Origin of the sequence: Mesorhizobium sp. NZP2234 (assembly GCF_013170765.1) — a bacterium.
GTDB lineage: Bacteria > Pseudomonadota > Alphaproteobacteria > Rhizobiales > Rhizobiaceae > Mesorhizobium > Mesorhizobium loti_D.
Window position 1 is genome coordinate 5,142,188 of the sequence record NZ_CP033364.1, and the last position, 114,854, is coordinate 5,257,041.

Consider the following 114,854-nt stretch of genomic DNA (forward strand, 5'->3'; position numbering starts at 1 on the left):
CCTTGATGCCGAGCCGGTCGGCGACCAGATTGGCCAGCCGCGCCTTGTTCTGCCGCTTGACGCCCGCGAACTTCTCCCGGAACGCGCTGTCATCGGCAAAGCTGTCGAGCCCCTTGATGGCCTCGATGTCGTCCAGGAACCGGTCGCCGATCGCCTCGCGGGCGAGCGAGGTCAGCCCGGGGTTGCACTGGATCAGCCAGCGCCGCGGCGTGATGCCGTTGGTCTTGTTGTTGATGCGGTCGGGATAGAGCTTGTGCAGGTCGGCGAACACCGTTTCCTTCATCAGCTCGGTGTGCAGCGCCGAGACGCCATTGATGGAGTGCGAGCCGACAAAAGCCAGATTGCCCATGCGCACGCGGCGGTCGCCGTTTTCCTGGATCAGCGAGATGCGGCTGATCTGCTCGCCCGAGAACTGGTTGGTGGCGCGGGCCTCCAGAAGCACCTGCGCGTTGATGGCGTAGACGATCTGCATATGGCGCGGCAAAAGCCGTTCGAACAACGGCACCGGCCAGCTTTCCAGCGCCTCGGGAAGGAGCGTGTGGTTGGTGTAGCCGAAGGTGCGCTTGGTGATGTCCCAGGCCAGGTCGAAGTCCATGCCGTGGACATCCATCAGGAGCCGCATCAGCTCCGGCACCGCGATCGCCGGATGGGTGTCGTTCAAGTGGATCGCCGCCTTGTCGGGCAGCGACTTCAGGTCGCCATATTGGCTCAGATGCCGCTGCGCGATGTCCTGCAGCGAGGCGGTGGAGAAGAAATATTCCTGCCGCAGCCTGAGTTCCTGACCGGCGACGTGGGAATCGGCGGGATAGAGCACGCGGGACAAAGCGTCGGCCTTGTTGCTCTCGGCCAACGCGCCGATGTGGTCGCCGGCATTGAACTTGTCGAGCAGGATCGGATCGACCGGCATGCCCGACCACAGCCGCAGCGTGTTGACGCGGTTTGCCCGCCAGCCGACGACAGGCGTGTCGTAGGCAACAGCCAGGACATGCTCGGTCGGCTTCCAGACATGGCGCTCGAGCCGGCCATCCTTTGACGTGATGGACTCCACCGAGCCACCGAAGCCGACCTCGAAGGAGCGTTCGCGCCGTTCGAATTCCCAGGGGTTGCCGTGATCGAGCCAGGTCTCGGGCAGTTCGACCTGCCAGCCGTCATGGATCTCCTGGCGGAACATGCCGTTGGCGTAGCGGATGCCGTAGCCATGCGCGGGAATGTCGACGGTCGCCATGCTTTCCATGAAGCAGGCGGCGAGCCGGCCAAGGCCGCCATTGCCGAGCGCGGCATCGGGCTCGAGCGCCGCGATGAGGTCGAGGTCGACGCCGAGAGACGACAGCGCCTCGCGCATATTGTCCATCAGGCCGAGATTGGAGAAGGCGTCGCGCATCAGGCGGCCGATGAGGAATTCCAGCGACAGGTAATAGACTCGCTTTTCCTGCTGGTCATAGGCCTCTTTGGTTGCCTGCATCCAGTGATCGACGATCCGGTCGCGCACGACCTTGATCGAGGCGGTCAGCCAATCATATTGCGTCGCGACGGTGGTGTCCTTGCCGACCCTGTATTTGAGGGCCATCAAGACTTCCCTTGCGAGCGTCTTCGGATCTGGATTTTCGAGCAGTGGCGGAAGGGTTTCGGATGTCATCGCGCGCGTCATGCTGCCTCTCGTGCGGTTGCAACGATCATACCGGCTTTCACCATTCATCCCAGCCCATGTTACCGCATCGCAGCATACATTCAATCGATTTAGATGAAGCTCCGCCAGCTTACCTTGCGGCAATTTGACGGTCAGGCGGCCAGCGCGGCCTCCGGAGGCGCCTTCGCGCCGGTCATGAAGGCGACCGCATCGGACATCGTATACTGCTTGGGATCGATGACGGCGAGACGACGACCGAGGCGGTGGATGTGGACACGGTCGGCCACCTCGAAGACATGCGGCATGTTGTGCGAGATCAGAACGATGGGCAGGCCGCGCTTCTTGACGTCGAGGATCAGTTCGAGCACCCGGCGGCTCTCCTTGACGCCAAGGGCGGCCGTCGGTTCGTCCATGATCACAACGCGGCTGCCGAAGGCAGCGGCGCGCGCCACCGCGACGCCTTGGCGCTGGCCGCCCGAGAGCGTCTCCACCGCCTGGCCGATGTTCTGGATGGTCATAAGCCCGAGTTCCGTGAGCTTGTCGCGGGCGCGCTTTTCCATCGCCGGACGGTCGAGCATGCGCAGCCATTGGCCGAGAAAGCCGGGTTTGCGGATCTCGCGGCCGAGGAACATGTTGTCGGCGATCGACAGTGCCGGCGAGAGGGCCAGGTTCTGGTAGACGGTTTCGATGCCGGCTTCGCGGGCTTCCATTGGCGACTTGAAGGCAACGGTTTTGCCTTCAAGCCGTATTTCTCCTTCGTCTGGCACGACGGCGCCTGAAATCGCCTTGATGAGCGATGACTTGCCGGCACCGTTGTCGCCGATGACGGCGAGAATTTCGCCGGGGTAGAGGTCGAAGTCGGCATTGTCGAGGGCGGTGACGCGGCCATAGCGCTTGACCAAGCCACGCGCGGTGAGAATGGGCTCCTGGGTCATGACTATGCCGAAACCTTTCTGATCCATTGGTCGACCGCCACGGCGCCGATGATCAACACGCCGGTGAGCAGCACTTTCCATTGCGGATCGGCGCCCAGCATGTTGAGTCCCATCGAGACGACGCCGACGATCATGGCGCCGAACAGCGTGCCCAGGATCGAGCCGCGCCCGCCGAAGAGGGAGATACCGCCGATCACCGTCGCGGTGATCGCCTGCAGATTGTAGTCGGTGACTGCCGCCGACGGCGAGATCGAACCGTTGCGGCCGATGGAAACCCAGGCGGCGAAAGCGGCGATCAGCCCGGCAAGGGTGTAGACAGTGACCAGCACCTTCTTGGTCTGTATGCCTGACAGCTTGGCCGCCTCCTGGTCGTCGCCGACGGCGTAGACATGGCGGCCCCAAGCGGTGTGGTTGAGCACGTACCAGAGGAGCAGCACCAGTGCGACCATGGCGATGACGCCGAGCGTCAGCACCGCGGTTCCGACCTTGAAGCTCAGAGCGAACAGATGCAGCAGCGGCGCCTGGGTGTCGACGTCGGTGTCTCGGATCGTCTCGTTGGCCGAATAGATGAAGTTCGTGGCCATGACGATGTTCCAGGTGCCCAGCGTCACGATGAAAGGCGGCAGCTTCATGTAGGCGACCAGCAGCCCGTTGAGCAGCCCGCAGGCAGCACCGGCGGCAAGGCCGATCGCCACCGCGAGCACGCTCGGCAGGCCGTAGCTGACGGCGCAATTGCCCATGATCACGGCTGAAATCACCATGATGACGCCGATCGACAGGTCGATGCCGGCGGTCAGGATGACCAGCGTCTGCGCGGCACCCAGAATACCGACGATGGCAATCTGCTGCAGGATCAGCGTCAACGTGTAGGACGAGAAGAAGCGCCCGCCAATGGTGATGCCGAAGATGACGATCGACAGGACCAGCACGATCAGCGGCACCGCCGCCGGTGTCGAATGCAGGAAATGCTGGATACGCCTGACGGCCGATTTGTGCTCGTCGAACGCAGCAACGCTGGTGTCGCTGCTCGAGAGAACTTTCTCGAATTCCTGAGCCTGAGACATGTTTCCTCCCCGTAGGGTGTCAGCCACGCGCCAACGCCCGTCCACGCCTTTCCGGTCTATCGCCGGGATTGTTCGCGGTCACGCGAGCCATCGTCCACCCGAAGCGGCCGGGGATCAAGCCCCGACCGCTCGAGTTAGGTAATTACCGGTCAGACCGGCATCAGCCCCAGCACTTGGCGAGGCCTTCCTTGGTGTCGATGGATTTGACGCCCTTGGCCGGCTTGTCGGTCACAAGGTTGACGCCGGTGTCGAAGAAATTCTTTCCTTCGGTCGGCTTCGGCTTGGTTCCATCCTTGGCGAAGGCGGCGATCGCCTCGATGCCGAGTGCTGCCATCTGCAGCGGGTACTGTTGCGACGTAGCGCCGATGACACCCTCTGTCACCGACTTCACGCCGGGGCAGCCGCCGTCGACCGAGACGATCAGCACCTGCTTTTCAAGCCCGACGGCCTTGAGCGCCTGGTAGGCGCCGACAGCGGCCGGCTCGTTGATGGTGTGGATGACGTTGATGGTGTTGTCCTTCTGCAGAAGGTTCTCCATCGCCTTGCGGCCGCCCTCCTCGTTGCCGTTGGTGACATCGTGGCCGACGATGCGCGGATCGGTCTCATCGCCGATCTTGTTGGGATCCTTCACATCGATGCCGTAGCCCATCATGAAGCCCTGGTCGCGCAGCACGTCCACCGTCGGCTGCGACGGCGTCAGGTCGAGGAAGCCGATCTTGGCGTCCTTGGCCTTGTCGCCGAGCGTCGCGGCGGCCCAGGCACCGATCAGCTTGCCGGCTTCCAGATTGTCGGTGGCGAAGGTCGCGTCGGCCGCGTCGATCGGGTCGAGCGGCGTGTCGAGCGCGATCACCAGCAGGCCGGCGTCGCGGGCCTTCTTGACGGTCGGCACGATGCCCTTGGTGTCGGAGGCGGTGATCAGGATACCCTTGGCGCCGTCGGCGATGCAGCTTTCGATCGCCGCCACCTGGCTCTCACTGTCGCCGTCGATCTTGCCGGCATAGGTCTTGAGGTCGACGCCGAGCTCCTTGGCCTTCGCCGTGGCACCTTCCTTCATCTTGACGAAGAAGGGGTTGGTGTCGGTCTTGGTGATCAGGCAGGCGCCGACACCGGCCGCGGATGCGGACGAGGCAAGCGCCATCAGACCCAGGGCAGCCGCGGCAAACACGGTCGATTTCAACAGTTTTGTATTGGTCACGATCTTCCTCCCAGTGGAACCATTCCGGATGCCGGCCAACCGGCATCTACGGCGCATCCAACGAATTTCTCCCAGCGTGGACGCCCCTTCAACAGACACCAGACCGAGGGCTCTGTCAATAATTAAATCACTCTTATTTATTATTGACAGCCTTGCGTCCTTCACTCATTCTGGCCCAAAAGCATTGAGGGGAAACGACGGGAGGAACAGGGTGGAAACCGCCACTGCGAGGCACGGTTCGCCCGAAGCGAATGAGAGCCTGATTCACCGCGGCACCAACCAGAGCGGCATGCGCGACCACAACGAGCGGCTGGTGCTCTCGCTGGTGCGTCAGCATGGCAGCCTGGCGAAATCCGATATCGCGCGCATGACCGGACTGTCGGCACAGACGGTTTCGGTCATCATGCGCGAGCTGGAGGAAGAAGGCCTGCTCGTGCGCCAGGCGCCGCTGCGCGGCAAGATCGGCCAGCCCTCGATACCGATGGCGCTCAATCCGGAGGGCGCCTTTTTCATCGGCCTCAAGATCGGCCGCCGTAGCGCTGAACTGGTGCTGATCGATTTCCTCGGGAATGTGCGCTCGATGCTGCGGCACTCCTATCGCTATCCGGCACCGCGCGAGACGGTGGAATTCGTCACCGATGGCATGAAAAAGATGCGCGGCGAACTGACGCCGGCGCAGGACAAGCGCATTGCCGGGCTCGGCATCGCCATGCCGTTCGAATTGTGGAACTGGGCCGATACCGCCGGCGCGCCGCGCGACGTCATGAACGAATGGCGCCGCCGCGACATCAGGGGCGATATCCAGGCGCAATGCGATTTTCCGGTGTATCTGCAAAACGACGCCACGTCGGCCTGCGGCGCGGAACTCGTCTTCGGCCAGGCGGGCGGCGCGCGTGACTTCGTTTATTTCTACATCGGCGCCTTCGCCGGTGGCGGCATCGTGCTCAACGGCCGGCTGTTCGGCGGCCCGACCGGCAATGCCGGCGCGCTAGGCTCCATGCCAGTGCCGGGGCCGGACGGCAAGCCGACCCAGCTGATCGACGTGGCGTCGATCGCCATGCTGGAAAAGGCGCTCAATGCCCGCGGCGTCGAGGCTTCGCATCTGTGGACGTCACCAGAGGACTGGGGCGAGATCGGCTCCGAACTCGACGACTGGATCGCCAGTGCCTCACGGGCGCTTGCCTATGCCATCGTCGCGGCATCCTCGGTCATCGATTTCGAGGCGGCGGTGATCGACGGCTGGATGCCGCGGGCGGTGCGCCGTCGGCTGGTCAACGCCATTATCGCGGCCATCGCGACAATCGACGGCGAAGGCCTGAAACTGCCCGCGGTTCGCGAGGGAACCGTCGGCATCCATGCCCGGGCGCTCGGCGGCGCCAGCCTGCCGCTGTCCGAACGCTTCCTGATCGGTTCGACGACGATTTCCAGGAGCGCCTGAATGCTGATCGGGATCCCGGCGCTGCTCGGTCCGGAACTTCTGGCGACATTGCGCGCCATGGGCCATGGCGACGAGATCGCCCTGGTCGACGGGAACTATCCGGCAGAGGAGCAGGCAAAGCGCCTCGTCCGGGCCGACGGTCATCCGCTCATTCCGGTGCTTGACGCGATCCTGAGCGTCCTGCCGGTGGACGACGCGGTGCCGGAAGCGTTGTTCCGCGCATCCGTGAAAGGCGACCCGTCGCGCGCCGATCCAGTCCATCACGAGATAGAGGCGATCTGCGCCAAACGCGCTCCCGGCCGCAAGGTGGTTGCGCTGGCCGGCGCCGACTTCTATGCACGGGTCAAATCGGCGCATGCCATCGTCGCGACAAGCGAGCCACGGCTTTACGCCAACATCATCATCCGCAAGGGCGTGATCTATCCGCCGGAGACGAGGAAACCATGATCCTTTGCTGCGGCGAAGCCCTGATCGACATGCTGCCGCGCACCACGACGCAGGGCGAACCTGCCTTTGCTCCCTATGTCGGCGGCGCGGTGTTCAACACGGCGATCGCGCTTGGGCGGCTCGGCGCGCCGGCCGGCTTCTTTTCGGGCCTGTCGTCGGATCTTTTCGGCGGCCAGTTCAGGGACGCGCTGGGGGCGAGCAAGGTAAGCTCCACCTACGCCCATACCTCGCCCAGGCCGACGACGCTGGCCTTCGTGAAGCTCACCAACGGCCAGGCGACCTATACCTTCTACGACGAGAACACCGCCGGACGCCTGCTTACCATCGATGACCTGCCGGCGCTTGGCAACGAGATCGAGGCCATGCTGTTCGGCGCCATCAGCCTGATCTCGGAGCCCGCCGGCAGTGCCTATGAAGAGTTCATGCGGCGCGAGCATGCGAGCCGTGTCATGATGCTCGATCCCAACATCCGGCCGAACTTCATCCCGGACAAGGCCAAGCACCTCAGGCGCATCCGGGAGATGATGGCGATGGCCGATATCGTGAAACTGTCGGACGAAGACCTCAACTGGTTCGGCGAAGCGGGTTCGCACGAAGATGTCGTGCGAAACTGGCTTGAGCGCGGTCCCAAGCTGATCGTCGTGACCCATGGCAGCGAAGGCGCCGTCGGTTACACCAAGGACCACGCCGTCACCGTGATGCCGGAAAAGGTCGAGGTGGTCGACACGGTCGGTGCGGGCGACACGTTCAACGCCGGCATCCTCGCCTCGCTGCATGAACAGGGCCTGCTGACGAAGGCGTCCATCGGCGGCCTCACGAAAGACGCGATCCGCAAGGCTCTGGCGCTTGGTGCCAAGGCAGCGGCGGTGACCGTATCACGCGCCGGTGCCAATCCACCGTGGCGGCACGAGATCGCCTGAGCAACGTTCAACATAAGTTGAGCCAGTCGATCACTTTATGTTTCGCAGGACCGATCCTGAGGGCTATAAGAGCCGGATCGCGCCCGACGAGGCCCGGATTTCCGGCATCTGGCCAGTATCCGCCGGCAAGCAGTGGTAACAGACCGCGACAGCCGGGCAATCGGCGGCCCCGACTGTGCGCTTTCTCGGCAGGCGCAACTCTGGTACCAGCGGGGCCGTTATCTGGCTAAACCGCCTTGTTAAAAAACGTTTTTGAGGCCGACATGCAGTTCATTGATCTTGGCGCGCAGCGCGAACGCATCCGCGACCGGCTGAAAGCCGCGATCGACCATGTTGTCGAGGACGGCCGCTACATCCTCGGCCCCCAGGTCGCGGAATTCGAGAAGAAGCTCGCCGCCTATGTCGGCACCAAGCATGTCGTGGCCTGCGCCAACGGCACCGATGCGCTGCTGCTGCCGCTGTTCGCGGCCGGCATTGGCCCGGGCGATGCGGTCTTCGTGCCGAGCTTCACCTTCGCCGCCACCGCCGAAGTGGTGGCGCTGGCCAAGGCGGAACCCGTCTTCGTCGATGTCGATCCAGCAACCTACAACATCGACATCGCCAGTCTCGAGGCGGCGATTGCCATGATCAAGAAGGAAGGCCGGCTGAAGCCGAAGGCGATCATCCCGGTCGACCTGTTCGGGCTTGCCGCCGACTACGAGGCCATCATGGCCATTGCCGACCGCGAAGGACTGTTGGTGATCGAGGACGCCGCCCAGTCGATGGGCGGATCGCATGACGGCAAGATGTGCGGTGCCTTCGGCCATGTCGGCTCGACCAGCTTCTACCCGGCCAAGCCGCTTGGCTGCTATGGCGACGGCGGCGCGATGTTCACCAACGATGACGCGCTGGCGGACAAGTTGCGTTCCTTCGCCTTCCACGGCAAGGGCGAGACCCAGTACGACAATGTTCGCGTCGGCATCAATTCGCGGCTCGACACGCTGCAGGCGGCGATCCTCATCGAAAAGCTCGCCATCCTCGAAGAGGAGATGGTCGCGCGCCAGGTGGTGGCAAATCGCTATGCCGAAGGGCTCGGCGACATCGTCACGGCCGCCCGCAATCTCGATGGCAGCCGTTCCGCCTGGGCCCAATACGCGATCGAGACGCCCAAGCGCGACGGTCTGAAGGCGCATCTCGGCGAGAAGGGCATTCCGTCCGTCATCTACTACGTCAAGCCGCTGCATGCCCAGGTCGCCTATCGCGACTACCCGCGCACACCGACCGGCCTTGCCGTTTCGGAGGACCTGCCGAAGCGCATCCTGTGCCTGCCGATGCACCCCTATCTCAGTGAAGCCGACCAGGACCGGATCATCGAGACGATCCGTAACTATATCGGCTCGAACTCGGCGCAGGCCGCGGCCGAGTAATCGTCGCAAGCATCAGGTTCCGACGCGCATCGCTCGCGGTACCGACGGTCGATTACTCGCAGGCCCCCGCTCGGCATAACTATTCGCGCAATGGCGCGATGCCGACCTTGATCCGATCATCCGCTCTCGGCCGGATGATCGAATGGCTGTGCAGTATGCAAAGGCTCGCCGTGAAGACCAAAGCTCCCAAAACCCATGACAGCCAGATCCGATGGTCGACCGACAACTCGACAACGGCTATGATCAGGCAGCTGCCGGACATGAAATGGGATGGGCCTCTCAGACGACCAATCATCCTCATGATCGCGGCCAGCACCAAAGCATAAGCGGTGATACCGACTACTCCCAGTTCGTACCACAAATCGAATACGACATTATGCGCGCTTGGGAGATCCGTTAGCGCGTAGTATGTGGGGTTCACGACAACGCCGACCGCGTTTCTCATAGTGTTCGCGCCATGGCCAAGAATCGGCTTTTCCGCAATATGGGGTGAAATCATCTGCCAGAGATCAAGCCGCGCGGCAAAGGTTCCAGGGTGGAAAGCCAACAATCCCTTCGTTTCGAGCAAGGTGAACAGCGAGGAGACAACGAACGGCGCAATTAAGGCGAAAACTATATACGCAGCAAAGAAGACGACGAAAGCGGGTTGGCGGAATCTCGCCGGAATGGCGAAAATCACCGCCACGAGGATTATTGCCACATCGACACCTGTCGATTGACCGTACAGCAAGGTCAGCACGGCAAAGACAGCAGCAAGCCCCTTCCAAAGCAGCACCGGTTGGGAAAGGAGTATGGCTGCAAAAAACGCTCCGTAGACCGTAATCTTATGGAGCGTGAAAACATTTCCCACAAATCGTGGATTCTCGGTGCAAAACGCAAAATACAATTCTCGACCCGTCACGGCCAATACGCCGACCAGCAAGCCTGCCAATGACGCTTTCACCAGCCGGTCACGTTGCGCGTTTGGAAGCGTGAGGATGCACTGAAGCAGCAGGATAGCGGCGATCGAATAGCTGAAAACGTCTCTCGCCGCCGCGAGAGAGCGAGCCCTGTCGACTGACCACAGAACGCTCAAGCAGACAAAGAAAGACAAGGCACCGAGAGCTAGCGCAAGGGTTTTTATTCCCTCGTCAAAGCTTGAGCGCGTGGTCCACAGGGAAAGAACTCCGGCGAGAGCGGCGATGAATGCCAAGGCAGTCGGAGACATTTCTATGATGACGAATAAGACAGGAGAGACGGTATAAACGCCGACCAATATCCGGAAGACTATTTCATCTTTATTTTTGGTATATACTGGAAATCCGCCGAAGATAACGGCACGGCATTTTTTGAAAAAGGACATCGAATTACCGACTCAGCAACTGTCGGCACAGGATAAACTACCGACCGGAATTTTTCACCACGGCGCCCGCAAGCGCTGTTGCCGGCTCCAGCCTGCCGCTGGCGATGAAATGCGGGTTGGCGAAATCCTCGTCGTCGGCCTGGTCGCGTTTGCCGTAGGCCAAGGGCTTGCCGTCCAGCGTGCGTGTCATGCCGCCCGCCGCGCGCAGCACCGCGTCGCCCGCCGCCGTGTCCCATTCCATGGTGCGGCCGAAGCGCGGATAGACATCCGCCTCGGCACTCGCCAGAAGGCAGAATTTCAACGAGGACCCGACCGAGACGATCTCGGCGGCGCCGAGGTCGCGAATGTAGGCTTCGGTTTCCGGCGTGTTGTGGGAGCGGCTGGCAACCACGGCCAACGGCACTGCTGCCGTTCTCACTGAAATTGGCCGGCGCGCGACGATCTGGTAATCACCATCGACTTCGAGGCTCTCCGCCCTGCCCGGCAGGCCGGAAAAGAAACGGCCGGTGCAAGGGGCGAAAACGACGCCGACTTCCGGCACGCCATGGCGCACAAGCGCGATGTTGACGGTGAAGTCGGTGCGGCGATTGACGAATTCCTTGGTACCGTCGAGCGGATCGACGAGGAAGAAGGCGTCGCCAAGATCGGGCGGCATGACACCGGCCGCCGCCTCCTCCTCGGCCACGCAGGGAATCTCGGGAAATGCGCCGCGCAGGCCGGCGAGAATGATCTTCTCGCTTTCGCGATCCGCCTCGGTCACCGGCGAGGAGTCTGATTTGCGGTCAACCGCGCAGCCGGCGTGGAACACACGCATGACCTCGCGTCCGGCCGCCAGGGCCAATTGCTCGAAGATATCGAGCATCGACTTGTCGTCAGATACCGCCGCCGTTGTCATATTGGTCTTCGGCAATGTCACGCTCGTTCAGCCAGTGTTCCAGGGCATCTACCATCTCTTCAGCCGATCTGCCGAGCGTCTTTAGATGGATTTCCGGTTTTTCCGGCGCCTCGTAAGGGGAATCGACACCGGTGAAGTTCTTGATCTCGCCGTTCAGCGCCCGGGCATAGAGGCCCTTCGGATCGCGCCTGGCGCACTCCTCGAAAGGCGTGTCGACAAACACCTCGATGAACTCGCCATCGGCCATCAGTTCGCGCGCCATGCGCCGTTCGGCGCTGAACGGCGAAATGAACGAGACAATGACGATCAGCCCGGCATCGGCCATCAGCTTGGCCACCTCGGCCACGCGGCGGATGTTCTCGACCCGGTCGGCATCGGTGAAGCCGAGATCGCGGTTGAGACCGTGACGGACATTGTCGCCGTCCAGGATATAGGTGTGCCGGCCGGTGGCGAACAGCTTCTTCTCGAACAGATTGGCGATGGTCGACTTGCCGGACCCCGAAAGCCCGGTGAACCAGAACACGGCGGGCCGCTGGTTCTTCATGTCGGCGCGCACGCGCTTGCCGACATCGAGCGACTGCCAGTGGATGTTTTCGGCACGACGCAGCGAGTGCACGATCATGCCGGCGCCGACGGTGGCGTTCGAGATGCGATCGATCAGGATGAAGGCGCCGGTGGTGCGGTTCTCGGCGAAGGGATCGAAGGCGATCGGCGCCCGCGTCGAGATGTTGCAGATGCCGACTTCGTTCATTTCAAGCGACTTGGCCGCTTCATGCGCGAAGTCGTTGACATTGATACGGTATTTCAGGTCGGTGACGGTAGCGCTGGTCTGGTCGGTTTCGGTACGCAGGATGTAGGACCGGCCCGGCAGCAGCGCATGCTCGTCAAACCAGACGATGTTGGCGGCGAACTGATCGGCAACCTGCGGCCTGGCGGCCGGCGAAACCAGCATGTTGCCTCTGGAGACCTCGACCTCATCGTCAAGAACGAGCGTGATGGCCTGGCCTGCCACCGCCTGTTTGAGATCGCCGCCATGGGCGACGATGCGTTTGACATGCGAGGACTTGCCGGATTTGGCGACCACCACCTCGTCGCCTGGCGCAATGGCGCCGGACGCGATCGTGCCGGCAAAGCCGCGGAAGTCGAGATTGGGGCGGTTGACGTACTGCACCGGAAAACGGAACGGCTGCTCGACAGCCGCCTCTTCGACCGAAACGGTCTCGAGGTGCTCGATCAGCGTCGGGCCGGCATACCATTGCATGTTGTCAGAGCGGACGCTGACATTATCGCCGTAGCGGGCCGACATCGGGATCGGCACGATGGTCTGGAAACCGAGAGCACGCGAGAATTGTCCGTAGTCTTCGACGATCCGGTCGAAAACCGCCTGGTCGAAATCGACGAGATCGATCTTGTTGACAGCCAGCACGATGTGGCGGATGCCGAGCAGCGAAGCGATTATCGAATGGCGCCTTGTCTGGCGCAGCACCCCTTGCCTTGCATCGATCAGCACGATCGCCAGGTCGGCGGTCGAGGCGCCCGTCGCCATGTTTCGGGTATACTGTTCGTGGCCGGGCGTGTCGGCGACGATGAACTTGCGCTTCGGCGTGGCAAAGAAGCGGTAGGCGACGTCGATGGTGATGCCTTGCTCGCGCTCGGCCTCGAGGCCGTCCACCAGCAGCGCGAAATCGATGTCGTCGCCAGTGGTGCCGTGCTTGCGCGAATCGCGCTCGAGCGCGGCGAGCTGGTCCTCGAAGATCTGCTTGGTGTCGGACAACAAGCGTCCGATCAGCGTCGACTTACCGTCATCGACCGAACCGCAGGTCAGGAAGCGCAGCAGCGACTTCTTCTCCTGCGCGGCGAGGTAATCGCGGACGCTATCTGTGGGAGCAAGGCTTTTTGCCATGATATGACGCATGGTCAGAAATACCCCTCGCGCTTCTTCTTTTCCATCGAGCCTGCCTCATCACGGTCGATCAAGCGACCTTGTCGTTCAGAGGTGCGCGCGGTCAGCATCTCGCCAACGATGGCTTCAAGGGTGTCGGCATCGGATTCGATCGCGCCAGTGAGCGGATAGCAGCCCAAGGTGCGGAACCGGACCAGCCGGTTCTCGACCGTCTCGCCGGGACGCAGTTTCATGCGGTCGTCGTCCTTGAGGATCAGCATGCCGTCGCGTTCCACCACCGGCCGTTCCTTGGCGAAATAGAGCGGCACGATCGGGATGTTCTCCTGCAGGATGTACTGCCAGATATCGAGTTCGGTCCAGTTCGACAGCGGGAAGACGCGGATCGATTCGCCCGATGCGATGCGAGTGTTGAATATCTTCCACATTTCGGGGCGCTGGTTCTTCGGATCCCACACATGCTGGGCATTGCGGAACGAAAATATGCGCTCCTTGGCGCGCGACTTCTCCTCGTCGCGGCGGGCGCCGCCAAAGGCGGCATCGAAACCGTATTTGTCGAGCGCCTGGCGCAGCGCCACGGTTTTCATCACATGGGTATGGGTGTTCGAGCCGTGGTCGAACGGATTGATGTTGTCGCGCACGCCGTCTTCGTTGACATGGACCAGCAGGTCGAATCCGAGTTTTTGTGCCATCTGATCGCGAAAAGCGATCATTTCGCGGAATTTCCAGGTGGTGTCGACGTGAAGAAATGGAAATGGCGGCTTGGCGGGATAGAACGCCTTCATCGCCAGATGCATCAGCACGGATGAATCCTTGCCGACCGAATAGAGCATGACCGGCTTGGTGAAGGCGGCCGCAACCTCGCGGAATATGTGGATGGACTCGGCTTCAAGCCGCTGCAGATGCGTAAGCGCTATGGTCATGGACTGTGAGCGTTCTCTCGTGCCTTGACAGAAGACCTTGCGTCAAATCATCGAGCGTTTTGCGCCCGGTTCAAGCTTCGCTTCTGGACAAAGTGTTTTCGTGCGGGCGTTCTAGCAGATCGGCGCACGGCAGAACAATGCAAGACGAGCCAGGCAGCGGTCAGTTCGAGAATGAATTTTCCATGCTTGCGCCAGAACCCGGAAATTTCTGTTCGCAGGGCCTCCAATCGAGAAAAGGCAGGGAAAATATTGCTCGTGAGAATGTGACGGCAAACGCTTCCGGAACCCTTTCCCAATCGACGGCCGCCGGTCGCCGATTTTCGGTGACAAGCAGCCCCGCCGCACTATCGAAAAGACAGCTCAGCCGCTATACAAGCCTCTGGAAGCGGGCAAGATGCATCATGAGGCATGGGCGATTTCGAGGCGAGCACATTCGGTTCCGCTAAACGGGATGTGCCGCATAAAGCTACTCGAGAATAGCGAGCCCGAAACTTGGACCGGCTTTCGTCTGTAAGACAGCAATTCACGCCTTCGCGGATCAATATCTACTTTTCCATCGTTTGCTTCTTTTTTCCCCCGGTTCTGGGGTCGGCGGTCAGCTTTGTCTTCAATGGTGGTGGCCTGTGGTCCATCCTGTTGATCGCATTCAGGAAAAGACGCTTCAATACCGACCCGGCGATGATGATGCTGACGATCGCGATCTATACCTATTGCGCGGCCAATCTCGTGGCCTCCATCGTCAACAACGCGATCGCCAGGGACGCGTCGCACCTGATTCCGCTCGTCACCTTCCTGTTTTTCCCCATCTCCTATTCGACCTGGAGCATTACACGGAAAACAACGCTTGTGCGCATCATCGTGCTGAGCAGCATGGCGGCCTGCTTTGTGGCGCTGTTTCTGGCGGTCTTCCAGCAGTATTGGCTTGGCAAGCGCGCCGAGGGCGGAGCCGGGAACGCAATCGTGTTCGCGGAGGTCCTGTGCCTTGGAGTGATGGTCTGTGTGGCCGGTGCCCTGTCGGGCATCGAGCGAGGCCGGATGGCCCTCGTCTTCGCGGCACTCGGCGGGACGATCGCCATCATCTACTCCCAAACGCGCATCATCTGGCTGGCACTGCTGATCGCCGGCATCGCCGTTCTGCTGATCAACCAGCAGAAACTGAGGGGGAGAAATGCCGTGCGCCTGCTGTTGCTGTTGCTGGCAGTCGGCGCCGTGGTCGCTGCTGTCGGCTTCCAGACCATATCCGGGCGGGTCGAGTTTCTGCGCTCCGACTGGGATGCGCTCGCCACCCATGGCGACCACACGACACCCCTGGGATTGCGGGCCGCTCTATGGGATATCGGCCTCAAGGCGTTTCATGAGATGCCATTGTTCGGCCATGGAGTCGGTGCCACCCAGACCTTGATAAAGCAGGGCTTCCAGGATCAGTTCGGCATGGACGCCGGCTTCAGTCATTTCCACAACGGCTTTCTGACCGCCCTGGTGCAGGCGGGAATACTGGGCGCCGTGGCGCTGGCGGCGATCTTCGTGGTTGCCGCCAGGAATGCCGCCCTGGTGCTGCGCAACAGCACGGATCCCATCGAGCGGTTCGGCGCTACCATGATCGTCATCCTTCTGATCACCTATCTAACCGCAGGGATGACGGGCATCCTGATCGGCCATGACATTCTGGATTCGGTGCTGATGGTGTTCCTGGTGTCGGGAACCTATCTTGCCTCTGGGCGTCAGGCACCGTTGGCAAAGGACCGGGCACTTTCGCCTGCGACGGAAAAACAAATTCTTCCGCCGACGATGGAAGAGCAGGCGCTTCCATCCGCCATCCAATAGCTGTTCCGGGCAAAGGTCATGAAAGTTCTGGTGACGGGCGCGACGGGCTACATCGGCCGTCAGGTGGTTCACCGGCTCCGCGAGGCAGGTGTCGAGCTTCGCCTCGCGTCCCGCCATCCCGAGAGGCTTGGTTCGGGACATGACGCCATGCGCATGCCCGGTTTCGATGCGCCGACCGCCGCCTTCCTGGCGCTTACCAGGGATGTCACGCATGTCGTCCACTGCGCGGGCCTGAACAACGATGAAGGCAACGCCACCGAAGCCGATTTCCGGGCGGCCAATGCGGAATTGAGCGCGCGGCTGGCACAGGCCGCCGCCGAGCAAGCAAGCGGACGCTTCATCCAGCTCTCCTCGATCCGGGCCGTGATCGGCGCGCGCGTCAGCGCAACGATCAACGAAGACACGATCCCCGATCCGCAATGTGCCTATGGGCGCTCGAAGCGCGAAGCCGAAATCAGGGTGCTGGACGCCTATGCGTCGCATGGCCGTTCCGACGGCACCGTATTGCGGCTGCCTCCAGTCTATGGAAGCGGCATGAAGGGAAACCTGGCAACGCTGATGCGCCTGGCCGACACGGCCCTGCCGCTGCCGACCGGTGCCCTGACGGCAACCCGCTCCCTGCTGTCATCGCAATCAGCGCCGGGAGCGATATGTCATCTGCTCGGCCGTTCGGGATCGCTACGCCCGATCTACATTGCCAGCGATGTGCCGCCGGTTTCGATCGCTGACATTGTGGGCGCCTTTCGCAGCGGTTTTGGACGGCCGAGGCGCCTGATGACCGTGCCGGCCGCGCCGTTGCGGGCAGCCGCGATCCTCTTGGGCAAGCGGATATTCTGGGACAGCATGACCGCGACGCAGATATGCGACCCTGCCCTGCTCGTATCCGAGGGCTGGCTGCCGGAAACCGGCACGCTGGAACGACTGGTCGAGATGACGCGGTTCGCAAACGCTCAATCGCCTCCGTTGCGATAGAGCGTTCCAAACAGGATACGAAGGTCAAGCCAGAATGACGCCGCCCTGAGATAGGCGGCATCCGTTTCGGCCAGGAGGCGCGGGTTCGACATGTCGATGCCCCTGATCTGGGCCATGCCCGTTATGCCTGGAAGTGCTGTCAAAACCCCCAGCCGCCTGCGGTACTCGATCAATTCCGTCTGTGTCGGCAGGCAGGGACGCGGCCCGACCAGGCTCATCTCGCCTTTCAGGACATTCCAGAATTGCGGCAGTTCATCGAGCTTGAACTTCCGCAAGGTCCTTCCGACAGCAGTCACGGCATTCGCCGGCGCTTCATGCGAGGGCAAGGACGGCGTCCCCTGCACCATAGTCCTCAACTTGTGGCAGCGAAACAACGCGCCGTCACGACCGACCCGTGTCTGGGAAAAAATTGCTGGACCGGGTGACGATGCCCGCACGGCAAGCACGGCGAGCAATAGAACAGGAGATGTGGCCACCAGCAGCAGGGTCGCGCCGGCAAGATCGAAGATTTTCTTGGCTGCCTTCATGAATGGTCGATCGTGCTCCCTGCCAAAAGCCTCGCGGGACAACACCGCTGATGAAGCCGTCATCCGGTCGACCTAGCACGTGGTCGCCTCTCGACCAAGCGCACCGCGCGGCCATTCAGGTTCAGGACATTTGGGGGTGCCGTTTGGTCCCGGCAAAAAGCTGATGGACATAGCTTTTGCGTTAGCGCCGACCAGATCTCAAGATTCAAGGATCGCCCGGCAACAGATTAAGTCGCCTGCCCAGCCGTTTTCGGGATTGCCCGCTGGTCCGTGCTCCCCCGCGCCTTCTTGGCGCGGTCGAGACCCGCCAGCACGGCGAGCGAAGCGGCCTTGCCCTGGTTCTTCACCGATTGCTGAAGCGCGGCAAGTGCGACCTGGACGTCCGACCACTCCACAACGTCCGTGCTCAAGCCAAAAATCTTCGAAATGCCGAGTTCGACGAGTTCCTCGTCTTCACCATGCAGCGTTTCATGGAGCTTCTCGCCAGGCCTGATGCCGGTAAAGCGGATTGGGATGTCCGTGTACGGGCTCTTTCCCGACATGCGGATCATCGTTTCGGCCACTTCGAGGATCGGCACCGGCTTGCCCATGTCGAGCATGTAGACGGCATAATCTTCGCCGCTTGGCCGCGATGCGGCATCGGCCGCCGACATGATGACGAGATCGACGGCTTCGGCCACTGTCATGAAGTAGCGCGTCATACGCCGGTCGGTGATCGTGACGGGTCCGCCGGCCTCGATCTGCGACTGGAATATGGTCGCCACGGAACCGTTGCTGCCAAAGACGTTGCCGAAACGGACGGCGATGAACTTGGTGGCGGGGCGGCGCCCACCAGGATCGCTCGGGGGGGTCCCATGCAAGGCGCTGACGATCTGTTCGGCAGCCCGCTTCGTTATGCCAAGCACGGACGACGGATCCACGGCCTTGTCGCTCGACACCAGGACAAACTGCGCCACTCCGCATCTGGCGGCAACCTCTGCGCAGACGAGTGTACCGAAAACATTGGTCTGGATGGCCGAGTCCCAATTCTCCTCGAGCAGCGGAACGTGCTTCAGCGCCGCCGCATGGAAGATGATATCCGGTTTGAATTCCGAGACGACGCGCGTTATCTGGCGCCGATCGGCGACATCGGCGATGCGGACCTTGAGGCGGTCATGGTGCTGCTCGTCAATATATTGGCTCAACTGGAAGATGCCGAACTCGGAATTGTCGGCAACCAGGACCGCGTCGGCCCCAAGCTCCAGCGACCGTTTGACGAGGGTTCGACCGATGGAACCGGCACCACCCGTCACCAGAACACGCTTACCACCGACGAAGGCGCTGATGCGTTTGACATCGGACGGCACCGTCGAGCGACGCAGGATCGTTTCCATCTCGACAGCGTCGAGAACGAGCTTTCCCTCCTGCCCCAGTTGCGAAAGCCCCGAGAACTGCACGACCGCTATGTCGCCATGCCGGGCGACCCGAACGAGTTCGGAATACTCTTCGATCTCATGCTCGGCACCGCTGCCGAAAATAAGCAGGTCGAGACTTGCCGTCCCCTTTGCGTATTCCTCCAGCGCCTCGACCAAGCGGGGGCGAATGGCCACGACGGGCACGCCCTGGATACGAGTACCCTCGGGAGCCCCGTTTTCGATCGCCAAGATTCCGACGATGGAATACTCCGCCGGCTGGGCTGTGCGGGTGAAACGGATGATTACGTCGGCCTCGCTCAACTTGCCGACGAACATCGCCCGCTTGATCGAGGTCTTGCCGGTGCCGCGGCTCAAGATGCGCCAACTCGCACCGTCGCGAAGGAACCGATAGAAAATCCGGGGCGCGGAGATGATGGTGAAAGAAACCAGGAAAAAGACAATAAACTGGCGCTCGTTAAGGCCCGCCACAGGCTGAAAGGAACGGACAACGAGCGAAACGCAATAAAGCGTGACAGTCAAAATTGCGCAACTCTTCAAGATATTGAAGAAATCCGGCGTCGAGGCGAAACGCCACACGGTGTTGTAAAGGCCGCAATATCTAAACAGCAGGTGGCTGAGAACAATGATGCTCGCCCAGCAAGCAAAACCCGCTGAGGAAAAGGCTTCGAACGACAGTCTCGATTGCGATAACGTCAGGCTGAGCGCCACCGCGATCAGGACCATCACGATATCCAGAACCATGATGATAGCGCGACGCACCTTCGGTCGAAGTCCGGATACGGCTTCTATATGGGATGTCATCAGGCAGTACTGAACTCCGGGCGTGAGAACTTCAACACTAGTACGGAGCCAGATCGAATACCATTCGTCACCGGCCACCTGTTATTAGCGCCAAATCCTCGGCCCCCGCCTTCTCTATCGCATAGCGTGGACTTGAGGCCATCGCCAGAGATTTTTTCACAGGCGGTTTGATTAGGACCGCGCATATCGATCAGGACCGCGTGCAACAGCAAGTGCAAAAGTAGCTCCCGCTTATACAAATCACGTGGCTCCCGGACCGATACGTACCAAGTGTCGTCTAAATCATTGCCAACGCACTATTTTGAAGATCACAAGGGAAACGCTGGACTGCTGGCCAAGCGATTTTTGGTTGACAGAGGAGCCTACTGCAATATGACGGCCTTTCCTTCACCAGCCAAAGCGAAGTGATGAAATTTGGATCGAGTGGCCTTCGAGGCCTGGCTTCGGAACTGGTCGGGAAGCCGAGTGGACTTTATACCGAGGCTTTCGCCTGGCGCCTGGCCGCCGGCGGGTGCCAGCCGAAAGCCAGGGTCCTGGTAGGCCGCGACCTACGCGACAGCAGTCCCACCATTGCCGCCAACTGCATGGCGGCACTGGCGGCAAGCGGACTTCAACCGATCGATTGCGGCGCCATTCCGACACCGGCCTTGGCGCTCTATGGCCTGCAGCATGGCATGGCGGCGCTCATGGTGACGGGTTCGCATATTCCCGCCGACCGCAACGGCATCAAATTCTACAGCCCGCATGGCGAGATCAGCAAAGCCGATGAAGCCGCCATCGCACAGTATGCCGCTGAAAAGTCGGATTCCTATCGCTCGCCGCCGTCTGCAGAAACCGCATTTCCGACACACCATGATGAGGCGATGGCCGCCTATCGCGCACGCGCCGAGGATATATTGAAGCCCGGCTCCCTTTCGGGGTTGAGGATCGGCGTCTATCAGCACAGCTCGGTCGCGGCGGATCTCCTGGTCGAGATTCTCCGATCCTTCGGCGCCTGCGTGACGCCTGTCGGGAAATCCGACACTTTCGTGCCCGTTGACACAGAAGCTGTGAGCCCCGCCACAATTGCAAAGTTCAGGGCTTGGACGCGAGAATTCAAACTCGATGCCATCGTGTCGACGGATGCCGATGCCGATCGTCCACTCGTCACCGACGAGAACGGCGATCTGTTTCGCGGCGACCTGATTGGCCTCGCCGTAGCCTTGTATTTGCGGGCAGATGTTGTCGTGACGCCGGTAACGTCCAATTCAGGCATTTCGAAAACCTTCGGTTTTGAGGTGCTGAGGACGAAGGTCGGGTCTCCGTTCGTCATCGAAGCCATGGAAGCTTCATACCGTACCGGCGGCCTCGTCCTTGGCTTTGAGGCCAATGGCGGCGTGCTCCTTGGGTCGGACTGCTCGCTGCACGGGAGAACATTGACGGCACTGCCGACGCGAGATGCGATGCTCCCGATCCTTGCCGTCCTTGGCACGGTTGCGTCGACAGGAAAAAAGGTGTCGCATCTGCGCGAACTCTGGAAGCTCCCGGTGTGCGCGAGCGAGCGCCTTGAGAACTTCCCGGTGGAAAGTTCGAGCGGCCTGATGCTTCGGCTCGCCGACCGGGAACAATTGCAGCGATTTCTGGCCCCTTTCGGGACTGTCGCCGACGTCGATGAGACCGATGGCCTCAGGACACGAATGGCGAATGGCGAGATCATCCATTTGCGGCCGTCCGGCAACGCGCCGGAACTGCGGTGCTATTCGGAGGCTGCAAACCAGGACAGAGCGGAAGCGATCGTGGCGCTTACGCTTGAAAGGGCGCGGGCAATCACATCCACAGACGAAACAGAGGTCGTTTAATGAAAGTGGTTCCCGTCATCATCAGCGGGGGAGCCGGATCGCGGCTATGGCCTGCCTCGAGGCAATCGCACCCCAAGCCTTTCCTCAAAGTGGCGGACGGACATTCTCTTATTCAGCACACCGTGTTGCGCGCGGCCTCGATCGAGGGCGTCGTGGAACTCGTTGCGGTGACATCAGGGGACCACCTCTTCCTGACCAAGGACGACTTCGACGAACTGGACTCGGTCGTGCTGCCACGCACATTTCTGCTTGAGCCGGAAGGCCGGGATACGGCCGCTGCCGTTGCCGCCGCCACGGTCCACGCCAAGGCGACGCAGGGACCTGACGCAATCCTTTGCGTCTTTCCCGCGGATCACATGATTGGCAATCTGCCTGCGTTTCTGAATGTCATGGGCCGGGCCATCGACTACGCGAAGCTGGGCCGAATCGCGACCCTGGGCATAAACCCAACCAGGCCGGACACCGCATTCGGTTATATCGAGGCCGACGGCGAAAAAGTTGTCCGCTTCGTTGAAAAGCCAGACCTCGAGACCGCTCAAGCCTATCTCGCATCCAAGCGTTTCTTCTGGAACGCCGGCATCTTCTGCTTCAGCGCCCAAACCATGCTCAATGAAATGGCCTTGCATTGTCCCGCGGTCATCGAGGCGGTTTCCAGAAGCTATGAGAACGCCCGTTTCAGCGACGGCGAAGGCTTTGCCAAAATCGAACTCGCGCCCGAGCATTTCGGCTCGGCTCCGCGGATCTCTCTCGACCACGCGGTCATGGAGAAGGCCGGCAATCTTGCCGTGATACCCTGCGACATGGATTGGAACGACATCGGATCCTGGAACGCGATGGCCGAATTGATCGCCCCCGACGAAAACGGAAACAGGATACGCGGCGATATTCACATGATCGGCACCGCAGGCAGCTATATCAGCTCCGACAGGCGGGTCATCGGCACCGTCGGCGTCAACGACCTGATAATCGTCGATTCCCCGGATGCGTTGCTTGTCGCATCCCGCGACCGCGTTCAGGACGTCAAAAAGCTGTTCGAGGGTCTCAAGGCTTCCGGACATGGGGCGCATCTCCTTCACAGCACGGTACACCGACCCTGGGGTACCTATACGGTTCTGGAGGAAGGCGAGCGATTCAAGATCAAACGCATCGAGGTGAAACCTGGCAGGCGTTTGAGCCTGCAAATGCATTACCATCGTTCGGAGCACTGGGTCGTGGTCAGCGGCTCCGCGAAAATCGTCAATGGCGACCAGGAATTGTTCCTGGCAACAAACGAATCAACCTACATCCCCTGCGGCCATAAGCATCGGCTGGAAAACCCCGGCAGAATTGACCTGGTGATCATTGAAGTGCAAAGCGGCGATTATCTCGGCGAAGATGATATCGTGCGCTTCGATGACGTATATGGTCGCGCCTGACAATCCCCCGGCTCGCGATGCTTGGCGAGCAACCACCAGATACAATCGAGAGCATTGATGACAAAGAAAGCTTTGATCACCGGCATCACCGGGCAGGATGGCGCATATTTGGCGCAGTTGCTGCTGTCCAAGGGATACGAGGTCCACGGACTGGCGCGGCGATCGAGCACGGCTGACGTCAATACAACGCGCCTGAAATGGCTTGGCATCGAAAACGATGTCCGGATCGTTGATGGCAACCTGACGGATTTGTCCGGCCTGGCTCGAACCATGCGCGATGTTAAGCCCGACGAGGTTTACAATCTTGCCGCCCAATCCTTCGTCAAATCATCTTGGCAGCAGCCGATCCTGACGGGCAATGTCACCGGCATAGGCGTGACCAATGTGCTCGAGGCACTTCGCCTCGAATCGCCCGAAGCCCGTTTCTACCAGGCGTCGTCCTCGGAAATGTACGGTCTTATCCAGGAGCCCATGCAGTCGGAGACAACGCCTTTCCATCCGCGTTCGCCTTACGCGGTCGCTAAGCTCTATGGCCACTGGATTACCATCAATTATCGCGAAAGCTTCGGCCTGCATGCCTCGAGCGGCATCCTGTTCAATCATGAATCTCCGCTTCGCGGCATTGAGTTCGTCACCCGAAAAGTCACGGACGCGGTGGCGCGCATCAAGAAAGGCCTGGCAAAGGAGTTGCGGCTCGGCAACATCGATGCCAAGCGCGATTGGGGTCACTCCAAGGATTATGTCCGTGCCATGTGGCTTATGGTGCAGCAGGACCAGCCGGACGACTACGTCGTCGCGACAGGCAGGACGACGACCGTGCGCGACATGTGCCGAATCGCGTTCGAACATGTCGGGCTCAAGATCGACGATCACCTGGTGATCGATCCGGACCTGTTCAGACCGGCCGAGGTCGAAATTCTGCTCGGAAACCCTGCGAAAGCAAAGCAGAAGCTGGGATGGGAGGCGACGATCTCGCTGGAAGACATGATCCGTGAAATGGTGGACGCCGATCTCGAACGTCACGCCGGTACCGCCAAGCGCTGAGTTGAGCGGAGAACCCTTTTTGCGTTATGGTCGATAGGTTGACGCATCGCATCCTGATAACCGGGGCAACAGGGTTTGTCGGCACGGCACTGTTGCGGCTGCTGGAGCGGGAACACGCTGACTGCAAGGTGTTCCCGCTTGGCCATGGCGCGGGCCAACGAAACGCGATCGACCTGCAGGACCGAAAGGGGCTCGACGAGGCCATCCGCGAGGTGCAGCCCACCGCGCTCATCCATCTGGCCGCGGTCGCCGCTCCTTCCGATGCACGCAACGCGCCACGGCATGCCTGGAACGTCAATTTCAACGGAACGATGAACCTCGCTCAATCCATGCTGCACCACGCGCCGGACGCCCGGTTCGTCTATGTGGGTAGTTCCGAAGCGTATGGCGCTTCCTTCCTGAGCGCGGCAGGTCCGGTGACGGAAGACGTGCCGCTTCGGCCGATGACGGTCTACGGCGCCACCAAGGCGGCCGCGGACCTGATGGTCGGGCAAATGGCATATGAAGGTCTGCGCGCCGTGCGCTTTCGTCCCTTCAACCACACCGGCCCCGGCCAGTCCGATGCCTATGTGGTTTCCGCCTTCGCACGCCAGGTCGCCGAGATCGTGTCCGGCAAGAGCGAGCCGGTCATTCACGTCGGGAATCTCGAGGCGGAGCGTGACTTCCTCGATGTTCGCGACGTGGTGCGCGCGTATGCCAGTTCCGCGGTGCTGAATCTGGATGCCGCACCCGACCAAGTCTACAACATCGCATCGGGACAACCCCGGAAAATCCGTGATATCCTGGATACGCTTGTTGCGCAGTCGGGCATCGACATCGAAGTACGTGCCGACCCTGAAAAACTGCGCTCGAACGAGATTCCCACCGCATCAGGTGATGCTTCAAAGGCACGCGCCGAGTTGAATTGGCGGCCTTTGGTGCCATTCGAGCAGACAATAGCCGACGTTTTCGGGTATTGGCACCGGCTATGCAACGCTCGATGATGACATCACCGCAGCGCGCCAAAGGTTGAGCACATGTTTCGAAGCCTGTGGCAGTACCGCCATTTCATCATTTCCTCCATCAGGGGCGACCTGAAAGGGCGTTTCGTGCGGTCGCGTCTGGGCGGCCTGTGGTTCATCCTTCATCCGCTTGCGCAGGCGCTCATCTTCTCGATCGTCCTTTCGGAAGTTCTCAAGGCAAGGCTCCCGGACACGGACAGCCCCGCGGCCTATCCGATCTATCTCCTGTCCGGCATGGCGGCCTGGACGCTGTTCAGCGAGATTCTGACACGCAGCATGACCGTCTTCATCGAGCAGGCACCCGTGATGAAGAAGATCGCCTTTCCGCGCTTGTGCCTGCCCGTCATCGTGGGGGGCACGGCGCTCATCAACCATCTGCTGCTGCTCATCGCCCTGTTTGTCATCTTCATCTTCCTCGGCCATATTCCGGGCCGCGCCCTGGTCTTGCTGCCGATCGGGATCATCCTGATTGCAGCGATCGGCTTCGGCCTTGGCGTGATCCTCGGCGTGATGAACGTGTTCATTCGCGATGTGGCGCAAGTCATGATGATCGTGCTGCAGCTCTGGTACTGGCTGACGCCGATCGTCTATCCCGCCAATGTTCTGCCCGAAAAATATGCTTTTCTGATCGGCCTCAATCCGATCGCACCGCTGGTGGCGCTTTATCAGGACGCGTTGTTGTTCAACCGCTGGCCGAACCCTGAAAGCCTGATCGTGCCGGCGGCACTTGGAATTGTGAGCATGGCTTTCGCAATGATCTTCTTTCGGCGCGCAAGCCCCGAACTCGTCGACGTGTTGTAGCCATGACCGTGCTTTCCGTCAGCCATCTGTCGAAACGCTATGCGAGCTACGCAAGCAATCTGGAAAGGTTTGCCGGCTGGTTCGGCGCGCCCGTCAAGCCCACGGAGGAATTCTGGCCGGTAAGGGACATCTCGTTCTCCCTGGCGGCCGGCGAGGCACTGGGCCTCATCGGCCAGAATGGTGCGGGCAAGAGCACGCTTCTGAAGCTGATCACCGGCACCGTTCGGCCTACCGAGGGCACGGCAAGCGTTGGCGGCCGCATCAGCGCCATCCTCGAACTCGGGCTCGGCTTCAACCCCGAATTCACCGGACGCCAGAACGCCTACCATGCCGGCGGACTGATGGGACTATCGCAAACGCGGCTTGCCGAACTGATGCCGCATATCGAGGACTTTGCCGAGATCGGCGACTTCTTCGATCAGCCGCTGCGAACCTATTCGAGCGGCATGCAGGCGCGGCTGGCCTTCGCGCTCGCCACCGCCGAACGGCCCGAGGTGCTGATCGTCGACGAAGTGCTTTCGGTGGGCGACAGCTATTTCCAGCACAAGAGCTTCGACCGGATACGCAGCTTCAGGGCCGCCGGCACGTCGATCATTCTGGTCACTCACGGGATGGGCGACGTCAGATCCTTGTGTGACCGGGTGATTCTGCTGGACAAGGGGCGCGTGCTGAAGGACGGGCCGCCCGACGAAGTGGTCGACTACTACAACGCCCTGATCGCGACCAAGGAGAACGCCAAGCTGACCATCGAGCAACGGCGCGAAAGGGACGATTGGCTTTACAGCAGGAGCGGAACCAAGGCGGCCGCGGTTGAATCCGTCGCGCTGATCGACGGCGAAAACGGGAAGCCGATCAAGACCGCCATCTCAGGACAGAGCGTGACAATTCGAGCCCGGATAGAGGCGAAGGAGGACATTCCGGAACTGGTCATCGGGTTCATGCTGAAAGACCGCGCCGGCCACACAGTTTGGGGAACCAACACCTGGCATACGGGCCAGGTGCTTTCAGGCATCAAGGCCGGAGACAAGGTGGAATGCAACCTGCGTCTTGCCTGCGCGCTTGGCCAGGGTTCATACGGACTTTCCATTTCGCTCCACACGGGAGACGTTCACATCGACAACAATTTCGACTGGATCGAAAACGTCGAGGTTTTCGACGTCATCAATTCAGACCGCCCGTTTTTTGTCGGGACGAGCCGCCTTGAACACGTGTTCGAAATCGTCAGATGAAAAAAACTTTCGATGATCTCTACAAGGCCTTCGAGGATCGCTTTCGCGGCTCGAGGGAACTCGTCAAGGATCGGCTGAAGATCTACCTGCCCTTGTTGGCGCAGGTACCGCGACAGGCCGAGGGACCGACCCTGGCGATCGATCTTGGCTGCGGACGCGGCGAATGGCTCGAGATACTCGCCGAGGCTGGGTTCGATGCCACGGGTGTGGATACCAATGCGCGTATGGCACAGGAGGCCACGGACCATGGCCTCAAGATCGAATTGCAGGACGCGATCGACTATCTCGGCGGCAGGCCGAACAACAGCGTGGCCGTCATTTCGGCTTTCCATATGGTCGAGCACGTACCGACGGATTACTTGATCAGACTATTGGATGAATGCAACAGAGTGCTGACCGATGACGGCCTGCTGATCCTGGAAACACCCAATCCGGAAAATATCTCGGTCGGTACGCATACTTTCCATCTCGACCCAACGCATAAGCGTCCCCTGCCGCCGGATTTGCTGGAATTTCTGGTGGGACAAGCTGAATTCGCGGAGACCGCGATCTTGAGGCTGAATGGCGCCCCGATGATCGACGCCGGACCGATGGAACGCAGCATTCACCTGATGTTCGAGGTGGCGCGCGACTATGCCTGTCTGGCGAGAAAACACCTCGTGGAAGGACCCAATGCACTTGCGGCGTTTGTCGAGAGCGCATCGCAAATGGTGCCCACGGACACAAGGCAGATAAAGCAATGGCTGCGTTCCGCCGATGACGAAGTCGTCGACATATCGGGAGGCGTCAAGGCAATGATGACTTCGACCGCGCTCCAGCTTCAGCAACTGACCGATAATCTGGCTGCCCAGTCCGACATGATGCGAACGGGCAATATCGCGCTGACAAACACCGTGGCTTCTCTCGGCAAACAGCTTAAGGACATCATCAAGGACAGAGCCGTGGCAGCGCGCGATACCGAGATCGAGCGCCTTCGTCACCATCTTGCCGAGGAAGAAATCACGGCGAGAGAACAGTCTTTCCTCAAGGATGCCGTCATAGAGGAGCGTGACGCCGAGATTGCCCGCCTGAGCCAAAGCATGGCGGCGCTGGCCGAACAGGTTGAGCAACTCTCGGCGCTTACGGACGCCTTCAAGAACTCGACCTCGTGGAAACTCGCAGCTCCCATCCGAGCAATGAAATACTTGTACCGCACTGCATTAGAGCGGCCAAAATACAATAGCCGTGACCTCGCCGCCCCCTCCCCCGCGTGGACGCTGGCGCCTGGTGCCAATACCAGGCTTCTGATGCACCATGGCCTGCTGTGGTTGCGGCTGAGGCCGCGCCTGGCCGCTTCCGTACGGCGCGCAGTGCGGCTGGCTCCGCCGATAGAGCGCCGCCTTTTGGCTTTCGCACGCGCCCGAAGCGGATTGATCATCATCGACAAGGATTGGATGCTTGATCCGGACCCTGTCGCCTTCCGGGCCTGGAGCAAGCTTCTCATGACCGGAAAGTCGAAATGACAAATGCCCAGCCATTGAAACTCTGGGTCGACGGTCAGTGCCTGCAAACCCACAGCCGGAAGCGAGGCATCGGCCGCTACGTGCTGGATCTGCTCCAAGCCCTTTCCGCGCAAGATGGCGACATCGAACTGCAGGTATCGCTGAATGCGGCGATGCCCGAGGCAGCCATTGCCGCGCGATCATTGCTTTCTGGCATCGTTCCCCCGGATCGAATTCATGTCTGGCACGGCAAGGTTGAAGGGGGCGAGGCCGATTTCGGTTACACGCCCTGGCGCCGCCGCAGCGAGATTGCCCTCATTCATCACGTCAACCAACTCAACCCGGATGTCGCGTTGTCCGCAAGTCCGTTCGAGGGGGCCGTCGACCCCGCGGTTCCCTATCGAGGTGGCTCTTTGGCGACGGTCAAAACAGCCGCCATCTTCTACGACGCGATCCCATTCAGGTTTCCCGAAAAGTACATGCGCGACACTCGTCAGCGAGAATATTTTCACAGGCGCCTCTCAGGGTATGGTAATTTTGACATCACCTTCACAATCTCTGAGTTTTCTTCTGAAGAATTTACAGAACTTGTCAAAAATTCTAATTATAAATATATCGGAACCGGCATATCGGAAAATTTCGTCGACCTGATCGGCGAAAGCAACGAGATCCATCATAAAGAATACGATTATCTCCTCTATGTTGGTGGCTTCGATTGGAGAAAGAATCTCGATTTAATACCGCAAGCAATCGTCAATCTTTCAGAATCACTCCGCCATAACTTAAAGCTTGTGATTGCCGGGGAAATCACACCCCGGGAGAGGGTCGAGTACTTCAACCTCTGGCAGTCTCATGGCTTGCGACCTGACCAGGTTGTATTCGCGGGCGCCGTCGACGATAGAACGCTGGTGCGTCTGTACAAGGGAGCGCTGGCGCTGATCCAACCCTCTTTCATGGAGGGTTTCGGGTTGACGGCGTTGGAAGCAATGGCCTGCGGAACACCAGCCCTCGCCGCCAGAGCCGGGGCGCTTCCCGAAGTTGTCGGAGACGACGGGCTGCTCTTTGATCCAACGTCCCCGCTGGATCTTGCGGAGAAGATCGATATCGCCGCCGCGGGCAAACTCAACGCGCGCAAGCTGAAAGAGCTGGCGCGAGAAAGAATCGACACATTCAGCTGGCGAAGGGTGTCGGATCGTGTCGTTCAGGGTTTGCAAGGGCTGGACAGTCGCGCGGCTCCGCAGCGGCTCGGGCTTGTCGAAGCACTCGATGTCAAGAGAGGCGACGAACAGGACGCTTCGACCTTGATGGCTCTCGCCGAACCGGAGGCTACGCAGCGACGACTTCTGGTAGACGCCACGGCGACACTTCTGGAGGACCATCGGACAGGCATTCAACGCGTCGTTCGGCGCATCTGTGAAAGCATGTTCCCACGCGGATCAAAGGGCGAGAGCAAATACATCTCCTTTTGCGACGACCAATCCGGCTGGTACGCGGCAAGAGAGTGGACGGGACGGCCGCCGACAAAGCATTCATCGAACCGGCTGCGGCCGAACGCCGGCGATACAATCCTGATGCTGGACAGTTCGTGGCCTTTTCATACCCTGCATCCGGCATTTCTGCGCCCGGCTCTCATCAAGGGGGCGGAGGTCGTATCCTGCCTCTACGATACGGTTCCCTTGCGCTCCGCCGCCTTCTGTCATGAAGGCATGCCGCCCCTGTTCAGTGCATGGTTCCAAACCGCACTCGCCTACTCCACCGGCTTTGTCTGCATTTCCCGGGCAGTCGCCGACGAATTGCTGGATTTGCTGGCGGGCATCCGGTTTCCGCGCCGAATGAAGGTTGGCTACTGGCAACTCGGCGCGGATTTCGCGATGGACGCGTTGCCATCGAAACCGCGAAGCAGGAGCGTGATGCGACCTCGCTTCCTGATGGTTGGAACGCTGGAGCCCCGCAAGGGCCATCGTGTTGCACTGGATGCATTCGAGGCATTGTGGGCCGACGGATTTGATATCGAACTGGTCGTCGTGGGCAGGACTGGTTGGGGCATTTCGCATCTCGTCGACCGCATTCAGCGCCATGTGGAGTTTGGCAATCGCCTGCATTTGCACGCAAGCGTCGATGACGGACATCTTGGTACCCTTTATAGCGATTGCGACGCCCTGATCGCGGCTTCGTTCGCGGAAGGATTTGGCCTGCCCATCGTCGAGGCGGGCCATTTTGGCAAGCCGGTTCTCGCCAGCGATATTCCAGTGTTCCGAGAGGTGGGAAAGGGTGCGGCCGCAGCGCATTTCTTCGAGATGGGATCGTCAGCGGCCCTGGCCGACGCGGTCAAGAGCTTCCTGAAGCGGCCGTTCATATCCAAGCCGAGCAAAGTTTCATGGCCGACATGGTCCGAGAGCGCCGCGCAGTTGGAAAGCGTCGTCGTGGGGCAGAAATGGTACAAGCTCTACGAGCCGAGTTCGCCTAAGCCTTTCGCGCCACTGAACGACCTTGGCGACACGCGGGTCACCGCGTCTCTCGAGGAGGAGCAGCGCGCGCATCGCCTGGAGCTCGTGGAGGGTCCATATGTGACCGATGACGGCGCCGCGTCGAAGATCGTCGTCAATGTGACCAACCTCTCCGATATGGCCTGGTCGAGCCGCGGCCCGGTTGACGCCAATATGGGCGTGGTGCTGAGCTATCATGTGCTCGACGCAGCAGGCCAGCTTCTTCAGTATGACAATGCCCGCACTCACATTCCGTTTGTGCTGATACCAGGCGACACGATCCATCTGGCTGTCAATGTTCCCGTTACCTGGCGTGAGCGCGGCGCCGCCTTCGTCGATATCGAGCTCCTGCAGGAGGGCGTCCGGTGGTTTGGCAGTCCGCTGCGCGTGACGTTGTAGTCGGGTGATTTCGTGAGCTGGCTGAGCAGGAAGCAGAAACGCATGATCGGACGCAGCGATATCATCGCAGGCTACAAGGAACTCCTTGATCGCATGCCTGAGTCGGATGACGTCATTTCCGGGCATCTCACGGCCCACAAGAACGTCGAAGCGTTCCGCGACAGCATCCGACAGTCGCAAGAATATCAAACCAAGAAAAGCCTGTCGGCCGTCAATCCGATCTCAACTGCGCAACCGTCGACCTGGCAATACGGGAAGGCTATTACGCCCAGCAATCTCGATGCCTTTGTAGCCTGCTCCGACAAGCTTGGCCCGCCAGGCTCACCGCAAGTCGAGCAGTTCTGGCGCGGCATGCAATATGTTCCCGAGACCAGGGTTAACCAGAAGCTGGACCCATTCGGGGAAGAATATGTCGCACAGCAAATTGCCGTATATCGGGAGATTGCCAGGCGAGACGTCGATCAGCACGCGAACGAGCAAACCGACTTCGCGATGGCGGACCATATCGCCGGCGCCAATCCCTACGCCCATCAGCCGCCGACCGCCGTGGGGATGCATGCCGGGCGTGTCGCGCGTGCCATCCAGTATTCGGGACTGCAAATTGGCGATCGCATTCTCGACATGGGCTGCGGCTGGGGTACGAGTTGCGAATTGATGGCGTTTTGCGGACTTGAGGTGACCGGCCTTGACATCAATCCGCGCTTTGTCGAACTGGTGAACGCCAGGGCAAAGCGGATCGGCCACAAGGTCAATGCCATTCTGGGCAGCTTCGAGAATATTCCCGGCGACGAACTCTACGACGCCGCGCTCTACTATGAGAGCCTCCACCACGCCATAAAGCCGTGGGAGACGCTGTCGCTCGTCAACAGCAGGTTGAAACCAGGCGGAAAACTCATGCTGGCGGGCGAACCGGTGAACGACATCTGGAAACACTGGGGCATTCGCACCGATCCGATTTCAGTCTATTGCATCCGCAAGTTTGGCTGGTTCGAAAGCGGATGGAGCGCCGACTTCATTTCAAAATGCGTGAAGCGGTGCGGTTTCGAAATCGACCATTTCGCCGAGGAAACTGGCGCGATCGGCTGGGTCATGATCGCACGCAAACCGGGCTGAACACATCATTGTGCCGAGGAGCCTTTCGTGCCATCTGGATTGGTGATCCAGATAGTAAAGTGATTGCCGCCGCATGTCGAACAGCCTGAAGACTTTTTTGGCGGGAGTTGTCCTGTTCCCGCTCGTACTCATCACTAATGGAGCAATTCCCGGGTATATGAGCCCGACGACTGCGCAAGTGTTTTGGCTTCTCGGCTTTTCAAAGTCGTTCGCGAATTTCGGCTCTCTCTACGCCCACAATTTCGGATTTCCTGACCCAGCCGCCATATCCTTCGGAATGTCAGCTGCGTTACCTGCAGCAGTCCTTTTGAAGATAGGTGTATCGCCAGCTAATGCTTATGCAGCAGTTTTTGCCGCTTGGCTTGCCGTAGCTTTCACAGGCGCGTTCTTTTTCGCGAGGTACATTGGAGTCGGCCGGCCGGCATCCCTATTAAGCGCCGCGATATGGTGCACATTTCCAATCGTGTGGCAAAACAATAGCTTCTCTACATTGGCGCTTGGAATAGCGCTCCTCCCACTGTATCATCTTTCCGCGATGAATGTTGTATTCGGCCGCCTTTCCATTATATCGACCCTCTCCCTTTTTATTACCTCATTCATATCCGTTTTTATGGACGGATATACATTCATGATGTTTGCTTCTGGCTTATCAATAATATTCCTATGCAAAACTATGCGCGATAGGAACAATTTTGATTTTTTTCCCCGTGCAATTGTAATATCTTTTTCCTTCTTCGCATCTTATATGGCATACGCTCTCTACGAAAAGACTACAAGCTTCAGCGCGGAGCGGATTGACTTCTTCCGCGGATGGGGCGCCAGCCTTGAATTCTTTTTTGTTCCGACAGCTGGCATATTGGCGGCTCCGGACTTCCTTGGTCTCAGCGTATCGAGGGTGCAAGACGACTATTTTGGCGATGCGTCGACATTCATTTCGACGTTCTGCGCTGGAATCGCGCTCGTGGCGATCTACGGCGTTGTTGTGCTGAAGGAGAGAAAATTCCTCTCAATAGTCTTTGGGCTGATCGCTGCAGCTGGGTTCTATATGGCGCTTGGTCCGACTGTAAAATTTCTCACATATCGACCTGCGGGCGTCAGCCAACTCATGCCTGCTTCCTATGGATGGTTCGAAACTGGCAATGCATGGATTTCGGAATATCTGCCCGGATTCAAAAACATACGGGCGAGCTATCGCTGGACGGCTCTCGGAATGTTCGGTGCCTGGGCCGTCTTTATGGTAATATTGGCAAGCGGCAAGCTGTCCATAAATGTCCGAGCCGCGCTACTTGTGCTTTTGCTTGTATTCAACATACCTAGCAGTCAGCAACTTCATGCCTACACGCACTTCCGTGGGGTAGTCAACGAAGTGACTGCCGAGGTCGCATCGTGGAAACCGCATTTTCGCCATGGCGAAACCGTTGCTTTCCTACCCTACGGCAACGACTTCCTCATTAATTATATCGCAAGCGAACTGGACATTCGTACCTACAATATAGGAGGCGACAAGAATCTCGCTGCAGCTATGGCCAATTGGCCTGACGAGATGACCAATGTTGGGCAAGGAGAGATAACTCCTGAATTTTCCATCAAAGTAAAGGCGTTTCTTGAAAGCGGCAAAGCCGATGCCATTGTTCTTCCGTACATCGATTTGCTTGGAGCGGCTCATGAGTGGCCGGCCCCAAATGACAGGGAAAAGGAGCTTTCCCCGATCGCCAAGTCTCTCGACGCCGAGGATCGCTACGATGCGGTTTTTACACAAAACTACGCTATCATCCGTCTTGCACATGGGCTCGACCCAGCAGGTAGTTTATCGGTTTGGAATACAATGCCTCCAATCAATCTGGGCAAACCGGTAAATTTCGTCACTGGCGAGATCGGCGAAAACTATCTGGCCGGACGCGGATGGTACCCATCCGAACCCATCGGGACATGGTCTCGCGAAAGGCAGGCGTCAATCCTAGTCGACCTTGACGATATTCCGAACGGAGGAAAATTGGGCGTCACATTTTCGGTCTTCACACCGGAACACACGTGCACGACAGTCGAAATTCGCAGCGGAACGGCAGTGATGTTGAATCGCAGCTATTGTGGCGTTTCCGGCTGGATCTCCGCCGAACTTCCGCGAGCCGGCTTAGCGCCGAACGGTCAATTGGATTTCGTAGTCGACCAGTTGCGCTCGCCATCGTCATTCGGAAGCAAAGACACTCGAATGCTTGGTATTCTTCTTAAATCTCTGACTGTAATCAAATAGCCGACAGCCAGGGTTCTCAGACGTCGACACCTGAGGAGTTCGGTCTCCCAAATCAGGAGGCTTCTTCCGGATCAAACATACAACAACAACGGCACGGCCGTGTAGGATTCGTGATTTTAGTCTAGGAAGCGTTTCGCCAACCCTGGACGCCGTCAACGGAAATCTGCGGGCGTCCGTTGATCAACCGAATGATTGCTGGGCGCTCCATTTCGAGTCTCCAGCCCTCATTCAGAAGGGTATTCATGATCCGCCCTTCGATCTCGCGAGAGTGCGTGCCGATAACAATGTACCGGACGAATTTATTGAGGTCGCCGATGGCCGCCTCAACAAAGTCTGCTTCACCACCCTGGATGTCGATATGCAGAAGATCGACCGGCTCGCCCTTGACGATCTCGGCCAAAGGGAAGGCATCAAGTTGTTGATACTGGCCCGACGCAGACGCTTCTCTGATCTGTGCCGCCGTCGCGTTCAGGATCGGCTCCGAGCCCCAGGACGCCCCTGCATTCTTGACTATCGGAAAGAGTGCTGCCCCCTTCTTGGGTGCAGCGACACCATGAATAATGCGGAACTCGTTGCTCGCAAAGCCATTTGCCTCCATCGCCTCGTGGGCATAGGCGACATGCTCACTGTCTCCTTCGATGCCGATGAGTTCCACCGCCAGTCCTTTATTGCGCGCTGCGACACCGGTATTGTTCAGCCAACACCCCCAACCACATCCAAGTTCCACCGCGCGAAAGCGTCCTGAGGCCAAGTCGACAGCCCTGAGTGCGGCCGCCCACTCGGCTATGTCGGCGTGCCAGTTGGCGGGGATCGGAATTGGCTCGATGGTGCCGGCCTTGCCGTCAAGGATGCCAGGGAAGAAACGCGGCGAAATTTTCACGCCGAGAAAGTTGGTGACGTGAGACGGATCTGCAGTTAGATTTTGGCGCGCGTGGCGATTGATCGTCTCAATCGCATCGAAACTGCAGTTGTAGTGAAAAAATACGCTATCCGGTTCCAGTTTCCCTGATGTTCGCAGCTGCTCGTTCTGCTGTACAAGGACATCCCGCTCCGCCAAGAGATTTTTGCGATCCTCCCATAGCCTCCTGATCTGCGGTATCTTGAGTGCAGCGGCCTTGAGCGTTTTTGATCGCATCCTGGGGAGCATTGCCTTGTTCAATTTCGTTGACTGGTTATTCCGTGCAGACGACCGACAATCAGTCCGCCGGCAAAAAAGAGAAGATCGCCCAGGACAGTGACCATCCTTCCGATCACCACCGCCAGGAGAATGACGGAGCCAGAACTCAGTCCACCGAGCAGGAAGAGCAACACCGCCTCCCTGACACCAATACCGGCCGGCGCGCCTGGGGTCACCAGCCCGGCAAGCCACGCCAGCACGTAGGCGCCTGCAATCGCCGGATAAAGCGCCGGTCCGACTGAACCGCCGGCAAGGTTATAGGCTCCCGCAAAAACGAGACCGGAAAATGCCAGAAAGGCGAGATAGCAAATAGCAGCCACACCAAAATCCACGCCTCTGTTTGAGGCCAGCCAAAGCGCGCCCGCCACGACCGCAGCGAAACAAACCCAGCCGAGCCAGTCCGGAGTGTCGGCGACAATCAGCGATAACAGAAGCGGCGAAAAGAGAGCTCCGCCAACGATGAGGATGGCGAGTTCATACGCAGTCGATTTGGCCAGCGGCCGATTGCCGATACCCGCCGCCACACCAATGGCTTGCCGCCCGGCGAACTGGAAAATATTGCCGGGGACATATTTCGCGAGTTGCGAGGTTGCATAGGCGCGGATTGCCCAGGAACGAGAGGCCGAAACTCCGAGATGGACCAGGAGACGCCGCCAGCCAACGGCAAGCAGCAGATTCGAGACTCCGTACAGACAGGCCAGCGCGGCAATTGCGACGTATCCGCCGAGACCAATTCGTCGGAAATCGATCTCGCCAGCGTAACTGTGAAGTCGCATCCCCACGAAAACGAGGCCGGCCAAACCCAGGAAAGCTCCGATGCGGTTGAGCCAAGTCCTCGCGCCCGGGCCGAGCGCCATCGTCAGCGCCTTTTCCTAGGCTTGCAATGCAACATGGTCCAAGGCAATGGCGACAGGACTTCAACCACCTCGAAAAACTGCGAGACGAGCGAGACGAAGCCGCGCTGTGACCAGTGCTGCAGATGACCGGGCGTATTTCCCAAGGCCGAAATGTATTTGCCGCGCGCAAGATTAAGTGCCCGCCAGAGTGGTTCGCGAGGGACACTGAGGATCAGGTCCGATCCTGCAACCCGCTGCAGCGCCTGCAGGGCCTTTTGCGGGTCTTCGAGATGCTCCATCACCTCGCAACAGACGATGAGATCCGCGCTATCGCGTTCCGGCTTCACTTCATAAATGCTGCGGACCGCGAAACGCCCGGGGTCCATGCCGCGTCCACGGGCGTTCTCCCTTGCCATGCCGATAACCTGGGTGGAGAAATCGGTGCCCCGCGCATCGATGGCCTGGCCAAGCCACCGCATGACCCAATAGCCCTCTCCACATCCGACCTCGTGAATGGTAGCGGGGTTCGCCTTTGCCACCAAGCCGGACAAAGCATCGTCGAAGCCGGCGACCATCCGGCGGGCGATAGGATTTCGCGTGCCGTATTTGTCATAGGTGTTGCCTATGACGACGCCGTCCTCTGCCTTTCCGCCAGCTACCTTCATTCGCCCAGCCTGCTTTCCTGCCGCTTCAGCTGTGGTCGCTTGATCTCCCCCTGCGCCGCGCGCTGCGTATATCTGATGTCCTCCAGAAGCTTGCGGTTGGCAGCGATCACGTCGGCCAGGAAAGCAACCAGAAGTGCCTGGAAGCCCATCGACATCAGCACGCCCGCAAGGACCACCGACTGGACGTGACCGCTGCTTGCATCGACCAGATAGAAGTAGAGGAAGCGCAGGCCGAGCAGGAAACCGAGGCCGAAAAGAACGGCCGCGACCGCGCCGAAGAACCGGGCCGGCTGGTAGATGACGAAGATGCGCACGATGGTGAAGATCGAGCGCTTGAGATAAGAAGGGATGCTCTTGACCAGCCGCGACGGTCGCAGATCACCGTTGACACGGATCGGCACCGAAACCACGCGCATGTTCTTGCGGCCGGCCTGGATGATGGTTTCCAGCGTGTAGGTGTAATTGTTGAAGACGACCAGGCGCTGGGCAGCGTTGCGCGAGATCGCGCGAAATCCGCTCGGTGCGTCCTGCACATCCGTGCCGCTGCTGACGCGAACCACCCAGCTGCCGAGCTTCTGCAGCAGCTTCTTCAACGGGGAGAAGTGCTCGATCTCCGATATCGGCCGAGCGCCGATGACCATGTCCGCGCGTCCCTCAAGTACCGGCCTTGTCAGGGCCGGCAAGTCGGCCGCGTTGTACTGGTTGTCCGCATCGGTGTTGACGATGACATCGGCGCCTCGCGCGAGGCAGGCTTCGATGCCGGTCATGAAGGCGTAGGCAAGGCCACGATTGCTGGTATGGCGTATGACGTGGTCGACGCCGTTTTCCTCCGCGACCCTGGCTGTGGCGTCGCTGCTTCCGTCGTCGATGATCAACCATTCGACGCTGTCGAAACCGGCAACGGTCCGCGGCAGATCATTCAGCGCTATCGCGAGGGTCTCGGCTTCGTTATAGCAAGGAATCTGGATAATCAGTTTTGGCAGCGGCTTGCTCTCGAATTTGCGTTCTCCGTGCATCTACCATCATCAGGCAGGGGTGCAAGCGATTTTGCCCGCGCAGTCAGTCTTCCTATTCCAAGCTCCCAAGCCCACGAAATTTACATTAGCGTTTCTTCATAATACTTTTTATCGTGTGATAGGCCCTCGAACATGGCGCTCGGCTCCGCGTCGCGCGTAAATCCTGACACGAATATGACTGTCAGCGACCTGATCCTAACGAGATCGGAATTTTGCCGTTGAACACGTTCAACTTTGCGGCTGCGACCAGCTCTTATTGTTGAGATCAAGCCTGCAGAGGCCGGATATTTGATGGCGCCTGGCATAAGCTGCAATTCTGGCTTCATAGTCCGGACTGTTCGGAGAGGCAAAATCCCAATCCGGCGGGTTGAAGGAAGCGAATCCATTGACGGTCGGTATGCTCAGCATTTGCGCCAGCATTATAGCGGTGACATTATGCTGATACAGATTCTCGATGTGAACGGCGACCGCCGACCCCCGCTCGCCCTGTCCTTTCCACCCCGACACATAGAAAGCCTTGCACGCTTCCGGTGGAATGGGAACGTTCGCAATGCGGGCGTTTTCCGCATCCACGTGGAGGTTGGTATATTGCTCGTTCAATTCGCCAGCCAAAAGAAGGCCGACAAAAATCGTGCCGATCACGGCTGGCATTCTGATTGACGAGAGATAGCTTGCCACAACGAGAAACACCGGCATCGCCAGGAATATCTCATACCCCGCAACGACTCGGAATGCCTTGGCACCTGGCACGGAATGGAAGACATAGAACCAAAGCGAATGACCGCCGATGCTTATCGTGCATATCCAGGTGATGACCGCGGACAGTGCAATCGACTTCAACACGAATTGGCTGGTCTCACTTGTAGCACATCGAACAACCGAGAAGCACCCGGCCAGAAAGAGCGCGATCACAACAACATTGAAGCCGCAGTTGTAATATTCACCCCCAGGCGCATACGTTGGATAAAAGAATTTCAGAGCTTTGTTATAAAAACCGCCGTACAAAAGGTTTTCATTTCCGACCTGCATTACTTCGTAAATCGGGATCGTCTTTATTTGTCCATAGGTACGGACACCAGTCTCAACCGACTTTGGCAAGAACACATAAATGAAGGGAAACATGCATGCCGCCCCTGCCACGACCAATAGGACTACTACAGGCCATTGTCTGGATGCCGCCGACAAAAAACCAAGACTCTTACGGGGCGCCAAGGCACCCATCACGATCAGAGTTGCCAAGAAGAAGAACGCAAAGAACCAAGCCATATAGAAACACGACAGACACCAAGCCCCAAACAACGCACAGGCACTGACACCCCAAATCAGTGCATTCTTGCGGTTAGAGGCATACAGAGCTTCGAAGGTGTTCCAGATGAGCAATGCTTGAGCCGGAGCGAGCGCAACGGTCGCAAATTGTATTCGGGAACTGTGCACTGTCATACCATTCGACAAGGTAAAAAGCGCGCTGGCCAGCAGCGCCCAGCCGAATGATATCTGCTTGAATCGGCGACATAATAAATAGAAAGAGTAGAACCCAACGACTTTAAGAAGAACGCCGCTGAGATACATCGACTGAAACGGGTCGAAGCCAACGAGCCGGAATGGCGCATAAAGAATGGAATTGATGAAAAACGCATCGGTCTGCGCGATGGTTTTTGAGTAAGGGTAAAAGTAGGACGCATCAGCCCAGTTCTGCGCTGTTCGCGTGAATACTCGATACCAATGCTCAAGAATGGCAGCACTGATAACGCCGTCGTACCGATCTCCAGGCAGTACGGAAAACCCATTGAGAATCATGGGACGCTGCAAAACAGCAACGGCGGCGATACCGACGAATGCTACTAAAAAAAACCTCAGCGCTGAAGACGGTATAGAGCGGCGGTAACTCGTAATGTTCTGCAAGCTTAGTATCATTGTTCCATCAGTGGGAAAAAGGGATCACTCGCCACAAGATGGCTGCCTATCATAGCAGGCTCCTCTACGAACGGCATACATACAAAGAAGGCGCCAAATTGGATTGGCCGGTGCTGTAGCATGTAAGGCCGTGGTGGCGCTACGACGGTGTTGAGCAGGCTGTCACTGACCGAGCATCGCGAAATAGAGGATCGGCTAGCCCGACCAGCGCAGGGCCTTCCACGGCGGTAACCCGCGGAATGGGCGAACAGCCGACTATCGATTCCACGACCCGGATGGATATTCCGAGGAAGACAAGGTGCATCCCACGCGGCATGAGGGTTAGCCAATTGGAGACATCAGGGCCGCGAAATCAGAAAAATCCCCAAGAGAATGAGCGGCATACCCAGATAAAAGTATTTGGGAACGCTTTCACCAAACAAGAAGAAACCTGCGCATGGGACGATCACGAAGGCCAGCGCGTTGAACATAAAGGCTACCGAAAGCGGAACGGTTCTGAGCGCCTGCACCCACGCGATAGTGGATAAAAAGTATAGAAATAGGGCTAGAAGTATGAGTGCTATGGGCGTCACATTCTGCTGGGCCACACTCCACCAACCACCCCCTGCGCCTATTTTGAAATTCCTAGCGGCAAACTTGAATATTACCTGCCCGAAAGCTATAACCAAAACAGATGATGAAATCAGAATATAATTTATATTAAACATAGAAATTTCCAGCGTAAATCAGGTTTACATCAGGAACAGGGATCCTCGATGGCCACCAGGTTATTTGACGCTCGGGAAAATGAAAATTCAATATCTCACTCAGATTAAATATACTGTTTATGTGTTCGCGGGCCATGTAATAATCATAGGGCAGACCCGCTCGTTCCGCCTGCTTCCTAGGCCCAAATGCGCGCCCTATTCTCCATGCCCACCCCGGATCGCATGGCAGCAAAACCGAGAGTACCCCCCCTGGTTTCAACACCCTCACCCACTCCTCGATCGCAATATGCGGGAAAGGCACATGTTCCAACACATGGGTCGCTATGAGCCGGTCGAAACTGTCGCTCTCGAACGGCAGAGCGGCACCATCTAGTTTCATAAGCTCAACGCCATGCGGCAGTTTTCGCCCAGAAACGGATTTCAGGACAGTATCGTCGAAATCTGATGCGATGTACCGATCAAAGCTGTGACGCACAAACGGCAGATGGGCGAGAGTACCCGCTCCCACCTCCAATATTTGAGAGAGGTGGACGTCGCTGTTAAATGGCTTCTCGATCAACGAGTGCGTCTCTCGTAAAACATAAGCCGACAATCCGCCTTGATAGTTGGATGTATCGTAATTCGACAGCCATCTTTTGACCATCTCTTCGTAATCTGGAAGAGGAGTATACTTTTTCATTTCGACTCGTCGCCCAATTAATTTTACATCAGTTACGTTTCTTTGCTTTACTATTCACTGCTCCCTGATGCACCAGGGCCTTTCGCGGCAACAACGAGGTCTTCAGCCGCAAGTGCAGTGTCGACCGCGGAACCGACTGGATATCGTAGTTGATGAAAGCAAGCAGGAGCTGGGTCGCAACGATGATCGGCAGCGCTGCAATCATCACGGTGCCGGCGGTGGCCGGCACGGATGTGCCCCATTTCGAAAGGCCGTACACAACGCCAAACAGCAAAAGCGCCAATCCCAACACAAGCTCCAACGACGCGATGCTGAAATTGCGGATGAAGTAGTTGTAAAAGATACGCTTGCCGAAATTCCTCAGATGCGCGAGCGCAAATCGCGGAATTTCGCGATGCGGCTTCATGTTGCTTACCTCGTCGGCGTAGTGTGAGTGCATGGGCACGTCGACGACGCGCGCGGTAAGGACGTTCAGGCGGAAAAGCAGATCCGATTCGAAGAAAAACCGCCTCGATATCTTTTCCAGCGGCAGAAGACCGACCAGGCTGGCGTGGATTGCGAAGAACCCGTTTGTCGGATCGAAACTGTGCCAATATCCGGTCGACATCTTGGCGAGGAAGGAAAGGCCCGCATTACCGATCAGCCTGCCTAAAGGCATGGAAGCCACCCCTTCCGGATCGAAAAAGCGGTTGCCCTTCGCATAGTCCGCCTCACCGATGAGAATGACGCCGACGAAGCTCGGAATGAGAGCCGGGTCCATCTGGCCGTCGCCGTCGATCTTCACGATCACATCGGCGCCGTCGGCGGCAGCCTGCTTCATCCCCGCGAGAGTCGCCCCACCGACGCCGAGATTTTCGTCGTTCCACAGCACGTTCACACGGGGATCCGTGACATGTTCCTTGACGAAACGGCCAGTGTCCTCCGGACAGGCGTCGTCGACGACATAAATGGCGGTGACTTCAGAGCCGATCTGGCCGAGAACGGCGAGAATATGATTGCGCACCCGATAGCTCGGGATGACGACAGCGATGCCAGGCTTTTGTTGTGAGGGCAAAAAGCTCACCCGCAGCCATTCTGGTGGGCCATGTGGCATAGTCTTCCAGTTGCGCCGAGGGCTTTAGCTTAGCTTTATCTCCAGAGCAACCGAAGTCTATCGGCTTGCCGACGACGCATAAAGCTTCGACGCTACCGTGCCTCATGCCGTGGAGCGGCTTTCGCTGCATGACGGCCAGCCCTGAGGTTACCGATTCAGCTGGATGTATGCTACAGGTGGTTCGCAATGCGCGGTCGAAGCGACCACGCTTCCACACACCCGTCCTGCCGCCATCGTAAGAATGTCCGGAATCCCTTGCCCAGTTCATTTCCGGAGACACGCTTGAGGATCGGGATCGATGGCAGGAATCTCGGATCGGCTACCGACGGGATCGGCCGGTTCGTCCACAATGCCGTGAAGGCATTGGCGGCTCTGGGCGTCGATGTTGTTGTCTATGCCCCTGGCAGGATCAATCCGGATTACGATCTTCCGCCTGGCGTTCGCGTGCGGATCGCCGACTTCAAGGGACCCGTCGCCCGCACGTTCTGGGGCCAGGCCGTGTTGCCCTCCTTGGCCCGGCGCGACCGCGTGGAGGTGTTCTGGGGACCATCGCACCGTCTGCCCTTTGCTCTCGGCGGCGACATCGCTCGGGTGGTCACTATCCACGACCTCGTCTGGTTGCACGCCGCGCGGACCATGCGGACCCGGACCTGGGTTGGCGACCGCCTGCTGATGAAGCCCGCGCTGCGGACCGCCGATGCCGTGGTTGCCGATTCGACAGCCACGGCCACCGCCTTGACGGCCGAATTCCCCTGGCTGAAATCGCCGGTCAGCACGGTTCATCCCGGCACGGTCGCCCTGCCGCCCCCTGGCGATATTTCGAGCCTGCGGCCGCTCGGCATCGGCAAGCCCTATGCGCTCTTTGTCGGCACGGTCGAACCCAGGAAGAACCTCGGCAATCTGATAAAGGCCTACGGCTTGCTGCCGGCCGGCATCCGGTCCGGCTGCGATCTGGTCATCGTCGGCGGCACGGGGTGGAAACAGACGGGCCTTGCCGATAAGGTGCGCGCCGGCGGGCTGGAGGCGAATATCAAGTTTACCGGATTCGTCGACGACATGACGCTTGCCACGCTTTATGCGAATTGCCTGTTCCTGGCGATGCCATCTCTCTACGAGGGGTTCGGTTTTCCGATCGTCGAGGCACAGTCTTTCGGCAAGCCGGCGCTGACCTCGAACACGTCATCCATGCCTGAAGTGGCGGGCGACAATGCCGTCCTCGTCGACCCGAACGATCCCGTGGCGATCGCCGCCGCATTCCACCGGTTGTGCGTCGATGCGGAATTCCGAAACGGCATCGCCGCGGGCGCGAAAAGGAATGCCGAACGCTTCACCTGGGAAAACCACGCCAAGAGCATGCTGCGGATTTTTGAACAAGCCATCAAGCAAAGACGGAAGACCCGCGTTTGAAAGTCCTGCACTTCTTCAAGACCTACTGGCCGGATTCATTCGGCGGGGTGGAGCGCACGATACAGGCCATTGCCCAGAGCACCGCGAGCCATGGCATCGAAACGGACGTGCTGTCATTGAGCCCCACTCCGGCCGAGAACACCCAATGGTTTGACGGCCATATGGCCCACAAGGCCAAGCTCGATTTCGAACTCGCCTCGACCGGATTCTCGCGCGCGGTTTTTCGGAAATTCGCGGAACTCGCCGGGAAAGCCGACCTGCTGCACTACCATTTTCCATGGCCGCTGATGGATATGGTGCATTTTCATTCCCGACACGGCAAACCGGCCATCGTCACCTATCATTCCGACATCGTCAAACAGAGGCTGATACTGCCTTTCTATCGACCGCTGATGCTGCGTTTCCTGAAGGACGTGGACACGATCGTTGCGACATCCCCGGACTATCTGGGATCGAGCCCTGTTCTCAAAGCCTTCAAGGCCAAATCGACGATCATTCCCATCGGCATCGACGAAACCGCTTACCCCGCGCCGACCGAATCCGACACCATCTGGCGCCGGTCGGCGGTGGCGGAGCCCTTCGTCCTGTTCGTCGGCGTTCTGCGCTACTACAAGGGACTTGATGTTCTGATCGAGGCCGCGGACAGGGTCCGATGCAAGATCGTCATCGCCGGCTCGGGGCCGATCGAGCAGCAGCTCAAGCTGCAGGCCAGGACGTTGCGGCGCGACAATGTGGTTTTCCTGGGCGAAGTTTCGGAACCGCACAAAATGGCGCTCCTCCACGGCTGCCTCGGCTTCGTTTTTCCTTCGAACCAGAGGTCGGAAGCCTATGGGCTATCGCTGGTCGAGGCGGCAATGTGCGGCAAGCCGATGATTTCATGCGAGATCGGAACGGGAACCAGTTATGTGAACAAGGCCGGCGAAACCGGGCTGGTCGTTCCGCCTTCAGATCCAGCACGGCTTGCCGAAGCGATCAACCGGCTCGTCGGCTCGCCTGATGAAGCAGCGACGTGGGGGCGAGCCGCCCGAGATCGCTATGCCAGCCTCTTTACATCAGACCGGATGGGAAAGGCGTACGCCGATCTCTATCACCAACTCGACAGCCGTCGACGTTGAGGGCCGCGGAAAGGCACGGCTTGTGAAACTCAGCGAGGCGCCCTCAAGGACGCTTGGTCATCCTGCCGGGGCCTGCCCGCCTTGGAGCCGGCGGACCACCGCCTCCGTCGACTGCCGCCAGTCAGGCGCGCTCCATCCGAATACATCAGCGAACTTCGCGCTCGACAGCCGCGAATTGGCGGGGCGCCGCGCCTTGGTCGGATAGTCCTTGCTGGCAATGTCGCGCACTTGCGCCCAAGCACCGCCGCACGCTCGGCTGGTGTCCAGTATGTGACGGGCAAAGCCGCTCCAGTTGGTCTCGCCGGTGCCGGCCAGATGATAGGTTCCGAACGCGCCGGCGTTCTTGTCGCCATGCAGCACCGTGGCCGCATGCAGGATGGCGTCGGCCATATCGAGCGCGCAGGTAGGATTTCCCCATTGATCGGCCACCACCGAAATCTCGTCGCGGTCGGCGGCCAGCCGCAGCATGGTTTTCACGAAATTCCTGCCGAACGGGCTGTAGACCCATGCGGTGCGCAGGATCAGGTGGCGCGGGCCGGCGGCGGCCACGGCCAGTTCCCCGGCGAGCTTGGAGGCGCCGTAGACGCCGAGGGGCGCCGTCGCGTCGGTCTCGACATAGGCGTGAGAAGCGCTGCCGTCGAAGACATAATCGGTCGAAAGATGGATGACGGGAGCGCCGAGCCGAGCAGCCGCTTCAGCCACCTTGCCGGCGCCGGTCGCGTTGATCGCAAAGGCGAGGTCGGGCTCGTCCTCGGCCTGATCCACCGCCGTGTAGGCGGCGGCCGACACCACGATATCCGGCTTCTCGGCCGCAATGGCGTCGATGATGGTCTCGGGTCTTTCCAGGTCGAGTTCCGGGCGGCCGATGGCGACGACCTCCATGCCGGCCTTTCCTTGGCCTGCCTCCAGCAGGCTTGCCGCGACCTGGCCTTCGCGTCCGGTGACGACGAGCCTCACGCGCCACCCTTGCGCGCTTCGCCCAGTCTTTCTCCGGCGTAGCGCTGCTCGCGGATAGGCCCCCACCACCATTTGTTGTCGAGGAACCAATCCACGGTTCTGGCCAGGCCGCTGTCGAAATTCTCGGTCGGCGCCCAGCCGAGTTCACGGGCGATCTTGGAGGCATCGATGGCGTAGCGGCGATCATGGCCGGGGCGATCGGTGACGAAGGAAATCAGCTCGCGATAGCGCCTGCCGCCGGTCCGGGGACGCCTGGTGTCGAGCAGGTCGCAGATCGTCTCGACGACGGCGAGGTTCGTGCGCTCCGAATTGCCGCCGACATTGTAGCTCTCGCCCGGATGCCCTCTCGTGGCGATGAGTTCCAGGGCCCGCGCGTGATCCTCGACGAACAGCCAGTCGCGCACATTGGCGCCGGCGCCATAGACCGGCAGCGGCTTTTCGTCGAGCGCGTTGAGGATGACCAGCGGGATCAGCTTCTCGGGAAAATGATAGGGGCCGTAATTGTTCGAACAGTTGGAGAGCACGACCGGCAGGCCGTAGGTCTCGTGCCAGGCGCGCACCAGATGGTCCGACGCCGCCTTCGAAGCCGAATAGGGCGAGGACGGGGCGTAAGGCGTCTCCTCGACGAACATGCCGCCGTCGAATGGCAGATCGCCGAACACCTCGTCGGTCGAGACATGGTGGAAGCGGAAGCGGCCCTTCCTGTCATCGGCAAGGCCACGCCAATATTCGAGCGCCGCATTGAGGATCCGGTAGGTGCCGACAATGTTGGTCTCGATGAAGGCGCCCGGCCCGTCGATCGAGCGGTCGACATGGCTCTCGGCGGCGAGGTTCATGACGATGTCGATATCGTCACGGCGCAGCAGATCGAGCACTGTCCTCTCATCGCCGATATCGCCATGGGCGAAGCGATAATTATGCGCGCTCTCGATCGGCCGCAGCGAGGCCAGGTTTCCGGCATAGGTCAGCTTGTCGAGATTGGTCACGCGGTAGGCCGGATTGGCGCACAGATGACGGCACACCGCCGAGCCGATGAAGCCGGCCCCGCCTGTCACCAGAAAATTCATGCTGCTGTCCTCATCAGGCAAACACCTCGGTGTCGGCGAGCATCGGCGCCTTGCCGTCCTTGTCCGAGAGCTGGAACCCGCCGGCCACCGAAGGCCATTCGATGCCGATCGCGGGATCGTCGAAGCGGATAGACCGGTCGTGCTCGGGCGAGTAGGTGTCGGTCACCTTGTAGAGGACCTCGGTGTCGGGCACCAGGGTCAGGAAGCCGTGGGCAAAGCCCTTGGGCACCAGAATCTGGTTGCCCTTTTCAGCCGAAATCTCGTGGCCGGTCCATTTCCCAAAGGTCTTCGAACTGCGGCGAATGTCGACACAAACGTCCAGAATCCGGCCGCGCACAACACGCAGCAACTTGTCCTGCGCCCGGGGCGCAAGCTGGTAATGGAGCCCGCGCAGGACACCTGCCTCGGCCGAATAAGAATGGTTGTCCTGCACGAAAAGCAAATTTATTCCAGCCTGCGCAAACCGCTCGGCATTGTAGGTTTCCATGAAGAAACCGCGCGCATCGCCGTGCCGCTTTGGAACGATTTCCAGCACGCCTTCAATGCCGAGGGACCTGATCTCCAACGCCTAGCCCTCCGACAGATCGGCGACACGCCGGCGCAGATAGGCGGCGTATTCATTTTTTCCCAACCGTGTCGCGCGCTGCAGCACTTGCTCTGCCGTCAGCCAACCCTGCTCGAAGGCGATCTCCTCGGGGCACGCGACCTTGATGCCCTGTCGATGTTCGATCGTGCGCACGAAGGAAGACGCGTCGTTCAGACTGTCATGGGTCCCCGTGTCGAGCCAGGCATAGCCGCGCCCCAATCGATGCACATGCAGCAGGCCGCGATCGAGATAGGCGTTGTTGACCGCCGTGATCTCCAGTTCGCCGCGCGCCGAAGGTCGAATGGACGAGGCGATGTCGACAACAGAGTTGTCGTAGAAATAGAGCCCTGTAACAGCCCAGTTGGATTTCGGCTTCTGCGGCTTTTCCTCGATCGTAAGCGCGGTTCCGGTGACCTTGTCGAAGGACACGACGCCATACCGTTCAGGATCATCCACGCGGTAGGCGAAAACCGAAGCGCCCGTGTCGCGCGAAGCGGCGGTGCGGCAAAGCTGCGACAGCCCATCGCCAAAATAGATATTGTCGCCCAGGATCATCGACACACTGTCCTTGCCGATGAACTCGCGGCCGATGATGAAAGCTTCCGCAAGGCCATTGGGGTGCGGCTGCTCTGCATAGGAAATATCCAGCCCGAACTCCGATCCGTCGCCGAGTAGATCACGAAAAACGGGTAGGTCCCGCGGCGTCGAAATAACCAGAATCTCCCTGATATCCGCGAGCATCAGCACGCTTAGCGGATAATAGATCATCGGCTTGTCGTATACCGGAAGAATTTGTTTGGAGACTGCCAATGTCAGCGGATAAAGGCGTGTTCCACTACCTCCCGCAAGGATAATTCCTTTCAAGAAGCTCTCCCTGACATGCCCAAATCCCCTCGGCGGCAGTGGGAGCCATACTACACCCTGAAAAAGCTGCTGCCAGCGCCGGCTTTTACCGCAGAGTCGTTACCAAAATACGCCAGATACCACTCGACGAATCGCCCTACCCCTTCCGACACGGAGGTACCGGGGCGATATCCGACCGCCTCCTGCAATGCGGAGATGTCGGCGAAGGTATCGAGCAGGTCCCCAGCCTGCAGCGGCAAGAGCTCGATAATGGCCTTGCGGCCAAGCGCGTTTTCCAGCGCCTCGACATAGGCGGTCAGCCTCACCGGGTTATTGTTGCCGATGTTGAAGATACGCCACGGGGCGCTGCTCGTTGCCGGGTCCGGATGGCCGGAATCCCAGGCAGGGTTGCCTGTGGCTGGGCTGTCACTGCTTCTGATCACACCTTCGGCGATGTCATCGACATAGGTGAAATCGCGTGTGTGGTTGCCATTGTTGAACAGCTTGATCGGCTCGCCGGCCAGGATGCTCCTGGTGAAGAGGAAAAGCGCCATGTCGGGACGCCCCCAGGGGCCGTATACGGTGAAGAAACGCAGCCCGGTGGTCGGCAGCCCGAACAGATGGCTGTAGCTGTGCGCCATCAACTCGTTGGCGCGCTTGGTCGCGGCGTAGAACTGCAGCGGATGGTCAGCGGGGCGATGCTCGGAAAACGGCATGTCGGTGTTGGCGCCGTAAACGCTCGAGGTGCTGGCGTAGGTCAGGTGCGCCATGCCGCTGCCGCGGCAGGCCTCCAGCATGTTGGTGAAGGCGACGATGTTGCTTTCGACATAGGCGCGCGGGTTTTCAAGGCTGTAGCGGACCCCGGCCTGCGCGGCGAGGTGGATCACCCGGTCAAAGGCGTGGTCGGCAAAGCAGCCGTCCACGATGCCCCTGTCGGCAAGATTGCCGTGGATGAAATGATAGCCGGCATTGGTGCTTCGGCTTGCTTCGGCAAGCAGCCGCAGCCGCGCCTGCTTGATCGCCGGATCGTAGTACTCGTTGATGCTGTCGATACCGACAACCTCGTCGCCGCGCTCGAGGAGCCGCTTGGCGACATGATAGCCTATGAACCCGGCGACGCCGGTGACCAGAACCTTCATCAGAAGCACCCGTCCTCGGGAATGGACCCCTGACGTCTATGGCACGCCAAGCTTCCTGAAGACCTCAGGAGCGCTTCAGCTGCGACCAGACGGCCGGCACAAGGCTTGCCGCCAGTGCAACCTTGATCAGGTCGCCGACGATGAACGGCACGACGCCGAACTGCCAGGATTTTTCCGGACCGATGAGCAGCGCCAGCCAGGCGAAGCCCATCGCCATCATGACGACTTCGGCGACCAGCATTGCGTTGAAAAGCTTGATCGGGTGGCGATCCCAACCGCGATCCGCGGCCCAGCCGACGATCGCCGCCATGACCACGAAGCCAGCGAGGTAGCCGCCGGTCGAGCCAAGCATGTAGGCGATGCCGATGCCCTTCTCCGGCGTGCCCTGGAAAACCGGGAAGCCCATGGCGCCTTCCGCCATGTAGAGCAGCAGCGTGGCGACGCCGAGACGCATGCCGAAGGCGGCGGCGATCAGCAAGACGGCGAGCGTCTGCATCGAGATGTCGACGGGGCCCAGCACAACCTTGGTCTTGGCCGACAGGGTCAGCAGCAGCGTTCCGGCGATCGCCAGGAAAAGCTGTGTTGCCAGTCGCGCCGCGCCATCCTGCGGCAAGGCCAGAGAAACAAGCGGGCGCATCGTCGTTGCAGTTGCCATGGTCTTCCCCAATCCGATCTGTCGCGATCCGATAATCGCGGTCTGGCGTTTTCCTATATTGGCTTGCGTGCTATGCGGCAATCGGTTTTGCCGTTCCGGGAACAATGCGCCGATATGGCTCTCAAATTCGATACCAGCTTCGATCCCCATTACGGCCAGGGCGTGAGCGTGGCACCGGACGTGCTGCGCGTCACGGTCCGAAATCCCAGCCCCTTCACTTTTCATGGCACCAACAGCTACGTCGTCGGTCGCGACACGCTGGCGGTGATCGACCCCGGGCCCGATGACGACGCCCATCTTCAGACCTTGCTCGACGTGATCGCCGGCAGGCCGGTCAGCCATGTCTTCGTCAGCCACACGCATCGCGACCATTCCCCGCTGGCGGCCCGGCTGAAGCATCGCACCGGTGCCCTGGTGGTGGCGGAGGGGCCTCACCGGCCGGCAAGGCCACTGCATGTCGGCGAGACCAACGCGCTCGACGCCAGCGCCGACACCGCTTTTGTTCCCGACACCGCCCTGCCGGACGGCACGTTGGTCGCCGGCGACGGCTGGGCGATCCGCACGGTTCTAACCCCCGGCCACACCGCCAATCACGCAGCATTCGCGCTGGAAGGAACCGGCATCCTGTTTTCGGCCGATCATGTCATGGCGTGGGCGACGTCCATCGTCGCGCCGCCGGACGGAGCGATGGCCGACTACATGGCATCGCTGGACAGACTGATCGAGCGCGACGACCGCATGCTGCTGCCAGGCCATGGCGGGCCGGTAACGGCGCCGCGCGCTTTCATGCGCGGATTGAAGACGCATCGCAAGATGCGCGAACGGGCCATTCTGGAGCGGGTCAGAGCCGGCGACCGGAGGGTTCCCGACATGGTCAAGGCGATCTACCGGGATACAGATCCCCGGCTGCATGGTGCCGCCGGACTGTCGGTGCTTGCCCATCTCGAGGATCTGGTGGCCCGCGGTATGGTGTCGACGGACGCGGCTCCCGCCATCGACGGCATTTTCACGCCGGTCCGATAGGCCTATCCTGGGGGCATACCCTCCCAGCAGGCATGGGATCGGCGGAGAGTCTACTCGGCCGAAGCTGCTCCGACCTGGCCGGCGACTTCCTGGTCCAACTCCGCCAGGAAATCAGTGATGCGCGCGGCATTGTCGCCAAGGTCGTAGCGGCCGTAACGCGAGGCCGACCGCATGTCGACGATCACCGTATCGCCATCATCCGTCACGCGGATCGCCACATCGGCGGGAAGGCCGAGCACGAAACTCTTGGCGACAGCGGTAATGGTCACGTCGCTTTGCCCGGCAAGGTCGGGATAGGGTTCGGAAAGATCCCAGCCGCGCCGGTCGAGCACGGTCTCGACGGCATTGACGATGGTCTCGAATGGCAGGTCATAGCTGCGCGCGGTGACCAGCGGATAGCTATCGGTCTGCAGCCGCTGTTCGCCCGGCGTCGACGGCGAGAGCACGTTCATGTCCTTTGTCCGGTCGCTGACATCGAGCGCGGGCGGATCATCGAAATCGGTCGAGATGTCCCTGAGCGGCGGATAGATCGTCGCCCAATAGGCGGCAACGCCGTAGGGAACGAGCACCAGCAGGGCCAGCAAGGCGCCGACGGTCAGGTCACGGCCGCCACGATCACCAAATTTCCATAGTCTCGAAAAGGCGAAGGCGGCGAACAACAGCGCCAGCGCGGCGAGCAGCGCGACGATGCCCAGCACCCACAGGAACACCGGCGTTTCGACGAGATCGAAGCGGTGGCCGACAAAATTGGTCAGCAGAAGCACCGCTGAAAATGCGGCCGTGCGCCGCGACCAGCCGGCAGCCTTCGAGGTTCGCCGTTCGGGAATGCTTACCATTGTTCTCTGCGCTGCCCCAACCCGGACGGAGGTTTAGTGCCTTTTCGCGTCGGCTTGAAGCCGAAACAAGCAACATCCCCTCAATCCGTCGGCAGGCGGTAGTCCCTGAACTGCTGGCGCAAGGTGATCTTCTGGATCTTGCCGGTGGCGGTATGGGGTATCTCGCCGACGAAAGCGACATCGTCCGGCATCCACCACTTGGCCACCTTGCCGTTCATGAAGCCGAGAATGTCAGCCTTGCTCGGCTCCTTGCCCGGCTTGGCGACCACGACCAGCAAGGGCCGCTCGCCCCATTTCGAATGATGTACGCCGATTGCCGCCGCCTCCGCCACGTCTGGATGGCCGACCGCCAGATTCTCGAGATCGATGGTCGAAATCCACTCGCCGCCGGACTTGATGACGTCCTTGGCTCGATCGGTGATCTGCATGTAGCCGCCGGCGTCGATGTGAGCGACGTCTCCGGTGTCGAACCAGCCCTCCTCATCGAACTGCTCGGCACCGGCGCCACCGTAGTAGGCGCGGGCAACGGCCGGTCCACGCACCTTCAGCCGACCAAAGGTCTTGCCATCCCAGGGTTGCGCATTGTTCTCGTCATCGGTCACCTTCATTTCGACGCCGAAGGGCGGGTAACCCTGTTTCTGCTTGACGTCGAGCCGGGCCTCCCTCTCCAGGGCCGCATATTCCGGCTTCAAGGTGCACAGAGTGCCGAGCGGCGACATCTCGGTCATGCCCCAGGCATGGATGACCTGGACGTCGTAATTGTCCTCGAACTTCGTCATGATCGCACGCGGACATGACGAGCCGCCGATGACGACCTTGTTCAGATAGGGCAGCTTCTTGCCGGTCTCCTCCAGATATTGCAGCAGCATCATCCAGACGGTCGGCACGGCGGCACTGAAGGTTACCTTCTCGGTTTCGAGCAATTCATAGATCGAGGCGCCGTCCATCCTGCAGCCGGGCATGACCAGCTTGGCGCCGATCATCGGTGCGCTCTGGCCAAGGCCCCAGGCGTTGGCATGGAACATCGGCACCACGGGCAGGATGGTGTCGCGTGACGACAGGCCCATCGCGTCGGGCATGGCGGCGATCATGGCGTGCAGCACGTTCGAACGATGGCTGTAGACGACGCCCTTGGGATCGCCTGTCGTGCCCGACGTGTAGCACATGCCGGCGGCGGTGCCTTCGTCGAAGGTCCTCCAGGCGAAATCGCCATCGACCTCGTCAAGCCAGTCCTCATAGGCGACGGCGTTGGGCAGGGTCGTTTGCGGCATGTGCTCCCTGTCGGTCAGCACAATCACCTTTTTCAGCGATTTGACGGCACCGGCGATCTTCTCGAGCAGCGGTATGAAGGTGAGGTCGACGAAGACGGCCTTGTCCTCGGCGTGGTTCATGATCCAGACGATCTGCTCGGGAAACAGGCGCGGGTTGAGTGTATGATAGATCGCGCCGACGCCCATGATGCCGTACCAGGCCTCGATATGGCGCGCCGTGTTCCAGGCCAGCGTGGCGATGCGGTCGCCCAACCCATAGCCGTCCCGCTCCAGCCTCTGGGCGACCTTGAGGGAACGACGATGGATGTCGGCATAAGTGGTGCGCACGATCGGTCCCTCGACCGAGCGCGACACGATCTCGCGCACTCCATGCTGCCGTTCGGCGTTGTCGATAAGCTTGTGGCACAGCAGCGGCCATTCCTGCATCAGCCCCAGCATCCCGTTCCTCCTCCCTCGCGCATTTTGCGTCGTAGCCTCGAACCATTGTGAAGCGAACCGGCGGATTGTCCAGTCACCCGCTTGCGCGGCGAACGAATTTCAGCGCCCGTGCCGCAACGGCAAGCGGTTGAATCTTGACATGTTTTGGACTTCCGTCTCCTGGCACTCGTGCCACCGGGATGGCAGGAGGGTCAAAATCATCGCGGTGGCGGCAGTGCCTTATCCGGCGAAATGACTTGAAATCCGCCACAATCCGGCCATCGTCGGCGTTAAGTTTCGTTAACGGGCAAGGGGCGATTGGCGACTGAAAGAGGTTCGCATGGACGCGCAGCTCGACGACAAGGCCCTTGAGAGCACACTTGCGGAAAGCCTGGCCGATCTGGTGCCGGACGAGAAGAGTGTTTCCGAAGACGAATTTGTTGAAGTTGTCGGCGGCGCGCTCGAAGCGGTCGGCGGTACGCTGCTGTTCAAGATGTGCGTCCAGAACGAAGGCGAAGGCCAGCACGTCGCGGCGGCATCAGTCGGCGACGGCGGCAACCGCCAGTTCCTGCTGCTCACCTTGCCAACCGTCGGTGGCTCGCTGAAAGTCGAAACCGTTTCGAGAAGCAGCAACCCGGTGGCGGGCATCGCAGCCGCCTATGCCGGATTGATGGACGCATTCAAGACCGCCGCCTGAGCCGCGGCGGATACCGAAAGCGCGAAGCGCCACGCCGCGGCGATTGGTGCGCCTGTTTTCGTGATGCAACTGGACCTTGCGCAACGGCTGTGCCCGCCACACCTTAGGGAGCCAGGCAAGGAGAAACAGCATGGACAAGATCGCCAACCCGGCACCCGGCTTCCAGCGCAATCCCGACAAGATCATCACCATCGAGCCCTATGTCGGCACCGTTACGGTGCGCGCCGGCGGTACGGTCATCGCGTCGTCCACGAAGGCCAAGGTGCTGACGGAGGCTCCCTACCCCGCCGCCTTCTACATTCCGTTCGCCGACATCGATTTCGGCAAGCTGAGCGCTACCGAACACTCGACCCATTGCCCCTACAAGGGCGATGCCAGTTATTGGAGCGTGCTGCCTGCCGGCGAAACCGGTCAGAATGCGATGTGGGCTTACGAGCGGCCCTTTGACGAAATGACCGAAATCCGCGACCACGGTGCGTTCTACGCCAGCAAGGTCAGCATCGAAGCCAAGCCGGGCTGAACGCTTCGAACTCGAGGGCATTGGGGTGCGTTGAGATTCAGGTCGAGTCGAAACAGGCCGGCCTCACCTGAATATCCACGCACCCTCAGTCGGTGGTGCCGTGATTGCCGGTACCGTCGGCATCGTCCAGGCGCACGAAGGTCATGCCTTTGTCCTTGAGTGCCAGCAGGCCTTGCACCACGCCCTCGCCGGCGGCATGGGTGGGCTGGTTGATATGGGCGATGATGACGTCGCCGTCCTTGGCGGCGGCGATGCGCTTGGCGGTCTCCTTGGCGCCCAGCAGCGAGCCGCCGTCGCCGTTGATCGAAAAGCCGGCGATCTTGAAACCGAGCTTGCGGATCATCGCGATCGCCGAGGGGCTGTATTCGGCGGTTGCGCCGCGGAACCATTTCGGCGCGGGCTCACCTGTCCTGGCAAGCGCCGCGGCCCCCGACTCGACCTCGGCCAGCACAGCATCCGGGCTGCCGGCGCTGCGTATGCCATAGATCTTCCGCGGCGTGTCGACCGCCGGAATATGGCGCCCGCCGTGATTTTCCAATTCGAAAAGGTCGCGATGCGCCCGCATGATCTCGACGGCCGCGGCGTTGCGCTTCAGCCAGATGCCGGTGACAAAGATGGTGGCAGGTATCTTGTTTTCCACCAGCGCCGAGAGAATGCGTGTGTCGGTCTGTCCACCGCAGGCATCGAGCGTGAGCGCGACATGGCCCGCCCCGCTTGCCGCGGGCTTGATGTGCAGCGTGGGCTCGACGAGCGGCGCGGCTTGGGCACTGGATAGCGCCGCCAGCGACATGGCGATCATGCAGAGATGTCTTTGCAGCAGACGCATCGAACCGAATTCCCGACTGGAGCAGGTCACCGTTTCACGCAAGCGGCAACCAGCCCTTTGTTTTGGAGCATTTCCCATGGAGCGATTTCAAGCCGCTATCCCAAGACCCGCATGAAGGCGGAAATCGGGACGATGGGTAGCAGAAAAATGCCTGGCGCGGCAATTTGACCGCCCGGCTTGCGAACGATCCATCGGGCGACAGCAGTTCAGACAGCGCGCTCGCGCTTCATCTCGGTGCGCGCCAAGATCTCGCGCGCCGCCTCGACGACAGGCCTCACCTTCAGGCGCCAGACGCAGCATGCCTTGCGGGGGTCGGTCCGGCGGCACAAGCCCTTGGCCACGCAGTCGCACGGCATCGGTGGCCGAAGCGCGATGCTGGGCACGCCGAGAGGGCCCCAGCGCGACGGGTTCGTCAGACCGAACAGGCCGACAACGGGTATGCCCGCGGCCGCCGCGATATGCATCGGGCCGCTCTCGTTGCCGAGAAACAGCCGCGCCTGCTTCAGCACAGCCAGCAAGGTGTTCAGCGACAGCGTCCCGACAAGGTCGACGACCGGCGTGGCCGTCCTGGCGATGATCCGCGCGGCTGTCCCCTGCTCCTCGGGCCCTCCGACCAACACGAAGCCCAATCCGGTGCCGGTTGCAATTTCGTCGATCGCCTCGGCAAAGCGTTCGGGCTGCCATTGCCGGCCCTTGAAACTTGCTCCCGCGTGCACCGCGACGAAACCGTGTGGGTTGAGACCATGCTTGCCCAGAAGCGCCAAGGCTTTCAGGGTCTCGAACGGCAGAGGCTGAATGCTCGGCACCGTCACGCGCAGGTCGAGGCCGAGCGCTTCAATGGGCGAAAGATAGCGGTAGACAAAATGCTGGCCGCCAAATCCGAACGGCTTGGCAAACACGTTGGCTGGTTGCCGCTCCAGCAGCTTCAGAGGCCGTTCGGGAGGATTGTAGCCGACGCGGGTCTTGGCGTTGACGAACCCGCTGATGATGCGCGAGGTCTTTGAATCGGTCAGGTCGATCGTCAGATCAAAGCGGAAGCCGCGTAGGGCCCGCACCATCGCATAGAGCTCTTTTCCACGCTCCAGCGCGGTGCCGCGCATGCGGGATCGCCTGAACGTGACCACTTCCGAGGCGATACCATGCGCGACCACGAAGCTTTCGAAATGCGCTTCGCAGAGGAACACGATCCTGGCGCCGGGGAATTCGAGTTGCAGGTTCCTGGCGAGCGTCGAGGCGAGGACGATGTCGCCTATGAACTTCGTTTGAATGACCAGGATCGAGCGGAACGGCGCGGGTGATATCTGCAACATTTGATTCCCGGGACAATTGGCGGGCCGTCCGCAAATTGGGCAGGAACAATGTCGAGATTACGCAATGCCTTCAGCACGTTCGCGTGAGTTTTCATACAAAACCGTAAGCTTTGATCGGCTCATCCGCGCCCCGTCCTTGCTACCTGCACCGCTGCCTGCGCGGCCGCCAGCCTGGCGATCGGCACGCGATAGGGCGAGCACGACACATAGTCGAGACCGACCTCCTCGCAGAAACGGATCGACGAGGGATCGCCGCCATGTTCGCCGCAGATGCCGAGCTTGATCTCCGGCCGTGTCGCCCTGCCCTTTTGCGCGGCCATGCGCACCAGTTCGCCGACACCGTCGATGTCGAGGGAGACGAACGGATCCTGCTCGATGATGCCCTTCTGGCGATAAGTCTCCAGGAACGAGGCCGCATCGTCGCGCGAGATGCCGAAGGTGGTCTGGGTAAGGTCGTTGGTGCCGAAGGAAAAGAACTCGGCCGACTCGGCGATCACATGGGCACGGATCGCCGCACGCGGCAGTTCGATCATGGTTCCAGTCAGATAGTTGATCTTGACGCCGGTCTCGTCCATGACGCTCTTGGCGACCGCATCGATGCGCGCCTTCACATAGTCGAGTTCCTTCACCAGGCCGACCAGCGGCACCATGATCTCGGGCACAACCAGCGCGCCCGCCTTCTTGCCGGCCTCGACGGCGGCCTCGAAAATGGCGCGGGCCTGCATCTCCGCGATTTCCGGATAGGAGACGGCCAGCCGACAGCCGCGATGGCCAAGCATGGGGTTGAATTCGTGCAGGGCCTCGGTGCGCTGCCTGAGCTTGTCGGCCGATATATTCATGACGGCGGCGACCTCGGCGATTTCGGCCTCGGTCTTGGGCAGGAATTCATGCAGCGGCGGATCGAGCAGGCGGATCGTCACTGGCAGGCCCGCCATGATCTCGAAAAGTTCCAGGAAATCCGAGCGCTGCATGGGCAGAAGCTTGGCCAGGGCGGCGCGCCGGTCCTTCTCGGTGTCGGCCAGGATCATCTCGCGCATGGCGACGATGCGGTCGCCGTCGAAGAACATGTGTTCCGTACGGCAAAGCCCGATGCCTTCGGCGCCGAAAGAGCGCGCCATGCGGGCATCGAGCGGCGTTTCGGCGTTGGTGCGCACCTTCATGCGGCGCACGGCGTCCGCCCATTCCATGATGGCGGCGAAATCGCCCGACAGTTCCGGCTGCAGCATGGCAACCGCGCCCTTCAGCACCTGACCATTGCCGCCATCGATTGTGATGATGTCGCCTTTGCGGAAGGTCTGCCCCATCGAGATCAGCGTGCCCGCCTTGTAGTCGACGCGCAGCGAGCCGGCGCCCGACACGCAAGGCTTGCCCATGCCGCGCGCGACAACGGCGGCATGGCTGGTCATGCCGCCGCGCGTGGTCAGGATGCCTTCCGCCGCATGCATGCCGTGGATGTCCTCGGGGCTGGTCTCGATGCGCACCAGGATCGCCTTGCGGCCTTGCGTCTTCAGATCCTCGGCATCGCCGGAGGAAAAGACGATCTCGCCGGTGGCGGCACCCGGCGAGGCAGGCAGACCGACGCCGATGACGTCACGCGCGGCTTTCGGATCGATGGTCGGATGCAGCAACTGGTCGAGCGAGCCCGGATCGATGCGGGCGACAGCCTCCTCCTTCGAGATAAGGCCATCCCTGGCCATCTCGACCGCGATCTTCAGCGCCGCCTTCGCGGTGCGCTTGCCGGAGCGGGTCTGCAGCATCCACAATTTGCCGCGCTCGATGGTGAATTCGAGATCCTGCATGTCGCGGTAATGCTTTTCCAGGCTGTCGGAGATGGTGACGAAGGACTGGAAGGCGTCGGGCATCAGCTTCTGCAGCGACGGCTTGTCGGAGCCGGCGGCAATGCGAGCCGCCTCGGTGATGTTCTGCGGCGTGCGGATACCGGCGACGACATCCTCGCCCTGCGCGTTCACCAGGAACTCGCCATAGAGCTGCTTTTCGCCGGTCGACGGATTGCGGGTGAAGGCGACGCCGGTGGCCGAGGTCTCGCCCATATTGCCGAACACCATGGCTTGCACGTTGACCGCCGTGCCCCAGCTTTCGGGGATGTCATGCAGACGCCGGTAGGTGATGGCGCGGTTGTTCATCCAGCTCGAGAACACGGCGCCGATGGCACCCCAGAGCTGTTCTTGCGGATCCTGCGGGAACGGCCTGCCGAGCTCTTCCTCGACCTTGGCCTTGTAGAGCGCGATCACGCCTTGCCATTCGATGGCGGTCAGCTCGGTGTCGAGTTCATGGCCGAGGCTGGCCTTCTGGTCTTCCAGGATCTCCTCGAACACCTCGTGATCGAGGCCCATGACGACATCGGAATACATCTGGATGAAGCGGCGGTAGCTGTCATAGGCAAAGCGCGCATCACCGGAATCCGTCGCCAACGCCTCGACGGTTTCGTCGTTGAGGCCGAGATTGAGCACCGTGTCCATCATGCCCGGCATCGACGCGCGAGCCCCGGAACGTACAGACACGAGCAGAAGCTTCGACGGATCGCCGAACTGGCGGCCGGTCAGCCGGCCAATGTGATCGAGCGCGATCGCGACATCGGCTTCCAACCCCGCCGGATAGGCGCGACCATTGGCGTAAAAGGCATTGCAGACCTCGGTGGTGATGGTGAAGCCCGGCGGCACCGGCAGACCCAGGCTGCACATCTCGGCAAGGTTGGCACCCTTGCCGCCCAGCAGATTCTTGTCGCCGGCACGGCCTTCCGCCGCACCATCGCCAAAGGTGAAAACCCATTTGGTCATGCTTTGCTCTCCGGTTGCAGGAGATTGGAAAGATTGGCGAAACGGAAAGTTCCGCCCTGGTCCGACTTTGGAGCGATATGATGCTGCAGTGCGAAAGGCAAGCACCGGAAAAGCCGTTCCGCCGCTACAATCGATTAAGAAAAAGCCCGGCCCGGACATGCGGCAAAAAGACTTGCCACCTCACGGCTCGACCGCTAGAACATAAAGGGAACAAATAGGTGCCCCATGAAACTGACTGGAAAACTCGACTATCTGGAAATGCCGGCGACGGGCGGCACGCTGGATCGGCTGAAGGCTTTCTACAGTTCCGCCTTTGCCTGGTCGTTCACCGACTATGGCCCCACCTATTCGGCCTTCGCGGAGGGCCTGGATGGCGGTTTCCAGGCCGATGCGGCGGAAGCACCGGCCAAGCCGCTGCCCGTGCTCTACAGCGACGACCTCGAGGAAACGCTTGGCGCCGTCGAAAGCGCCGGCGGCACGATCGTCAAGCCGATCTTCGCATTTCCCGGCGGCCGGCGCTTCCATTTCGTCGATCCGGCCGGCAATGAGCTCGCAGTGTGGTCCCAATAGCCTGTTCAAGGACCGTCCGGCGGCAACGCCCCGCGGGCCAGCCGAGTGTTCTCGCGGTCGCTCATAAGCATTGTGCTTTTCGGCTGCTCTGCTAATAACGCGCCGCACAAGCGACTCTGACGGCTATTGGGGCGTCGCCAAGTGGTAAGGCATCGGTTTTTGGTACCGACATTCCCAGGTTCGAATCCTGGCGCCCCAGCCATATCTATTTTTCCTGATTTTTCAATCACCTAGCGAATATTGGTGAATGCCAAGCGTTACAGCCAGCGGATGATCCACACAGGTCATTTAGGCTGTAGATACATGGCTAGATTGACGCCGCGTGTCTAGCTGGACGCCTTGACGGTGAATCCACCCTATGATTCCTTCCCGCTGGGGAACATCATTGGGGGCAATCCTTTACAAGACTAGCTATCGTTGCGGCAGCGCTCAAGCTCGCCGGCTGCACCACTTCGGCCGAACAAATCGACAGGCAGATAGCCGGACAGCAACCGCCATCGGCAGCGCTTCGGCAAAAGATCGTGGACACGACCAGCGCCAGCAATACCGCGGGTTCCCGCATCAGCCGCATATGGCGTGCTGGATGCGGCGGCATCCGAGCCAGACGCCGCGGGATTCACGCCCGCCTTAGCCGACGGCATTTTTCCGATATTCGGGAAAGTCGATGCCAGAATCCACGACTTATCGTCCGCAATCCCTTTGTTACGATCGCCACGGATCACCAGACAGGGGTTGTCAAAGACATGTTGACGGACAAGCAGGCACGCGAGGCGGTGGAGCAGTACCGCGAGGAAGGATATGCGATCGTTCGACAGTTCGTCGACGGCGACGAGATGATCCGGCTGAAGAAGGAAACGGATGATGTCTACGCCGAAGGGCTCAAGCATCACGCCACCTACAGGCATGGCAATCTCAGCTTCCAGATTCTGCCCGAGTCGGATTTCGGCCAGCGTTACGTGCTGCAGGCCTACTGGTTCTCCTGGATCAATTCCTATTTCGAGCAATTCCGGCGCAGCCCGGACTATCTGAAACTGCTCGAGGGCCTGATTGGCCGCGACATCAGGCAAATCGCCCAGCAACTGCACTGGAAGCCGCCAGGCGCCAATGTCACGGGCTACCGCTTCCATCAGGACCTGCGCTTCCGCAACCAGGCCGCCTTCGACAATGTCGCCGATGCGACCGTCACCACCGGCCTCGCCGTCGACCGCGCGACGCTCGACAATGGCTGCCTCCAGGTCGTACCCGGCAGCCACAAGCTCGGCTATCTCGGCCTCTCGGACGAGGGGACCGGCGAGCTGATGAAGGGCCTGACCGCCGAGGAGGAGTTGCGCAAGGTCGGCATCGATCCGGCGACCATCGTTCCGCTGGTGCTGGAGCCGGGCGACCTTGCCATGTGGGGGCTGCTTACCGTGCATGGCTCCTCGCCGAACAAATCGCAGCACGACCGCGCCTTCGCCCTGTCGAGCTATGTGCGGGCGGATTCGACGCAGCGCGGCGAATGGGCGTTCCGGGATGGCGTCTCCGTGCCGCTCGGCAAGACGCCGACGCTGTGCAAATACGAAAAACTCTTCGAGGAGCCGGGACCGATGTACGACACCACCGCCTGGTGGAAATGACATTGCCGCGTCGGGCGACGGGGGCAGAGGGGGCCTGGCGTTCGCGCCGGGCCCCTGACTGCGTTCACCAGCGACCTCGCAACGTCTCAGGCGGTGAAATCCGCCGACAGTTCGCGCATCAGGAAATCGACGAAGGCGCGCACCTTGGCGGCGATATAGGTGCGGTGCGGATAGAGCGCATAGATCGGGCTGGAGCCCGGGCGAAACTCGTCAAGCTGCACCTCCAGACGGCCGTCCCGGATCGCGGCATCGACCAGGAGGCTCGGCAGGTTGCCGATGCCGAAGCCGGCGACGGTCATCTGATAGGCGGCCTCCACGCTGTTGGTCGAGATGCGCCCGCCGATGGCGGCGTCGAACGGCCCGTCGGGGCCTATGAACGGCCATGTGCCCAGCCGCTTGGCGAAGTTGCTCAACACGCAGGAATGGCTTGCCAGTTGGTCCGGATGGGTCGGCCGGCCATTTCTGTTCCAGTAGTCCGGCGTGGCGCAGACATAGTTGCGAACCTCGCCAAGGCGCCTCGCGATCAGGGCGGAATCGGCCTGCCCGCCGAAACGGATGGCGACATCGTAGCCCTCCTCGACAATGCCGACGACGTAGCGCGCGGTCAGGTCGAACTCGATGCTGGTGAGAGGGTTTTCCTCGAGGAATTTCGGCACCAGCTTGGTGATGCGCGTGTGGCCAAGGACATTGGAGCAGGAAACCCGGATCAGCCCACGCGTCTCCTTGTGCAGGCCGCGCGTCGAATCCTGCAATTCCGAGATGTCGTCCAGCAGGCTGCGGGCCCGCGGAGCATAGTCACGTCCGGCCTCGGTGAGGCTGAGGCGCCTTGTGGTGCGGTTGATGAGACGCACGCCAAGGTCCTCTTCCAGATCCTTGATCATGCGGCTGACCGCCGTGGTCGACATATTGAGATCGCGCGCCGCCGCCGAGAGGCTGCCCAGCAGGCAGACCCGGTCGAACACCCGCATGGCCGTCAGAAGATTCATCCTGGCTTCCCCTCGCCGCCGCGTCTGTTCCACCCTTCGCGTCTTCCGACAGAAGACAGCGCCCGGCGATCGTGCGGTAAGGGCATTCCACCGAATTTGGACGTAAAATCAACAATGGGAGAAACGATATGACATCCAAGCCTCTTCATCCAGCGATCGACGCCTTTGCACGGGGGGCAAAAAATGGCGCGCTCAGCCGCCGCGAATTCCTGGCGCTGGCCAGCGCCTTTGGCGCAAGCACGGCGGTGGCCTACGGCCTCATTGGCCAGCCGGTTCCGGCTCTGGCTGAAGAAGCGGCCCAGCCCAGGAAGGGCGGTGTCGTACGCGTCGCCATGCAGGTGATGGAACTCGAGGACCCGCGCAGTTTCAAGGTTTCGCAGATGGGCAACATCGCCATGCAATTTCTCGAACCGCTGGTGCGCTGGAAGCCGGATTTCACCTTCGAGCCGGTCCTGCTGCAGAGCTGGGAAATCAATGCGGACGCCACGGAGTATGTGCTCAAGGTCCGCCCAGGCGTGAAATGGTCGAACGGCGACGATTTCACCGCCACCGACGTTGCCTTCAACATCACGCGCTGGTGCGAGAAGGGTGCCGCCGGCAATTCCATGGCCGGGCGCATGAGTTCGCTGATCGATCCCGATACCAAGGTGGCACGGGCCGGCGCGATCACGATCCGCGACGACCACACCGTGGCGCTGAAACTGTCGCAACCCGACATCACCATCATCCCGGCGATGACGGATTACCCGGCATTGATCGTCCATCGCAGCTTCAATCCGAAAGAGGCGCCCCTGTCGGCAAATCCCATTTCCACGGGGCCGTTCGAACTCAAGAAGCTCGATGTCGGGGTCGCCGCATCGGTGCGCAAGCGGCCGGAAGGCTCGTGGTGGGGCGGCGAGGTGTTCCTGGATGGCATCGATTGGATCGACTACGGCACCGACTCGGCCGCCACCGTCTCCGCTTTCGAATCGGGCGAGATCGATTTGAACGGCCAGACGCAGTCCTATGACGTCGCGATGCTCGACGGACTGGGCTTGAAGAAGAGCGAGATCGTCACCGCCGCCACCATCGTCTCGCGCTGCAACGTCAATGCCAAACCCTACGACGACAAGCGTGTGCGCAATGCCATTCAGCTTGCGGTCGACAATGAGGCGGTGCTGCAGCTGGGCGCCAACGGCATGGGCATGGTGGCGCAGAACGATCACGTCGGGCCGATGCACCCCGAGCATGCCGAACTGCCGCCGATCAAGCGCGACCCGGTCCGGGCCAAGGCGCTGCTGGAGGAAGCCGGTCAGCTCGATTTCGAGTTCGATCTGATCTCGGTCGAAGCCGACTACCGCAAGGAAAGCTCCGACGTCGTCGCCCAGCAGATGCGCGACGCCGGCTTCAAGGTGAAGCGCACAGTCATCCCGGAATCGGCATTCTGGAACGATTGGACCAAATATCCCTTCGCGACGACCAACTGGAATGCCCGCCCGCTCGGCATCCAGACTTATGCGCTTGCCTATCAGAGCGGCTCGGCATGGAACGAGACAGGGTTTGCCGATTCGGCGTTCGATGCCAAGGTTCACAAGGCCAATGCCATCGCCGATCCGGATCAGCGTCGCGCGGTGATGAAGGAATTGCAGCTGATGCTGCAGGAATCCGGCATTATCGTTCAGCCTTACTGGCGAAAGCTGTTCTGCCATATGAAACCTGCCTTGATGGGCTATCAGATGCATCAGGCCTATGAGCAGGATTTCACCAAGGCTTGGCTCGCCGCCTGATTACAAGGACAACACGGCGGCGCCTGCCGCGGCGCCGCCCTGCCATTTCTTTTTCGCTCACCGGGCATTTCGCCTCACGGCGACACTATCGAGGGCCGATGAGGAGCAGTTCTGGCTTCGCATCGGACACGTCGCGCAGATGCGTCCACACGTATCTTGCCTCGACAGATCCCCGAGAATCCGCGGCCGTGCCGCCAGATCCGCCGGACCATCACCCGTGCGAGAAATCCCGGTTTCCGCGTCTGCCATCGTCAAGAAGCTCCAGTTCACGAAGAGAGCTTATCTTTGCCGAAATGAAACGGAACCCGCTTTGGCGGGCACTGACCTTCCCAAAAAACGGGAAAATTGACCCTTCCATGCCAGCGAAACGTCGTTGCTTTTCCAACGATCCGATGCAATCGTGGCGCTCCGCGCCTGCCTGGTGCATCGGGCTCAGTCGGCAGGCTTCGACCTCAAGGGCGGTCGAAATCGCTGTTGGGGCACAATGACATCCTGTTCAGTCGTCTTACGGACTGCATTTGTCGTTACGTTCGTCGCGGTTCTTGTCCTCGCGCTGCTGCCGGTGTCCTGGCTTGAGGAATTCGGCATCGATATCGGTTTCAGCGATGACAAGCTCAACCATGCCGGCGCATTCGCCGTCCTGGCTGCCCTTGGCAGTCTGGGTTGGCCCAGGCGCAAGCTCTGGCTGGTGATTTTCCTGGCCACGGTCGGAGCTGCGATCGAAGTCCTTCAGGGGACGTCGGAGATAGACCGCGATTTCGATGTGTTCGACTGGGTTGCCGATTGCATCGGCATCGCCTGCGGGCTGGTGGTGGCGGGTTGTGCAACCTGGCTCACGCGCCATCGAGGCTGAGCGCCAATCGCACATTGTCCTGACGGCGGAGCGCCATCAGCCCGGATGTATCAGCTCGCCTCGCGCATCGCTTCAGCCGCCTGCAGATCGACCGATACGAGTTGGCTCACGCCCTGCTCGGCCATGGTGACACCGAACAGCCGGTCCATGCGGGCCATCGTGATCGGATTGTGCGTGATGATGACGAAGCGCGTCTCGGTGGTCTTGGCCATCTCGTCCATGAGATTGCAGAAGCGTTCGACATTGTGATCGTCGAGCGGCGCGTCGACTTCGTCGAGGACGCAGATCGGCGCCGGATTGGTCAGAAAGACGGCGAAGATCAGCGACATCGCCGTCAGCGCCTGCTCGCCGCCCGACAGCAGCGTCATGGTCTGTGGCTTCTTGCCCGGCGGGCGGGCAAGAATTTCGAGACCTGCCTCGAGCGGATCCTCGGATTCGATCAGCTGCAATTCCGCCGTGCCGCCACCGAACAGGTGCGAGAACAGGCGCTGGAAATGGCTGTTGACCACGTCGAAGGCGGCGAGAAGCCGCTCGCGGCCTTCGCGATTGAGGCTCTGGATCGCTTGCCTGAGCTTGCGGATCGCTTCGATGATGTCCTCGCGCTCGGAAACGATCGCCTCCAGCCGGTCGGAGAGCTCCTTCTGCTCTTCCTCGGCGCGCAGATTGACGGCGCCGAGCCGTTCGCGCTCGATCTTCAAGCGGTCGAGCTGACGTTCGATCTCGGCCATCTCGGGCATCGGAGCGTCGACTTCGAGGCCGGTATGGCGAATGACCAGATGCGGTGGCGTGTTCAGCGTCTCCTGGATGCGCGCCTCGACCTCAAGCCGGCGCTCGTCGGCCGCCGTCAGCCTTTCCTCGGTACGGGCACGGGTCTCGCGCGCCTCGGCCAGCGACTGGATGGCCGATGTGGCCAGCTTGTCCAGTTCGGCCTGCCTGTTCTCCGCTTCCTGCAGGCGATCGGCGGCCGCCTTGCGCAAGGTCTCGGCCTCGGCGAGCTGCGACAGCAGCGCGCGCCGCTTGGCGTCGATCTCGTCGGGAGCATCAGCCAGGCGTTCGCGCTCGGCCTCGGCCTCGGCCTTGCGGTCGCCGAGCGATGCAATCTGGGTCGAGGCGTTTTCGGCACGCACCAGCCAGTTGCTGCGTTCGGCGCCGATTGCATCGAGCCGGCGTGCGCGTGCCTCGGCCTCACGCCGCAATCCCTCGTGGACGGCACGCGCATCGGCAAGCGTGGCGCGGTCGCGCGAGACATTGGCCGAGGACTGTTCGAGCTGCAATTGCAGGTCGCCGAGATCAGGCGCGTCCTGCAGCAGCATTTCGGCCTCGACGAAGGCCGCCGAGGTTTCCTCATGGCTGTCGACGATGCGCGCGCGGGCCTCATCGAGTGCCGCGCGCCGGCTCGACAGCTCGCCGCCCGCCTTTTCGGCGTCGGCCAGCGCATTGCGGGCAGCGTCCAGGCGGTGCTGGGCGTCGCGTCCGGCCTGGCGCGTGTTGCGTTCAGCGTCGCTTGCCTGGCGAAGCGCCTGTTCGGCCTGTGCCAGAGCCTCCTCGGCCTGGCGCAGGACAAGCGTCGCCTGCACCGCTTCGGCATCGAGTTCGGCAAGCCGGTTTTTCTGCGCCAGCCGTTGTGCAGCGGCTGTCGGCGCATCGGCGCTGGCCGTGAGACCGTCCCAGCGCCAGAGCGCGCCTTCGCGGCTGACCAGCCTCTGGCCCGGCGCAAGCAGCGCCTGCAGCCGGCGGCCGTCAGCGGCCTCGACGATGCCGATCTGCGCCAGTCGGCGAGCCAATTGCGCGGGGGCACGAACCACGCTGGCCAGGCTCTTGATGCCGTCCGGCAAGGCCGCGTCGCCGGGCTGGATCTGGCTTTCGCCCCAATGCACCGGCGCGCTGCGGTCGAGCGGTACGTCGAGGTCTTCGCCAAGGGCCGCACCCAGCGCCGTCTCAAAGCCGCGCTCGACGCTGATCTGCTCCAGCACCGAAGGAAAGAGATCGCCGCTGGCGGCATTGAGTATCTTGGCCAGGGTACGCGCTTCGGTCTCGATGCCCGCCAGCTCTGCCCTGGCGTCCTGAAGCGGCGGCCGGGCAGCGCTTTCGGCGGCACGGGCATCGATGACCGACTGCTCAGCCTGCGCCACCGCTGCCTCGGATTCTTCGAGCAACGCCACGGCCTGTTCGACCAGCACCCGCTTCTCGGCCGGATCCGGCAGGCCAGCCACCTTGGAGAGGATGTCCGACAATTCGCGGTCAACCTCGGCGAGTTGGCGGGCGAAGCGGTCGCGGCGCTCGGCGGTTTCGCGCAGCATCCGTTCGATCTGATGGCGCGAGGCGGCGGCCTCGGCCCGTTCGGCTGTCAGAGCTGCGAGCTTGGCTTCGCTCTGCGCAAGCGTCGACGCCGCCTGCTCGAATGCAGCGCGGGTGGTGGCTTCCCGTTCCGCGGCGCCGGCGTTCTCGGAATTCAGTACAGCCTCTTCGGTGCGCAGGCGTTCAAGAACATCGGCATTGTCGCGCACCATCCGCTCCTCGCGGGCGATATCGCCGTCAAGTTGCTGCAACCGACGCTCGATTTCGGCCTGGCGATTGCGGATGCGGCCGGCCTCCTCCTCGATCTGCGACTTGGCGATCGACAGGCGCTGGAAGGCGGCGGCGGCGGCGGCTTCCGCGTCCCGCAGGTCAGGCAAGCGATGAGCGCCGATCCCTTGTTCCCTGGCGGCGGCCATCTGCGCGGCGGCGCGGTCGCCAACCAGGGCGGTCGCGGCAGCCAGCGCCGAACGCGCTTCGCCTTCCTGTGTCTTGGCCAGCGTCCAGCGCAGATGCAGCAATGTCGCTTCGGCCTTGCGGATATCGGCCGACAGGTTCTTGAAGCGTGACGCCTGGCGCGCCTGCCGCTTGAGGCTCTCGATCTGGCTTTCCAGCTCGCCGACGACATCGTCCAGGCGTTCGAGGTTCTGTTCAGCCGCCTTCAGCCGCAGTTCCGCTTCGTGGCGACGGGTGTGCAGGCCGGAAATGCCGGCCGCCTCTTCCAGCAGCGCACGGCGCGCCTGCGGCTTGGCCTGGATCAACTCGCCGATACGGCCCTGCCCGACCATCGATGGCGAGCGCGCGCCGGTCGACTGGTCGGCGAACAGAAGCTGCACGTCCTTGGCGCGCGCTTCCTTGCCATTGATGCGATAGAGCGAGCCGGCCTCGCGCTCGATGCGGCGCGACACCTGCAATTCGTCGGCATCGTTGAACGCGGCGGGCGCCGAGCGGTCGGCATTGTCGAGAAAAAGCGTGACTTCGGCGGTATTGCGCGCGGGCCGCGTACCCGAGCCGGAAAAGATCACATCGTCCATGCCGGACGCGCGCATGTTCTTGTAGGAGCTTTCGCCCATCACCCAGCGCAGCGCCTCGACAAGGTTCGACTTGCCGCAGCCGTTCGGCCCGACAATACCCGTCAGGCCGCGTTCGATGACGAACTCGCCGGGCTCGACGAACGACTTGAAACCAAGGAGGCGAAGGCGCGAGAACTTCATTCACGCGCCCCATTGAGGCGAGCGCCGAAACGCTGCCGCTTCAGCGCTGACCTGATGTCAGAGCAGAGGGTCGATGATGGCCGACATTTCCTCAATCGACATCGCCCCTTTGTAGGTCTTACCGTTGATGAAGAAGGTCGGTGTCGAGTCGACCTTGAATTCATTGGCGCCGCGCTTCTGGACAGATCTCACATCGTCCAGAAGTTTCTGGTCCGTCAAGCAGGCCTCGAAGGACTCCTGTGTAAAACCGGCGAGCTTCGAGATTTGCAGCAGCGCATCCTTGGTGTTCGACACGCCAACCCAGTTCGCCTGCTGCCGGAACAGCACGTCCACCATCGGGAAATAGTTATCCTTGGCGCAGCGCGCCAGCATGAAACCGGCTTCCGCGCTCGGATCGAACGGGAATTCGCGCAGGATATAGCGCGCCTTGCCGGTGTCGATGTACTTGGTCTTCAGATCCGGGAAGGTGGTCTCGGCGAAATGCGCGCAGTGCGGGCAGGTCATCGATGCGTATTCGACGATGGTGACCTTGGCGTCATCCTTGCCGAGCTGCTTGTCGGGCAGCGCGCCCGGCTTCAGCAATTCGGCCATGTCGACGGTGCCCTGCGCTTCCGGCACCTGGACAGCCGCCGGTGTTGCCGGCTTTGCCGGTGCGGCCGGATCAGCAGGCTTCACATCCGCAGCCTTGGCCTCTTCGCCGGAGTCGCTGCAGGCGGCAAGCAGGGCAACCGCCGGGATTGCGGCCAGCGAAGACAGGACGTTTCTGCGAGACAGACTTTTGCCGAACGGAGGACGGTTCATACGAATCACCTGACAAGGGTTGGATTTTGCAATGCAAAGGCACGAAAAGGCGAGAGTTGGCGCGAATTAAGGCATCTCCATCTCCAATCCAATCGCGGAACCCGATAAAGGCGATCACGAATGCGAGATGTTGACGACAAATTCATGACTGTCTTCAAGGGGTTTTTGACTTCCTTTCACCCAGGATGGTGGCGCCAAGCCTTTCCAGCGAGGCGCGCAACCCTTCATCCTCGATCAGTTCGACCGTGCTGGACAATTTCGTCTTCTCCGCCGCCGTCAAGGGCCTGAAGCTGGGTTTAGGCCGTCCTTTGTCCGACGTCACCGGTTTTTGCACGATCCTGATGCGGCCTATTGCCGTAAAGCCGAGGAAGGCGTTGACCCGGTTGATGATCTCGCCGGTCTCATGTTGCAGATGAAGCGCCGCCATCCCCTCGCAGGCGATAACCAGTACCGCCGGCTCGAACGGATCGTCCTCGTGCAGGCGACGCGGCCACTGGATCTTCTCGGGCCGCGAGCGGCTGGCAAGGCGCGGTCCGGCAATCTCTTCCCAGGACTGGACGAGGCCGATCGAGATGCCTGCCCTTTTGCGCAGCACCGGATCGAGGATCTCGGTGGCGAGATCGCTCACCGGAACAGGATTGCCGAAGCGCCTTTTCCCTGCCATGTGCGTTCTCCAGCCACGACCTCACCCGATATCCGCAAGGCCAACACAAGATCAATGGCACCAGCAGACCAGACCCGCAAGGCCCAGACCCACGAGGCAATGACAGGCGATGCCGCCTCGCGGCTGCTTGCCTGGTACGACGTACACCACCGCGAACTGCCGTGGCGCGTGACGCCGCGTGAGCATGCACGCGGCGTGCGGCCGGATCCCTACCGCATCTGGCTGTCCGAAGTCATGCTGCAGCAGACCACCGTCGAGGCGGTGAAATCCTACTTCCGTGCTTTTGTCGAGAAATGGCCGGATGTCGAGGCACTGGCCTCGGCACCAACCGAGGACGTCATGAAGGCCTGGGCGGGGCTCGGCTACTATTCCCGCGCGCGCAACCTCAAGGCTTGCGCTGATCTGGTGGCGGCGCGTGGCGGCCGCTTTCCCGACACCGAGGCTGCCTTGAGAGACCTGCCTGGCATCGGCGCCTACACCTCGGCCGCCATCACGGCGATCGCTTTCGACCGTCCCGCTGCGGTTGTCGACGGCAATGTCGAACGCGTTATCTCGAGGTTGTTTTCGATCACGACGCCTCTCAGCGAAGCCAAGGCAGAGATACGCGCCCATGTCGAGCGCCTGCTGCCGCCGACAAGGCCGGGCGATTTCGCCCAGGCGATGATGGACCTTGGCGCCACGATCTGCACGCCGCGCCGGCCGCGCTGCATGCTGTGTCCGCTGCGCGAGGATTGCAGCGCCGTCGTTTCAGGCGATCCCGAAAACTTCCCGGTGCGGCTGCCGAAAGCCGACAAGCCGCTGCGGCGCGGCGCTGCTTTCGTGGCCGTGCGAGAGGACGGTGCCCTTCTTCTGCGCAAACGGCCCGAGAAAGGTTTGCTGGGCGGCATGACGGAGGTGCCGACCACGGCCTGGACGGCGCGGGTGGATGGGGACACCACAGCGGCGGCGGCGCCCTTTTCCGGCGACTGGCGGCGCGCCGGGACAATCACGCATGTCTTCACCCATTTCGCCCTCGAGCTCGACGTCTTTCGCGCCAACATAAAAGATGATGCGCCGGCAGGATGTTTCTGGTCACCTGCCCATGAGATTGCCGGAGAGGCGCTGCCCACTGTCATGAAAAAGGCAATCGAGGCTGCGATACCCGGTGCGACGAAAAAGCCGTCACCGCTCAAAGCAAAGAGGCCCCATGACTGAAATCCGCCACATCGTTTTCGACATCGGCCGTGTGCTGATCCACTACGATCCAAACATCCCGTTCAGTCGCCTCATTCCCGATGCCGAAGAGAGACAGTGGTTCTTCGACAATGTCTGCACGCATGACTGGAACATCGAGCAGGATCGCGGACGAACCTGGGAAGAGGCCGAGGCGCTGCTGATCGCTGAGCACCCGGATCATTCGGAAAACATCCGCAATTTCCGCCGCCATTGGCACGAAATGGTGCCGCATGCCTATGACGACAGCGTCGCCATCATGCTCAGCCTGATCGAGCGCGGCCATGATGTGACCATGCTGACCAACTTCGCCTCCGACACTTTGGCCGAAGCCCGCAAACGCTTCGATTTTCTTGAGCGCCCGCGTGGGGTGACCATCTCCGGCGAGATCGGCAAGATCAAGCCGGATCGCGACATTTACGACCATCACGTGGCTGCGTTCGGCCTCGAACCATCGGCTACGCTGTTCATCGACGACAGCCAGAAGAATGTCGACGGCGCCCGGGCGGCGGGCTGGCAATCGGTGCTGTTCACCGATGCCAGGACGCTTAAAGCGGATCTTGAACGCTTCGGGATCAAGGCGTGATCTGAATCGCTTGCGGCGATCCGCTCGGATCTTGAATCAACGTGAAAGCGGCAATCGGCAGGGGTCAACCCCCTGCCCGCTCCATGCCGAGGCGGGCAATGCGGCGCAGTTCGTCGATCGGGGTGAGCCCACCGCTGCGCTCATAGTGCCAGAACGTCCAGCCGTTGCAGGCATCCAGCCCCTGCACTTCGGCGCCGATCTTGTGGATCGAGCCGGCGCTGTCGCCGATCGCCACCGTACCGTCGGCACGCACCTTGGCCGCCCAGCGCTTCTTGGCGTCATAGAGCGTGGCGCCCGGCATCACCAGCCCGGTGTCGATCAGGCTGACGAAGGCAACGCGCGGCTCGGCGCGCTTGCCGGTCAGGACAGTCAAATCGGCATCCTGCAGCGGCCGCACCGCATCGATGCGCTCATTGGCGGCGTCGATATAGGCCTGCTCGCGCTCGATGCCGACGAAATGGCGGCCGAGGCGCTTGGCCACGGCGCCTGTCGTGCCGGAGCCGAAGAAAGGATCGAGCACGATGTCGCCCGGCTTGGTCGAGGCCATCATGATGCGGGCCAGCAGCGCTTCAGGCTTCTGTGTCGGGTGCAGCTTGTCGCCATTGTCGTTCTTCAGCCGCTCGCCGCCGGTGCAGATCGGGAACAGCCAGTCGGAGCGCATCTGGACATCGTCATTGGACGCCTTCAACGCTTCATAGTTGAAAGTGTAGCCCTTGCCTTTCTGGTCGCGCGAGGCCCAGATCATCGTCTCATGGGCGTTCTGGAAGCGGCGACCGCGGAAATTCGGCATCGGATTGGTCTTGCGCCAGACCACGTCGTTGAGGATCCAGAAGCCCAGATCCTGCATCTTGGCGCCGACCCGGAAGATGTTGTGGTAGGAGCCAATGACCCAGATCGTGCCGTTGGGCTTCAGCACTCGCCGCGCCGCCAGCAACCAGGCACGGGTGAAAGCGTCGTAGGCTTCAAAACTCTCGAACTGATCCCAGTCGTCGTCGACCGCGTTGACCTTGGACTGATCGGGGCGATGCAGATCGCCGTCGAGCTGCAGATTGTAGGGCGGATCGGCGAAGATGACGTCGACCGATTTTTCCGGCAAGCGGTCGAGGGCCGCGACGCAGTCGCCTTTCAGGATCGTGTCCAGCCATTCGGATTGCTGGGGGGCAAGGGAAAGCTCGTCGAGAAGACGCACGGCAGACATTTTTACACCCGAGGCACGCGTTACTGTTTACTCCCCGTTATGGTTACCGATCAGCGTAAATATTCGGTGAAGGCCGGCGCGATCATCCGTCAGGTTTGCGAAGACCGGGCCATTGGTGTATGCCGCGCCGCTTGAGCCGAGAGGCCATTCCTCCACCCTCCTTATTCCGGATCACCATGCCCCAGCCAGACCTTGTCATTTTCGATTGCGACGGCGTGCTCGTCGATTCCGAAATCATCGCCGCGCGGGTCGAGGCGGAGTTGATAACCCTGGCCGGATACGAAATCTCGGCCGAGGAGATCGCGGAGACCTATGCGGGCCTCACGTTCAAGGACATCCTGATGCGGATCGAGGAGAAGTCCAAGATCCCGTTCCAGGCGTCACTGATCGATCGCGCCGAGGATCTGGTCGACCGCAAACTGCGAAGCGACGTCCGCGCCATCGAGGGCGTGCGCGAGGCGGTGGCCTCGGTCACGACACAGCGCTGCATCTGCTCCAACTCACGTTCGGCGCGGATCGAATTCATGCTGGAGAAGTTGCATCTGCTGCCGTTTTTCGCCGGCCGTATCTTCTCGGCGCTGGAGATCCCGAGCAAAAAGACCAAGCCCGCCCCGGACGTGTTCCTGTTCGCGGCGGAAAAACTAGGCGCGGACCCGGCGAACACCTTCGTCATCGAGGATTCCGTGCACGGCGTCACCGGCGCCAGGACAGCCGGCATGCGCGTGATCGGCTTCACCGGCGCCAGCCACAGCTATCCCGGCCATGCCGACGCGCTGACAGAGGCCGGCGCCGAGACGGTGATCCGCCGCTGGGCCGAGTTGAAAAGCGTTATCGCGGCACTATCGGAATGGTCGGCTGACGCCTGAGACGCGGGCGCCCGGGCGGACGCACGCTGTGTCCATGGCCGCTCAGTTCGTCGCCGCGGCCTTCTTCCTGTGGGTCTTCTTCGGCTTGTCGGTCGTCCCCTTCGGCGCGGTTTCGTCATAGCCGGCATAGGCCTGATAGTCCTGCGCCGTCGGCGCCGGCACGACGACATTGGAATCGGTGAAGACGAACTGGGTTGCGACCGAGGGATCGGTGACCTGGACCTGATACTGGTGGATCTGCGAGTAGAGCACCTCGGTGCCGTGCATCACCGCGGTGCGGATCGGCATGGTGATGGTGCCGGGCGAGAACTTGGGTCCCGGCACGATCTTGCCGGCGACCGCTATCTTCATGGTCATCTGTCCGTCGGCACGGCCACAATCACGGGTCACGTCGGCAATCGACGCCTGGTAAATGATCCTCGCCGAATCGTCGGGCGGAGTGGCGGCTGCGGCGTCGGCAGCAGCCTGAGCAGCGGCATCAGCCGCGGCGTCGCCTGTTTTCTTGACTTTGGGCTTGGCCTTCTTGACCTCGTTGGCATAGGTGTTGAAGAAGGCCGTACCGTCGCGCACCGTCACCCTCGGGCAATAGGCGTTCAACTGGCTGGCCAGGACCTTGGGATCCTGCGGCGGCGGTGGCGCTGCCGGGTCCTTCTTCTTGCCGAAGCCGAGGTCAAGGATGCCATTGTCGCCCGATTGGCAGCCGGCGGCGGCGAGCATAAAGCCGGTGAGCGCAAGACCCGCCAAAAAGCGGCCACGTGATGTACGAAACGCCATGAAACTGCACTTCCCTCTCGTAAAGCTGGTGACGTATATCAACGGCGCGGCAAAAATGCGACTGGAGCCGGCACAGAAATTAACCACCTTGTGGTGAACGGAAGAGCCGAGCAGCAACGGGACTGGGACATGCAATATGTGAGTACGCGCGGCGAAGCGCCCGCGCTTGGATTTTCCGATGCCGTGCTGGCCGGCCTGGCCCGTGATGGCGGACTCTACGTGCCACGCGAGTGGCCGCACTTCTCGGCAGCCGACATCCGTGCCATGCGAGGCCTTGCCTATCCCGACCTTGCCATACGCGTGCTGGCGCCGTTCCTCGGCGGCGAGATCGCGGCTCCGGTCTTCGAACGCCTGGTCCGTGAAGCCTATGCCACCTTCCGCCACGAAGCGGTCTGCCCGCTGGTCCAGACCGGCCCCAACACGTTTGTCCTCGAACTCTTCCATGGACCGACGCTGGCGTTCAAGGACGTGGCAATGCAGCTGCTCGCCCGGCTGATGGACCATGTGCTTGCCGAACGCGACCAGCATGCCACCATCGTCGGCGCCACTTCAGGCGACACCGGCGGCGCGGCCATCGACGCCTTTGCCGGGCGCAGCCGGACCGACATCTTCATCCTTTTCCCGCATGGCCGCGTTTCGCCGGTGCAGCAGCGGCAGATGACGACGTCGAAGGCTGAAAACGTCCATGCGCTGGCGATCGAAGGCAATTTCGACGACTGCCAGGGCCTGCTCAAGGACATGTTCAACGACCACGCTTTCCGTGACCGGGTGGCGTTGTCGGGGGTCAACTCGATCAACTGGGCGCGCATCATGGCCCAGATCGTCTACTATTTCTCCTCGGCCCTGTCGCTCGGCGCACCGGACAGGCCGGTGTCGTTCACGGTGCCGACCGGCAATTTCGGCGATATCTTTGCCGGCTACGCTGCCAAGAAGATGGGCCTGCCGATCGAACGGCTGGTCATCGCCACCAACGACAACGACATATTGGCCCGCACCTTCGCCACCGGCGAATACCGCACCAAGGGCGTCTTCGCCACCACCTCGCCATCGATGGATATCCAGGTGTCGTCGAATTTCGAACGCCTGCTGTTCGAGGCCTCGAACCGTGACGCGGCGACCGTGCGGCGCTACATGGATGGCCTGAAGCAGTCCGGCGCCTTCACCATTGAAACCCGCGAAATCAATGGGATGCGGTCCGAATTCGACGCCGGCCGCGCCACCATGGACGAGGTCGCCGCCACCATCCGCTCGACGCTCGCGGCCAGCAATTATCTTCTGGATCCGCATACCGCCGCAGCCGTGCATGTCGCGGCCGGCAAAACATCAGGCGCCGTGCCCATGGTGGTACTGGGCACCGCCCATCCGGCGAAATTTCCGGCCGCCGTCGAAGCCGCCAGCGGCGTCTCGCCCGCCCTGCCCGCATGGCTAGGGGGATTGATGACATTTGAGGAAAAATACACGGTACTTCCATCCGACCTGAAAATGGTGGAAGATTACGTCAGCCGCCGCGCGCGGGCGGCGCGTTAGGGAGTACGAGCCATATGGGTGTTGAGGTAAGCCGTCTGTCGAACGGCCTGACAGTCGCCACCGAAACCCTTCCAAGTATCGAATCGGTTGCCTTGGGTGCCTGGGTCAAGTCCGGCGCCCGCAATGAACGTGACGAAGAGCATGGCATGGCCCATCTGCTCGAGCATATGGCGTTCAAGGGCACAAAGCGGCGAAGCGCTTTCGAAATCGCCTCGGAAATCGAGGATGTCGGCGGCGAGATCAACGCCGCCACCAGCGTCGAGACCACGTCCTATTACGCCAGGGTGCTGTCCGACGACGTGCCGCTGGCGGTCGACATCCTTGCGGACATACTGCAGGAGTCCGAATTCGACCCGCAGGAACTCGAACGCGAGCAGCATGTGATCCTGCAGGAGATCGGTGCAGCGCACGACACACCCGATGATATCGTCTTCGACCGTTTCACCGAGACGGCCTTTCGCCACCAGACAATCGGCCGCTCCATTCTGGGCACGCCGGAAACCGTCAAATCCTTCACTTCCAAGCAGTTGCACGACTTCATCGAACGCCAATACGGCGCCGAGCGGATGGTGATCGTGGCCGCAGGCGACATCAAGCACGACAATTTCGTGCGCGAGGTCGAGAAGCAGCTCGGCGGCTTTCGCAGCAAGGCCGACAGCACCATTCCGCAATATGCGCAGTATGTCGGTGGCGATTTCCGCGAGGACCGCGACCTGATGGATGCGCAGATCGTGCTGGGCTTCGAGGGCCGCGCCTACCATGTGCGCGACTTCTACGCCTCGCAGGTGCTGTCGATGATCCTCGGCGGCGGCATGTCGTCGCGGCTGTTCCAGGAAGTCCGTGAGAAACGTGGCCTGTGCTATTCGGTCTATGCTTTCCACTGGGGCTTTTCCGACACCGGCATATTCGGCGTCCACGCCGCGACCGGCCAGAGCGACATTGCCGAACTGGTACCTGTCATCATCGACGAACTGCAGAAGGCCGGAGAGAGCATCCTGCAGGAAGAACTCGACCGGGCGCGCGCCCAGTATCGCGCCGGGCTGATCATGTCGGCCGAAAGCCCGGCCAGCCGGGCCTCGCAGATCGCGCGGCAACTGCTCTTGTTCGGCAGGCCGATCGCCAAGGAGGAATTGATGGAGCGCCTCTCGGCGCTGACCGTGGAGCGGCTGACCGACCTGTCGTCGCGGATGTTCTCGACCAAGCCGACGCTTACCGCTGTCGGGCCCGTGGGTACGCTGGCGCCATATGAGGCGATTCTCGATTCGCTTCCGGGCACGCAGACCACGGCCCGCAGGCTCGCCGTCTAAGTCCCCAAAGCGTCGTGTTCGCGCTCCCTTTCTTTCGCCGTGACCTGCCGGCGCTAAAGGGCAACCTCGTTACGCTGCGCGTTCCATTCACCAATGACTACCGTGAATGGTCGACGTTGCGCGGCGAAAGCCGGGCATTCCTGGAGCCGTGGGAGCCGCGCTGGACGCCCGACGAACTCGACCGCACGGCATGGCGCCTGCGCATCTCCCGCTACCGCGAGGACTATGCGCAAGGCACCGCGATCGCCTTCTTCATCTTCGAGAAGTCGAGCGGCAAGCTGGCTGGCGGAATCACGCTCGGCAACATACGCCACGGTGTCTCGCAAAGCGGCCATGTCGGCTACTGGATCGGCGAGCGCTTCGGCGGCCGCGGGCTGATGACCGACGCGGTCAAGGTCGTGGCCCGCTTTGCCTTCGATACGCTGAGGTTGCACCGGATCGAAGCGGCCTGTATTCCCGACAATATCCGGTCGGTCCGCGTGCTTGAAAAAGCCGGATTCCGGCGCGAAGGACTCTTAAGATCCTATCTCAGGATCAACGGCATCTGGCAGGACCACTACCTCTACGCCCGGATCGCGGACGATCCGCCGAGCGCTGGAACGAAGGACTGATTTTTGACGAATTTCCTGCGCAACGGGCCGCTGTTCGCCTTTGTCCTCGCGGCAATCCTGACGCTGTGCGCGGCATCGTCGGCCTTTGCCGTCGAACCGATCAAGATCGCCCGCGACGACGTCGCGCTCGACCTGTCGCGCGCCTTCGAGATCTACCGCAACCAGGGTGAGAACTTCCAGGTGTCGACGGCGCCCGGGCCAGACGGCATCGTGCGGCGCATCGAGGTCGAGGCCAATGACGCGCGCTCGACCGGTGACTGGGCGGTGTTCGCGCTGGCCAACACCACCGACCAGCAGCTCGACAGGCTGATCGTGGCGCCGCATTTCCGACTGGTGAATTCCGGCATCTTCTGGCCCGATCTTGGCGCCACCCGCATTGCCGCCATCACGCCCAGCGAGGGCTTCGCGCTCGACCGCCAGACCAGCCCCGATGCCGATGTGTTCCGGGTGACGCTGAACCCGGGAACGGTGATCACCTTCATCGCCGAGCTCGCCTCGCCCAAGCTGCCGCAGGTGTATCTCTGGGAGCCGGAAGCCTACAAGGACTCGGTCAACTCCTATACGCTGTTTCGCGGCATCGTCATCGGCATCGCCGGTCTGCTGGCACTGTTCCTGACCATCCTTTTCGTGGTCAAGGGAACCTCCATGTTCCCGGCGACCGCAGCCCTTGCTTGGGCGGTGCTTGCCTATATCTGCGTCGATTTCGGCTTCCTCAACAAGGTCATCGAGATTTCGCCCGGCAATGAGCAGATGTGGCGAGCTGGTACGGAGGTGGCGCTTGCCGCGACCTTCGTGGTGTTCCTGTTCGCTTATCTCAACCTCAACCGATGGCACGGCCATTTCAGCTACGGCGCCCTGGTCTGGATCCTTGGGCTGCTCCTGATCGCCGGTGTCGCCATAGTCGATCCGGCGGTCGCCGCCGGCATCGCCCGTATCTCCTTTGCCGCCACCGCGTTGACCGGGCTCGGGCTGATCATCTTCCTCGGGATTCGCGGCTATGATCGTGCGATCATGCTGGTGCCCAGTTGGGTCATGGTTCTGTTGTGGCTATGCGGGTCGTGGATGGCGATCACCGGCATGCTCGACAACGACATCGCCCAGCCGGCGCTCGGCGGCGGGCTGATCCTGATCATCCTGCTGATCGGCTTCACCGTCATGCAACATGCCTTTGCCGGCGGCGCGCTGCATCAGGGGCTGTTCTCCGACCTCGAACGCCAGGCGCTGGCGGTTGCCGGTTCGGGCGACACGGTGTGGGACTGGGACGTCCTGCGCGACCGTGTGGTCACCAAGCCCGATGTCAGCATCCAGCTCGGCCTGGCGCCCAACAGCCTGGGGGGGGCGGCGCGCAACTGGCTGCCGGTGCTGCATGCCGACGACCGCGACACGTTCCGCACGACGCTCGACGTGGTGCTGGAGCATCGCCGTGGCCGGGTGGCGCAGAATTTCCGCCTGCGTGGCGCCGACGGGCATTACCACTGGTTCGCCCTCCGCGCGCGCCCCGTCATCGGATCGGACGGCGAGGTCATACGCTGCGTCGGCACCATGGTCGACGTCACCGAGCAGAAGAAGTCCGAGGAGCGGCTGCTGCACGACGCCGTGCACGACAACCTGACCGGCCTGCCGAACCGCGAATTGTTCATGAACCGGCTGGAAGCGATCATCTCGATCGCACGCACCGAAGAGAAGGTACGTCCGACCGTCTTCGTCATCGACATAGACCGCTTCAAGCAGGTCAATGACGGGCTCGGCATCTCGGCCGGTGACACCATCCTGCTCACCATAGCGCGCCGCCTGCACCGGCTGCTGAAGCCGAAGGATTCACTGTCGCGCTTCGCCGGCGATCAGTTCGCGCTGATGCTTTTGTCCGAACAGGACCCTGCCCGCATCGCCGGTGTGGCGGATGCCATCAAGCACGCGATCAACAACCCGATCACCTTCGCCAAGCGCGAGATCGTGCTGACCGCCTCGATCGGCTTGATCACCTGGACATCAGCGCAGACCTCTGCCGAGGACATGGTCAAGGACGCCGAGCTTGCCATGCACCAGGCCAAGCGTTTTGGCGGCGACAGGATCGAGCCGTTCCGCCCGGCTTTCCGCACCGTCGGCACCGACCGGCTGCAGTTCGAATCCGATTTGCGGCGCGCCATCGAGCGGCGCGAATTCACGCTTGCCTACCAGCCGATCGTGCGCCTGGAAGATGGCAGCGTTGCCGGCTTCGAAGCCTTGCTGCGCTGGGATCATCCGCGTCGCGGCATGATCCCGCCGGCGGACTTCATCCCGGTCGCCGAAAGCTGCGGGCTGATCGTGCAGCTTGGGCTGTTCGCCATGCAGCAGGCGGCCGAGGATCTCGCTGGATGGCAGAAGCAGATCGGCGATGCGCCGCTGTCGGTCTCGGTCAACCTGTCCAGCCGTCAGCTCATCCGCCGCGACCTGGTCAGTGATGTCCGCTCGGTCATCGCGCGGGCCAATCTGAAGCCGCGCTGCTTCCGGCTGGAACTCACCGAGTCCCTTGTCATGGATAATCCCGAGCAGACCGCCCATGTGCTGACCAAGCTGAAGCAACTCGGCATCGGGCTGTCGCTGGACGATTTCGGCACCGGCTATTCCTCGCTTGCCTATCTGACGCGGTTCCCGTTCGACACCATCAAGATCGACAAGAGTTTCGTCGACGACAACACGCCCAAGCGCGCTGTGCTGCTCAAATCCATGGTCAACATGGCGCATGAGCTCGGCCTGTCGGTGGTCGCCGAGGGCATATCGGACGAGCGCGACGCGCTGGAACTGCGTCAGATGGGTTGCGAATACGTCCAAAGCTTCATGTTCGGCGCCCCGATGCCGGGCGACCAGGTGCTGAAGACGTTGAAGGAACAATATCCGCTGACGCAGGCGTGATGCGTCCACGCTTCGGCAGCTTCAGGCGTGACCGGCGGCGAGGCTAAGATGCGCCAGATCGATGCCGATCGAGGCGAGGATGCGATCGTATTTGCGCTCGATATCGGCGTCGAACAGAAGCCCGGGGCTGGCCGGGCAGGTCAGCCAGCCATTCTCGGCGATCTCGGTTTCCAGTTGGCCGGCGCCCCAGCCAGAATAACCCAGTGCCATCAGCGCATGGCGCGGGCCGCGGCCCGACGATATGGCGCGCAAGATGTCGACCGTTGCCGTCAGGCAGATATCGTCGGAAACGGTCAGCGACGATTCCACGCGATAGTCGCCGGAATGCAGCACGAAGCCCCGGCTGCGATCGACAGGGCCGCCATTGCGCACGACGAAATCGCGCGCCTGCGCCGGCAGGCGGATCGCCTCCTGCTCGTTCATGATGCCGAGTTGCACGAGAAGGTCCGGAAACAGCATCTGCTGTGTCTGGTTGATGATCAGGCCCATCGCGCCTTCATCGCTGTGCGCGCAGATGTAGATGACCGAGCGCGTGAAACGGTCGTCCTTCATGCCGGGCATGGCAATCAGGAACTGATCGTCGAGAAAGCCGCGTCCAGCGGCCGTCTTCTTGTGGCGCAACAAATCCATGGCAGGGAGGGTACCGTGTTTCCCGGGCGCCGAAAAGATGTGCCGCGCCGGATTCGACCAAAGCCCATGTTGCCGGTGGGCCTTGCTTGCCACCGGGGGTCACGCAAATATGATGCCGGCAAGGCCATGAAATCATTGCACCGCCGCGAACGGACGATCAAATCACCGCCATGCAAAGCTTAAAAATCCTGGTGCTCGGCACCGCCATCGGATTGGTGACCGTCCTCCCCGCCTCCGCTTCCTCATCCGCCTGGTACAACAGCGAAGGCGGCAAGGTGCGGCTGGTGACATCAGGCAAACCGGACCAGGCCGGCCGCATCCAGGGCGTGCTCGACATAGCGCTCAAGCCCGGCTGGAAGACCTATTGGCGCGATCCAGGCGACGCTGGCGTGCCGCCGCAACTCGACATTTCAGCCAGCACCAATATCGCCAATGCCGCCCTCTCGTTTCCGGCGCCCCAGCGCCACGACGATGGTTATGGCAAATGGGCCGGCTACAATTATCCGGTTTCGCTGCCCGTGACGTTCACGCTGGCGACCCCGAACCAACCGGCGGTCATCGACGCAGATATCTTTCTCGGCATTTGTGAAACGATCTGCATCCCGGTGCAGACGCGGCTGACCGTCGACCCCACTTCCGATCCCGACAATGCTGACGACGCAGCATTGGTAAAGGCGAGTTTCACGGCTTTGCCGGCGCAGGCAAGGCCTGATTTCGGCATCAACGTGCTGCCGGGCGACCACGAGACGCTGGTTGTCGAGGCAAGCTTTCCCGGTGACCCGGAGGCGGCGGATTTCTTCGTCGCCGGTGAGCGGGACTACATGTTCGGCGCCCCCTCCCGCAGCGAGAAGGATGGCAAGCTGATCTTCACCGTACCGATCCTCGACCGTCCTTCGACAACGCCCACGGATGGCGGGCTTCATTACACACTGACGAGTTCGGCGGGTGCGGTCGAAGGACTGCTGCCTTTCCCTTGATGCCTCGATGGTTGCAGGAAGCCGCCGAGTTCGCTACGCAAGCACGCACTCTTCCCATTCCCCAAGCGAGGAACTCATGACCATTTCCGTTGGCGACAAGCTGCCCGAGGCGACTTTCAAGACAATGACCGCCGATGGCGCCAAGGCGATCACGTCAGCCGAGATTTTCCCGGGCAAGAAGGTGGTTCTGTTCGGTGTTCCCGGCGCCTTCACGCCGACCTGCAGCAACAACCATCTGCCCGGCTATCTCGAAAACCATGACGCCATCCTGGCGCGTGGCGTCGACACCATCGCAGTCGTTTCGGTCAACGACGTTCATGTCATGGGCGCCTGGGCCCGTTTCACCGGCGGTGAGGGCAAGATCCTGTTCCTCGCCGACGGCAACGGCGATTTCGCCAAGGCGGTCGGCCTCGATGCCGATTATTCCGGTGGCGGCATGGGCCTGCGCTCGAAGCGGTTTTCGATGGTCGTCGACGACGGCAAGGTGACCGCGGTCAATGTCGAGACCAAGCCCGGCGTCGACGAGTCCGGCGCGGCTCACATTCTCGGACAGCTCTGAACTTTTACGATTGCATCGGGCGAGGCAGCGACGGCTGGCCTCGCCCGAACCGCTTGCACTCCAGAGCTGCCGATTTTTCGGGGGTCCCAACAATGTTTGACGTCTTCTGGCGCGTTATCGCGATCGGCGTCGGCGCCACGGCGCTGATGGATCTCTGGGCCATTTTCCTGCACAAGGCGTTCGGCCAGCCACGGCCAAACTGGGGACCGGTCGGGCGCTGGGTCTGGCATCTCGGTGACAAGGTCTTTCACGATGATATCGGCGATGCAGCGCCCTACGCGCACGAAGTGGCGTTGGGCTGGGCCTTTCACTATTTCGTCGGCATCGTCTACGGCATCATCCTGGTGGTGGTGGCTGGTGCCGGCTGGCTTGCCGCGCCGACCTTCCTGCCGGCCTTCATCCTCGGCATCGTCACCGTCGGTGCCGGCTGGTTTCTGCTGGCGCCCGGCATGGGAGCGGGATGGGCAGCGTCGAAACGACCCAATCCCATGCGGATCCGGGCGCTCAACCTGGTTTCGCACACAGTGTTCGCGCTCGGGCTTTGGAGCACCGCGCTGCTGATCCGCTGAGGCTTCAGGGCTGTTCCAGCCTGTCGATCGGCCGCCATCCGTGGATGACGTGACGCACGCCGATATCGTAGGCAAAATAGTTGCCGCCGCCGGCCGGCTGATCCGCGTCGCGGCTGATTTCCCGCCCGCCGAGGGAGAGAAGGAGGAGCGTTCCCACGCCTCCATGGCCCACAATAGCAATGTCGCCAGCGTCATGCGTGCCGAGCACGGCGCGGACCTCGCTCACGATACGATGTTGCGCATCCATTGCCCGCTCCCACCCGCGAACGCTTTTGCGCGGATTGGCGAAGAACTCGTCGGCGACCGCTTCGAACTCCAGCGGCGGCAGGAAGCCTGTCGCCGACCGGTCATTCTCATGCGTCCGTTCCCTCACATCGACGGCAAGGCCGACATGGCTTGCGAGGATCTCAGCGGTTTCTATCGCCTTGCGTTCAGCGGAAGATACGATGCGCCGGATCGATCCGACCCACGGTTGATCAAGCATGGCAACGGCTCTCGCCCGGCCGACGTCCGATAGACCCCATTCCGGCACGGGAACGGTGGCATCGACCTGAACCTGGGGATGCGTCACATAGTAGAGGATCGGCATGGTCGAGAGGTTACTACCTGAGCACGGAGCAGTTGCCGGAAATCAATAGCTCTGTGTCGAACGACGCGCTTTCGTGGCCGGCGGCTGTCTTGCCTGGACATCCGGCTTCGGCCCCACCGGCTTGAAGGAGCCTTTCTTGAACGGCGCCATGCCTTCCCTGGCCAACTCGTCGGCGCGTTCGTTCTCGGTATGACCGTCATGGCCCTTGACCCAGTTCCAGGTGACCTTGTGGCGCCGGTTGGCTTCGTCGAGCGCCTGCCACAGTTCACCGTTCTTGACCGGCTTCTTGTCGGCGGTCTTCCAGCCGTTCTTCTTCCAGCCATGGATCCATTTGGAAATGCCGTCCATGACATATTTGCTGTCGGTGTGAAGCTCGACCGTGCAAGGCTCCTTCAGCGCATTGAGCGCCGAGATGGCGGCCAGCAACTCCATGCGGTTGTTGGTCGTCTCGGCCTCGCCGCCCGAAAGTTCCTTGGTGGTGCCGTTGAAGCGCAAGATCGCACCCCAGCCGCCAGGGCCGGGATTGCCCGAACAGGCGCCGTCGGTGAAGATTTCAACCTGTTTGCTCATGATACCCCGTATTCGGCCAATCCATATTCCGAAGCAGATTTGATTGCCCGATGGAACCGCATCCGTCTGATGTACTCGGTCGGATCGCGCTTCATGACCAGGCCACCATCGGGAACGGTGAGCCAGTCGTAGAGCCGGGTCAACATGAAGCGCAGGGCCGAGCCGCGAGCCAGGATCGGAAGGGCTGCCTTTTCCTGATCGCTCAGGGGCCGCACGCTCTGATAGCCGGCGAGCAGCGCCTTGCCCTTCGTGAGATTGAAGGAAAAATCCTTCTCGAAGCACCAGGCGTTGAGGCAGGTGGCGACGTCGTAAGCGTAGAGGTCGTTGCAGGCGAAATAGAAGTCGATCAGGCCGGAGAGCTTTTCGCCGAGGAAAAACACATTGTCCGGGAAAAGATCGGCATGGATGATGCCTTCGGGGAGACCCTTTGGCCAGTTCCGCTCGAAATCGGCGAAGTCGGCATCGACTTCGGCCGCCAGGCCCGGCTCAACCTCGTCGGCCCGGCCGCGGGCTGCGGTCCACAGCTTGCGCCAGCCTTCGATGGCGAGCGCGTTGGGACGGGTCATCGAGAAATCGGCGCCGGCCAGGTGCAGGGCGGCCAGCGCCTTGCCGACTTCGGCGCAATGCGTCGCTGTCGGCCGTCGCAGCGAAAGCCCTTCGAGGAAGGTGATGATGACCGCCGGACGGCCGGCGAGTGTGCCGATGACGCTGCCGTCATGCGCTGTCACCGGCAGCGGGCAGGACACGCCCTTGTTGGCGAGATGGCCCATCAGCCCAAGGAAGAACGGCAGGTCCGCCTTCTCGACGCGCTTCTCATAGAGCGTCAGGATGTAGGAGCCGGTGGAGGTGTGCAGCAGGAAGTTCGAATTCTCGGTGCCTTCGGCGATGCCCTTGTAGGACAGGAGATCGCCGACCGGGTAGTGCTTCAGGAAAGCGCCGAGTTCGCCCTCCGCAACATCGGTGTAGACCGCCATGTGCCTTACGCGGCTCCATTGACGAAGGCCATGTCGGCCGGCGTCAGTTCGACATCGCGCAGTACCCGCATGACCGGAAAATCCTCTGTTTCGGTGGCCGTGATGGCCAGGTCGATCGTCACATCGAAGCGCTGGCGGAACGCGTCGATGATCTCGTCGACGATGATCTCCGGCGCCGATGCACCCGCCGACAGGCCAAGGGTCGAAATGTTGCCGATCTCATTCCACGGAATCTCGGCGGCGCGCTGCACGAGAAGCGACATCGTGGCGCCGGCACGCTCCGCGACCTCGACAAGGCGGCGCGAATTGGAGGAATTCGGGGCGCCGACGATCAGGTAGAGATCAGCCCCCGGCGCGGTGTCCTTGACCGCTTCCTGGCGATTGGTGGTGGCATAGCAGATCGATTCCGCCGCGGGCGCCTGAAGGTCGGGAAAACGGTCCCGCAGCGCACGGATGATGCCGGCGGTGTCCTCGACCGAAAGCGTGGTTTGGGTGACGAAGCCAAGCGCCTTCGGATCGGTCGGCACAAGCCTGGCCGCATCGGCCTCGGTCTCGATCAGCGTGACCGCGCCCTCGGGCAATTGCCCCATCGTGCCGATCACCTCTGGGTGTCCGGCATGGCCGATCAACAGTACATGGCGGCCAAGCCGCTGATGGCGCATCGCCTGTTTGTGGACTTTCGAGACCAGCGGACAGGTGGCGTCCAGATAGAACAGGTTGCGCGCCTGCGCGTCCGCCGGCACCGATTTGGGCACGCCGTGCGCCGAGAAGACGACCGGCGACTGCCGATGCTCGGGCGGGATTTCGGAAAGCTCCTCGATGAAGACGGCGCCAAGGCTCTGCAGTCCTTCGACGACGTAGCGGTTGTGCACGATCTCGTGGCGGACATAGACCGGCGCGCCATATTTCTTCAGCGCCAGCACGACGATCTGGATGGCACGGTCGACGCCGGCGCAGAAACCGCGAGGCTGGCAGAGCCGTATCGTCAGAGGAGGCTTGGCGATTGTCTGAAGCATTGAATCCTAGCCGGTTCGTCACCGCCGAAATGAGGTGCCTACCCCTGTTCTGTCAAGAGCGGGCCCTGTCAAGGGCATCTGTAGAAAAGGGGCATCGGTAGAAAGGGGCATCGGCAGAAGGGGCGGCGGTGGGGCGGCGGTGGAAAGGCGGCTCGCGCGTTCATTCCTCTTTCGCGGGACGGCGAAGCCAGGATGAGCACGGCTGCGAGTGCCGCGGCAAGCCCATACCAGGTGACAGCATATTGCAGGTGGCTGTTCGGCAGGTCGATGATGGTGACGCCTCCGATCGGCAGACCACCGGGATTCGGCGTCTTGTCGGCGTCGATGAAGATCGGCACCAGCGTGAACCCGGCCGGCAGGCCGGCGCTCGCCGCCATGACGTCGCGGTCCTTCCAATAGAAAATGTTCTTCGCCACGTCATTGTCGGGAAGCATCATCGACGGTTTCGCCGGCAGCGGATTGCGAGCGAGCCCGGTGATCGTGACCCTGCCCGTCACCTGCCCCTTGGCGCGCTTGGCTGCATCCTTGAGGTCGTAGGGGATGAAGCCGCGATTGACCAACACGAAGCGCCCGTCGTCGAGGGCCAACGGCGTGTAGACGTTGAAGCCGGCGTCACCTTCCCAGGTCGCGTAGAAATGGCGCTCGCCCGAATGCAGGAATGTGCCGGAGACCGTGACCGGCGTGTAGTCGACGTCGCCGGTCGAGGCGAATTCCTTCTCGACCTCGGCCAGCGGCACTGGCACCGAGTGGGTGCGTCGATCGATGGTCTGCAGAAGGCCTTCTTTCCAGTGCAGGCGCTGGACCTGCCAGGTGCCGAGCGCCAGAAGGATCAAAAGCAGCAGCAGGCCAAGGCCGAGCAGCAACGCCGATCGCGGCCGCGAACGGCCACGATCCTTGACGGAGGCCTCGCTCATTCGCCGTGGTCCAGCCGGCCTTCGGCCGCTTTGTTGGCGTATTGCAGGGTGAGCAGCACACCCTTGATCAGCCGCAGCGCCGTCAGGCACAGCACCAGGGCCAGCGGAATCCATATCAGCAGATGAAGCCAGAGCGGCGGGCTCAGCGTCACTTCGACCCAGAGAGCCAGGCCGACGATGATGAAGCCGATGATCAGGATGACGAAGACCGCCGGCCCGTCGCCCGCGTCGGCGAAGGAATAATCCAAGCCGCAATTGATGCAGCGCTTGCCGACGGTGAGGAACCCGGAAAATAACCGCCCCTCGCCGCAGCGTGGGCAGCGGCCATGCAGGCCGGCCGAAATCGGATCGATCGGAGGCCAGATCGCTTTGTCGTCATTCATGGTTATTTCTCGATCTCGATCGGTGTCCCATCGGTCACCATTGCCCAGATTTCGTCCATGTCGGAATCCGTAACGGCAATGCAGCCATCGGTCCAGTCGACCAATTGAAGCAGCCAGCCCCACCAGCCGAAGCCATTCGGCTGGCCATGGATCATGATCATGCCGCCGGAATCGGCATTGCGCGCCTTCGCGGCCGCCAGATCGTCGGCATTGGGATAGGAGATGTGGATCGACTTGTGCGCGATGCTGTCGGGGTTGCGCCAATCGAGAATATAGCGGCCCTCGGGCGTACGCTGATCGCCCTCCTTGCGTTTGTGGCCGAAGGGATTTCCACCGAGCGCGATGCCGTAGCTGCGCAGGACCTTGCCGTCACCGACCAGTTCGAGCCGCCGTTCCGCCTTGCGGACACGCACCAGATCGACCTTCTCAGCCGCAAGGACCGGGAATGCCAGGAGAATGAATGCGCAAATCGCCCAGGAAACTGTCCGCCGCATCGGCAACCGATCGGCGATCATTGCGCCGAAAAGAAGAAGGCGGCCCGTCGCCGTGGCCGCCTTCCAGAAATCCAAATGCTGAACGCCCGGATCAGTGGCCTTCGATCACCGCGCCGACCGATCCCCAGACGTAGATCGATGCAAACAGGAACAGCCAGACCACGTCGACGAAGTGCCAGTACCAGGCAGCAGCCTCGAAGCCGAAATGCTGCTTGGGGGTGAAGTCGCCCTTCATCGCCCGGATCAGGCAGACCAGCAGGAAGATGGTGCCGATGATGACATGGAAGCCGTGGAAGCCGGTCGCCATGAAGAAGGTCGCGCCGTAGATGGAATCCTTGAAGCCGAACGGAGCGTGCATGTACTCGTAGGCCTGCACCATGGTGAACAGCATGCCCAGGCCGACGGTCAGCACCAGGCCGTTGATCAGCCCCTTGCGATCGCCATGGATGAGCGAATGATGCGCCCAGGTGACCGTGGTGCCGGACAGGAGAAGGATAACAGTGTTATAGAGCGGCAGGTGGAAGGGATCGAGAACCTCCATGCCCTTGGGCGGCCAGACGCCACCAGTAAATGCCTTGCGCGCGTAGTTCTGTGCCTCTCCGGCAAAAAGGCTGGCATCGAAATAGGCCCAGAACCAGGCAACAAAGAACATCACCTCCGAGGCGATGAACATGATCATGCCATAGCGCAGATGCAGCGACACGACCCGCGTATGATGGCCCTCATGCGCTTCCTTGATCGTATCCGACCACCAGGCGAACATCGTGTAGAGCACGATCACCAGGCCGATGAAGAACAGCCACGGGTTGGCGATGTTGAAGCCGAATATCGGAAAAGAGCCGCCCTTCAGGTACTCCATGAGGCAGACACCGCCGAAGGCCATGACGAGCGCCCCGATCGAGCCCAGGAAGGGCCATGGGCTCGGGTCGACGAGATGATAGTCGTGATGTTTTGCGTGCGCGTCTGCCATATCAACCCCCGAGATTTGCTTCGGTATCTGAAACTGTCTTGCTGTTGCCCTTGGCCGGCTCCGAGGAGGCGACCGGCTTGTTCTTCTCGACCGGGAACATCGTGTAGGACAGCGTGATCGTCTTCACGTCCTTCAGTTCCGGCACATTCACGATGTCGGGGTCCACATAGAACAGGACCGGCATGTCCAGCGTCTCGCCGGGCTTCAGCGACGTATCGGTGAAGCAGAAGCACTCGACCTTGTTGAAGTAAGGACCCGCCAGTTCCGGCTGCACGTTGAAGGTGGCGCGGCCGGTAACGGGGCGATCGAACTTGTTCGTCGCCTGATAGTGCGCCTGCACTGTCTCGCCGATCTTCATGGTCATCGAGCGCTGGACCGGCTGGAACTCCCACGGCACGCCGGCAATATTGGCGTCGAAGCGGACGGTGATCTCGCGGTCGAGCACGCGGCCGGCATACTGCTTCTCGACACGTTGCGTCGTGCCGCCATAGCCGGTCGCCTGGCAGAACATCTTGTAGAGCGGCACGGCGGCATAGGCCATGCCGATCATGCCGGTGAAGAAGGCAAGGCAAACAGCAGCGACGATGCGGTTGCTGTTTTTGCCGGCCGTCTTTTTGGGCGTCTCGACGCTCATCACATCTTGCCCGACAAATTGTGGCCGAACTTCACGATCGTCGCGATGTAGAAAATGACGACCAGCACCGCCAGCGCCAGGCCTATGGCGATGGACCGGCTGCGCTGGGCCTTCCTCTGGCGATCGGTCAGGGTGACCGTCTCGAGCTTCTCCTCGACCATGATCATGCTCCACCCATGGCAAGCGCGCGTTCGACAACGCTGTCGGCCAAGTAGGCAGCGAAGATGGCGAAGAGATAAAGCAGCGAATAGGCAAACAGCGCCTTGGCCGGCTTCATGGCGCGGTCGTCGTCGGCCATGCCGAGCACCTTCCAGGCGTACCAGACAAAGCCGAGCCCGAGCAGTATGGCGGCCACGCCATAGAAGGGCGTGGTGTAGCCGAGCAGCCACGGCAGCACGCCAACAGGGGCCAGCACCAGCGCATAGGCGAAGATCTGACGGCGGGTCGACGCCTGGCCAGCGACATTGGGCATCATCGGGATGCCGGCGCGCTCGTAGTCCTCGGACTTGAACAGCGCGAGCGCCCAGAAATGCGGCGGCGTCCACAGGAAGATGATCAGGAACAGGATGATGCTTTCGAGCCTGACCGAGCCGGTCACCGCGGCCCAGCCTATGACTGGCGGGATCGCGCCGGCCGCGCCGCCGATGACGATGTTCTGCGGCGTCCAGCGCTTCAGCCACATCGTGTAGACGACGGCGTAGAAGAAGATGGTGAAGGCCAGCAGCGTCGCCGACAGCCAGTTGACCAGCACGCCGAGCGTCATCACCGAAAGCACCGAGAGCACCAGGCCGAAGCTCAGCGCCTCGTGCGGCTGGATCCGGCCGGACGGCACTGGACGGCTGGCCGTCCTGGTCATGACCGCGTCGATGTCGGCGTCGTACCACATGTTGAGCGCGCCAGAGGCGCCAGCACCGATGGCGATCGAAAGGATGGCGATCACCGCCAGCAGGGGATTGATCGTCACGGGTGCGGCGACCAGCCCGACGAAGGCTGTGAACACCACCAGCGACATGACGCGCGGCTTCAGCAGGGCGAAGAAATCGCCCGCCGTCGCTTCCGACATGCGGAAGCCCGCTTCGTCAATGCTGGTTTCGTCGACTAGGGCCATGCGTACTCAGTCCATCATTCCGTTGGCCAAAACCGCCGGCGGGCCGGCGGTTCTGTATCAGGCGGGAGCCGCCTTACTTGATCTTCGGCAGTTGCTCCCACTGGTGGAAAGGCGGCGGCGAAGGCAGCTGCCATTCGAGCGTGGTGGCGCCCTCACCCCATGGGTTGGCACCGGCGATTCGCTTCTTCTGGAAGGCTTCGAACACGCCGTAGAGGAAGATCGCCACGCCGACGGCCGAGATGTAGGAGCCGATCGACGACACATAGTTCCAGCCGGCAAACGCGTCCGGATAGTCGATGGTGCGGCGCGGCATGCCGGCCAGGCCAAGGAAATGCTGCGGGAAGAAGATCAGGTTCACGCCGACGAAGGTGACCCAGAAGTGGGTGTTTGCGATGACGGGCGAATACATGTAGCCGGTCATCTTCGGGAACCAGTAGTACCAGCCGGCGAAGATCGCGAACACCGCGCCCAGCGACAGCACGTAGTGGAAGTGGGCGATGACGAAATACGTGTCATGCAGCGAGCGGTCGAGACCGGCATTGGCCAGCTGGACGCCGGTGACGCCACCGATGGTGAACAGGAAGATGAAGCCCAGCGCCCACAGCATCGGCGTCTTGAAGGAGATCGATCCACCCCACATCGTTGCGATCCAGGAGAAGATCTTCACGCCCGTCGGCACCGCGATGACCATGGTGGCGAAGACGAAGTAGCGCTGGGTGTCGAGCGACAGGCCGGTCGTATACATGTGGTGCGCCCACACGATGAAGCCGACGGCGCCGATCGCGACCATGGCGTAGGCCATGCCGAGATAGCCGAACACCGGCTTCCTCGAGAAGGTCGAGACGATATGGCTGATGATACCGAAGCCCGGCAGGATCAGGATGTACACTTCCGGATGGCCGAAGAACCAGAACAGGTGCTGGAACAGCAGCGGGTCGCCGCCGCCATCAGGCGCGAAGAAGGTGGTGCCGAAATTGCGGTCTGTGAGCAGCATGGTGATGCCGCCGGCGAGCACCGGCAGGGACAACAGCAGCAGGAAGGCGGTGACCAGCACCGACCAGGCGAACAGCGGCATCTTGTGCAGCGTCATGCCCGGAGCGCGCATGTTGAAGATGGTGGTGATGAAGTTGATGGCACCGAGGATCGACGAGGCACCGGCGATGTGGATCGACAGGATGGCCAGATCCATGGCCGGCCCGGGCTGACCCGAGGTCGAAAGCGGCGGATAGAGCGTCCAGCCGCCGCCGACACCGTAGGCGCCCGGCGCGCTCGGCACGAACATCGAGGTGAGCAGCAGGATGAAGGCCGGCGGCAACAGCCAGAAGGAGATGTTGTTCATGCGCGGGAAAGCCATGTCGGGAGCGCCGATCATGATCGGCACCATCCAGTTGGCGAAGCCGCCAATCAGGGCCGGCATGACCATGAAGAAGATCATGATCAGCGCGTGCGCGGTGGCAAAGGCATTGTACATGCTCTTGCCGCCATCGATCGCGGCGTCACCGTTCATGCCGTAGACCATCTGCGCCAGGCCGCTGAATATCTGGATGCCGGGCTCCTGCAGCTCCATGCGGATGGCAACCGACAGGGCACCGCCGATGATGCCGGCCATGATCGCGAAGATCAGGTAGAGCGTACCGATGTCCTTGCGGTTGGTCGAATAAACCCAGCGCACCCAACCGTGATAAGGCTTGTGGTCGTGCCCGTCGTGAGCTGCAGCGTCTGCCATGTTCCGCTCCGTTCCCTAAATCTTGCTAACCCGCGGCATCAATTGCCGGCGGCCGCTACCTTGTTCTGGCCTTCGACCTCGGCCATGAGCGTCTTGTTGGCGCCGGGCAGGTCGGTCTTGGCTGCCGCCAGCCAGGTCTTGAACTGCGCATCCGAGACGACACGAATGGCGATCGGCATGAAGGCGTGGTCCTTGCCGCAAAGCTGCGAACACTGGCCATAATAGAGGCCTTCCTTCTCGGCCTTGAACCAGGTCTCGTTGGTGCGTCCCGGAATGGCGTCGATCTTGATGCCGAAGGACGGCATGGCGAAGGAGTGGATCACGTCGGTCGCGGTGACAAGCACGCGCGTCATCGTGTTGACCGGCACCACCAACTCGTTGTCGACGGCGAGCAGGCGCGGATAGACCTTGCGATCCTCCTTGCCCGCCTTGGCGCGATCGCCATCCTGGAGGATGGCCGAATTGAAGGAAAGCGTGTTGTCGGTCTGGTACTCGTAGTCCCAGTTCCACTGGTTGCCGGTCGCCTTGACGGTCAGCTTGGCTTCTTCCGGCGGCGTGTACTGCGCGGTCAAGAGCTGGAACGAGGGAATGGCGAGGCAGAGCAGGACCACGACCGGGCCAACGGTCCAGATCACCTCGATCAGCGTGTTGTGGCTGGTCTTGGAGGGGACCGGATTTGCGCTCGCGCGGAATTTCACGATGCAGTAGGCGAGAAGAAGCAGCACCAGAATGGTGATCGGGACGATGAACCACATCGTGTAGTTTCCGAACCACTCGATCTGCCGCATCATATCGGTCGCCGGCGCCTGGAAGGTCGTCTCCCACGCCACGGGCTGATCGGCATGGGCGGATGTGCCGGCAAAAATCGTGGCAGCGGCACAAGCACCCAGAAACTTGGCACTTGCTAGAAACCTGGCGCCAGCTCGGAAATTTCTCATCGCCCTCTTCGTCTCCCAGTTCCTCGCGGCTGCGCCAACGAGAATAACGAACAATGCCGGGACGGGAATCCCGACAGTCTCAAGGTGGTTCAAACCATACTCTTTTTCCCTCCGCAAGAAAGGAGCGGACGAAACTGTGCGGCATTTTTGCGCGCAAGCTGGCGCGGCTCTTCCGTGGCGGCGGCCGCAGCGGCGAATCGCGTATGCTCGGGCGGGTCGCCCGCCTCATGCGGGCGGAGTGCGCGAAGCGTCGTAATTCAGGCAAGATTGGCGGTAAAAAGCGCTGTATTGCCTGTTTCGGGACAGTTCGGACGCGGTCTCGTCCTTTACTTGGCATTGGCGCGGCTTAAAGTGCCGTGATTCGCAATGGAGCCGTCATGAACTCTTGGCTTTCGAGACTGAGGCACACGAGACCGGGGCTTTCGACAGCCCTGGCGAAGGTCATGTTTCTCGCCGTCCTGTCCACAGCCGGTCTGTTCGTCGCGAGTGAGGCCGATGCGGCCCAGCCGAGCGGCACGGTGCGCTCGACGCATGGCGCGTGGTCGATCATCTGCGACACGCCCGCAGGCGCGACCTCCGAGCAATGTGTCATGATGCAGAATGTCGTTGCCGAGGACCGTCCGGAGATGGGCCTGTCGGTGGTCGTGCTGCGCACCGCCGACAACAAGGCCGAGATCCTGCGCGTGCTGGCGCCGCTCGGCGTGCTGTTGCCCAACGGTCTCGGCCTCAACGTCGACGGCAAGGATATCGGCCGCGCCTATTTCGTGCGCTGCTTCCAGGACGGCTGCTACGCCGAGGTCATCCTGGAAAAGCCGCTCCTAGACACGCTGAAGACCGGCACGTCGGCGACGTTCATCGTCTTCCAGACGCCTGAAGAAGGCATAGGCATCCCTGTCGATCTCAAGGGATTTGCCGAGGGTTTCGCCGCCCTTCCCTGACCCCGTCCTTCGGAAACCCGGATGCTGACGCGGCTTTCGTGATCGGAAGCGGGGCTTGCATCAACCGGCCGCCGCCCATTCGTCGACACCGATCTTCATTGCCGATTGTGCGGGGGCGGCTTCGCGCCTACATCGGGGGAAAGCAATCTTCCCACGGGTGCACGCCATGAACAGCCTGATCGGCCAATTCGACATGTCAGACGATCGTATCAAGCAGATCGTTGCCGACACCATAAACGGCGCCGACGACGGCGAACTGTTTCTCGAATACAGCGAGAGCGAAGCGCTGATGTTCGACAATGGCCGGTTGAAGACCGCCAACTTCAACACCGACCAGGGCTTTGGCCTGCGCGCGGTCGCCGGTGAGGCCAGTGGCTACGCTCATTCGAGCGACCTCTCCGAGGCCTCGCTGCTGCGCGCGGCCGCTGCCGTTGCGACCGTCAAGGGCGGCTATTCCGGTACGCTTGCCACGCCGCCCGCCCGCACCAACCGCCATCTCTACGGCGACGAGAACCCGATCCCCTCGCCTTCCTTCGAGGCCAAGGCAAAGCTGTTGCAGGAAATCGACGCCTGGCTGCGCGCCGAGGATCCGCGCGTGCGCCAGGTGACGGCCTCGCTCGCCGCGTCCTGGCAGCATGTCGAGATCGTACGCGCGGACGGTCAGGTGGTGCGCGATATCAGGCCGCTGGTCCGCATCAACGTCTCGGTCGTGGTTGGCGACGGCGACCGCCAGGAAAGCGGCTCCTACGGCATGGGTGGACGCAAGGCCTTTGGCGAATTCCTGATCGAGGACAGCTGGAAGCATGCCGCCAAGGAAGCGCTCCGTCAGGCGCTGGTCAATCTCGAGGCCATTCCCGCCCCGGCCGGTACCTTCGACATCGTGCTGTCCAGCGGCTGGCCGGGCGTCATGCTGCACGAAGCCGTCGGGCACGGGCTGGAAGGCGACTTCAACCGCAAGAAGACTTCGGCCTTCGCCGGCCTTTTGGGCCAGCAGGTCGCCGCCAAGGGCGTCACCGTGGTTGATGACGGCACAATCCCGGAGCGGCGTGGCTCGCTCACCGTCGACGACGAAGGGACGCCGTCGGCCCGCAACGTGCTGATCGAGGACGGCAAGCTGGTCGGCTACATGCAGGACAGGCAGAATGCCCGGCTGATGGGCATGAAGGCCACCGGCAACGGAAGGCGCGAGGGCTACGCGCACCAGCCGATGCCGCGCATGACCAATACCTACATGACTTCTGGTGACATGGAGCCGGACGAGATCATCGCCTCGGTCAAGAACGGCATCTATGCCGTCTCCTTCGGCGGCGGCCAGGTCGACATCACTTCGGGCAAATTCGTGTTCGGCTGCACCGAGGCCTACATGATCGAGAACGGCAAGGTAACGCAGCCGATCAAGGGGGCGATGCTGATCGGCAACGGGCCGGATGCCATGCACCGCGTCTCGATGGTCGGCAACGACATGAAGCTCGACAATGGCATCGGCATGTGCGGCAAGGCCGGACAGGGCGTGCCGGTCGGCGTCGGCCAGCCGCATCTCAGGATGAACCAGATGACGGTTGGCGGCACAAGGGTTTGAGGCCTTGGAGCCGTTTCGGTAACATCATCGGCCAAAGTGATGTTTCCGGATGCAGGCGGCCCGGCCATGCCCAGATCAAGGATCGTCATCCTGACAGGTGCCGGCATTTCGGCGGAATCGGGCGTCGCGACCTTTCGCGATCCCGATGGTGTCTGGACGAAATGCAACCTCGAAGACGTTGCGACGCCGGAAGGTTTTGCCCGCGATCCCGTCAAGGTGCAGGACTTCTACAACATGCGCCGGCGACAAATGGACAGCGTCGAGCCGAACGTGGCCCATGCGGCACTGGCCAGGCTGGAGCGCGAAATCCGAGGCGACGTCCTCCTCGTCACCCAGAATATCGACGATCTGCATGAGCGCGCCGGCTCGCGAAACTTGATCCATATGCATGGAGAGCTCGGCCGCGCGCTTTGCCAGGACTGTGGCGGAAGCAGCGCCTGGGCCGGCGACATCGCTATTCAGTCCGGATGTCCAGCCTGCGGTGCGAAGGGACGGTTGCGGCCCGACGTGGTCTGGTTCGGCGAGATGCCTTACCGCATGGAAGAGATCGGCGAGGCGTTGACGCGTTGCGACCTGTTCGTGGCGATCGGAACGAGCGGCAACGTCTACCCGGCCGCGGGTTTTGTCGAGGAGGCGCGCGCCGCCGGCGCCTTGACGATCGAACTCAACCTGAAATGCGCCGGCTAGGCCTCCCGCTTCGACGACCAGATGGAAGGACCGGCGACGCAAGTGGTGCCTGCCTTCGTCGAACGTATTCTCTCGGCGGCGGGCTGACGCAGACGTTTTCCGGCCTGAATCCTGGCCGGCACCTTGAAGTGAACACAATCCAAGTTAGGAAATTGTTAAGTGTTTAACTGCCTGGGCTGCATTTGCGCACGAACGCAGCACCAGTTCCCTCGTTGCGGTGGTGGTTTTGGCAATGCGGCATTCCTCCGTCCTGACCTCGTCTATCCTGCTTGGCTTCGTTTCGTTGATCGGTGCGACGTCGCTGCAAGTCAGCCCGGCGGCGGCGCAGTCGACCTTGTTCAAGCGAATATCGACGCGCCCATCCACGGATGGGTCACTCTCCGCCGCCGTTGGCGGCTCCACCAGCGTCCCCTACGGTTGGCTCGATTTCTGCCATCGCCGACCAAAAGAGTGCAAGGTGCCCGCTCTCCCGGCCGCCAGCGTCAAGCTGACCGCGCAGAACCTGCGCACCCTCAAGCGGATAAACCAGAAGGCGAACAGGTCCATCAAACCCGTCAGCAATTTCGACCACTGGGGCACGATGACGGACCACTGGGATTACCCGGTTGACGGCAAGGGCGACTGCAAGATCTACGCACTCTACAAGCGCAAGCTTCTTCAGGAGGCTGGATTTCCCCGGCAGGCGCTGCTGATGACAGTGGTGCACGACCTTGACAATGAAGGCCACACTATCCTGACGGTGAAAACCGACAAAGGCGATCTGGTCCTCGACAATCTGGTCGACGAAATCAGGCCCTGGAACGCAACAGGCTACTATTTCCTGAAACGGCAGTCGCAGCAGAACCCGAATGTCTGGGTGTCGATCAACCAGCGAGGTGGCACGCCGAAGGCCATCACGAATGTTGCCAAACTCGTGAACTGAACGGCCTGGCGATCCAGCCATTCAGGCGTTTGGTGGGTTTCATCCGCCCTTGATCTGGCCCAGGCGAACAGATCTCAGACGGAAACCCGGTTCACATTTTCCGGAATTGCCGCCAGCCTTGCTGGCAGGCTGGCGGCGAAACCTTCACCCGCGAAGGCGGCTGATCAGCCGGCCTTGCCGCCGTTCTTCTTGCAGTCGGCCCGGAACTTTTCACGGGCCTTGCCGTGCAGTTTCTGGGCGTCGGCGAGCGCGGAACACTGCTTCGAAATCGCGGTTTTTTCAGGCGTCATGGCAGTCGTCTTTGCCTTCTTCGCGGGGGCGGCCGTTGTGGTGGCCGGCGCCGTCGTGGTCGCCGCCGTCGTCGCTGCCGCGGCAGTTCCCGTCGCAATGAACCCGGCCAAAGCGATGGACGTCAGAACGCTTGCAATCCTCATTGTGGTCACTCCCTTGAGCGCCCCCGGCATTGACTGGTAACAGCGAGCCGAGGCACTGCGCAATCTTGGCCGTGGCCAACCACGCAGTTGTGATGTGATCGCAGGTCGCCGCCGCGGCCCGCCATGTTTTGCCGCCGGCCGGCAAAGCCGACTCACCCCACACCACGCGACCAGCAACGCGCTTCAAGCCTTTGTCTTATGCATGTCCCGACCCAAGCGGATCACCTCTTGGGGGGACATGCGCTATTTCTTGCAAGCGGGCTCATTGGGATGCCCGCAAGACGGCTTCCTGGCAGCTGGCGGCTGCGGCGGCCTTGGCTGTGCCTGCCGCTGCACCTGCTGCTTCGGCTGGGCGTGGAACTCTGGCCTCTGCGGCCTGGGCTGCATCTGCTGCCTCGGCTGGGCGTGGAACTCTGGCCTCTGCGGCCTGGGCTGCACCTGCACCTTCAGCTGCGGGTTGCCGTTGTTGGCCTTGAATTTCTGCTGGACATTGCCGCCAGTGTTGCCGTTGACAGGCAACTTGCGGAATTTGGGAGCCTTGCCATCGCCCTTGAGCCCATTGCCTTGCCCATTGGCCTGGGCGTTCGTCTGGCCGCCGCCCTGATTGTGAAGTTTCCTGAACTTGCCGTTAGGCGGATTCTGGCTTGAATTCTGGCCATTGAGCGCCGATGGGTTGTTTGCTCGATTCGCCGCAGGCGTGCCGTTGACGCCCGGGATCTTGCGGAGCTTCTTGCCGGTACCGTTCTGGCCCTGCCCATTGCCCTGGCCATTGGTCCCGTTTTGCCCATTCACCACCGGGTTGCCGGTCACGGCGGCGTTTCCACCTGCCGTGACCTGCTTGTTCAAGAGCTTCCTGGACTTGTTGTTGGGCAGGTTCTGTCCATTCAGCACCGGCTTGCCATTGACGAGCGGCAGGGTCTTGCCGTCAGCGCCGGGCAAGGCATGACCTGTCAGCTTGTCGGCAGGCAATGTCTTCGACAACGGCCTGGCACCACCCGGCTGTTGGCCACCCTGCCCCAGCTTCAGCGGCAGGCCGCCGGGGTTCTGTTTGGACAGCACGGTTTCCTTTTTCTGCAGGAAAGCCGGCAACGCCACCTTGGTCGCCAGGGCGGCAGCACCCAGGCCCACGGCGCCAGCAGTCAGCTTCTGGCCGGTGGTGAGGCCACCGCCCTGGTTGTTGGTCTCGTTGATCGTCGTGTTGTTGATGATCGTGGTGTTGTGGATGTTGTTGAAGATGACGTCGTTCGGCGGCGGGTAGATGTCGTGCGGCGGGTTGACCCAGGCAGGCACCGGCACAAAGACAGGCGTCGGCAGCACGAATATCCCGACCGGCGGCGGCGGTGGTGGCAATTCGATGAAGTCGCGCGGCCGCGGCGGCAGGAATATCACCGCCACGGGCGGCGGCGGGTCGAAGTCGAATTCCGGATCGTCGAAATAGAGCACTGGCCGGTCGACATAGACGATCTCTTCCGGCGGTGGCGGCGGCACGTCATAGTCATAGACCGCGAAATTCTGCGGCGGCTCCAGGGCAGCGTCGAAATGCTCGAGCCTGCGGCGGGCATCCCAGGCATGGGGGCCATGCGGATAGCGATCGAGATAGGACCAATAGGCTTCGGGCGTGTCCCTGAGCCAGGTCTGGCGCCAGGTGATCGCCTCGCGCCGCGCCGCCAGGATCGCGCGCACGCGCTTGGCCATCGGGTCATGCGGATAAGCAACGATGAAATCTTCGTAGCCGCGCATCGTGTCGCGATCGAGAGCCGCGATATAGGCATCATGCGCGTCGAAATCGCGTATCTCCTTGGTTCGGTTGGTACGCACCTCGGCGGCGGAGACCTGCGGCGCCGGAGCATCCGGGCCGCGGTCGAAGAAGACAAAGGGATCGGTGATCTTGGAGGCGTTCCAAGGCACCTCCGCGCCATCAGTCACTTCATTGACCCGCAGCCGCGTGCGGTCAAACACATCGCCCAGTTGCAGGCCACCATCCCTGATCATCTCGGCAAGCGCCTGGGCATAGGCCCCATAGGGTCCCTTGCCTTCCGGCGCGACCGTGCCCGGGGCTGCGTTGAAGGCAATCAGCATGTTCGGGTCGGGATCGACCAGTGCGAGGCCACCGGCCAGCGGCTGGTTCGACTTGGCGAAGGAATTTGGCCGCGCCGCGTCGAGCACGACGATGTTGACCTTCGTCGGCAGCGCGGCGAGCGGCTTGGTGAGGTCGGAAACCCGCACCGCGGCCATCGGCACGTCAGCCGCATTGGCGATCTCGGCATCGACGGGCGCGAAATAGTTCTCGCCTTCGAACTGCAATCCCTGCCCGGCCAGATAGACAAACACCACCGCGTCGGGGCCGGCTGCGGTCACCTTGGCGAGGAAATCGCGATAGGCGCCACGCAGCGATTCCTGGTCGACGTCACGCGCGCCGACCACGTCGAACCCGGCCGCCTGCAATGTCTGGGCGATCAAGCCCGCATCATTGGCCGGCGTCGTCAGCGCGCTAGCGGGATAGGCGGCATTGCCGATGACGAAGGCAAGGCGCTTTTCGCCTTGCGCCAGCGCCCCGGCCGTCGAGCCGAATGCCAAAATGGAGAGAGCGAGGAAGAAAGCGAGGAATTTCAAGACCGTCCGCATTACGATCATCCGTCAGGTAAGATGCTTCCGCCCCAGAGCCCAGACTAGGCTTGCGCAAAAAGGCGGCTTTGCGGCGTTAATCCGGCGTCTTTCGGTATCGAGCGGTCGATTGCCCGGTTTCAACGAAACGTGATCATTGTCCGGCTCAGCCGCGCCTTTTCCTGGGCTTTTCCAGCAGGGCGACCGCCTCGACATGCGGCGACCACAGGAACTGGTCGATCGGCGTCACGCTTTTCAGGGTGTAGCCGCCGTCGAGGAGGATGCGCAGGTCGCGAGCCAGCGTCACCGGGTTGCAGGACACCGCGGCAACGAATGGAACATCCGAGCGGGCGATCTGCTTCGACTGGTCCTCGGCACCCGCTCGCGGCGGATCGAAGACAAGGCCGTCAAAGGCGTTCAACTCCTTGAAGGTCAAGGGTCGGCGGAACAGGTCGCGGCGTTCGCCCGTCACCCGCTTGATGCCAGTCGCGAAGCGCGATCCCCGGTCGAGCGCCGAAAGTGCCGCCGCATCGCCCTCCACCGCATGGACTTCCGACTTCGCCGCAAGCCGGAGCGCAAAGCTGCCACAGCCTGCGAAGAGATCGGCGATCTTCTTGGCGCGCTTCAGATGTCCGCCGACAATCTCGGCCATGGTCTGCTCGGCTGCTTCGGTTGCCTGCAGGAAGGCACCCGGCGGCACGGCGACAGCGACGCTGCCGAACATCACCACGGGCTTTCTCGGCTCGATGATGATCTCGTCATCGATGGACAGCCTGGCAAAGCCTTGCGCAAGCACAAAATTGGACGCGATGCGGCGCTGGTGTTCGCCGAGCTTGCCGGACTCATGCACCGCGACATCGAGGCCGGAACCGGTCACGGTGACCGCCATCCGGAACGATTTGGTGGTGGCGCATATCAAGTCGGCGAGCGCCTTCAACTGGCCAAGCGCTCCGACGATTTCGGGCAGCGAGATCGGACATTCCGATATGGAAATGATTTCCGGCGACAGATGGCGATTGAAGCCGAGCAGCATGCCTGTATCGCTGCGACGCGCGGCAAGCACGACACGGCGTCGCGTCTGCGGAGCGCAGGCAACCAGCGCGTCGATGTCGCACTCGATGCCCTTGCCCTTCAGGGCGTGCACCACCTTCTCGCGTTTCCACTGGCGATAGGCTTCGGCCTCGAAATGCTGGAGGGCACAGCCTCCGCACTCCGTGAAATGGCGGCAGGCCGGCTCTATGCGCAGCGGCGAAACCTCCAGCACCGCCATCAACGTGGCGCGATCCCGCTCGCGCGCGGCGGTGACGGTCTCGCCGGGCAGCGTGAAGGGAATGAACAGATCGCCGCCTTCGGTCTCGGCAATGCCGTCGCCCTGGGCGCCAAGCTTTTTGATGGTGAAGCGCGCGCTCATCGATCCTTGATTCCACCGAGCAGGAATTCGCGATTGCCGTCGCCGCCTTCGATTGGCGACAGATGCAGGCCGAGCGAGCGCCAGCCGGGCACGGCGTCCAGCCAATCCTGCAGCAGGCCGGCGACCCGGGCGGCATCGAAGGGGTCTTTCAAGAGACCACCCTTGCCGATCGCCTCGCGACCCGCCTCGAATTGCGGCTTGACCAGAAAGATCCCGGCGGCACCGGGCTTCGCAATGGCGAGCGCCGGCGGCAACGCCAACTTCAGCGAGATAAAGCTGACGTCGGAGACGATGAAACCTGGAACACGGCCGGCAAGGTCAGCGATGGTGATATCGCGGGCGTTCAGCCCTTCGACGACCGTCACCCGCGGGTCCTTGCCAATATCAGGATGTATCTGGCCATGACCGACATCGATTGCCGTGACATGGGCGGCGCCGCGTTCGAGCAGCACCTGGGTGAACCCGCCGGTCGAGGCGCCGATGTCGAGCGCTTCGCGGCCGGCTGGGTCGAGGCTGAAGTGGTCGAGCCCGCCGATCAGCTTCAGTGCCGCGCGCGAGACATAGCCTTGCGCCGGATCATCGATGACAACAAGGCATTGCGGCGAAACGTTCTGACCGGGCTTGCGGGCAATGGTGCCATCAACCGTCACCGCGCCACGCTCGACCGCGTCGCGGGCACGCGAGCGGCTGGCAAACAGGCCGCGCTGGACGAGCAGGTCGTCGAGCCGCTGGCGGGTGCTGGCTGGCAGAGGCGAGTTCATCGGCCTTCATGGCGAAAGCTGGCGGCGAAGGCAAGGACATTGGACCGAACAAGGAAAGAGCGGCGAGCGCATCAGGCCGCGCCGCGGCTTGCACGCATCGCATCGGGTTCGGCAAAATGGTAATCGAGGAGGAGAACCTCCATCGTCGGAACCCGGGGACAAAGAATGCTGACGGGAACCTGCCACTGTGGTGCAACCCACTGGACCCTTGAGGGCGATCCGGGGCCGATCACCGCCTGCAACTGCACGCTTTGCCGCCGCTATGGCGTGCTCTGGGCCTATGACTATGCCGATGAGCGCATTCGCGTCGCGGGGCCGATGGCTAGTTACACGCGCGCCGGAAAGGATACGCCTTCGCTCGAAATCCTGTTCTGCCCGACCTGCGCCTGCGTGCTCGCCTGGCGCGGCCTGCGCGCCGATGCCTCCGGTCGAACGCGTATCGCCGTCAATGTGCGGCTGGCGCCGCTCGAGGCCGTGGCCGATCTGCCGATCGACCATTTCGATGGTCTTGACACTTTCGACGACCTGCCGCGCGATGGCCGCTGCGTGCGCGACATGTGGTTCTAGAAGATAGTGCGCGACACCTGGCGCTCGACGGCAGGAGACAAGCCGTCGTGCCGATCCCCTGAAGCTTGCTCCCGTGGAGGCTCAGCCGCACCCGCACCCGCGGACGCAGGCGCTGGTTCCGACACGACCACCAATTGCGGCACCTGCTTATAGGAGAAGCCGCCTCTGAGATCGCCCATTTTGCTCGCGACGATGCCCATCGCCGCCTTTTCGAGATTGCGGTCATAACGCGTCTCGGCGGCGGCGGGTGTCGCGATGATGGCTAAAAGTGCCACGCCGCACAAAAGCGTCTTCATTGTTATTGTCTCCCTGCCTGACGTCGATCTAGCAGGGCGCCATTGAAAAACGGCCAAGAGACACGGTAAGCAAAGCGCCAAACGGCAGCGTAAACAATGCGTTAATAAATCAAGCCGGCAAACTGATTCAAGCGCTTGAGGTTTTGATTCAGGCGCGCTGGGCCCGGGCCGTATGCCCGAGCGCGGTGAAAACGGTGCGCACGATGCCGGCGGCATCGAGGCCGGCATCGGCATACATTTTTTCCGGCTTGGCGTGATCGGCGAACACGTCGGGCAGCACCAGCGGGCGCACCTTCAGGCCGCTTTCCAGCAGTCCTTCATGGGCGAGGAACTGCAGCACATGGCTGGCGAAGCCGCCAATGGCGCCCTCCTCCACCGTAACCAGAACCTCGTGCAAACGGGCCAGCCGCCGGATCAGATCCTCGTCGAGCGGCTTGGCGAAGCGGGCATCGGCGACGGTGGTGGAAAGCCCGGCCGCGCCGAGTTCCTCGGCAGCCATCAGGCAGTCTTGCAAGCGCGTGCCGAAGGACAGCAGCGCCACCTTTGTGCCTTCCCTGACGATGCGGCCCTTGCCGAGTTCGAGAACCGAGCCGCGCTCCGGCATGTCGACGCCGACACCGTTGCCGCGCGGATAGCGGAAGGCGATCGGGCCATCATCATAGCTTGCCGCGGTGCGCACCATGTGGCGCAGCTCCGCTTCGTCGGCGGCGGCCATCACGACAAAGCCCGGCAGGCTTGCCAGGAAAGTGGTGTCGAAGGCACCGCAATGGGTGGCGCCATCGGCACCGACGAAGCCGGCGCGGTCGATGGGAAAACGAACCGGCAGTTTCTGGATCGCGACGTCGTGGACGACCTGGTCGTAGGCGCGCTGAAGGAAGGTCGAATAGATCGCCGCGAACGGCTTGTAGCCTTCGGTCGCCAGGCCCGCCGCGAAGGTGACCGCATGCTGTTCGGCGATGCCGACATCGAAGGTCCTTGACGGGAACACTTCGCCGAACAGGTCCAGCCCCGTGCCGCTCGGCATTGCGGCGGTGACGGCGACGATGCGGTCGTCCTCGCGGGCCTCCTGGATCAGGCTTTCGGCGAACACCTTGGTATAGGCCGGTGCGTTGGCCGGCGCCTTGGCCTGCGCGCCGGTGATGACGTCGAACTTGTTGACGCCGTGATATTTGTCGGCGGCGGCTTCCGCCGGTGCGTAGCCCTTGCCCTTCTGGGTGACGACATGGATCAGCACCGGGCCTTCGCCATTGTCGCGGACGTTTTTCAGGACCGGGATCAGATGCTCGAGATTATGGCCGTCGATCGGGCCGATATGGTAGAAGCCGAGTTCCTCGAACAAGGTGCCGCCGGTGACGTAACCGCGCGCATGCTCGACCGCCCTTGTAATGGCACGATCGGCGCGCTTGCCGAGATAGGACGTCAGTTTCTTGCCGAAGTCGCGCAGGCCGGCATAGGCCTTGCCCGAGGCCAGCCGCGCCAGATAGGCGCTCATCGCGCCGGTCGGCGGTGCGATCGACATGTCGTTGTCGTTGAGGATGACGATGAGACGGGCGTCGAGCGCACCGGCATTGTTCATCGCCTCATAGGCCATGCCGGCCGACATGGCGCCGTCGCCGATGACGGCTATGACGTTGTTGCGGCCACCGGAGAGGTCGCGCGCCGCGGCCATGCCGAGGCCCGCCGATATCGATGTCGAGGAATGGGCGGCGCCGAAGGGATCGTATTCGCTCTCGGCGCGGCGGGTGAAGCCGGACAGGCCGCCTTCTTGGCGCAGCGTGCGGATGCGATCGCGGCGGCCGGTCAGGATCTTGTGCGGATAGGCCTGATGGCCGACATCCCAGATCAGCCGGTCGTCCGGGGTGTTGAAGACATAGTGCAGCGCGACCGTCAGTTCGACCACGCCAAGGCCGGCGCCAAGATGGCCACCGGTGCGGGACACCGCGTCGACCAGTTCGAGACGGAGTTCTGATGCCAGTTGCGGCAGTTCGCTCTCGTCAAGCGCACGCAAATCCGCCGGAATGCGGACCTTGTCGAGAAGCGGCGTATGCGGCGTTGCGTTCACGGGAGTTCGGGCTTTCTGTTCAACGGCGGGATAGGCCGCCGGCCTGCGAAAGTAAATGCGTGTCGGTGACGCGGATCAAGCAGGTCCCCTCGCCGATTTTCCTCAGTTCTCCGGCAGCGGAATAAACTCTTTCTCGTCTCCAGGAACGATATCGAAGCGGCCCGTCTTCCATTCCTGCTTGGCCTGTTCGATGCGCTCCTTGGAGGAGGAGACGAAATTCCACCAGATGTAGCGCTGCGAGCCGAGCGAGGCGCCGCCGAACAGCATGAAATGCGCGCCGGTGTGCGACGACACGATGATCTCGTCGCCGGGCCGGAACACCAGCAGGCGTTCAGCCGGGAAGACGTCACCCGAAATCGTGACCTCGCCTTCCAGTGTGTAGATGGCGCGCTCCTCCGCATCGGCCGGGATCTTTATGCTGGCGCCGGCCGCCAGCCTGAGGTCGGCGTAGAGCGTGTCGGCGTCGGCCCGTACCGGGGAACGCAGTCCCTGGAAGTCACCGATCACAACGCGGCCCGTGACGCCTTCGGCATCGATCTCGGGCAGCCGCAAGGCAGCGGTGTTCTCGAATACGGGCGCCACTTCCTCCTTGCCGTCCGGCAATGCCAGCCACGTCTGCAGGCCGGAGATCGACATCGGCGCGCCGCGCAATTCCTCGGGCGTACGCTCGGAGTGGACGATGCCTCGGCCTGCGGTCATCAGGTTAACGTCACCCGGCTGGATGACCATTTCGGTACCGAGCGAATCGCGATGCCTGATCTTGCCGTCGAACAGATAGGTAACCGTCGACAGGCCGATATGCGGATGCGGACGGACGTCGAGCGCCTGGCCTGCACGCAGGATCGCCGGCCCCATGCGATCGAAGAAGATGAACGGCCCGACCAGCCGCCTCCTGGCGGTCGGCAGAGCGCGACGGACCTCGAAGCCGCCAATGTCCTTGGCGTTCGGGATGACCATCAGTTCGATCTGGTCGCTGGCAAAGGCGTCGCCGGCTTCAGGGTCTTTCCCCGGGAAGAAGCTCATGAACTCTCCTTATCAGCGTTCGGCAACCGCCTTGGCGGCATCAGGCAAAGCGGATCGCCGCTTTTGCCCGCAGTTTGGCGGCCACTTCTTCGCGGTTGCGCGGATGCTGGTTGGTTTCGAGCGAATCGAGAAGTTCGCGCGCCGATGCCGCAATGGCCTCCACGGCGTGGTCGAACGCATGCTGGTTCTGTTTCGAGGGCCGCGTCGTTCCGCTCAGCTTGCGGACAAATTGAAGGGCTGCGTCGCGCACTTCGTCATTGGTTGCCGGCGGATCAAAATTGAACAGGGTCTTGATGTTTCTGCACATCGCTTCCGTATCTCCTCTTGTCCTGGAGCTGTTTCAATCGGGACGAGTTTCAATCATGATCGTGTCCAAAAACCGGTGAGGCAAGACCATGGTTCGCGGCCAGGCCTCAGTCCGCGTCGAGCGGCTCTGTTCCCACCGGCTTGCCATCGCGCGATAGCCTGATCTTCTCGACCTTGTCCTCGGCCGCCTTCAGCAGCCGGTCGCAATGCGCCTTCAGGGCCTCGCCGCGCTCATAGATCCGGATCGACTGATCGAGCGGCACGTCGCCACGCTCCAGATCATCGACGATCTTCTCCAGCGCGTCGAGTGCCTGTTCGAAGCTCATCGCCTTGACGTCTTCGTTGGTCTCAGCAGCCATCATTCATCCTTTCATCAGTCGCCCGACATGGGCGGCGACCGAAAATGCCAGTCCCTGCAGATCGTAACCGCCCTCGAGCAGGCTGACGAGCCGGTTGCCGCTGTGGCGGGCAGCGCGCTGCATCAGCTGGCCGGTCGCCCAGTCGAAATCGTCCTCGGTCAGGTTGATCTCGGCCAGCGGATCACGGTGATGCGCGTCGAAACCGGCCGAAATAATGATGAGGTCGGGCGCGAAATTGTCGAGCGCCGGCAGGACGCGCGACAGGAAGGCATCGCGAAACACCTCGCTGCCGGTCCGCGGCGCCAATGGTGCATTGACGATGTTGCCGGCGCCGGTCTCGCTCTTTGCGCCAGTGCCAGGATAAAGCGGCATCTGGTGAGTCGAGCAATAGAGCACCGAGGGATCGTCCCAGAAAATATCCTGCGTGCCATTGCCGTGGTGCACATCCCAGTCGACGACGGCGACACGCTCGACGCCGTGCTTCTTCTGCGCATAGCGGGCCGCGATCGCCGCCGTGTTGAAGAAGCAAAAGCCCATCGCCGTGGTCTTTTCGGCATGGTGGCCGGGTGGCCGGGCGGCGACGAAGACATTGTCGGCGCGGCCTGCGAAGACGTCGTCGACGGCGGCGTTGGCGGCGCCGATCGCGGTTATCACCGCCTGCCAGCTCTTCGGGCTGGCGGTGGTGTCGGCATCGATGCGGGCAATGCCCTCGTCGGGGATGGCGGCGCGCACGCGCGCGACGAAATCGGCCGGATGCGCGTAAAGGATGGTGGCCTCGTCGCCTTCCGGCGCCTTGACGCGGTCAAGCTCGGCAAAGGCTTCGTCGTCAAGCACGCGCTCGATGGCGCGCAAGCGGTCCGGCCGCTCGGGGTGACCGGGGGGCGTGATGTGTTCAAGGAAGATCGGATGCGTGTAGAGACGAGTGGCCATCGTCCCTATCTAGTGCCCCAACGCCGTGATGGCCATGCGTCGCGGCCCAATGGCTGGGGAAAATCGCTTCTGCGTCCATTGGCGTCGCTGTGGGGATTGGCGGCGCGGACGCTTCGGCATAAGGTCGCCTTCACTGCCTGGTGCCCGCCGCAAGCGGGAGAATCGGGAACACGGTTGAATTCCGTGGCGTGCCCAACGCTGTGAGGGGGACCGCGCCGGTAAATGCCACTGTCGATGACGGGAAGGCACCGGACGCGGGTTGATCCTGAGCCAGAAGACCGGCCTGGCAGGCACCGTCATCCGCATGGTCAGGCGGAGGACATGGGTTTGCAATCGCAAGGGGACAAGCGATGCCGGATGCTATGACCGCTCCTGTCGGCGACGGATTTGACCAGATGGCGCGCGACGCAGTCTACCGCGCCATGTTCACGCGGCGCGATGTGCGCAGTCATTTCCTGCCTGCTCCTCTCGACGATGAGGTGCTGGCGCGGCTGCTGCTTGCCGCCCATCACGCGCCATCGGTCGGGTTCATGCAGCCGTGGAATTTCATCGTCGTCCGCGATGCCGCGCGACGGGAGAAGGTGCGCGACCTGTTCCTGGCCGCGCGAGAACAGGAATTGCCAGAAATCGAGGAAGATCGGCAGGCGCTTTACCGCAAGCTGAAGCTGGAAGGCATCTGCGAAAGCGCGCTCAACATCTGCATCACCTGCGACCGACAGCGCTCGAAGGGCTCGCCGCTGGGACGTTGGCACAATCCGGAGATGGACCTCTACAGCACGGTCTGCGCGGTGCAGAATTTCTGGCTGGCGGCACGCGCCGAAGGCGTCGGCGTCGGCTGGGTCAGCATCATTGAGGCGCAGGCGCTGAAAAGCCTGCTTTCCATTCCCGACCATGTAACGCCGATTGCTTATCTCTGCGTCGGCCGGGTTTCCGAGTTCGCGCCCAAACCGGACCTTGAAACGCATGGCTGGGGCCGGCGCCTGCCCCTGCCCGAACTGATCATGAGCGAGACCTTTTGCGGGAAAGGCGAGGCACCGCTCAAGTCAGCGGTGGCGCGCCTGAAAGCCGTCGATACCGCACAGGCCAGCCCGGCTGATCAGCGCGTCGCGCCGGCCGTGCCCCAGCGCGAGCCGCCGAAGGAGGAAAGCGCTTTGTCCTTGAGTTCCCGGAACTTCGATGACGCCTCGGCCAGCCGGGCATCCCAAGCCGGATCAGGCACCTGGCCGGCGATGGTCTTGAAATAGACCTGCATCAGGCAGGCGATGGCGAAGGGCTCGATGAACGCCGCCTTGAAGGCCCAGGCGAAGACGATGGCCAGCACGAAGGCCCAGCCGGCGAGCTGGCCGGGCATCATGAACAGAATGGCGCCGGCCGGGGCCAGCATCAGCAGGAAGATCACGAACGACACGCCCCACATGATGACCGCCAGCCAGACGGCGTTCTTGACCATGGTCTTGCCGTTCTGGGCGTAGAGAACCACGCCCTGGCGCGCGGTTTCGAAAGGCGAGGATGAGTTGATGCGGATGTTGTAGCCGAGGATGATCTCGTCGATATAGGTGAGCGACAGGCGGATCACCGTGTTGATGAAGGAGACCAGGCCGCTCAGGCCCGGAATGGGCAGAAAGGCGGCGACGCCGCCGAGCAGGCCGGTGATGGCGCGGATGGCGCCCTTGACCAGCTGGTCGACGACGAAAAGGATGTTGGCCTCGGCGAAACGCTCGGTCACGACCTGCCGGGCATAGGCGATCTGGTTCTGGCCGTCAGGGACATCATGGCCGTCGATCAGGTGGACCATGACGGCGATATGGCCGGCCTTGACGACGTAGAGGATGTATTCGCGGATCCAGTAGACGGCGATGGAGACGATGCCGAAGCCGACCACGCCGCCCCACAGGGCAAAGGACAGCGGCCCATCTGGATCGGTGGAGATATGGCCGACGCCATAGCCGACCGAGGCGCCCGTGCCTGTCGCCATGATGTAGGCCAGCGTGATGCCGAAATAGACGATCATGCGAAAGACAATGAAAGGCCAGGTCCGCACCATGATGGACACCGACCTGCCGATCTCGAAATCCCACATGCCCCGAATCTCCCCTCAGAGATGGCTGCGGAGCATGCGCTCACCCCGAGGATTGTCAATCATGGGCGGGCACCAGGCAGCAGACGGGACTTCAGTTCGATTGCGGACCCGGCTCCTTGAGCAGCCCCTCAAGCAGTTGCTTGAACGCCGCCACCACCTTCCTCGACGTGGCTTCGGGGTCGTTTGAATTGGCGATCCGCTGCGACGCCTGGCTGCTCGCCCCGTTGATAAGCCGTGCGGCCGTTTCAGGGTCGACGCCCGGGACGACCACCCCTTCCCCCTGCAGGGCTGTCAGGTGATCGGTCATTGAGCCAACGCAGGCATTGGCATTCGACCATTGCGCCGGATCGCCCAGCACAGCCGGGCCATCCCGGAACATGATGCGCTGGATTTCCGGCTCCAGCGCCATCTCGATATAGGTGGTGCATTCGTCGACGAAACGCTGCCAGCGGGTCGGCGCTCTCGAGGCGACCTCGTTCACCCGAGCCGCCATCTCGCCGTCGATTTCGGCGATAACCGCCTCCAGCAGTCCCTTCTTGTCGCCGAAGTGATGATAGAGCGCGCCGCGCGTCAGTCCGGCTGATGCCGTGAAATCATCCATCGACGCTTCGGCATATCCGATCGTCCCGAAGGCCTGGCGCGCAGCTGCGATCAGCTTGGCGCGCGTCTCGGCGATCATCTCCTTGCGGGGTCTGTGCATCTTCTGGCCCTACTTACATACGCCCCGTATGCCAATTGACATACGCCGCGTATGATCTATCTAGTTCTCATACGCTCCGTATGTAATTGTCAGATCGCCCTTTGTCGAGGAACCGGATCATGCAAAACCCTTACTCAGAGATCTTTCGCGCACCCGGTGCCAAAGGCTTCGCAGCCGCCGGTTTCCTGGCGCGCCTGCCGATCGCCATGGCGCCTATCGGCATCGTGGCGATGCTGTCACAGACGCGCGGCGAATACTGGCTGGCCGGCGCTGTCTCGGCGACATTCGCATTGGCCAACGCTTTCCTGGCGCCGCAAATATCAAGACTGGTCGACCGCCTTGGCCAGACCCGGATCGTCGTGCCCACCACAATCATCTCCGTGCTCGCATTCCTGACGCTGATTGCGTCGGCCAATCAGGACTGGCCAGTCTGGACGCTGTTCGTGTCGGCTCTGCTGGCCGCCGCAATGCCCAGCATGCCGGCGATGGTGCGCGCACGCTGGACCGAGCTTTTCCGCGGTCGGCCCGAGATGAACACCGCCTTCGCCTTCGAGTCGGCGGCGGATGAGTTGGTCTACATCGCCGGAGCATCGCTGTCGGTGGGCTTGAGTGCCGCCCTGTTCCCGGAAGCGGGCATGCTGGCGAGCACGCTGTTCCTTGCCTTGGGCTCGACGGCGTTCATCCTGCAGCGCTCGACCGAGCCGCAAGTGCGGCCAATGGGTGCAGGCTCGAGCGGCTCCGCAATTCGCCTGCGCCCGGTACAGATCATCACATTCGCCCTGATCTTCATCGGCGCCACCTTCGCGACGACGGAAGTCAGCACCGTGGCTATCACCAAGGAACTTGGCCAACCCGGCGCCGCCAGCCTCGTCATTGGCGTCTACGCGCTGGGGTCGTTCGTGCTCGGCATCATTGTCGGCGCGCTCAATCTGAAAACACCGCTGCAACGCCAGTTGGCCATCGCGGTAGCCGTCATCGCGGTCAGCACGCTGCTGCCGCTCACCGCCGGCACCGTGCCCCTTCTGGCACTCACCGTCTTCATCAGCGGTGTGGCCATCTCGCCGACCTTCATCACGGCATTCGGCCTGATCGAACGGCATGTGCCGGAAGCGATGCTGACGGAGGGCATCACCTGGGTGACCACGGGGATCGGTATCGGCATGGCGCTCGGCTCCTTCGCCGCCGGCGCCGTGGTGGACGCATTCGGCGCCCAGAGCGGGTTCTGGGTTTCAGTGGCCGCAGGCACCATCGCGCTGGCCACCGTGCTGCTCGGCCAGCGCAGCCTTGCCACCCGTAAATGCGAGTTGGAGGAATGCGACGCCGCTGCCGTTCCGGCCGAGTGACAGCCTGGCCATGTCGAGATTCACGTCAGGCCGACCTCCTGAATATCAACATGGCCTAGAGAATCTCGGTCTTCGCGATGTGGATGCCAAAGCCTTCGAGGCCGACATAGTGGCGCTCGCGCGAGGCGATCAGGTTGATCGAGGAAATGCCGAGGTCCTTCAGGATTTGCGCGCCGAGGCCGATCTCCCGCCATTCGTTCTCGCGCCGGCGGGCCTCTTCATGATCCTCGCGGTCGCCGCTTGCAGGCCGTTTGCGTTCCTGATGCGCGACGCCGACGGAACCCTCGCGCAAATAGACGATGACGCCTCGCTTGCGCTCGCCCATCGCCTTCATGATGCCGTCCAACCGATGGCTAGGGCCGAAGACGTCGGTCACCACATCCTCGGAATGCAGCCGCACCGGCACGTCCTCGCCGTCGCGGATGTCGCCGAAAACGACAGCGACGTGATGCATCGTGTCCCACGGCAGCGTGTAGGTGAAGACCTGTGCCTTGCCGCCGAGCGTGTCGATATCGGAGCAGGCGACGCGCTCGACCAGCGTTTCCTTGCGCTGACGATAGGCGATGAGGTCGGCGACCGACACCTGCTTGAGGCCATGCTCCTCGGCAAAAGCCTGCACCTGCGGGCCGCGCTTGACGGTGCCGTCGTCATTGACCAGTTCGGAAATGACGCCGATCGGCGGCAGGCCGGCGAGCTTGCAGAGATCAACGGCTGCTTCGGTATGGCCCGAACGCATCAGCACCCCGCCTTCGCGCGCGATCAGGGGGAAGATGTGGCCGGGGCGGACGAAATCGGAGGCGCCGACATTGCCGTTGGCGAG

General features: G+C 61.7%; 106 protein-coding genes, 1 tRNA gene, 1 pseudogene and 1 riboswitch (2 of these 109 running past the window's edge). Of the genes and pseudogenes, 45 read left to right on the forward strand and 63 right to left on the reverse strand.

Annotated features, from left to right (window positions below; all coding sequences use genetic code 11):
• The 4 genes from EB230_RS25440 to EB230_RS25455 all read right to left on the reverse strand — a co-directional run.
• Positions 1-1,648 carry the 5' portion of a glycogen/starch/alpha-glucan phosphorylase gene (locus tag EB230_RS25440; protein ID WP_056563737.1) on the reverse strand. Its footprint begins 821 nt before the window's first position, so only the first 1,648 of its 2,469 coding nucleotides appear in the window; it begins with the start codon at positions 1,646-1,648; the stop codon falls past the left edge of the window.
• A 131-nt stretch (positions 1,649-1,779) separates the two neighbouring features.
• Positions 1,780-2,589, reverse strand: coding sequence for an ATP-binding cassette domain-containing protein (locus EB230_RS25445; protein WP_244493895.1), 810 nt, complete (start codon positions 2,587-2,589; stop codon positions 1,780-1,782).
• The gene (locus tag EB230_RS25450) at positions 2,565-3,626 is read right to left on the reverse strand and encodes an ABC transporter permease (protein ID WP_056563743.1); all 1,062 of its coding nucleotides are present in this window, start codon (positions 3,624-3,626) and stop codon (positions 2,565-2,567) included. The genes EB230_RS25445 and EB230_RS25450 overlap by 25 nt, the downstream gene beginning before the upstream one ends.
• A gap of 160 nt (positions 3,627-3,786) precedes the next feature.
• Positions 3,787-4,803, reverse strand: coding sequence for a sugar ABC transporter substrate-binding protein (locus EB230_RS25455; protein ID WP_056565614.1), 1,017 nt, complete (start codon positions 4,801-4,803; stop codon positions 3,787-3,789).
• A gap of 229 nt (positions 4,804-5,032) precedes the next feature.
• On the opposite strand from EB230_RS25455, the gene EB230_RS25460 reads away from it, so the two are divergent.
• From EB230_RS25460 to EB230_RS25475, 4 genes are all read left to right on the forward strand, one after another.
• Positions 5,033-6,259, forward strand: a complete 1,227-nt coding sequence (locus EB230_RS25460; RefSeq protein ID WP_172374154.1) for an ROK family transcriptional regulator — start codon at positions 5,033-5,035, stop codon at positions 6,257-6,259.
• Positions 6,260-6,706, forward strand: coding sequence for an RbsD/FucU domain-containing protein (locus EB230_RS25465; protein ID WP_056563747.1), 447 nt, complete (start codon positions 6,260-6,262; stop codon positions 6,704-6,706).
• On the forward strand, positions 6,703-7,626 hold the full coding sequence (locus EB230_RS25470) for a carbohydrate kinase (RefSeq protein ID WP_172374155.1): 924 nt from the start codon (positions 6,703-6,705) through the stop codon (positions 7,624-7,626). Before EB230_RS25465 ends, EB230_RS25470 begins: the two co-directional genes overlap by 4 nt.
• A 263-nt stretch (positions 7,627-7,889) precedes the next feature.
• Positions 7,890-9,032, forward strand: a complete 1,143-nt coding sequence (locus EB230_RS25475; RefSeq protein ID WP_172374156.1) for a DegT/DnrJ/EryC1/StrS aminotransferase family protein — start codon at positions 7,890-7,892, stop codon at positions 9,030-9,032.
• A 79-nt stretch (positions 9,033-9,111) separates the two neighbouring features.
• On the opposite strand, the gene EB230_RS25480 is transcribed toward EB230_RS25475, so the two are convergent.
• Genes EB230_RS25480 through cysD form a run of 4 tightly spaced genes read right to left on the reverse strand, consistent with a single transcriptional unit; the run spans position 9,112 to position 14,092 of the window.
• Positions 9,112-10,374 carry an O-antigen ligase family protein gene (locus tag EB230_RS25480; protein WP_172374157.1) on the reverse strand — a complete coding sequence of 421 codons (1,263 nt, stop codon included), beginning with the start codon at positions 10,372-10,374 and terminating at the stop codon, positions 9,112-9,114.
• A gap of 37 nt (positions 10,375-10,411) precedes the next feature.
• A complete protein-coding gene (cysQ, locus tag EB230_RS25485) occupies positions 10,412-11,236 on the reverse strand; it encodes a 3'(2'),5'-bisphosphate nucleotidase CysQ (protein WP_056565615.1) in 825 nt (274 codons plus the stop codon).
• A 10-nt stretch (positions 11,237-11,246) separates the two neighbouring features.
• Positions 11,247-13,184, reverse strand: a complete 1,938-nt coding sequence (gene cysN / locus EB230_RS25490; protein ID WP_056563759.1) for a sulfate adenylyltransferase subunit CysN — start codon at positions 13,182-13,184, stop codon at positions 11,247-11,249.
• A 2-nt stretch (positions 13,185-13,186) separates the two neighbouring features.
• The gene (gene cysD / locus EB230_RS25495; RefSeq protein ID WP_056563762.1) at positions 13,187-14,092 is read right to left on the reverse strand and encodes a sulfate adenylyltransferase subunit CysD; all 906 of its coding nucleotides are present in this window, start codon (positions 14,090-14,092) and stop codon (positions 13,187-13,189) included.
• A gap of 492 nt (positions 14,093-14,584) precedes the next feature.
• Here cysD and EB230_RS25500 point away from each other — a divergent pair, with 492 nt between their 5' ends.
• Positions 14,585-15,916, forward strand: a complete 1,332-nt coding sequence (locus EB230_RS25500; protein ID WP_172374158.1) for an O-antigen ligase — start codon at positions 14,585-14,587, stop codon at positions 15,914-15,916.
• 18 nt (positions 15,917-15,934) lie between these two features.
• Positions 15,935-16,888: an NAD-dependent epimerase/dehydratase family protein gene (locus tag EB230_RS25505; protein ID WP_172374159.1), complete on the forward strand. Its 954-nt coding sequence runs from the start codon at positions 15,935-15,937 to the stop codon at positions 16,886-16,888.
• Here the strand turns inward: EB230_RS25505 and EB230_RS25510 are convergent.
• Positions 16,867-17,415, reverse strand: a complete 549-nt coding sequence (locus tag EB230_RS25510) for a sugar transferase (RefSeq protein WP_056563769.1) — start codon at positions 17,413-17,415, stop codon at positions 16,867-16,869. The two genes, EB230_RS25505 and EB230_RS25510, sit on opposite strands and share 22 nt — an antisense overlap.
• Positions 17,416-17,642: 227 nt before the next feature.
• The gene (locus tag EB230_RS25515) at positions 17,643-19,631 is read right to left on the reverse strand and encodes a nucleoside-diphosphate sugar epimerase/dehydratase (protein WP_056563772.1); all 1,989 of its coding nucleotides are present in this window, start codon (positions 19,629-19,631) and stop codon (positions 17,643-17,645) included.
• A gap of 407 nt (positions 19,632-20,038) precedes the next feature.
• Here EB230_RS25515 and EB230_RS25520 point away from each other — a divergent pair, with 407 nt between their 5' ends.
• From EB230_RS25520 to EB230_RS25565, 10 genes are all read left to right on the forward strand, one after another.
• The gene (locus tag EB230_RS25520; RefSeq protein WP_172374160.1) at positions 20,039-21,469 is read left to right on the forward strand and encodes a phosphomannomutase; all 1,431 of its coding nucleotides are present in this window, start codon (positions 20,039-20,041) and stop codon (positions 21,467-21,469) included.
• A complete protein-coding gene (locus EB230_RS25525) occupies positions 21,469-22,884 on the forward strand; it encodes a mannose-1-phosphate guanylyltransferase/mannose-6-phosphate isomerase (RefSeq protein ID WP_056563778.1) in 1,416 nt (471 codons plus the stop codon). The genes EB230_RS25520 and EB230_RS25525 overlap by 1 nt, the downstream gene beginning before the upstream one ends.
• A gap of 57 nt (positions 22,885-22,941) precedes the next feature.
• Positions 22,942-23,928, forward strand: a complete 987-nt coding sequence (gmd, locus tag EB230_RS25530; protein WP_056563781.1) for a GDP-mannose 4,6-dehydratase — start codon at positions 22,942-22,944, stop codon at positions 23,926-23,928.
• Positions 23,929-23,966: 38 nt separating this feature from the next.
• Positions 23,967-24,911 (forward strand): GDP-mannose 4,6-dehydratase, encoded by a 945-nt coding sequence (locus tag EB230_RS25535; protein ID WP_246738842.1) that lies wholly within the window; start codon positions 23,967-23,969, stop codon positions 24,909-24,911.
• Positions 24,912-24,944: 33 nt separating this feature from the next.
• Positions 24,945-25,730, forward strand: a complete 786-nt coding sequence (locus tag EB230_RS25540) for an ABC transporter permease (RefSeq protein WP_056563787.1) — start codon at positions 24,945-24,947, stop codon at positions 25,728-25,730.
• Positions 25,731-25,732: 2 nt separating this feature from the next.
• Positions 25,733-26,959, forward strand: coding sequence for an ABC transporter ATP-binding protein (locus EB230_RS25545; RefSeq protein ID WP_056563790.1), 1,227 nt, complete (start codon positions 25,733-25,735; stop codon positions 26,957-26,959).
• Positions 26,956-28,461: a methyltransferase domain-containing protein gene (locus EB230_RS25550; RefSeq protein WP_056563793.1), complete on the forward strand. Its 1,506-nt coding sequence runs from the start codon at positions 26,956-26,958 to the stop codon at positions 28,459-28,461. Before EB230_RS25545 ends, EB230_RS25550 begins: the two co-directional genes overlap by 4 nt.
• The gene (locus EB230_RS25555) at positions 28,458-31,325 is read left to right on the forward strand and encodes a glycosyltransferase family 1 protein (protein ID WP_172374162.1); all 2,868 of its coding nucleotides are present in this window, start codon (positions 28,458-28,460) and stop codon (positions 31,323-31,325) included. The genes EB230_RS25550 and EB230_RS25555 overlap by 4 nt, the downstream gene beginning before the upstream one ends.
• Before the next feature lie 42 nt (positions 31,326-31,367).
• Positions 31,368-32,438, forward strand: a complete 1,071-nt coding sequence (locus EB230_RS25560) for a class I SAM-dependent methyltransferase (RefSeq protein ID WP_172374163.1) — start codon at positions 31,368-31,370, stop codon at positions 32,436-32,438.
• A 73-nt stretch (positions 32,439-32,511) separates the two neighbouring features.
• Positions 32,512-34,689, forward strand: a complete 2,178-nt coding sequence (locus EB230_RS25565) for a hypothetical protein (RefSeq protein ID WP_172374164.1) — start codon at positions 32,512-32,514, stop codon at positions 34,687-34,689.
• Positions 34,690-34,810: 121 nt separating this feature from the next.
• Here the strand turns inward: EB230_RS25565 and EB230_RS25570 are convergent, their stop codons facing one another.
• The 8 genes from EB230_RS25570 to EB230_RS25605 all read right to left on the reverse strand — a co-directional run bounded on the left by EB230_RS25570 (position 34,811) and on the right by EB230_RS25605 (position 42,746).
• A complete protein-coding gene (locus EB230_RS25570) occupies positions 34,811-35,848 on the reverse strand; it encodes an FkbM family methyltransferase (protein WP_246738843.1) in 1,038 nt (345 codons plus the stop codon).
• Positions 35,845-36,723: a hypothetical protein gene (locus tag EB230_RS25575; protein WP_172374165.1), complete on the reverse strand. Its 879-nt coding sequence runs from the start codon at positions 36,721-36,723 to the stop codon at positions 35,845-35,847. Before EB230_RS25575 ends, EB230_RS25570 begins: the two co-directional genes overlap by 4 nt.
• Positions 36,724-36,725: 2 nt before the next feature.
• Positions 36,726-37,367, reverse strand: a complete 642-nt coding sequence (locus EB230_RS25580) for a class I SAM-dependent methyltransferase (protein ID WP_172374166.1) — start codon at positions 37,365-37,367, stop codon at positions 36,726-36,728.
• Entirely contained in the window at positions 37,364-38,383 is a 1,020-nt protein-coding gene (locus tag EB230_RS25585; protein WP_172374167.1) for a glycosyltransferase family 2 protein, read from the reverse strand. The genes EB230_RS25580 and EB230_RS25585 overlap by 4 nt, the downstream gene beginning before the upstream one ends.
• A 228-nt stretch (positions 38,384-38,611) precedes the next feature.
• The gene (locus EB230_RS25590; RefSeq protein WP_172374168.1) at positions 38,612-40,285 is read right to left on the reverse strand and encodes a hypothetical protein; all 1,674 of its coding nucleotides are present in this window, start codon (positions 40,283-40,285) and stop codon (positions 38,612-38,614) included.
• A gap of 350 nt (positions 40,286-40,635) precedes the next feature.
• Positions 40,636-41,004: an EamA family transporter gene (locus EB230_RS25595; protein WP_056563818.1), complete on the reverse strand. Its 369-nt coding sequence runs from the start codon at positions 41,002-41,004 to the stop codon at positions 40,636-40,638.
• The gene (locus tag EB230_RS25600; protein WP_172374169.1) at positions 40,997-41,683 is read right to left on the reverse strand and encodes a class I SAM-dependent methyltransferase; all 687 of its coding nucleotides are present in this window, start codon (positions 41,681-41,683) and stop codon (positions 40,997-40,999) included. The genes EB230_RS25595 and EB230_RS25600 overlap by 8 nt, the downstream gene beginning before the upstream one ends.
• A gap of 28 nt (positions 41,684-41,711) precedes the next feature.
• A complete protein-coding gene (locus tag EB230_RS25605) occupies positions 41,712-42,746 on the reverse strand; it encodes a glycosyltransferase family 2 protein (protein ID WP_246738844.1) in 1,035 nt (344 codons plus the stop codon).
• 312 nt (positions 42,747-43,058) lie between these two features.
• Between EB230_RS25605 and EB230_RS25610 the strand changes: the two genes are divergently transcribed.
• Both EB230_RS25610 and EB230_RS25615 read left to right on the forward strand, forming a co-directional pair.
• Complete coding sequence (locus tag EB230_RS25610) at positions 43,059-44,183, forward strand: glycosyltransferase family 1 protein (protein WP_056563825.1); 1,125 nt, start codon at positions 43,059-43,061, stop codon at positions 44,181-44,183.
• A complete protein-coding gene (locus tag EB230_RS25615; RefSeq protein ID WP_056563827.1) occupies positions 44,180-45,298 on the forward strand; it encodes a glycosyltransferase family 4 protein in 1,119 nt (372 codons plus the stop codon). The genes EB230_RS25610 and EB230_RS25615 overlap by 4 nt, the downstream gene beginning before the upstream one ends.
• A gap of 57 nt (positions 45,299-45,355) precedes the next feature.
• Here EB230_RS25615 and rfbD read toward each other — a convergent pair whose 3' ends face one another.
• The 6 genes from rfbD to EB230_RS25645 form a co-directional block, all read right to left on the reverse strand.
• Positions 45,356-46,255, reverse strand: coding sequence for a dTDP-4-dehydrorhamnose reductase (gene rfbD / locus EB230_RS25620; RefSeq protein WP_056563831.1), 900 nt, complete (start codon positions 46,253-46,255; stop codon positions 45,356-45,358).
• Entirely contained in the window at positions 46,252-47,322 is a 1,071-nt protein-coding gene (gene rfbB, locus EB230_RS25625; RefSeq protein WP_056563835.1) for a dTDP-glucose 4,6-dehydratase, read from the reverse strand. Before rfbB ends, rfbD begins: the two co-directional genes overlap by 4 nt.
• A 13-nt stretch (positions 47,323-47,335) precedes the next feature.
• Positions 47,336-47,887 (reverse strand): dTDP-4-dehydrorhamnose 3,5-epimerase, encoded by a 552-nt coding sequence (gene rfbC / locus EB230_RS25630; RefSeq protein WP_056563839.1) that lies wholly within the window; start codon positions 47,885-47,887, stop codon positions 47,336-47,338.
• A gap of 3 nt (positions 47,888-47,890) precedes the next feature.
• Positions 47,891-48,772 carry a glucose-1-phosphate thymidylyltransferase RfbA gene (gene rfbA / locus EB230_RS25635; RefSeq protein ID WP_056563842.1) on the reverse strand — a complete coding sequence of 294 codons (882 nt, stop codon included), beginning with the start codon at positions 48,770-48,772 and terminating at the stop codon, positions 47,891-47,893.
• A gap of 50 nt (positions 48,773-48,822) precedes the next feature.
• Positions 48,823-49,890, reverse strand: a complete 1,068-nt coding sequence (locus EB230_RS25640) for an NAD-dependent epimerase (RefSeq protein WP_172374171.1) — start codon at positions 49,888-49,890, stop codon at positions 48,823-48,825.
• Positions 49,891-49,954: 64 nt separating this feature from the next.
• Positions 49,955-50,545, reverse strand: a complete 591-nt coding sequence (locus EB230_RS25645; RefSeq protein WP_172374172.1) for a biotin transporter BioY — start codon at positions 50,543-50,545, stop codon at positions 49,955-49,957.
• A 114-nt stretch (positions 50,546-50,659) separates the two neighbouring features.
• On the opposite strand from EB230_RS25645, the gene EB230_RS25650 reads away from it, so the two are divergent.
• Positions 50,660-51,568, forward strand: a complete 909-nt coding sequence (locus tag EB230_RS25650; RefSeq protein WP_172374173.1) for an MBL fold metallo-hydrolase — start codon at positions 50,660-50,662, stop codon at positions 51,566-51,568.
• Between the two features lie 50 nt (positions 51,569-51,618).
• On the opposite strand, the gene EB230_RS25655 is transcribed toward EB230_RS25650, so the two are convergent.
• A complete protein-coding gene (locus tag EB230_RS25655) occupies positions 51,619-52,404 on the reverse strand; it encodes a DUF1499 domain-containing protein (protein ID WP_172374174.1) in 786 nt (261 codons plus the stop codon).
• Positions 52,405-52,484: 80 nt separating this feature from the next.
• A complete protein-coding gene (locus tag EB230_RS25660; RefSeq protein ID WP_172374175.1) occupies positions 52,485-54,113 on the reverse strand; it encodes a fatty-acid--CoA ligase in 1,629 nt (542 codons plus the stop codon).
• Positions 54,114-54,432: 319 nt separating this feature from the next.
• Here EB230_RS25660 and EB230_RS25665 point away from each other — a divergent pair, with 319 nt between their 5' ends.
• Together EB230_RS25665 and EB230_RS25670 are read left to right on the forward strand one after the other, a co-directional pair.
• Positions 54,433-54,789, forward strand: coding sequence for a hypothetical protein (locus EB230_RS25665; RefSeq protein WP_172374176.1), 357 nt, complete (start codon positions 54,433-54,435; stop codon positions 54,787-54,789).
• 130 nt (positions 54,790-54,919) lie between these two features.
• A complete protein-coding gene (locus EB230_RS25670) occupies positions 54,920-55,309 on the forward strand; it encodes a DUF427 domain-containing protein (protein ID WP_056563865.1) in 390 nt (129 codons plus the stop codon).
• An 85-nt stretch (positions 55,310-55,394) separates the two neighbouring features.
• Here EB230_RS25670 and EB230_RS25675 read toward each other — a convergent pair whose 3' ends face one another.
• Positions 55,395-56,135 carry a polysaccharide deacetylase family protein gene (locus EB230_RS25675; protein ID WP_172374177.1) on the reverse strand — a complete coding sequence of 247 codons (741 nt, stop codon included), beginning with the start codon at positions 56,133-56,135 and terminating at the stop codon, positions 55,395-55,397.
• Positions 56,136-56,341: 206 nt separating this feature from the next.
• The gene (locus tag EB230_RS25680; protein WP_246738845.1) at positions 56,342-57,235 is read right to left on the reverse strand and encodes a glycosyltransferase family 9 protein; all 894 of its coding nucleotides are present in this window, start codon (positions 57,233-57,235) and stop codon (positions 56,342-56,344) included.
• A 39-nt stretch (positions 57,236-57,274) separates the two neighbouring features.
• Between EB230_RS25680 and EB230_RS32745 the strand changes: the two genes are divergently transcribed.
• Positions 57,275-57,433: a hypothetical protein gene (locus EB230_RS32745; RefSeq protein ID WP_246738846.1), complete on the forward strand. Its 159-nt coding sequence runs from the start codon at positions 57,275-57,277 to the stop codon at positions 57,431-57,433.
• Positions 57,434-57,564: 131 nt separating this feature from the next.
• On the opposite strand, the gene ppdK is transcribed toward EB230_RS32745, so the two are convergent.
• The gene (gene ppdK / locus EB230_RS25685) at positions 57,565-60,243 is read right to left on the reverse strand and encodes a pyruvate, phosphate dikinase (protein ID WP_172374179.1); all 2,679 of its coding nucleotides are present in this window, start codon (positions 60,241-60,243) and stop codon (positions 57,565-57,567) included.
• Positions 60,244-60,468: 225 nt separating this feature from the next.
• Here ppdK and EB230_RS25690 point away from each other — a divergent pair, with 225 nt between their 5' ends.
• Both EB230_RS25690 and EB230_RS25695 read left to right on the forward strand, forming a co-directional pair.
• Positions 60,469-60,813 carry a VOC family protein gene (locus EB230_RS25690; RefSeq protein WP_056563877.1) on the forward strand — a complete coding sequence of 115 codons (345 nt, stop codon included), beginning with the start codon at positions 60,469-60,471 and terminating at the stop codon, positions 60,811-60,813.
• Between the two features lie 127 nt (positions 60,814-60,940).
• Positions 60,941-61,015 (forward strand) — tRNA-Gln (locus EB230_RS25695).
• A 205-nt stretch (positions 61,016-61,220) separates the two neighbouring features.
• Here the strand turns inward: EB230_RS25695 and EB230_RS32485 are convergent.
• Positions 61,221-61,535 carry a hypothetical protein gene (locus EB230_RS32485; RefSeq protein ID WP_196772368.1) on the reverse strand — a complete coding sequence of 105 codons (315 nt, stop codon included), beginning with the start codon at positions 61,533-61,535 and terminating at the stop codon, positions 61,221-61,223.
• A 21-nt stretch (positions 61,536-61,556) separates the two neighbouring features.
• Here EB230_RS32485 and EB230_RS25700 point away from each other — a divergent pair, with 21 nt between their 5' ends.
• The gene (locus tag EB230_RS25700; RefSeq protein ID WP_056563880.1) at positions 61,557-62,429 is read left to right on the forward strand and encodes a phytanoyl-CoA dioxygenase family protein; all 873 of its coding nucleotides are present in this window, start codon (positions 61,557-61,559) and stop codon (positions 62,427-62,429) included.
• Between the two features lie 86 nt (positions 62,430-62,515).
• Here EB230_RS25700 and EB230_RS25705 read toward each other — a convergent pair whose 3' ends face one another.
• A complete protein-coding gene (locus tag EB230_RS25705) occupies positions 62,516-63,415 on the reverse strand; it encodes a LysR family transcriptional regulator (protein WP_172374180.1) in 900 nt (299 codons plus the stop codon).
• 128 nt (positions 63,416-63,543) lie between these two features.
• On the opposite strand from EB230_RS25705, the gene EB230_RS25710 reads away from it, so the two are divergent.
• Both EB230_RS25710 and EB230_RS25715 read left to right on the forward strand, forming a co-directional pair.
• Entirely contained in the window at positions 63,544-65,181 is a 1,638-nt protein-coding gene (locus EB230_RS25710; RefSeq protein WP_056563886.1) for an ABC transporter substrate-binding protein, read from the forward strand.
• Positions 65,182-65,581: 400 nt separating this feature from the next.
• A complete protein-coding gene (locus EB230_RS25715) occupies positions 65,582-66,034 on the forward strand; it encodes a hypothetical protein (RefSeq protein WP_244493898.1) in 453 nt (150 codons plus the stop codon).
• Between the two features lie 50 nt (positions 66,035-66,084).
• On the opposite strand, the gene smc is transcribed toward EB230_RS25715, so the two are convergent.
• The 3 genes from smc to EB230_RS25730 all read right to left on the reverse strand — a co-directional run bounded on the left by smc (position 66,085) and on the right by EB230_RS25730 (position 71,008).
• Positions 66,085-69,543, reverse strand: coding sequence for a chromosome segregation protein SMC (gene smc, locus EB230_RS25720; RefSeq protein WP_172374181.1), 3,459 nt, complete (start codon positions 69,541-69,543; stop codon positions 66,085-66,087).
• 57 nt (positions 69,544-69,600) lie between these two features.
• Positions 69,601-70,344, reverse strand: a complete 744-nt coding sequence (locus EB230_RS25725) for a DsbA family protein (RefSeq protein WP_056563894.1) — start codon at positions 70,342-70,344, stop codon at positions 69,601-69,603.
• 154 nt (positions 70,345-70,498) lie between these two features.
• A complete protein-coding gene (locus EB230_RS25730; protein ID WP_056563897.1) occupies positions 70,499-71,008 on the reverse strand; it encodes a DUF721 domain-containing protein in 510 nt (169 codons plus the stop codon).
• A gap of 54 nt (positions 71,009-71,062) precedes the next feature.
• On the opposite strand from EB230_RS25730, the gene mutY reads away from it, so the two are divergent.
• The gene (gene mutY, locus EB230_RS25735) at positions 71,063-72,202 is read left to right on the forward strand and encodes an A/G-specific adenine glycosylase (RefSeq protein ID WP_056563900.1); all 1,140 of its coding nucleotides are present in this window, start codon (positions 71,063-71,065) and stop codon (positions 72,200-72,202) included.
• Positions 72,195-72,806 (forward strand): HAD family phosphatase, encoded by a 612-nt coding sequence (locus tag EB230_RS25740; protein ID WP_056563903.1) that lies wholly within the window; start codon positions 72,195-72,197, stop codon positions 72,804-72,806. Before mutY ends, EB230_RS25740 begins: the two co-directional genes overlap by 8 nt.
• Positions 72,807-72,870: 64 nt before the next feature.
• On the opposite strand, the gene EB230_RS25745 is transcribed toward EB230_RS25740, so the two are convergent.
• Positions 72,871-74,004 carry a site-specific DNA-methyltransferase gene (locus EB230_RS25745; protein ID WP_056563906.1) on the reverse strand — a complete coding sequence of 378 codons (1,134 nt, stop codon included), beginning with the start codon at positions 74,002-74,004 and terminating at the stop codon, positions 72,871-72,873.
• Between the two features lie 176 nt (positions 74,005-74,180).
• Between EB230_RS25745 and EB230_RS25750 the strand changes: the two genes are divergently transcribed.
• Positions 74,181-74,870, forward strand: coding sequence for an HAD family phosphatase (locus tag EB230_RS25750; RefSeq protein WP_056563909.1), 690 nt, complete (start codon positions 74,181-74,183; stop codon positions 74,868-74,870).
• A 42-nt stretch (positions 74,871-74,912) separates the two neighbouring features.
• Here EB230_RS25750 and EB230_RS25755 read toward each other — a convergent pair whose 3' ends face one another.
• On the reverse strand, positions 74,913-75,644 hold the full coding sequence (locus EB230_RS25755; RefSeq protein WP_056563912.1) for a hypothetical protein: 732 nt from the start codon (positions 75,642-75,644) through the stop codon (positions 74,913-74,915).
• Positions 75,645-75,773: 129 nt separating this feature from the next.
• On the opposite strand from EB230_RS25755, the gene thrC reads away from it, so the two are divergent.
• The 4 genes from thrC to EB230_RS25775 are packed head-to-tail and all read left to right on the forward strand — an operon-like array spanning position 75,774 to position 81,981.
• Complete coding sequence (gene thrC / locus EB230_RS25760; protein ID WP_056565622.1) at positions 75,774-77,171, forward strand: threonine synthase; 1,398 nt, start codon at positions 75,774-75,776, stop codon at positions 77,169-77,171.
• 14 nt (positions 77,172-77,185) lie between these two features.
• Complete coding sequence (locus EB230_RS25765; protein WP_056563914.1) at positions 77,186-78,478, forward strand: pitrilysin family protein; 1,293 nt, start codon at positions 77,186-77,188, stop codon at positions 78,476-78,478.
• Between the two features lie 14 nt (positions 78,479-78,492).
• Complete coding sequence (locus tag EB230_RS25770) at positions 78,493-79,089, forward strand: GNAT family protein (RefSeq protein ID WP_056563916.1); 597 nt, start codon at positions 78,493-78,495, stop codon at positions 79,087-79,089.
• Positions 79,090-79,092: 3 nt separating this feature from the next.
• On the forward strand, positions 79,093-81,981 hold the full coding sequence (locus tag EB230_RS25775) for an EAL domain-containing protein (RefSeq protein WP_056563918.1): 2,889 nt from the start codon (positions 79,093-79,095) through the stop codon (positions 81,979-81,981).
• 21 nt (positions 81,982-82,002) lie between these two features.
• Here the strand turns inward: EB230_RS25775 and EB230_RS25780 are convergent, their stop codons facing one another.
• Positions 82,003-82,611, reverse strand: a complete 609-nt coding sequence (locus tag EB230_RS25780) for a YqgE/AlgH family protein (RefSeq protein WP_056563921.1) — start codon at positions 82,609-82,611, stop codon at positions 82,003-82,005.
• Between the two features lie 170 nt (positions 82,612-82,781).
• On the opposite strand from EB230_RS25780, the gene EB230_RS25785 reads away from it, so the two are divergent.
• The 3 genes from EB230_RS25785 (at position 82,782) to EB230_RS25795 (ending at position 84,716) form a co-directional block, all read left to right on the forward strand.
• On the forward strand, positions 82,782-83,588 hold the full coding sequence (locus EB230_RS25785; protein WP_056563924.1) for a protein-disulfide reductase DsbD domain-containing protein: 807 nt from the start codon (positions 82,782-82,784) through the stop codon (positions 83,586-83,588).
• Between the two features lie 76 nt (positions 83,589-83,664).
• On the forward strand, positions 83,665-84,147 hold the full coding sequence (locus EB230_RS25790) for a peroxiredoxin (protein ID WP_056563927.1): 483 nt from the start codon (positions 83,665-83,667) through the stop codon (positions 84,145-84,147).
• A gap of 92 nt (positions 84,148-84,239) precedes the next feature.
• Entirely contained in the window at positions 84,240-84,716 is a 477-nt protein-coding gene (locus EB230_RS25795; protein WP_056563930.1) for a DUF2938 domain-containing protein, read from the forward strand.
• A gap of 4 nt (positions 84,717-84,720) precedes the next feature.
• On the opposite strand, the gene EB230_RS25800 is transcribed toward EB230_RS25795, so the two are convergent.
• The 13 genes from EB230_RS25800 to coxB all read right to left on the reverse strand — a co-directional run bounded on the left by EB230_RS25800 (position 84,721) and on the right by coxB (position 95,149).
• Positions 84,721-85,305, reverse strand: coding sequence for a histidine phosphatase family protein (locus EB230_RS25800; protein WP_056563933.1), 585 nt, complete (start codon positions 85,303-85,305; stop codon positions 84,721-84,723).
• Positions 85,306-85,347: 42 nt separating this feature from the next.
• Entirely contained in the window at positions 85,348-85,875 is a 528-nt protein-coding gene (gene rnhA / locus EB230_RS25805) for a ribonuclease HI (protein ID WP_056563937.1), read from the reverse strand.
• A complete protein-coding gene (locus EB230_RS25810) occupies positions 85,872-86,849 on the reverse strand; it encodes a homoserine kinase (protein WP_056563942.1) in 978 nt (325 codons plus the stop codon). The genes rnhA and EB230_RS25810 overlap by 4 nt, the downstream gene beginning before the upstream one ends.
• A gap of 5 nt (positions 86,850-86,854) precedes the next feature.
• Complete coding sequence (gene ispH, locus EB230_RS25815; protein ID WP_056563945.1) at positions 86,855-87,865, reverse strand: 4-hydroxy-3-methylbut-2-enyl diphosphate reductase; 1,011 nt, start codon at positions 87,863-87,865, stop codon at positions 86,855-86,857.
• A gap of 68 nt (positions 87,866-87,933) precedes the next feature.
• A complete protein-coding gene (locus tag EB230_RS25820) occupies positions 87,934-88,779 on the reverse strand; it encodes an SURF1 family protein (RefSeq protein WP_172374182.1) in 846 nt (281 codons plus the stop codon).
• Positions 88,776-89,162 (reverse strand): DUF983 domain-containing protein, encoded by a 387-nt coding sequence (locus EB230_RS25825; RefSeq protein ID WP_056563950.1) that lies wholly within the window; start codon positions 89,160-89,162, stop codon positions 88,776-88,778. The genes EB230_RS25820 and EB230_RS25825 overlap by 4 nt, the downstream gene beginning before the upstream one ends.
• A gap of 2 nt (positions 89,163-89,164) precedes the next feature.
• Positions 89,165-89,656 (reverse strand): L,D-transpeptidase family protein, encoded by a 492-nt coding sequence (locus EB230_RS25830; RefSeq protein WP_056565625.1) that lies wholly within the window; start codon positions 89,654-89,656, stop codon positions 89,165-89,167.
• Between the two features lie 91 nt (positions 89,657-89,747).
• Positions 89,748-90,626, reverse strand: a complete 879-nt coding sequence (locus EB230_RS25835) for a cytochrome c oxidase subunit 3 (RefSeq protein ID WP_056563953.1) — start codon at positions 90,624-90,626, stop codon at positions 89,748-89,750.
• A 1-nt stretch (position 90,627) separates the two neighbouring features.
• Positions 90,628-91,260 carry a cytochrome c oxidase assembly protein gene (locus tag EB230_RS25840; protein ID WP_056563955.1) on the reverse strand — a complete coding sequence of 211 codons (633 nt, stop codon included), beginning with the start codon at positions 91,258-91,260 and terminating at the stop codon, positions 90,628-90,630.
• Entirely contained in the window at positions 91,260-91,421 is a 162-nt protein-coding gene (locus EB230_RS25845; RefSeq protein WP_081294770.1) for a hypothetical protein, read from the reverse strand. The genes EB230_RS25840 and EB230_RS25845 overlap by 1 nt, the downstream gene beginning before the upstream one ends.
• Positions 91,422-91,423: 2 nt before the next feature.
• Entirely contained in the window at positions 91,424-92,368 is a 945-nt protein-coding gene (locus EB230_RS25850) for a heme o synthase (RefSeq protein ID WP_172374183.1), read from the reverse strand.
• 73 nt (positions 92,369-92,441) lie between these two features.
• Positions 92,442-94,094, reverse strand: a complete 1,653-nt coding sequence (gene ctaD / locus EB230_RS25855) for a cytochrome c oxidase subunit I (RefSeq protein WP_172374184.1) — start codon at positions 94,092-94,094, stop codon at positions 92,442-92,444.
• A gap of 38 nt (positions 94,095-94,132) precedes the next feature.
• Entirely contained in the window at positions 94,133-95,149 is a 1,017-nt protein-coding gene (gene coxB / locus EB230_RS25860) for a cytochrome c oxidase subunit II (protein ID WP_056563967.1), read from the reverse strand.
• Between the two features lie 260 nt (positions 95,150-95,409).
• Here coxB and EB230_RS25865 point away from each other — a divergent pair, with 260 nt between their 5' ends.
• The 4 genes from EB230_RS25865 to EB230_RS25880 all read left to right on the forward strand — a co-directional run bounded on the left by EB230_RS25865 (position 95,410) and on the right by EB230_RS25880 (position 99,158).
• Positions 95,410-95,970, forward strand: coding sequence for an invasion associated locus B family protein (locus EB230_RS25865; protein ID WP_056563969.1), 561 nt, complete (start codon positions 95,410-95,412; stop codon positions 95,968-95,970).
• 166 nt (positions 95,971-96,136) lie between these two features.
• Positions 96,137-97,549 carry a metalloprotease TldD gene (gene tldD, locus EB230_RS25870; protein WP_056563972.1) on the forward strand — a complete coding sequence of 471 codons (1,413 nt, stop codon included), beginning with the start codon at positions 96,137-96,139 and terminating at the stop codon, positions 97,547-97,549.
• Between the two features lie 66 nt (positions 97,550-97,615).
• A complete protein-coding gene (locus tag EB230_RS25875; RefSeq protein ID WP_320411991.1) occupies positions 97,616-98,236 on the forward strand; it encodes an NAD-dependent deacylase in 621 nt (206 codons plus the stop codon).
• A gap of 232 nt (positions 98,237-98,468) precedes the next feature.
• Positions 98,469-99,158, forward strand: coding sequence for a transglutaminase-like cysteine peptidase (locus EB230_RS25880; protein ID WP_056563974.1), 690 nt, complete (start codon positions 98,469-98,471; stop codon positions 99,156-99,158).
• Between the two features lie 164 nt (positions 99,159-99,322).
• Here EB230_RS25880 and EB230_RS33015 read toward each other — a convergent pair whose 3' ends face one another.
• Positions 99,323-99,448, reverse strand: coding sequence for a hypothetical protein (locus EB230_RS33015; protein ID WP_274534531.1), 126 nt, complete (start codon positions 99,446-99,448; stop codon positions 99,323-99,325).
• On the opposite strand from EB230_RS33015, the gene EB230_RS32750 reads away from it, so the two are divergent.
• Positions 99,447-99,632, forward strand: a complete 186-nt coding sequence (locus EB230_RS32750; RefSeq protein ID WP_244493899.1) for a hypothetical protein — start codon at positions 99,447-99,449, stop codon at positions 99,630-99,632. The two genes, EB230_RS33015 and EB230_RS32750, sit on opposite strands and share 2 nt — an antisense overlap.
• A gap of 203 nt (positions 99,633-99,835) precedes the next feature.
• On the opposite strand, the gene EB230_RS25890 is transcribed toward EB230_RS32750, so the two are convergent.
• The 3 genes from EB230_RS25890 to EB230_RS25900 all read right to left on the reverse strand — a co-directional run bounded on the left by EB230_RS25890 (position 99,836) and on the right by EB230_RS25900 (position 104,368).
• Positions 99,836-102,226: a caspase domain-containing protein gene (locus EB230_RS25890; protein WP_172374185.1), complete on the reverse strand. Its 2,391-nt coding sequence runs from the start codon at positions 102,224-102,226 to the stop codon at positions 99,836-99,838.
• Positions 102,227-102,362: 136 nt separating this feature from the next.
• Positions 102,363-103,607 carry a class I SAM-dependent RNA methyltransferase gene (locus EB230_RS25895; RefSeq protein ID WP_172374186.1) on the reverse strand — a complete coding sequence of 415 codons (1,245 nt, stop codon included), beginning with the start codon at positions 103,605-103,607 and terminating at the stop codon, positions 102,363-102,365.
• Positions 103,604-104,368, reverse strand: a complete 765-nt coding sequence (locus EB230_RS25900; protein ID WP_172374187.1) for a TlyA family RNA methyltransferase — start codon at positions 104,366-104,368, stop codon at positions 103,604-103,606. The genes EB230_RS25895 and EB230_RS25900 overlap by 4 nt, the downstream gene beginning before the upstream one ends.
• A gap of 165 nt (positions 104,369-104,533) precedes the next feature.
• Between EB230_RS25900 and EB230_RS25905 the strand changes: the two genes are divergently transcribed.
• Positions 104,534-104,935: a GFA family protein gene (locus EB230_RS25905; RefSeq protein ID WP_056563987.1), complete on the forward strand. Its 402-nt coding sequence runs from the start codon at positions 104,534-104,536 to the stop codon at positions 104,933-104,935.
• On the opposite strand, the gene EB230_RS25910 is transcribed toward EB230_RS25905, so the two are convergent.
• The 6 genes from EB230_RS25910 to EB230_RS25935 all read right to left on the reverse strand — a co-directional run bounded on the left by EB230_RS25910 (position 104,932) and on the right by EB230_RS25935 (position 109,911).
• Complete coding sequence (locus EB230_RS25910; protein WP_056563990.1) at positions 104,932-105,231, reverse strand: hypothetical protein; 300 nt, start codon at positions 105,229-105,231, stop codon at positions 104,932-104,934. The two genes, EB230_RS25905 and EB230_RS25910, sit on opposite strands and share 4 nt — an antisense overlap.
• A 148-nt stretch (positions 105,232-105,379) precedes the next feature.
• A complete protein-coding gene (dxs, locus tag EB230_RS25915) occupies positions 105,380-107,293 on the reverse strand; it encodes a 1-deoxy-D-xylulose-5-phosphate synthase (RefSeq protein WP_172374188.1) in 1,914 nt (637 codons plus the stop codon).
• A 102-nt stretch (positions 107,294-107,395) separates the two neighbouring features.
• Positions 107,396-108,316: a pirin family protein gene (locus EB230_RS25920; RefSeq protein ID WP_056563996.1), complete on the reverse strand. Its 921-nt coding sequence runs from the start codon at positions 108,314-108,316 to the stop codon at positions 107,396-107,398.
• Between the two features lie 40 nt (positions 108,317-108,356).
• Positions 108,357-108,623, reverse strand: a complete 267-nt coding sequence (locus tag EB230_RS25925; RefSeq protein WP_010914875.1) for a DUF2277 domain-containing protein — start codon at positions 108,621-108,623, stop codon at positions 108,357-108,359.
• 106 nt (positions 108,624-108,729) lie between these two features.
• Positions 108,730-108,981, reverse strand: a complete 252-nt coding sequence (locus EB230_RS25930) for an exodeoxyribonuclease VII small subunit (RefSeq protein ID WP_056565628.1) — start codon at positions 108,979-108,981, stop codon at positions 108,730-108,732.
• 3 nt (positions 108,982-108,984) lie between these two features.
• Positions 108,985-109,911, reverse strand: a complete 927-nt coding sequence (locus EB230_RS25935) for a histone deacetylase family protein (protein WP_056563999.1) — start codon at positions 109,909-109,911, stop codon at positions 108,985-108,987.
• Between the two features lie 121 nt (positions 109,912-110,032).
• A riboswitch (cobalamin riboswitch) is annotated at positions 110,033-110,213 on the forward strand.
• A 120-nt stretch (positions 110,214-110,333) separates the two neighbouring features.
• Here EB230_RS25935 and bluB point away from each other — a divergent pair.
• Positions 110,334-110,843 (forward strand): annotated as a pseudogene (gene bluB / locus EB230_RS32755) (5,6-dimethylbenzimidazole synthase); the annotation flags it as partial.
• A 164-nt stretch (positions 110,844-111,007) separates the two neighbouring features.
• On the opposite strand, the gene EB230_RS25945 reads toward bluB, so the two are convergent.
• Together EB230_RS25945 and EB230_RS25950 are read right to left on the reverse strand one after the other, a co-directional pair.
• Positions 111,008-111,991: a hypothetical protein gene (locus EB230_RS25945; protein WP_246738847.1), complete on the reverse strand. Its 984-nt coding sequence runs from the start codon at positions 111,989-111,991 to the stop codon at positions 111,008-111,010.
• A 91-nt stretch (positions 111,992-112,082) separates the two neighbouring features.
• A complete protein-coding gene (locus EB230_RS25950) occupies positions 112,083-112,691 on the reverse strand; it encodes a TetR/AcrR family transcriptional regulator (protein ID WP_172374190.1) in 609 nt (202 codons plus the stop codon).
• 119 nt (positions 112,692-112,810) lie between these two features.
• Between EB230_RS25950 and EB230_RS25955 the strand changes: the two genes are divergently transcribed.
• The gene (locus EB230_RS25955; RefSeq protein ID WP_056564008.1) at positions 112,811-114,034 is read left to right on the forward strand and encodes an MFS transporter; all 1,224 of its coding nucleotides are present in this window, start codon (positions 112,811-112,813) and stop codon (positions 114,032-114,034) included.
• Between the two features lie 55 nt (positions 114,035-114,089).
• On the opposite strand, the gene ribB is transcribed toward EB230_RS25955, so the two are convergent.
• On the reverse strand, positions 114,090-114,854 hold the 3' portion of the coding sequence (gene ribB, locus EB230_RS25960; protein ID WP_056564010.1) for a 3,4-dihydroxy-2-butanone-4-phosphate synthase. The gene runs 336 nt beyond the window's last position; only the last 765 of its 1,101 coding nucleotides appear in the window; its start codon lies beyond the right edge, outside the window — the gene reads right to left on this strand; the stop codon is at positions 114,090-114,092.

Bases quoted from the DNA above. Each gene is read 5' to 3' on its own strand.
- EB230_RS25445 (WP_244493895.1), bottom strand. From the start codon at position 2,589: ATGGATCAGAAAGGTTTCGGCATAGTCATGACCCAGGAGCCCATTCTC.
- EB230_RS25450 (WP_056563743.1), bottom strand. From the start codon at position 3,626: ATGTCTCAGGCTCAGGAATTCGAGAAAGTTCTCTCGAGCAGCGACACC.
- EB230_RS25465 (WP_056563747.1), top strand. From the start codon at position 6,260: ATGCTGATCGGGATCCCGGCGCTGCTCGGTCCGGAACTTCTGGCGACA.
- EB230_RS25470 (WP_172374155.1), top strand. From the start codon at position 6,703: ATGATCCTTTGCTGCGGCGAAGCCCTGATCGACATGCTGCCGCGCACC.
- EB230_RS25475 (WP_172374156.1), top strand. From the start codon at position 7,890: ATGCAGTTCATTGATCTTGGCGCGCAGCGCGAACGCATCCGCGACCGG.
- EB230_RS25480 (WP_172374157.1), bottom strand. From the start codon at position 10,374: ATGTCCTTTTTCAAAAAATGCCGTGCCGTTATCTTCGGCGGATTTCCA.
- cysQ (WP_056565615.1), bottom strand. From the start codon at position 11,236: ATGCTCGATATCTTCGAGCAATTGGCCCTGGCGGCCGGACGCGAGGTC.
- cysN (WP_056563759.1), bottom strand. From the start codon at position 13,184: ATGCGTCATATCATGGCAAAAAGCCTTGCTCCCACAGATAGCGTCCGC.
- cysD (WP_056563762.1), bottom strand. From the start codon at position 14,092: ATGACCATAGCGCTTACGCATCTGCAGCGGCTTGAAGCCGAGTCCATC.
- EB230_RS25505 (WP_172374159.1), top strand. From the start codon at position 15,935: ATGAAAGTTCTGGTGACGGGCGCGACGGGCTACATCGGCCGTCAGGTG.
- EB230_RS25510 (WP_056563769.1), bottom strand. From the start codon at position 17,415: ATGAAGGCAGCCAAGAAAATCTTCGATCTTGCCGGCGCGACCCTGCTG.
- EB230_RS25515 (WP_056563772.1), bottom strand. From the start codon at position 19,631: ATGACATCCCATATAGAAGCCGTATCCGGACTTCGACCGAAGGTGCGT.
- EB230_RS25520 (WP_172374160.1), top strand. From the start codon at position 20,039: ATGAAATTTGGATCGAGTGGCCTTCGAGGCCTGGCTTCGGAACTGGTC.
- EB230_RS25525 (WP_056563778.1), top strand. From the start codon at position 21,469: ATGAAAGTGGTTCCCGTCATCATCAGCGGGGGAGCCGGATCGCGGCTA.
- gmd (WP_056563781.1), top strand. From the start codon at position 22,942: ATGACAAAGAAAGCTTTGATCACCGGCATCACCGGGCAGGATGGCGCA.
- EB230_RS25540 (WP_056563787.1), top strand. From the start codon at position 24,945: ATGTTTCGAAGCCTGTGGCAGTACCGCCATTTCATCATTTCCTCCATC.
- EB230_RS25545 (WP_056563790.1), top strand. From the start codon at position 25,733: ATGACCGTGCTTTCCGTCAGCCATCTGTCGAAACGCTATGCGAGCTAC.
- EB230_RS25550 (WP_056563793.1), top strand. From the start codon at position 26,956: ATGAAAAAAACTTTCGATGATCTCTACAAGGCCTTCGAGGATCGCTTT.
- EB230_RS25555 (WP_172374162.1), top strand. From the start codon at position 28,458: ATGACAAATGCCCAGCCATTGAAACTCTGGGTCGACGGTCAGTGCCTG.
- EB230_RS25560 (WP_172374163.1), top strand. From the start codon at position 31,368: ATGATCGGACGCAGCGATATCATCGCAGGCTACAAGGAACTCCTTGAT.
- EB230_RS25565 (WP_172374164.1), top strand. From the start codon at position 32,512: ATGTCGAACAGCCTGAAGACTTTTTTGGCGGGAGTTGTCCTGTTCCCG.
- EB230_RS25575 (WP_172374165.1), bottom strand. From the start codon at position 36,723: ATGGCGCTCGGCCCGGGCGCGAGGACTTGGCTCAACCGCATCGGAGCT.
- EB230_RS25580 (WP_172374166.1), bottom strand. From the start codon at position 37,367: ATGAAGGTAGCTGGCGGAAAGGCAGAGGACGGCGTCGTCATAGGCAAC.
- EB230_RS25585 (WP_172374167.1), bottom strand. From the start codon at position 38,383: ATGCACGGAGAACGCAAATTCGAGAGCAAGCCGCTGCCAAAACTGATT.
- EB230_RS25595 (WP_056563818.1), bottom strand. From the start codon at position 41,004: ATGTTTAATATAAATTATATTCTGATTTCATCATCTGTTTTGGTTATA.
- EB230_RS25600 (WP_172374169.1), bottom strand. From the start codon at position 41,683: ATGAAAAAGTATACTCCTCTTCCAGATTACGAAGAGATGGTCAAAAGA.
- rfbB (WP_056563835.1), bottom strand. From the start codon at position 47,322: ATGAATTTTCTGGTGACAGGCGGGGCCGGCTTCATCGGCTCGGCGGTG.
- EB230_RS25640 (WP_172374171.1), bottom strand. From the start codon at position 49,890: ATGAAGGTTCTGGTCACCGGCGTCGCCGGGTTCATAGGCTATCATGTC.
- EB230_RS25645 (WP_172374172.1), bottom strand. From the start codon at position 50,545: ATGGCAACTGCAACGACGATGCGCCCGCTTGTTTCTCTGGCCTTGCCG.
- EB230_RS25650 (WP_172374173.1), top strand. From the start codon at position 50,660: ATGGCTCTCAAATTCGATACCAGCTTCGATCCCCATTACGGCCAGGGC.
- EB230_RS25655 (WP_172374174.1), bottom strand. From the start codon at position 52,404: ATGGTAAGCATTCCCGAACGGCGAACCTCGAAGGCTGCCGGCTGGTCG.
- EB230_RS25660 (WP_172374175.1), bottom strand. From the start codon at position 54,113: ATGCTGGGGCTGATGCAGGAATGGCCGCTGCTGTGCCACAAGCTTATC.
- EB230_RS25665 (WP_172374176.1), top strand. From the start codon at position 54,433: ATGGACGCGCAGCTCGACGACAAGGCCCTTGAGAGCACACTTGCGGAA.
- EB230_RS25670 (WP_056563865.1), top strand. From the start codon at position 54,920: ATGGACAAGATCGCCAACCCGGCACCCGGCTTCCAGCGCAATCCCGAC.
- EB230_RS25675 (WP_172374177.1), bottom strand. From the start codon at position 56,135: ATGCGTCTGCTGCAAAGACATCTCTGCATGATCGCCATGTCGCTGGCG.
- EB230_RS25680 (WP_246738845.1), bottom strand. From the start codon at position 57,235: ATGCGCGGCACCGCGCTGGAGCGTGGAAAAGAGCTCTATGCGATGGTG.
- EB230_RS32745 (WP_246738846.1), top strand. From the start codon at position 57,275: ATGCGCGACCACGAAGCTTTCGAAATGCGCTTCGCAGAGGAACACGAT.
- ppdK (WP_172374179.1), bottom strand. From the start codon at position 60,243: ATGACCAAATGGGTTTTCACCTTTGGCGATGGTGCGGCGGAAGGCCGT.
- EB230_RS25690 (WP_056563877.1), top strand. From the start codon at position 60,469: ATGAAACTGACTGGAAAACTCGACTATCTGGAAATGCCGGCGACGGGC.
- EB230_RS25700 (WP_056563880.1), top strand. From the start codon at position 61,557: ATGTTGACGGACAAGCAGGCACGCGAGGCGGTGGAGCAGTACCGCGAG.
- EB230_RS25705 (WP_172374180.1), bottom strand. From the start codon at position 63,415: ATGAATCTTCTGACGGCCATGCGGGTGTTCGACCGGGTCTGCCTGCTG.
- EB230_RS25710 (WP_056563886.1), top strand. From the start codon at position 63,544: ATGACATCCAAGCCTCTTCATCCAGCGATCGACGCCTTTGCACGGGGG.
- smc (WP_172374181.1), bottom strand. From the start codon at position 69,543: ATGAAGTTCTCGCGCCTTCGCCTCCTTGGTTTCAAGTCGTTCGTCGAG.
- EB230_RS25725 (WP_056563894.1), bottom strand. From the start codon at position 70,344: ATGAACCGTCCTCCGTTCGGCAAAAGTCTGTCTCGCAGAAACGTCCTG.
- EB230_RS25730 (WP_056563897.1), bottom strand. From the start codon at position 71,008: ATGGCAGGGAAAAGGCGCTTCGGCAATCCTGTTCCGGTGAGCGATCTC.
- mutY (WP_056563900.1), top strand. From the start codon at position 71,063: ATGGCACCAGCAGACCAGACCCGCAAGGCCCAGACCCACGAGGCAATG.
- EB230_RS25740 (WP_056563903.1), top strand. From the start codon at position 72,195: ATGACTGAAATCCGCCACATCGTTTTCGACATCGGCCGTGTGCTGATC.
- EB230_RS25745 (WP_056563906.1), bottom strand. From the start codon at position 74,004: ATGTCTGCCGTGCGTCTTCTCGACGAGCTTTCCCTTGCCCCCCAGCAA.
- EB230_RS25750 (WP_056563909.1), top strand. From the start codon at position 74,181: ATGCCCCAGCCAGACCTTGTCATTTTCGATTGCGACGGCGTGCTCGTC.
- EB230_RS25755 (WP_056563912.1), bottom strand. From the start codon at position 75,644: ATGGCGTTTCGTACATCACGTGGCCGCTTTTTGGCGGGTCTTGCGCTC.
- thrC (WP_056565622.1), top strand. From the start codon at position 75,774: ATGCAATATGTGAGTACGCGCGGCGAAGCGCCCGCGCTTGGATTTTCC.
- EB230_RS25765 (WP_056563914.1), top strand. From the start codon at position 77,186: ATGGGTGTTGAGGTAAGCCGTCTGTCGAACGGCCTGACAGTCGCCACC.
- EB230_RS25780 (WP_056563921.1), bottom strand. From the start codon at position 82,611: ATGGATTTGTTGCGCCACAAGAAGACGGCCGCTGGACGCGGCTTTCTC.
- EB230_RS25785 (WP_056563924.1), top strand. From the start codon at position 82,782: ATGCAAAGCTTAAAAATCCTGGTGCTCGGCACCGCCATCGGATTGGTG.
- EB230_RS25790 (WP_056563927.1), top strand. From the start codon at position 83,665: ATGACCATTTCCGTTGGCGACAAGCTGCCCGAGGCGACTTTCAAGACA.
- EB230_RS25795 (WP_056563930.1), top strand. From the start codon at position 84,240: ATGTTTGACGTCTTCTGGCGCGTTATCGCGATCGGCGTCGGCGCCACG.
- EB230_RS25800 (WP_056563933.1), bottom strand. From the start codon at position 85,305: ATGCCGATCCTCTACTATGTGACGCATCCCCAGGTTCAGGTCGATGCC.
- rnhA (WP_056563937.1), bottom strand. From the start codon at position 85,875: ATGAGCAAACAGGTTGAAATCTTCACCGACGGCGCCTGTTCGGGCAAT.
- EB230_RS25810 (WP_056563942.1), bottom strand. From the start codon at position 86,849: ATGGCGGTCTACACCGATGTTGCGGAGGGCGAACTCGGCGCTTTCCTG.
- ispH (WP_056563945.1), bottom strand. From the start codon at position 87,865: ATGCTTCAGACAATCGCCAAGCCTCCTCTGACGATACGGCTCTGCCAG.
- EB230_RS25820 (WP_172374182.1), bottom strand. From the start codon at position 88,779: ATGAGCGAGGCCTCCGTCAAGGATCGTGGCCGTTCGCGGCCGCGATCG.
- EB230_RS25825 (WP_056563950.1), bottom strand. From the start codon at position 89,162: ATGAATGACGACAAAGCGATCTGGCCTCCGATCGATCCGATTTCGGCC.
- EB230_RS25830 (WP_056565625.1), bottom strand. From the start codon at position 89,656: ATGCGGCGGACAGTTTCCTGGGCGATTTGCGCATTCATTCTCCTGGCA.
- EB230_RS25835 (WP_056563953.1), bottom strand. From the start codon at position 90,626: ATGGCAGACGCGCACGCAAAACATCACGACTATCATCTCGTCGACCCG.
- EB230_RS25840 (WP_056563955.1), bottom strand. From the start codon at position 91,260: ATGAGCGTCGAGACGCCCAAAAAGACGGCCGGCAAAAACAGCAACCGC.
- EB230_RS25845 (WP_081294770.1), bottom strand. From the start codon at position 91,421: ATGGTCGAGGAGAAGCTCGAGACGGTCACCCTGACCGATCGCCAGAGG.
- EB230_RS25850 (WP_172374183.1), bottom strand. From the start codon at position 92,368: ATGGCCCTAGTCGACGAAACCAGCATTGACGAAGCGGGCTTCCGCATG.
- ctaD (WP_172374184.1), bottom strand. From the start codon at position 94,094: ATGGCAGACGCTGCAGCTCACGACGGGCACGACCACAAGCCTTATCAC.
- EB230_RS25865 (WP_056563969.1), top strand. From the start codon at position 95,410: ATGAACTCTTGGCTTTCGAGACTGAGGCACACGAGACCGGGGCTTTCG.
- tldD (WP_056563972.1), top strand. From the start codon at position 96,137: ATGAACAGCCTGATCGGCCAATTCGACATGTCAGACGATCGTATCAAG.
- EB230_RS25875 (WP_320411991.1), top strand. From the start codon at position 97,616: ATGCCCAGATCAAGGATCGTCATCCTGACAGGTGCCGGCATTTCGGCG.
- EB230_RS25880 (WP_056563974.1), top strand. From the start codon at position 98,469: ATGCGGCATTCCTCCGTCCTGACCTCGTCTATCCTGCTTGGCTTCGTT.
- EB230_RS32750 (WP_244493899.1), top strand. From the start codon at position 99,447: ATGGCAGTCGTCTTTGCCTTCTTCGCGGGGGCGGCCGTTGTGGTGGCC.
- EB230_RS33015 (WP_274534531.1), bottom strand. From the start codon at position 99,448: ATGACGCCTGAAAAAACCGCGATTTCGAAGCAGTGTTCCGCGCTCGCC.
- EB230_RS25890 (WP_172374185.1), bottom strand. From the start codon at position 102,226: ATGATCGTAATGCGGACGGTCTTGAAATTCCTCGCTTTCTTCCTCGCT.
- EB230_RS25895 (WP_172374186.1), bottom strand. From the start codon at position 103,607: ATGAGCGCGCGCTTCACCATCAAAAAGCTTGGCGCCCAGGGCGACGGC.
- EB230_RS25900 (WP_172374187.1), bottom strand. From the start codon at position 104,368: ATGAACTCGCCTCTGCCAGCCAGCACCCGCCAGCGGCTCGACGACCTG.
- EB230_RS25905 (WP_056563987.1), top strand. From the start codon at position 104,534: ATGCTGACGGGAACCTGCCACTGTGGTGCAACCCACTGGACCCTTGAG.
- EB230_RS25910 (WP_056563990.1), bottom strand. From the start codon at position 105,231: ATGAAGACGCTTTTGTGCGGCGTGGCACTTTTAGCCATCATCGCGACA.
- EB230_RS25920 (WP_056563996.1), bottom strand. From the start codon at position 108,316: ATGAGCTTCTTCCCGGGGAAAGACCCTGAAGCCGGCGACGCCTTTGCC.
- EB230_RS25925 (WP_010914875.1), bottom strand. From the start codon at position 108,623: ATGTGCAGAAACATCAAGACCCTGTTCAATTTTGATCCGCCGGCAACC.
- EB230_RS25930 (WP_056565628.1), bottom strand. From the start codon at position 108,981: ATGGCTGCTGAGACCAACGAAGACGTCAAGGCGATGAGCTTCGAACAG.
- EB230_RS25935 (WP_056563999.1), bottom strand. From the start codon at position 109,911: ATGGCCACTCGTCTCTACACGCATCCGATCTTCCTTGAACACATCACG.
- EB230_RS25945 (WP_246738847.1), bottom strand. From the start codon at position 111,991: ATGTGGGATTTCGAGATCGGCAGGTCGGTGTCCATCATGGTGCGGACC.
- EB230_RS25950 (WP_172374190.1), bottom strand. From the start codon at position 112,691: ATGCACAGACCCCGCAAGGAGATGATCGCCGAGACGCGCGCCAAGCTG.
- EB230_RS25955 (WP_056564008.1), top strand. From the start codon at position 112,811: ATGCAAAACCCTTACTCAGAGATCTTTCGCGCACCCGGTGCCAAAGGC.